Genomic DNA, 112,098 nt, shown 5'->3' on the forward strand with positions numbered 1-112,098 from the left:
GTCACACCCGTTCCCATTCCGAACACGGCAGTTAAGCTCTTCAGCGCCGATGGTAGTTGGGGGTTTCCCCCTGTGAGAGTAGGACGCCGCCAAGCATATAATATGGAGGATTAGCTCAGCTGGGAGAGCATCTGCCTTACAAGCAGAGGGTCGGCGGTTCGATCCCGTCATCCTCCACCATTATTTTTACACCTGCCGGTGTAGCTCAACTGGTAGAGCAACTGACTTGTAATCAGTAGGTTGGGGGTTCAAGTCCTCTTGCCGGCACCATTTTCATAGTAGGACAAGCATGAGCCATTAGCTCAGTTGGTAGAGCATCTGACTTTTAATCAGAGGGTCGAAGGTTCGAATCCTTCATGGCTCATCATTTTTATGCGGGTGTGGCGGAATTGGCAGACGCACCAGACTTAGGATCTGGCGCCGCAAGGCGTGGGGGTTCAAGTCCCTTCACCCGCATCTTTCATGCGGAAGTAGTTCAGTGGTAGAATACAACCTTGCCAAGGTTGGGGTCGCGGGTTCGAATCCCGTCTTCCGCTCCACTTTTCGTATGTGCCGGGGTGGCGGAACTGGCAGACGCACAGGACTTAAAATCCTGCGGTAGGTGACTACCGTACCGGTTCGATTCCGGTCCTCGGCACCATCTTAATATGCGCCCGTAGCTCAATTGGATAGAGCATCTGACTACGAATCAGAAGGTTGTAGGTTCGACTCCCGCCGGGCGCACCATGTATTTTGCGGGAAGTAGCTCAGCTTGGTAGAGCACTTGGTTTGGGACCAAGGGGTCGCAGGTTCGAATCCTGTCTTCCCGACCATGTGATTTTAATATGAATGGGGCCTTAGCTCAGCTGGGAGAGCGCCTGCCTTGCACGCAGGAGGTCAGCGGTTCGATCCCGCTAGGCTCCACCATTTTTTATCAATAAAACTTATATTATTTTGGCGGTGTAGCTCAGCTGGCTAGAGCGTACGGTTCATACCCGTGAGGTCGGGGGTTCGATCCCCTCCGCCGCTACCAATAAATATAAGGACCTTTAGCTCAGCTGGTTAGAGCAGACGGCTCATAACCGTCCGGTCGTAGGTTCGAGTCCTACAAGGTCCACCATATGAATTTTTTCTTAGCCATGGAGGTATACCCAAGTTCGGCTGAAGGGATCGGTCTTGAAAACCGACAGGGGAGTCAAATCCCGCGGGGGTTCGAATCCCTCTACCTCCTCCATTTTTTTTTAAAAGCATCAAGTTGTTTTAAAACAACCTTACATACTAGGAAGTAAAAAAACAGTATTCATGAAAACTTGAGGCAAAACAGTTTCATTATTACCGTCGCGGGGTGGAGCAGTCCGGTAGCTCGTCGGGCTCATAACCCGAAGGTCGCAGGTTCAAATCCTGTCCCCGCAATTATTAGGTCCCGTGGTGTAGCGGTTAACATGCCTGCCTGTCACGCAGGAGATCGCGGGTTCGATTCCCGTCGGGACCGCCATTTTTATTTGTTCGGCTCAGTAGCTCAGTCGGTAGAGCAAAGGACTGAAAATCCTTGTGTCGGCGGTTCGATTCCGTCCTGAGCCACCATTATTATCTTAAATTATGGCGATTGTGGCGAAGTGGTTAACGCACCTGATTGTGGTTCAGGCATTCGTGGGTTCGATTCCCATCAGTCGCCCCATTTCGCGGGTGTAGTTTAGTGGTAAAACCTCAGCCTTCCAAGCTGATGATGAGGGTTCGATTCCCTTCACCCGCTCCAATATGGGCCTATAGCTCAGCTGGTTAGAGCGCACGCCTGATAAGCGTGAGGTCGATGGTTCGAGTCCATTTAGGCCCACCATATTTTATTGTTCCGCAGTAGCTCAGTGGTAGAGCATTCGGCTGTTAACCGAACGGTCGTAGGTTCGAGTCCTACCTGCGGAGCCATGGGGAAGTACTCAAGAGGCTGAAGAGGCGCCCCTGCTAAGGGTGTAGGTCGCGCGAGCGGCGCGAGGGTTCAAATCCCTCCTTCTCCGCCATTTCGGCCCGTTGGTCAAGCGGTTAAGACACCGCCCTTTCACGGCGGTATCACGGGTTCGATTCCCGTACGGGTCATAGAATAGGTGCTATCTAAATAGACCTTAAAAACAGGTAAGAAAAACATTTCGTTTTTCTTACCTGTTTTTTTTGTTTTTTATCCATGAAAAGTAGCTGAGAACTTTCAGTTTCTCTCCGTAAATTAAGTACTGTAATCCTCGCCATCATCCTTAACTTATACATACAGACATAAGATGAGACCAACCATGATCAACAGGTATCCTGTACGGTAGCCTGACGCATTGTAGAGTGTTTTCTATTTTAGGGGGGGGAACTTTTTTGACCTTTGGTCATTCCCATGGGCATGTGATGCGTCGTGAAGATCTCTAAGCAACACCATTATGGAGATAACTTGTTACACTTCATGAAATTGATTGAAGGCAATGGATAAGAACAGCTGTATTGGACGCTATCCCAAACTATAGTTCTCAGGTGCCTTACTAGAAGCATCTGAATGGCAGTATACAGGCACTCAAAAAAGACCGCAGAAATTCAGAAGAATTCCTGCGGTCTTTTTGCATCTTACTGTTTAGTTATCATTTCTTTACTCGAGATTTGCGTGTTGGCCATACATTTTATTAGTATCCAAGCCCTTTTTATCCATTAACCTTAAAATGACAGCATCATAAAAAAGTAAGAGAGTTTGCTCAAAAAGAGAACCCATTGGTTGGATAGTCTGGTAATCGCCTTCTGATTGATCTTTAGGGGCACCAGGCATTTTTATTGTGATATCTGCCATCTTTCCAATGGTCGATTCAAGGGAAATGGTAGGAGTCGCAATGGTTCCACCAATGCTTTTTGCTTTCTCAGCTATGGAAACCAAGCTTTTGGTTTCTCCTGAACCGGTTCCAAGAATCAAAATGTCTTCTTTTTCAAAGGAAGGGGTGACCGTTTCACCTATTACATATGCATCTATCCCCATATGCATCAGCCGCATGGCAAAGGATTTACCCATAAGCCCTGATCTTCCGGCACCCGTTACAAAAACTTTCTTTGATTCAAGAATCGCATTAACGAGTTTTTCTGCTTCTTCGTCAGCTATTAGGTCTACTGACTGACTTAGCTCTTGTATGATTTTAGCTAAATATTGAGAAGTTTGCATGATAGATATTAGCCTTGTTTAACTAATTTTTGTATTTGGGCAGCTGTTCCTTTGATATCAGCTTGTCCAGTGATACCTCCACCAACAATGACAAGGTCAGGTTGTGCTTTAATGACTTCTGGAAGTGTATCTAATTTTATGCCGCCTGCTACAGCAGTCTTGGCTTTTTTTACAACGCGTTTAATGGTTTGAAGGTCTTCAAAAGAATTTTTTCCAACGGCTTGTAGATCGTAGCCAGTGTGCACACAGATGTAGTCGACACCAAATGCATCAAGTTCTTTGGCGCGAGTTTCAAGGTCTTTCACAGCAATCATATCAACAAGGATTTTTTTGCCTTGTTTTTTAGCTTCTTCGACAGCCCCTTTGATGGACATATCTTCAGCTGCACCAAGAATCGTGATGATATCAGCTCCAGCTTCAGATGCCTTCATCACTTCGTAACCGGCCGCATCCATGATTTTTAAGTCAGCTAATACTGTTAGAGATGGGAAAGCTTCTTTCATTTCCTTAACAGCGCGAAGCCCTTCGTTAATGACTACGGGTGTACCGATTTCAACGATATCGATATATTCCTCCACTTGTTTCACCAATTCAATACCTTCTTGAATGTTTACTAAATCCAATGCCAATTGTAATTCCATTTATCGTTCACTCCTAATAATAGTTTTAGTACATTGCACAGTAAGTATGTACTTCTTGTCCTCATTCAATGCACAGGCAAGATAATCATATCGCCTGTACAATTAATCATATACTAAGTATAATATTTTTGTTAGTACGCACTTTAATTTTACATAGTGTTAAAAAGTATACTATGGGATAGTAGAATATATATTTGGAGGAGATTGGGATGACAAGGCTGCAGAATAAAACATTCAATTGTGAGAAGGAATTGACCCTTTCTGTTATTGGGGGGAAATGGAAGATGCTTATTTTATGGCACTTAGGCAAGCAAGGGACGAAGCGTTTTGGTGAACTGAAGGCACTCATGCCGGGCATTACTCAAAGAATGCTCGTAAACCAACTTCGAGAGCTGGAAGAAGATCTTATTGTTCATCGCGAAGTCTATCCAATCGTTCCGCCCAAAGTTGAATACTCTCTGACCGAACAAGGAGAGAGCCTAATGCCGATTCTTGATTCAATGTATGATTGGGGTAAGAATTATATGGAGAATGTCGTTGGAGTCCAAGTAGATAGCCAAGAGGGTCTCAAGTAAAAATATTTCTTCCTTTTTTCGTATCCAGTGATTTTTCCTCCTCTTTCTTACCTTGATATGGTGTTTGATAGGGTAACGGAAGCCTTTGGCAGCTCTGGAGTGCCTGTAGAGTATATAAAATCATAAAAAAGAAAAGTGCAGACCTGTAAGATTTCTGTACAGGTCTGGCACTTTTCTTTATTTTTCATCTATATAGCTATCTTTCTTTTTATAAGGGATATTGCCTATTTTTGAGTCGATATTTTTCTTAGCCAACATTTCTTCGTATTCTTCTTTGTTTTCATTAGAGACGACTTGACGGTTTTTCCCTTTGATATCATTGGATGCATATCCTTCATAGCCCTCAGGGAACGTTTCGTTTTCGTCTTCCGTATCATAAAGTTCATTATAGCTCGTGCGATTATGCTGGTAGTCCGCTGGAGTGTCTGAAGTACCGAATTGGGCGACTTCACCGAAACTATCTTCTTTGACCGCATTTTCGTCATGTTTATCTACTTGGCGCCTATTCTCGAAATTATCTCCCTTAGAAGGAATCAGGATTTCTTCTTCGACTGGTCTGTATTCGTCAATGACGTCGGAATGAACTTTTTGTTCCGGTGTATGCTCAATACAATATAAGGTGGAAGGAACTACTTCAAGACGTTCATAAGGAATATCCTTACCGCATTCCTTACAGGCGCCGTAAGTCCCATCCTGTATAGCTTCCAATGCACGGTCAATTTTTGCGATTTCCTCTGCACCATGTTCACTGAGTGCTTGATATCTTTCCTTGTCGAAAAGCTCGGTGCCTAAATCGGCAGGATGATTATCATAGGAAGAGATTTCACCGGAAAAATCGGTTTGTGCTTTTTTGGTGAGGGTTTCGTCATTCTTGATTCTTTGTTGAAGTTTATTTTTTTCATTTAACAATTCTTCTTTTAGGGTCATGATTTGTTTTTCAGTAGCCATTGATTCCCACTCCTTTTATAAGTACAAGATCTGATACTTCGATTTTATTCTGTTATTAGTAAGTACCCGAATTAATGGAAGGAGAAACAAGTAAATAACCCCATGCCTAGGCATGGGGTTAAATGGCGTTGCTTTATTGAATGAAATAATGGATGAGCAAGCCAATGAACATCAGCAGTCCGAAGAAGGTATTCGTCTGTGCGGTTGCTTTCATCGCTGGCACCATCGTAATGGCTTCCGTCTTTCCTACAAAGCCTTTGATGGCCGCCAGGGCTTTCGGAATGCTAAGGAAAGCAAGAAGGATCCATGGTGTTACATCGCCTAATAGAATCAGTCCAACAATCCATACATAACAGACAGCAAACATGATGGACATGAAGGTTAGTGCGTTTTGTCTCCCCATTACGACAGGCATCGTTTTGCGACCGTGGGCCTTATCGCCGTCATGGTCACGCAGGTTATTCGATAAATTGATCAACCCGACCAGAACACCGCTTGGTACGGCAATCAAGACTGCCATGGAAGAAACGGTACCGGTTTGAATGTAATAGGCGATCAAGATGATCAAGAATCCCATGAATAGACCGGAAAAAAGTTCGCCAAATGGTGTATAGGATATAGGCAGCGGGCCTCCTGTATAAAGGTAGCCGACCAGCATACAAACAAGGCCGACCACTGCGATCCACCAAGATGATGCGGCGCAAATATAGATTCCCAGCAATAGCGAGATTCCGTACATACCAAGTGCCAAGGTCATGATAAGTTTCGGGGTCATGCCATGACGGACTATCCCGCCACCGATGCCGACCGATTCTTCCGTGTCGAGGCCTCTTTTAAAATCATAGTATTCATTAAATAAGTTCGTTGCAGCTTGAATAAGGATGCTTGCAATCATCATGGCCGCAAATAAAAGCCAATTTACTTCATCCTCTATTAGAGCAATGACGGTTCCAAGTAGGACCGGTACAAAAGCTGCAGTAAGTGTATGTGGACGAATTAACTCCCACCAGATTTTCCAGGTTCTCTTAAGGGGAAGCTCGTCGTATTCTTTTTGCATTATTTCTCTCCTCAAAATCATGATCAGTACCTTAAAATTATAACAAAGATTGAATTTGTTCACAAAAGGATATCCTATAAAATGTAGGAAAATGGGTGAACAAGCCTGTCAAATTGATGTAGTTCCTACATCATTATCTAAGATTCATATAATAAGGAAAAAAGAGGGCATGGCTGCTTTTGTTTAAGGGGGCGTTTTATTGACATGAGGTTGAATGGAGGTGTATCTTTAAATAGGTTAAAAAGCTTTTAAAATGTACGATTTGGGGGGATTTTCATGGCTATCTCGAAAGAAACTGAACGGTTTCAGGGACTGGCTATTGCCATACAAAAGGCGAAGAACTTGAATGAACAAGTTCTATTCAGTCATATAAAGAAAGTAGAATTCACTAACCCCCTTTCATTTTATCAAGCTGGAAGAGAACGGTATAAGGGTGAACGCTTCTTCTGGCAGGATCCCGCAAAAGATATAACCATCACTGGTTTAGGAAACGTTAAGAAAATCCAGGCGGCACCAAATGCCGACCGTTATAGAGAAGTTGAAATGAGCTGGATCAAGCTGCAGAATACTGCTGTTAAAACAGGAGTGACCGATGTGGATGCGACCGGCCCTTTACTATTTGGGGGCTTTTCTTTTGATTATGAAACCAACAGTACGTTCCTTTGGAATCAATTTGGGGACAATCTGTTCTATATACCTGCCTTCATGCTATCGATAGTGGAAGGAGAGGCCTACTTAACGACAAACCTACTTTGTTCGCCGGATGATTCAGAAAAACTCTTCATAGATATGATAAACGAAAGGGAAGCATTCCTTATCGGAAAAATGGATGATGGTGAGTTACATGCCAATGCCTTTGTTGAGCAGAAGGAAGTTGAGCCTGAGGCTTGGAAGCAGACTGTTGCACAGGCTGTTGAAGAAATTAAGACGACGGATCTTGATAAGATTGTCCTTGCAAGAGAATTGCGTCTTGTGTTTGAACGTTCCATCGATTCAAAAATGGTACTGGAGCAATTGATTGCAGAACAACCATTGAGTTATATTTTCAGTTTGGAAGCAGGTGGTGACTGCTTTGTCGGTGCAACTCCAGAGCGATTGATCAAAAAGCAGGGAAATGAAATCTTTTCGACATGCCTTGCGGGTTCAATGGGACGAGGTAAAACCGAGGAAGAAGACAGGCTTCTAGGTAATGATCTTCTTTCGGATCAAAAGAATCTACAAGAGCATCAATATGTCGTTTCAATGATTTCCAACGCTTTTGAGGCGGTATGTGATGAGGTCACGATTCCATCAGGTCCAAAGTTGATGAAGAACCGTCATATACAGCATTTGTATACACCGGTGAGAGGAACGTGTAAAGCGGATACGACTATTTTTGAATGTGTCGAGAATCTTCATCCAACGCCGGCATTGGGGGGGCTTCCAAAAGAGAAGGCCGTCACGCGCATTCGGGAAATAGAAGGTCTGGAACGAGGCTTTTATGCGGGACCACTCGGTTGGGTGGATTCGAAGGGGAACGGGGAATTCGCGGTCGGTATCCGTTCCGCACTGTTACAGGACAATGAGGCATCGCTTTTTGCAGGATGTGGTGTGGTAGAAGATTCAACACCGGAGAGTGAGTTCCAGGAAACTGGGATTAAATTCAATCCGATGTTAAGCGCTTTAGGAGGAAAAATGAATGAATGAACGAGATGCATTGACAGCTTATGCTGCTTCGTTTGTCGATGAGCTGGCACAAAACCAAATGAAGCATGTAGTAGTGAGCCCTGGTTCACGATCTACGCCTCTTGCATTGTTGCTGGTGGAACATCCTGATATCAAGACACATATTAACGTTGATGAGCGTTCGGCCGCTTTTTTTGCTCTTGGATTGGCTAAGGCATTAAAAGAACCAGTCGGACTTCTTTGTACGTCAGGAACGGCTGCGGCGAACTTTCATCCTGCCATCATTGAGGCTTTCTATTCAAGGGTACCCCTTGTTGTAATGACGGCGGATCGGCCGCATGAATTACGTGATGTCGGGGCTCCTCAGGCCATCGATCAAATCAACTTATATGGAAAGCAAGTGAAGTGGTTTGTCGAAATGGCTCTTCCGGAGAATAGTGATGAAATGATCCGGTATGCCAGGACCATTGGAGCAAGAGCGGTAGCAACGGCGTCGATGGAACCTTCTGGACCTGTCCACTTGAATTTCCCGTTACGTGAGCCACTGATTCCCAATCTAAAACAAGCCGAAGAATATAGGCACAATAAAGTGAAACCGACTGTGATGATTGATAGTGGCATTCTTTCTCTAGCATCCTCACAAATAGAAGCAGTGACTTCTACCTTATCACAAGCGAAGCAAGGCATTATCGTGTGCGGGGAATTAAGGAATCCAGAGATGAAGGAAGCGATCATCGCTTTAGCGGACAAGCTCGCATTCCCGATACTGGCAGATCCCCTTTCCCAATTAAGGAGCGGCATGCATGATAAAGACGGCATCATTGAGACATATGATACGTTTTTACGTGATGAAGCAGCGAAGGCTGCATTCCAACCGGATGTTGTGCTTCGATTCGGTTCAATGCCGGTCTCGAAGCCATTGCTGTTATTCTTGAAGAAGCAGAAACAGGCTGTAACATTGGTCATCGATGGTGGCGCAGGCTGGCGTGAACCGGCTGGCTTGGCTACTAGCATGATTTATTGTGATGAAACGGATTTTTGTCATCGCATTGGTGAAAACTTAACGAGAGCTACGGAAAGAAACTGGCTTGGTTTGTGGCAAGCTATTAACGAAGCGACGAAGCATGCTTTATCTTCCATCCGCGATGAAGTGGAGTTAAGCGAAGGAAAGCTATTTTCTCTACTACAGGATTTGATGCCGGCAGGTTCGACACTATTCGTCGGCAACAGCATGCCAATCCGAGATCTTGATACGTTCTTTTTGAATAATGATAAAAAAATCAAGACGATGGCCAACCGGGGAGCGAACGGGATCGATGGTGTGGTTTCCACGGCACTTGGAGTCAGTACGGTTTCTGAAAATACGGTATTGGCTATAGGCGACTTAAGCTTTTTCCATGATATGAACGGCTTGCTAGCGGCTAAACTGCAAAAGCAGAATTTCACGGTGTTATTGATCAATAATGATGGCGGTGGCATTTTCTCATTTTTGCCACAGGCAAAAGAGAAGGAACACTTTGAAACGTTATTCGGGACACCGCACGGACTTGATTTTTCCCATGCCGCTGCGCTTTATGGTGGAAAATATAACAAGGTCCAATCTTGGGAGGAATTAGGGCAAGTCTTTGTCGAATCCTTTGAAATACCTGGCTTGAAAATCATCGAAGTACCTACAGAGAGGGAATCCAATATGCAAATCCATCGAAATTTGTGGAGTTTTGTTTCCCAGGAAATAAAAAAGGTGCTAAACAGGGAAATTTCATGAAAATAGTCAGTGGAGATGTCACATATGCTGTTGAAATAACGGGAAATGGCGAACCTCTCATGTGCCTGCATGGGTTTACCGGAAATCGGGATACATGGGATTTTCTTGTTCCAGTGTTGCAGAATCGCTATTCGCTCATCCTGGTTGATATCATCGGCCATGGGGAAACGGTGGCGCCTGACAATTTCGAGCGGTATGGGATGGAGCAGGTAGCAAAGGATTTGAAGCATATTTTAGATGAGCTGAAACTACCTAAAGCCCATATCCTTGGGTACTCGATGGGAGGCAGGCTTGCCTTGGCCTTCTCTTGTTTGTATCCGGAATCTGTTCATACATTGATGCTGGAAAGTGCCTCTCCCGGTCTTGAGACAGAGAAGGAACAAGAGAGTCGCAGAAGCAATGATGCGAAGCTTGCCCAGCAGATTCTTGAAAACGGGATGGAAGCGTTTGTCGAAAAGTGGGAAAACATCCCGTTGTTTGAAACGCAGAAAGTGCTGCCAACAGATGTACAAACCTCGATTCGGCAACAACGACTTGGGAATGTACCGACCGGGCTGTCGAATAGCCTGCTAGGCATGGGGACTGGAAGCCAACCTTCTTATTGGGAGAAGCTTGAAGACTTGGATTTTCCAGTGTTGCTTGTGACGGGTGAACTTGATCCAAAGTTCTGTCATATTGCTAAAATGATGCAAAATCGATTGAAAAATGTCGAATGGAAAAAAATTAATGGCGTCGGGCATGCGATTCATGTGGAAGATGGACAAAAGTTTGGTAAAATAATAAGTGAGTTTTTAAAGCGAAATAAGGAGGAATTACAATGACAATTCAATGGGAAACTATTCGTGAATATGACGAAATTTTATACGAGAAGTATAACGGCATCGCGAAAGTATCGATAAACCGTCCGCATGTACATAATGCATTCACACCTAAAACGACTGCAGAGATGATTGACGCATTCGCAAGAGCACGTGATGATGCCAGCATCGGTGTCATCATTTTGACAGGTGTAGGCGGCAAAGCCTTCTGTTCAGGTGGAGACCAAAAAGTACGCGGCAATGGCGGGTATGTTGGGGAAGATAATATCCCACGCCTGAATGTACTTGATTTACAACGTTTAATCCGTGTGATTCCAAAGCCGGTCGTAGCGATGGTTGCAGGTTATGCGATTGGTGGCGGTAATGTATTGAATGTCGTTTGTGACTTAACAATCGCTGCTGACAATGCGATCTTCGGTCAAACTGGTCCGAACGTGGGAAGCTTCGATGCCGGTTACGGTTCAGGTTACCTAGCTCGTATCGTTGGACATAAGAAAGCACGTGAAATCTGGTACCTATGCCGTCAATACAATGCACAAGAAGCATTGGATATGGGCTTAGTCAACACAGTTGTGCCTCTAGATCAATTAGAAGCTGAAACAGTTAAATGGTGTGAGGAAATGCTTGCGAAGAGCCCAACAGCGCTTCGTTTCTTAAAAGCAGCGATGAACGCCGATACAGATGGACTTGCTGGTCTTCAACAACTTGCTGGGGACGCAACTCTTTTATATTACACAACAGATGAAGCAAAAGAAGGCCGCGACGCGTTCAAAGAAAAACGTGATCCAGACTTCGGACAATTCCCTCGTTTCCCTTAATGAAAAAAGTAAGAGAATGAGTGGTTTGATTAGGGGACAGCTTGGCGAAACTATTCGTCGAGCTGTTTTCTGTATCTAAAAGAAAAAGGAGAGGGCTCTTGGATGACTGAAGAGAAATTGCCGAATTGGCTGAAAAACCGTGCTCATTTATCACCTGACCGTCCGGCGATTGAGTTTGAAGGGAGCACGTATACGTTTCTCGAATTACATAGATTGACGGAAAGTATGGCCGGTAAATTGGCAGGTAGTGGTGTAAAGGTTGGTGATTCATGCGCGGTCTTACTTCGGAACCATATCGATAGTGTCGTCGTGATTCATGCACTCTTTTATCTCGGTGTGAAAATCGTCATGCTTAACAATAAGCTCACGGTAAGGGAATTATCATGGCAAATCAAGGACAGCGAGTCAATGAGATTGATTTCGGAACAAGGATTTTCAGAGAAGCTTGCTGGGATTCAAGATTCGCTTCCAGGTGTAACGGTCCTTTTGAAAGAAGAATTGCCTATGGGAGGAACCGCCGAGATACGTGATACATTTTTTCTTGAAGATACCGCGACGATCATGTATACATCAGGTACGACGGGCCATCCAAAAGGCGTCATCCAATCGTTCGGCAATCACTGGTGGAGCGCAGTCGGCTCCGTATTGAACCTTGGTTTGAGGGAAGAGGACAGCTGGTATTGTGCGGTTCCTATTTTTCATATAAGCGGTTTGTCGATTTTGATGAAAAGTGTGATTTATGGCATGAAAGTCGTGTTGGTAGAGAAATTCGATGAACACGAGGCAAACCAATCCATCTTGAATGATGGTGTGACGATGATATCGGTTGTGACGGCGATGCTGAATAGAATGCTGCATGCTCTTGGTACTGCGCGTTATCCGGAAACATTTCGCTGCGTCCTGCTAGGCGGAGGCCCGGCACCTGTACATATGCTTGAAGCGTGCAGGGAAAAAGGAATACCTGTTTATCAGTCCTATGGCATGACGGAAACAGCTTCACAAATCGCGACACTTGCCCCGGAATATGCGATGACAAAGGTTGGATCTGCCGGAAAGGCCTTGTTCCCTGCCCAACTAAGGATAGAGAAGGACGGCAAGATATGCGGAACGGGAGTCCCAGGTGAAATCGTAGTATCGGGTCCGAATGTAACGAAAGGCTATCTAAACCGTTTGGATGCGACAGAGCAAGCGATTTCTGGAGGGTGGCTTTACACGGGGGACCTGGGCTACCTGGATGAGGAAGGTTTTCTATACGTGCTTGACCGGCGTTCGGACTTAATCATATCCGGAGGAGAGAATGTCTATCCTGCCGAAATTGAAAATGTCCTAAGTACGCACCCGGCTGTTTTCGAGGCGGGGGTCACCGGTATCGATCATGAAAAATGGGGGCAGGTGCCGCTTGCTTTCGTTGTCAGGCATAAAGGCATGGATGTTAGCGAAGCGGAGCTGTTGGCTCATTGCCGAGAGGGGCTAGCTGCTTATAAAATCCCCCGCAACGTAGTTTTTCTTGAAGAACTGCCACGTAATGGTGCAAGCAAGCTCTTGCGAAGGGAACTGAAGAAGCAATGGGGGGAACAGGAATGAAGTTGTCGTCCATTACTTTAAGGCTCATGAAGGCCCCTCTAAAGCGTCCATTCAAGACTCATCTGGAAACGGTGACTGAAAGGGAAGTCATCATTGTGGAAGCAAGAGATCAGGACGGGCTGACTGGATACGGGGAAGCGGTGCCGTTTTCGAGTCCATGGTACACAGAGGAAACGGTTAAAACCTGTTTTCATATGCTCGAAGACTTCCTGATTCCAAAGACTTTGGCCTTCGATTTTAAGCATCCGAACGAACTTGCTGGCCTTTGGAGTGGAGTCAGAAGGAATGCCATGGCAAAATCGGCCTTGGAACAGGCAATATGGGATCTGTATGCGAAGCAAGAGGGAATTTATCTAGGAAAGCTGTTCGGTGGGGAAAGGACCGAAGTAGATGCGGGGGTCGTCATTGCCTCTGACCGTGTAGAGGATGCACTGCGTCAAATAGAAGAATGCTTGGAAGTCGGTTATCGGCGATATAAAATCAAGATCAATCCAACGAATGATCTAGAATTCCTTACACAAATAAGAAGTGCCTATCCCGATATCCCCTTGATGGCGGACGCCAATTCAGCGTACACGCTACAAGATGTTCCGCACCTGCAAAAGCTGGATGCCTTTAATCTCATGATGATTGAGCAGCCTCTTGGGCATGATGATATCGTAGAGCACTCCCTGTTGCAAAAAGAGATGGAGACACCCGTTTGCCTAGATGAAAGCATTAATTCGTATCATGATGCGAAGAGTGCACTTATGCTTGAGAGTTGCGGGGTGATTACCATTAAAATGGCGAAGGTCGGCGGTTGGTCCCAGGCGGTCAAAATCCATGACCTATGCGTGGAGCACAATGTTCCTCTTTGGTGTGGTGGCATGATCGAGTTTGGGATATCACGCGCCCATAACCTGGCGTTGGCGACTTTAAAAGGATTCACGATTCCAGGCGATATCTCCTCTTCGTCCCGCTATTGGGAGAGTGACATCATCGAACCCGAAGTCATTGTGAAAAATGGTGTCATCAAGGTTCCGGATAAACCTGGAATTGGATTTAGCATACACAGCGAGCGGTTGGACGAACTGACAAGCTATAGGACTGTGTATAGGTGACTGAAAGTAATATTGGAAGATTATAGATTGAGTGGTGAAGCTGTCATGGGGCAGCTTTTTTTTAGTGTGAATAAAGATGATAGCTTGATAATGCTAAAATCTCTTAAAATATGGCTTTGTTAAAGTTTATTGTTGATTATGTATTCAAAGAAAAACGGAACTTTCATAAGCTTGAAAGTTCCGTTAGTTCAATAAGAACAGAGACGTTTATTCAACAATGTCCGTCGTCTATCCCATCTTAAATCATTCAGCATCGTTATCTTTATCATATAAATCTTTTATAGGAATTACATCGCTTTTATCTTTATATTGTATAGTTATCTTATCCTCATCCGTTAGTTTCTTTTTCTTCCCATTGTACAGTAATAACGTATTTTCATCTTCAAATGTGAAAGTAATGCCACTCCCATCTTTTAGGAGTTTTGCTGGGGTAGAGAAGTCGTTCCTTTTTTCATACACAAATATAGTATCTGTATATCCTTCATCTGTTTTTGCATCTGTTAAAATTATATAATGATTGTCCTTTTTTGCTTTGAATAAAAGTGTAGACATCTTGCCCTGACTTTGAATGTTTGTTTCAACATTACTGGAACTTGCTTGCCACATATTTACAAACACAAAGTAATAAGCAGTTATTAGTACAAGAAACATTGCTAGTAGCGATGATACGATAATTAAGATCTTTTTTCTATTTTTGGAGCGTACCTTTTTGAAATAATCAACGTTCCTTTTATCTTTTCTTCTTTCATTTTCATCTTCTGAAAATAAATCTTCCTTCATTTTGTTTAAATAATTTCGGCATTCTTCACATTGATCCATATGTTTCTCTACCTCTTCGTTTGTTTCTTCACTTGTTAATTTATCAATATAGGCAGGAGCCAAATCCTTAAACACACTATGTTTCATAACCTTACTCATCCTTTCTGAGTTCAAGTTTTGCCCTATAAAAAGTTACTCTTGCCCAGTTTTCCGACTTTTCAAGAACTGAACCAATTTCTTTGAACGATAAGTCCCCCAACAATCTTAAATAAAGTATTTCTCGTTTATCCTCACTGAGTTGATGGGCCTTTTTAAAGAACATAACTTTATCTTCATTTTTTATATAGTCATCTTCCAAGTCGTAAGATGCTATGTTTTCACCTTGTAGTGATTCCTTCAATTGTAGGTTTTTATCTTTACGGTTTAATTCTTGTAGCCAAACGTTTTTAGCAATTGCACAAAGCCACGTGGAAAACTTGGCTGTACCATTATCGTAAAAGTTATTAATGGATTTAATCGCTTGATAAAATGTTTCTTGAGTTAGCTCTTCTGCTAAATCAAGATTGTTTGTCAAAGTTAACAAGTATTTAAAAATAAAATCTCCATAATCTTGGTATATATTGTCCTTATCCACTGCCACCCTCCTTCTTCCGTCTGGCCATTTATCTATGTATCACAAAATTATTGATTTCGTTACAACACTTTTAAAAAAACTGCATCATTATAACAGATGCAGATATTCACTTATTCAATTAAACTACCCTGTTAGTTGATTAAAGAGATAACCTTAAACAGTAAACTTAGATAATCTAAGTGTATCATACGTTTCTTTATTTGGAATTAAATCCCTTTTAGTTATCATATCGTTCACCGTCACTTCATTTCTCTGATGATGGATGCTATCTAATAACTGAAACCACGCAAGGTAATTGTTCAGATATTTGGTCGCCACTCCGTTAAAACGTTGTATCCAACCTTTCAGTCTTCGGTGATAGTTATTGACGTTCTGAATATGATACATACCCTTGGTGCGAGTTTTACCGTCAGACTTAAACTGGTAAATAGATATATCCTTTTCGGTAGCATAGGTTTTACAAGCACGCCAAGCGTCGGTGCATAACACTTTCTCGCTGGAAAGTTTATGACCGATGGCTTTGTCTAATTGTTCTTTGGTTAAAATGCCCCATACCTAACGTCTGTGAGAAGGTCACTTTGTCACGGTCTCTTGCGACCAGGACGCATACCTGTTCGTTACTTATGCCACGTTTCTTTGCGGAACCGCCCCGTTTGCGTGGCTTTCTATCCTTCTAATCGTTGTGGGAGAAGCTGTTTTATTCTACTGGTTAGTTGGAAGGAAAACGGTATCCAATAAGAGAAAAAGAGAATTAGAAAAAATGAAGACAATGGATATAAAATGATGAACGAGATCTGCCCTAAAAAAATATTTATGTGACAAAGCCCCATTTTATTGAAAAATGGGGCTTTGTCTATTTTTCCTTTTATGGATTATTTTGTATAATATAAGAAAGCGATAACAATTAAAGAAAAGGGAAGGGGGGAAGAATATGAAGAAACCATATCTTATTGCAGAAATTTTGCTGAAAAGAGGAATGCCGGATTTGGTCATCAAGGAAATCACTGCATTAGCAGAGTGTGAATTATTTCTCTTGAAAAGAAAATGGGGGACCTTTGACCGAACGACTGAGGCATAAAAAAGGAACCGTCATGTAGGATTCGGTTCCCTTATGTAAAACTATGACTTTTTAAGACGGTATCGATTGACAGGACGGCCAATGTTGCCATACTGGACATCAAGTTGAAGGGTCTCTTGATCATGTAAGTACTCGAGATAGCGTCGAGCTGTTACCCTCGCAATGCCGATTCCATCGGCTACGTCCTCCGCAGATAAAGCCCCAGGTTGAGTTTTAATGAATTTTGTGACTTGTTCTAGCGTGGATTTATTCAAACCTTTTGGAACATCGTCTTTCAACACCTTTTTAGATGACGATATATTTTGAAAGAGAATTCGATCGAGTTGGGTTTGAGATATAGAATGTTCCGGCTCAACTTCCATGCGAAAGGCATAGTATTGTTCCAGTGTGTGTTTCAGCCTTTCATATTTAAATGGTTTGATTAAATAATCGAAGGCACCATTCTGTATCATCTTCCGGATGGTTTTCTGATCATTAGCCGCGGAGATGATGATGACATCGACATCAAGCTGTTCTTTTCTAATTTGATAAAGCGTATCCACACCATTTAAGGAAGGCATGAAGATATCCAAAATGACAAGATCAGGTTTTATCTTCTTGATTTTTTCGAGTCCTTCAAGTCCGTTATTAGCAGTACCTACCACTGTAAATGCGGGTAGCCGCTCAATAAATTGCTTGTTTACCTCTTGGACCATCGGGTCATCTTCAATTAATAGTACACATATTTGATTGGTCATTTGATCTCCTCTATATCGTGCATGGGGAAGGAAAGGAAGAAGCTAGTTCCTTCCTTAGGTCGTGTTGTAAAGCTCATTTCACCATGCGCCTTTGTTACGATTTGATTGATTAAATAAAGCCCAATTCCCGATCCTTCAGCCCCTTTTGTTGTAAAGCCATATTCGAATATAACGTTATGGATATGTTCGGGAATGCCCGGACCATTGTCTTCAAGGACGATTTGGCAATGCTGTTCATCTTGATAGATGGAAAGATAGACTTGTTTGGATTCTTCATCTGAGTATTTTAGTGCCGCAAACGAATTTTCAATCAGGTTTCCTATGATTAATACAAAATCATGGTAATCCAAATCAGGTGGAAAGCGGTCCAGCTTTGTATGTTTGTCCATGATTAGTTCAATTCCAAGCTCCCGACCTAAAGATACTTTACTCAACAGCAGCCCCACTAAATTATCATCGTGAATGTGCTTCGTTAAGAACCTAGTTAATTCTTCCTGCTCCTCGGTAATCTGAAAGATGTATTGCAGGGCATCGTCTAAATTCCCTAGCTGTATCAAACCGGCAATCGTATGAAGCTTGTTCATATGCTCATGATTCTGTACCCGCAGGGCTTCAACGAATGCTTTTACGCTAGTCAATTCTTCTGCAAGCTTCGTCACATCGGTACGATCTTGGAAAATGGCAACGGCGCCAACTGTCTTATCGGCTATCTTAATCGGTACCCGGTTGCTTAGGATATTTTTTTGCTGGACGGATATCTCCTGATTGACGATAGGGGTCGTCCGTTCCAGTACTTCTGGCAGCCGGGTATCATTCACTACATCCGTAATCTTTTTGCCAATCACCGAACCGCTTATGTTCAGCATTTGTTTGGCCTTTTCATTAAATATCGTAATGATTTGATTATTATCAATGGCAATGACTCCTTCATGCATGGCATTGAAGGCAGCTGTCCTTTCAACAAGCATTTGGGAAATCTCATGCGGCTCAAGCTGGAAGGTTTCCTTTTTTATGCGTCTGGCCAGGAGCCATGAGCCGCATACGCCAAAGAGTAGCGTCAAAAAGAGAAGAATCAGAGTTTCGGCCTTTAAATCAACAATCACTTCTGGTATCGTTGGCAGGATGTTCCCGACAAGGACTACCCCGATTTGCTTGTTTTCTTTATCAAGGATTGGAACGAAGGCACGAACGGAAATACCAAGCTCCCCAACGGCCTTGGAGATATATTCATGTTCTGCAAATGCGGCACTCTCGTCGTTGCTTTTCGATAAGGTGCCGAGTTGGCTGTGGACCGGATGTGAATAACGCAAATGCTGATTATTCAGTACGACGATATAATCGGCCTGATGAATTTTTCTTAAGTTTTCAATGATAGGGTTTAGTCCAATCCACCCTTCCGGTTCAAGGACCATTTCTTGCACCTCGGGAAGTTCCGCAATGGTATGGGCCGTAATCATCGAACGTGTACCGGTTTCCTCTTCCCTGATGGAAACGATATTTCCGAATATGATAATTCCACCTATTATGATGGAAAAGGCTACGATTATGAATGATAGTAGGGTGATTTTTAATTGTATGGGCATATGAAAGGATTTATCCATTAGTTTTCCTCCGTGATATCTCCTATTAATAGTAACAGAATGTTCGAATATTTTCGCCCATTTTTGAACGTGTTCATACTACAGTAGAGAAGCTGTGATAGAATAAATGTATATGTGAAGCGGGTCGGTAAGGAGATGTCACTATGCGTGCTTATGGGGGATACATTGTCTTGATTGGGATAGGGGTATTGGTTGCGATATATGTTGCCTTCCAATCGTTCTTTACAAGCTTCGGGTTCGATTTGCCTAAAGATGAAGAACAGGTAGGAATGGAAGATCAAATCGTGATTAAGTTCAGTCATGTGGTGGCTGAAAATACACCCAAGGGTTTAGCGGCAAGTCGGTTTGCTGACCTTGTGGATGAATACACCGATCATCGTGTCAAAATTGAGGTGTATCCCAACCAATCGTTATACAGTGACCATGAAGAAATAAAGGCGTTACAAAAAAATAAGGTGCAGATGATTGCGCCAACCACTTCTAAAATTACGAACATGTCGGAAAAATGGATGCTTTTGGACTTACCTTATATTTTCCCGACCGATGAGGCCCTACAAGAAGCGCTGAATGGGGAAGTGGGAGATGAGCTGCTCAATCATTTACATGAGGTGGATATTAAGGGATTGGCATTTTGGTCGAATAACTTCAAGCAAATAACAAGTAACGACCCGATTCGCCATCCAGAGGATTTTGCCGGGAAGAACTTCAGGATCATGCCAAGTCCGGTGCTTGAAAGTCAATTTCGTCAATTTGGGGCATCCACATCGAGGCTGGATTTTAATGATACGTTCAAAAGCCTGGAAATCAAAAATACGGACAGCCAAGAAAACACGATTTCCAATATCTATTCCAAGAAACTTTATGAAGTGCAAAAGTATTTAACCATAAGTAACCATGGATATTTGGGGTATGTTGTCATGATGAACCAATCTTTTTGGGAAGAGCTTCCCGTAGACATCCAGCAGCAAATTCAGCGGGCAATGGATGATACGACTGCTTGGCTTTGGGACAAGTCGAAGGAAATGAACGAGAACCAGTTGCATGAAATCGAGCAAAAATCCAATATCGAAATTTATACCCTATCCGAAAAAGAGCGGAAGGAGTGGATGGAAGCCATGACTGACATCTACCCTGAATTTGAATCAACCATCGGAAAAGACCTATTAGATAAAATGGAAAGATTAAGGGATAAATATATAGAATGAAGAAAAAAAGAATCCGGACCCAATTGGTATGATTGAGTCCGGATTCTTTTGGTATTACAGACCTTCAGCAGGTTTGAAGGTACGGCATCCAGTTTGGTGGCTAGTATGAGCCCGTTCTTCCGAATAGTGCTCGATTTTTATCATATCCGCAGAACAACGATTACCGTGCTTCCAAAAAGTGCAGCTGTCAACAGCACATTTTACATCCTGAGCCATATGATCTCCTCCTCTTTGATGGTACAACTATAGCATTGAACAAAAGAAAGGCTATTACACGGTGTTAAAAATGGAAAGAGGTGAATCCTTGTATGGACGCACCTCTTGTATTTATTGTAATGCTGTTTGTAAGGTCTTAATGTTATTTTCCATGAGGCTGAAGTAATCCTCACCCGCTTTAATGTCTTTATCAGTCAAGACGGAAAGGTTATGGAATTTGAGTGCTTGTGCTCCCATTTCCTTTTGAATGATTTCAGTTAGCTTCGAACTGATATTTTGTTCATAAACGACGTAGTGAAGGTCTTCATCCTTAGCCATGGTGACGATGCCAGCTAGTTGTTTTTGGGAAGGTTCATTGGATGAAGTAAGACCAGTCACTCCAATTTGTTCAAGACCGTAGCGATCCTCCCAGTAACCATAAGCGGAATGGGATACAATCACTTTATTCGTACGGCCAGCTTTGATTGTTTTGGCGAATTGCTTATCAAGTAACTTCAATTTATCGGAAAGTTCGTTAAATCGATTCGTAAAATAGACTTCCTGTTCGGGCATCTGTTTTGTTAACTCGTCTTTGATGGTTTCAGCCATCTCGATGGAGTAAACCGGGTCGAGCCAAAGATGAGGATTGACGCTACCGTGGTCGTGACCATCATCTTTCATTCCTTCATGGTCGTTTTTTTCATGCTTATGTTCATCGATTTCAACGGACTCACCCACAGCAATCGTAGAAACTCCTTCATCCTTTAAAATCGGTTTTGCTTTTGTCACGAATCCTTCCAGGTTATAGCCGATATAGAAAAATAAATCTGAATTAGCCATGCTTACAATATCCTTTTGAGAAGGATCGAAGGTATGCTCATCTGTACCGGGTGGGTAGATCGTTTCGACATTCACAAATTCTCCCCCGATGGCTTCTGTGAAATATTCGAGCGGATAAACAGTCGTCTTAATATCTAATGTATTTTTAGCTTCATTATTGTTTTCCTCCGATTTGCCGCAGCCCGTAAGAGCCAATGCTGCAATAAGTGAAAGAGAAAGTAATAATTTCCTTTTCATGAAAAATGCTCCTTTATAAATAATTCGTATTGATTACGATTTATAATGTATGATTTAAAAACGAAATGATTACGATTTGCTTATAGTATAATACATAAAAAACATCTGGAAAGCAAGAAATTTTTGCTCACGACCTATTTTTGTTCTTTCTTTTTTTCTGGGACAAGGTCGATACCCCCTGGATGGAATGGATGGCATTTAAGAATCCTGATGATGGCAAGCCAGCTTCCCTTAATCGGGCCAAAACGATTGACTGCTTCCAAGCCGTAATGGGAACAGGTAGGGTAGAAACGGCAGGTAGGCGGTTTTAATGGAGAAATGACAATCTGATAAAAACGTATAACACCCATGATCATTTTTTTCAGCATGACGCTTTCATCTCTTTTCGGATAAATTCACTATCGTTTATTATACCATATTTTTTTTATTTTCAAGAAGGTTAAAAAAGGATGTAGAAAAGAAAATTGGGGCTTGTAAAGGGTATCGGCACAAATTTAAAAGGGTGAAATATATTGTATTTCAAGGTAAAATAGAAGAGACATACAATTAAGGAGTGAATTAAATGCCTTCAGTTGAAAGCTTTGAATTAGATCATAATGCTGTTAAAGCCCCCTATGTAAGACATTGTGGTGTCCATAAGGTCGGAACAGACGGTGTTGTTAATAAATTTGATATCCGTTTTTGCCAACCGAACAAGCAAGCGATGAAGCCGGATACAATCCACACTTTAGAACATTTGCTAGCGTTTAACATCCGTAAGCATTCCGAGCAGTACGATCATTTTGATATTATCGATATTTCGCCAATGGGCTGCCAAACGGGGTACTACCTTGTTGTCAGCGGTGAGCCGACCGTGACGGAAATTATCGACGTACTTGAAGATACGTTCAAGGATGCGCTGCAAATCACAGAAATTCCAGCTGCTAACGAGAAACAATGCGGCCAAGCCAAATTGCATGATCTTGAGGGAGCCAAGAAATTGATGAATTTCTGGTTATCACAAGATAAAGCAGACCTTCATAAAGTATTCGGTTAATTTCTAGAAAAAATCCTGTCTTGGAGAAGACAGGATTTTTTTATTTATCGTGATCTTTTTTCTCTTCTTGATCTTTTTTCTCTTTTTTTATTTATCGTGATCTTTTTTCTCTTCTTCGTTTTTTGGAAGCGGGTCAATGGGATCGACAGTATGCTTGTAGCTGTACCCTTTACCGATAGTCAAGACGGATAACCCCAGGACAATCAGAATCACGATAATGGATATCACTAAAACTGTAATCATATGGATAGCTCCTCTTAGGTTATATTTTAGGTTAATTTTAACATAAGAATTTGGACGAGTGATGTTTCGATTTCGGCAGAACGGGAACTATATAACCATAACCAAATAACGGAGGTAGATATTATGGCTCAGAAAAAATTAGGGAAATTAGTGAACAAAGAAATTGCAAACTTCAACGTTCTTTATACAAAAATCCACAATTATCACTGGTTCGTAAATGGACCTCACTTCTTTGAACTTCACCAAAAATTAGAAGAACTATATACAGAAATCGGTACGGATATGGACGAGTTGGCTGAACGACTTCTTGCTATCGGCGAAAAACCAGTCGCTACTCTTAAAGAGTATCTAGAATTGACCACTATAGAAGAAGCAACTGGTAAGGAAAATACAGAAGATATGGTGCAAAGCGTCATAAACGACTTTGAACAACTTTCTACTGAATTCCTGGAAATCATCGAAGCGGCTGAAGAGGAAGATCCTGTAACAGCCGACATGCTGACTAGCATGAAGAAAAGCTTGAATAAACACGCATGGATGTTACGTGCTTACTTAGGTAACTAAGCTTGATTGAAAAAGACCCTACTTCGGTAGGGTTTTTTCGTATGGAATTAAGTAATAAACGTTTGGAAATTAACCGCTTAGGGACTTTGTACTGTTACCCTTATGTGCAAATCGCCGAGTGCCCAATACACATAGGGCCACGGCAATGTTCACGGCTACGAGGGCCATGCTTACTTCTTCATTTAAAATGAATGAAGCAAGCAACAGTCCGAAAAAAGGTTGAAGCAATTGCAATTGTCCAACTGCCGCTATACCCCCTTGAGCGAGGCCACGATACCAGAACACAAAGCCAATAAGCATGCTGAATACAGATACATAGGCAAGGCTGATGAGAGCGGGTTTGCCTATTTCAGTCCACGATTCCGGTGATAGATAAATGGAAAGTGGCAGCATGAGGGGGAGCGAGAGGACCAGTGCCCAACAAATCACTTGCCAATTCCCCAGCCTCCGGGATAAACGGGCACCTTCCGCGTAACCGAGACCACATACGATGATGGAAGCGAGCATGAATGCGTCGCCAATCGGTGAGGATTCCCCATCATGGATGAAGGCATATCCGGCGACGAGAAAGCTGCCGATGAATGAAAAGATCCAAAAGGAGAGGCGTGGACGTTCGCCGCCACGAACGACCCCAAATATCGCCGTCGAGAGTGGAAGTAGTCCTATAAAGATGACGGCATGTGCCGACGTGACATATTGCAGGGCCAGAGCAGTCAACAATGGGAAACCTACCACCACACCAAACGCGATTACGATTAGTGGAACGATATCGCTTCTTTCAGGACGTTTTTGCTTAAATAGGAGAAGGAGGGCGCCTGCTAGAACACCTGCTATCGCCGCACGGCAGAAGGTAAGGAATAATGGATCGAAATCCGCAACAGCTAAGCGTGTCGCAGGGAGTGAGCCGCTAAAGATCAGTACACCAATAAAACCGTTCACCCAACCATTCGTTTTTTTCTTCTTCATGATAAATCACTCCTCAAATCAGGTAAATCCTAAATTTTTTATCTCCTTATTTCCTTTTAATGGATTACAATGAATATATACCGATAGTACCCTTTAATAAACGGCCAGTTTCCATAAATAAAACCATGCCAGTTAGGAGGAAGCATAACAGTGGATATCACGTTCTTCTTAAATCGCCATCTAGATACTCCCTTATATCAGCAGCTCTATGGGCTACTCAAGAAAAACATGCAGGATGGCCATATCCAAAAAGGAGTGAAACTTCCTTCCAAAAGGTTGCTTGCGGCTCAGCTTTCCATCAGTCAAACGACCGTAGAACGGACCTATGAGCAGCTTGCTGCTGAAGGCTATATTGTGAGTAAACCAAGGAGTGGTTGGTTTGCAGATTATGATGAAACGGAGTTCATACATAGTGAAATGGCAAATACCCCATCTAGTAAGCCTGGGACAAAAGAGAAGGAGAACTGGATTGATTTTCATTATGGCAATGTGGATTCTGTTCATTTTCCTTTTTCCGCTTGGCGAAAAAGCATGGTCAGTAGTTTAGACCAATATGGTCAACAGCTTTATCGGCCTGGACATATATTGGGGGAACTTGAGTTGAGGATGCTCATAGCTGAAAACTTGTACCAATCGCGTGGTGTTCGTTGTCGACCTGAACAGGTCATATTAGGGGCGGGGAATCCAATTCTGTTGCAGATGTTATGCCAAATGTTCGGGCGGGATATTAGCATAGGATATGAGGATCCGGGCTTTCCAAGATCAAGGGATATTTTCGAAATCAATTCCATGAAGGTTCTCCCCATCCCAGTGGATGGTGAAGGGATCTGTATGGAAGGAATCCGAAAAGAAAATCCATTTCTAGTTTATGTAACGCCCTCACATCAGTTTCCCCTTGGAACGGTCATGACGATTGATAGAAGAAGACAACTGCTTAAGTGGGCAGCAGAAAATCAATCATTCATCATAGAGGACGATTATGACGGCGAATATAGATACAGCGGACAACCCATACCCTCCCTGCAAGGGCTTGACCAGCATGACCGGGTCATCTACATGGGTACCTTCTCTAAATCGCTTCTTCCTTCCATGCGCGTTAGCTATATGGTTCTGCCTTTATCTCTTTTAGAAAAAGGCAGAGAAATCACTTCCTTATATAAGCAAACGGTGTCTTGTCATATCCAACTGACACTTATGGAATTTATCACTAAGGGAGAATGGCAGAAACACATCAATAGAATGAGAAAGTTGTACCAAAGAAAGAGAGAGATCCTATTAGAGGCCCTACAAATCGAAATGGGAGAACAAGTGAAGATACGAGGAGGAGACACGGGACTACATATCTTGCTTGATGTGAACTCGCGATTTAATGAAAAAGAGCTTATTGAAAGAGCAAAAGAGCAAGGCGTGAAAATTTATCCCGCTTCCCCGTTTTATGCTAAGCAACCTCCGACCACCACCGTCTTCATCGGGTTCGCAGGGGTTTCAGAAGCAGATATCAAATTGGGTATAAAAAAATTGAAAGCGGCATGGTTCAATTGAACGATGATAGAAAGGCGGGAGGGTCTTATATGGAAACTAGCATGCAGCGACTAACGGAAAAGGATTTAGAAGAAGCGGCAAACCTGTTCACCTGCGTGTTTTGTTCCTCTCCCTGGAACGAACCGTGGAGTGTTAAGACGTCTTACAAACGTTTATCGGATATCAGTCTGACTCCTGGATACATAGGAATTGGTTATTTTGATTCCACTGATACATTAACTGGATTTTTAGTTGGAAATGTAGAGCAATGGGCTGATGGCAAGAGTTTTTATATCCATGAAATCTGTGTACTAGGAACCATTCAACAAAAGGGGATTGGAACCCACTTGTTAACATGTTTAACGAATATCTTGACGGAGAAAAAAGTTGATTCGGTCTATTTGTCGACTGAGAGAGGCCAAGGTAAACCAGAGTTATTCTTCTCGAAAAATGGCTTTACGACAAATGAAGCAAGAGTGGTCATGACAATGGATGTAACTTGAATGCTTATTTTTAATTGTGATATTTCTTAAACTAACGGGGCGCTATCGTTAATAATGAATTTTTTTTACAGAGGATGAAAAGGATGAAAGGCATAAATGAATATCTTAAACAGATTACCCACGATTTAGCTAAAGAAAATTTGAATCGTTATTGGCCAGGTTTTGAAACGGTCGCTTACGCACTATATGATAAGAGTTATGTTTATCTTTTCAACCATCCTAGAATGAAAACAAAAAAGCACTGTGATTATCAAATTTTAAATTGGAATGACCAATTTAATGGTTGTACCCTTATCCTTCATAATGATTATCCAACGGCAATTGTTAATATCGAAATGTATGATGATTATAACAATTTATATTCTATTCTCGTACACGAACTATTCCACGGTTTTCAATATGTTAAGGGCGAAACAAGACTTGCGGATGAAGTTCAGGGAATCACCTATCCGTTATCAAAAGAAAATGTGGAGTTGAGAAATCGGGAAAGATCTACCCTTTTTAATGCTGTGTTAGAAAATAATATGATTAAAAAGAAGCGATATCTAAATACTTTCATTGCCCTAAGAGAAAAACGAGCTACTACATTGAATTATTATCTAGAATACGAAAACCTAATTGAAACATTCGAAGGGCCTGCGTGGTATGTCGAACTAAAGGCATACTCGGAAAAGAATCCGATAGGCTACACATCAATCCTAAAAAAATATGGACAACATCTTAAGGACAAATATGAATCCACCTCTGAAATACGTAGAAGTTGTTATAGTTCAGGATTGTTTATGTGCTTGCTACTAGATGAGTTTTCACCAGGGTGGAAGGAAAGTTATTGGGGTAAAGAGGAAACGTTATACGATATATTTAAGAAACTTTCGGATGACGTAATAAAAATAAATGACGTAGAAATAAGTCCCGAAACAGAGGAAGTAATTAATCACTCTATCCAAAATAGAAAAGATACATTTGAAAGTTTTGAACAACAAACAGGAATTCATCTATTTATTGAAGGAGAGATAACTGCTGAATCATATGATCCGATGAATATCGTTTCATATGAAAATAAGCTTTTGCATATGAATTTTTTGAAAGTAAGCATGAACAATGAAGACTATCTGATACAACAGCCGGTAATTGCCTATTGTAAGGGTGGACTTAAGAATATTGTTAAACTGCATTTGATAGTAGAGAAAGACCCCACTGAAAATGGTGATTCACTTACAGTTGATGGTATCGGAAAAATAAAGGGGACATATAAGAAACGGGAAAATGGTTTACATGTATATGTGAATTAGATTCGTTTCTTATTTAACAAAATGGGACTAGTAGTGGCTGCCCACAAGAAGTACCATAAAGAGTCTCTTTTGATGGAATATCAAATTAGCTTGCAAAAAAAGATAGGCGTCCCAAAATGAGGGACGCCTAATATGATATGTAATTAATGTATATTTCGTGGTGAAAAGTGTGTAGGTTTCGTATCGCTTAAGCTATTTTGAGCGAATTTTCCTTTTAACGTTTCAATAATGTAAAGGCCCATAAGATTTGTTAGTTCTTGGTCATCCATCTCTTGAAGCAATTCGAAAATTTCCTTGCGGTCCAGTTGTTCCAAGACGGCGAACGTTAGCATATCAATATCTTCTTCATCACCAGTCAGTTTATTACGGTACATGTTGTATAATTCTTCAATCAACTTCATAACTTTCACCTCACATTTCTTGAAATCCGTTATCTCTTTATATGTAGGTTATCAAAAAAACCTCATGGTGCATATAAAAATCTGTAGGATGCTTGGGCTTATTATATGTTTTACCCTTTGAAAGATACTTTAATCTATTATTTAACATCTTCCCGATTTGTGCAAACAAAATTTTCCATCGTATGAAGCTGAAAACTGGTGGGAAAATAAGCGTAACAGGCAGGGAAAGGGTTGATGATAAGTGACGGAAATCAGGAAAAAATATTATGTATATCTTCCAAATGGGCAAATAACGCAGGATCGGGAGAGCTCTCCATGGAACTTTGAAATAGAAGCAACAGACAACGAAATCATCCAGCTTAGAGAATTATTCGATCACAATTATTCGGTCGGGGAAGCAAATTTTTATCGCGCCCATGTGCCTTATCTGCAATACCATTATGATCGTGAAAATGATGAGCAGGATGTCACGCTTCAAAAGATTTATGAAATGATTTATATGCTTGGAAGCGACGAAGGCAAGCGGCATATTGAAAGTATGGGTATTCTGCAGGCAAAACGCACAGATGATGGCCTTGAGTATTAAGGGGTCATCTTTTTTGCTTCATACCGCATTTTTTATCCTATAATAAAAGTATAACTCAACACGGAGAATAATGGGTGAAATAAGGTAGGGGTAAATATGAAAAGTTTTATCGATGAACATGGTTATAAAGTTGAATTTTCTAATGATCTGGCTTTTGGTGAAGCCCATCATGTTTTTGTTATATGTCGCTTTAACGGGCAGTGGGTATTGACGAAGCATCGCAGGCGCGGGTTGGAATTTCCTGGTGGGAAGCGTGAGGAAGGAGAAACGATCGAAGCTGCGGCAAGAAGGGAAGTCCATGAAGAAACCGGCGGTGTGGTCGATCATTTAATTTTTCTAGGACAATACAAGGTTCATGATCCCATAAAACCGTTTGTCAAATCCATCTACTATGCGCAGCTTAGTGGCCTGGAGAGGAAAAATGACTATCTGGAAACGGATGGCCCACTCCTATTGGCTACACTGCCTGAAGTGGTGGGCGAGGAGTATAGTTTTATTATGAGAGATGAGATTTTGCCGCTGAGTCTGAAACGGATGGAAGAAATGAAGGTTGATCAATACGAGAATCGGCAAAGTGACAGGCAGTAGATTATGATCTAAAAAAACACATGAAAAAACTGCCGATTTATGATCAGCAGCCAGGTCAATCTTTGATCAACTTCCGTTCAAGTAGTTCGACGAGCTGGTACATAATGGTCGCAAATACGGCGATGATCATTAGGGCAAGCATGACGAGGGTGAAGTTGAAGACTTGAAATCCGTAGATGATTAAGTAACCAAGTCCTTTGGCCGAGACAAGAAACTCACCCACGATGACACCGACCCATGAGAGGCCCACGTTTACCTTCAATGTAGAGATGATGGTCGGAAAGGAGGCCGGTAGGATGGCTTCCCGAAAAGATTGTAACCGGGTGGCACCAAATGTCTGCAGGACTTTCAGGTAGTTTGGGTCGACTTCGCGAAACGCGGTATAGACAACGATTGTGGTGATGATGATGGAAATGATCGCCCCCATGGAAATGATGGACGGGAAGCCGGGCCCGAATGCGACAATGATGATGGGACCGAGGGCCACCTTAGGCATCGCATTTAAAATGACGAGATAGGGATCGAGAATGTTCGAGAGTCGTGGAGACCACCAAAGCATGGATGCAAGGACCGTTCCAAGGAATGTTCCGATGAGGAAGCCAAGTACGGTTTCAAATAGTGTCACGCCAGAATGGGAAGGCAGTGAACCATCCGCGACTTTCGTTAGAAATAAACCCCAGACTTTTGACGGAGAACTGAAGATGAGCGGATCAATCCATTTCATCCGCGAACAAATTTCCCATCCGCTGAAAAAGACGATGAAAATGAGGAGCTGATACAGACGGACCAGCCTTTTTTCCTTCTTCAATGAGTTTTTAAATTGGGTATGAAGCTGTTCAATATTCAAGACTCTCTAGCTCCTTCCAAATAGTCTGGAATAAGGCTGTATATTGCTTATGGTTTCTGGCATGAAAAGGTGTCAGTTCGCGCAATTCATCGGGTACATCGAACGTCTTATGGATGACACCCGGCTTTGAAGCGAACAGGTAGATTCGGTCACTCATGGCAATCGCCTCGCCTATATCATGGGTCACGAGGACAGCGGTCTTTCCGAAAGATTTCAATGTTTCAGATACAAGATCCTCAAGCTTTAGTTTCGTTTGATAGTCGAGAGCGGAAAAGGGTTCATCAAGAAGTAGGATTTTCGGATTCACGGCGAGAGTCCGTGCCAGGGCAGCACGCTGTCTCATTCCACCAGAAAGTTCACGCGGGTACGAATTTTCAGTTCCGGCTAATCCCACTTCATTCAATAATTTCATTGCCTTGATATGTTCCAACCCTTCATTTTGCTTCAAAAGGCGTAGCCCCAATGTGATGTTTTCCTCTATGGTCTTCCATGGAAATAAGTAATCCTGCTGCAACATATAGCCGATCGAGAAATCATGCTCTGCCTTAAGCGGTTTGTTTTCGAGCAGGATTTTTCCAGAGGTGGGTGGAAAGAGTCCGGCGATGATGGAAAGCAGGGTGGTTTTCCCGCAACCGCTCGGACCAAGGAAAGAGACGAATTCACCTTTTTCAATATCGAGAGAAATGCCCCCGATTGCGGTCTGGGCCGCTTGATTTGAAAAATACGTGTGGTGAATGTCTTCGATTTTCAAAAAACTCATGAGACATCCTCCTAAACATGTGTAGCTATTTGGCTACTTTTTCGGCAAAGTCCGTATTCACTAAATCTTCATGTTTAACTCGTGCAGGCAGTTCACCGGCTTCATCCATGATATCCTGCAGGTTATTCCATTCCTCTTCGTCAAGAATCGGGTCAGTGGCAAAGGAACCTTGTTCTTTGTAACGGTCGATGACGGTCTCCATCGTTTCAACATCGATATCCTCGAAGAACGGTTGAATCACCTTGGCAATTTCTGCGGCATCCGTATCCTGCACCCAGTCCTGTGCTTTCTTCAAAGTCCGGGTGAACTTTTCCACGGTCTCCTTATCGTCCTTCAGGTAACTTTCCTTTGCCATATAGGTGGTATATGGCAGATGGCCGGACTCCGTACCGAAGGAAGCGACAATATGGCCTTTGCCTTCTTTTTCAAACACACTGGCAGTCGGCTCGAATAATTGAACATAATCGCCCGTTCCCGATGCGAAGGCAATGGCTAACAAAATACACTACATCCCGTAGAATGAGGGGGGAACCTATAAGATGCCTTGTACATAAAAAAACCTTCAATCCATAAAGCGATTGAAGGTTGTATCTCAATTAATTATAGGCTTTTTCTTTTTTTTTGTGTAAACCAAGCACCTCTGCTGTAGAAGCATGAACTTCTTCCAGGACATCTGGGTTATCTTTCAAGGAGATTCCGTATGATGGAATCATTTCTTTTAGTTTCGGTTCCCATTCTTGTTTTTGTTCCGGGAAGCATTTATCAATGATTTGAAGCATAACATGTACGGCAGTAGAAGCTCCCGGAGAAGCACCTAGTAATGCTGCAATCGAACCGTCAGCTGCAGTAATGACTTCGGTACCGAATTGAAGGGTCCCTTTACCTTGGTCCGTATCCTTGATAACTTGCACACGTTGTCCTGCTACGACTAAATCCCAATCTTCTACTTTTGCATTCGGGATAAATTCACGTAACTCTTCAACGCGTTGTTCTTTTGATAACATCAGTTGCTGAATCAAGTATTTAGTCAATGGCAATTCCTTTGCTCCAGCCGATAACATCGTCAAGACATTATTCGGTTTTACGGAAGTGACTAAATCAAGCATGGATCCCGTTTTCAGGAACTTCGGTGAGAAGCCGGCAAATGGTCCAAATAGCAATGATTTTTTATTGTCGATGAATCTTGTATCAAGATGCGGAACAGACATTGGTGGAGCACCCACTTTAGCTTTTCCGTACACTTTTGCATGATGTTGCTCGATGATCTCAGGATTATTACACACCATGAAAATCCCGCTGACCGGGAATCCACCAATATGTTTTCCTTCAGGAATACCGGATTTTTGCAGTAAGTGCAAGCTTCCGCCGCCGCCTCCGATAAAGACGAATTTTGCTGTATGACGTTCTACGTTACCGCTTGCGTTTCTGACTTTCAATTGCCATGAACCGTCGCTAGCACGTTTGATATTATCTACACTATGTTTGTATTTAATGTCGACGTTTTTATTTTCTAGATGGTCAAATAACATACGTGACAAGGCACCGAAGTTAACATCTGTTCCAGAGTCAATTTTAGTTGCCGCAATGCGATCATTCGCTGGACGGTTTTCCATGATAAGTGGAATCCATTCCATCAATTTCGCTGGGTCCTCGGAAAATTCCATTCCTTGGAATAGAGGGCTTTCTGATAGCGCTTTAAAACGTTTCTTTAAAAATTCAATATTTTTTTCGCCTTGCACCATACTCATATGTGGCAATGACATGATGAAGTCTTGTGGATTACTTATCAGCTTGTTCTTTACAAGGTAAGACCAAAACTGTGTGGAAAGTTGAAACTGTTCATTGATTTTGATGGCTTTGCTAATATCTATAGAGCCGTCTGGTTTTTCAGTGGTGTAATTAAGTTCACACAATGCTGCGTGTCCTGTCCCCGCATTATTCCACTCATTAGAGCTTTCTTCCCCCGCGCTTTCAAGCTTTTCGAACACTTTGATTTCCCATTCCGGTACTAGTTCTTTAAGCATTGTCCCCAAAGTCGCGCTCATGATTCCGGCACCAATTAAGATGACGTCTGTTTTGATTTCTCCGTTGCTCATCATTACCATCCTTATACCCTAAAATTTGCAGGAAGGATGTAGGTGGTCCTGCTTAGGCGTCACAATAAGCCAAGGCGTGACCTAGTCACATCTTTCCTGTCTTTATTATAAGCATATCATACTGTATTGCATTTTTTAATAGATTAAAATTGCAACTATCACTATATTGTTAAAATATAGTTGGTGTGAAAAAGTGAACGTAAATTTTATTGCTTCTTTAGTTTTGAGTGTAAACCCCATACCAATAGGTAAAACCACTGGAAACAAGATCAACCCATCCTAAATTAGGCTCCTTGCCATTTCATTAAGATCTTTTTGTACTTCCGTATTTATATGCATTTACCAACCTATATAAGGAAACTACAGGATAAAGACATACAAAAGACCATGACATAAGCGAGCATCCTAGTTGATAAATAAGGTCGATTTTATTTTACACCTTTTAACAAGAAGAATGCATAATAAATGTAAAAAAAGTGCATGTTAAATGATTGTTCATACTTCGCCCATTACATCGTATTACAAAGAGCTTTTCCTTGTAACAGGAATTTACTGGGATTATCGATATAGTTCAATAATTTGCTGAGCGATATATTCAGAACTGAAGTGCACCCCATCTTTGAGCCACCACATGATGATCCCAAGAATGGAGGATGCGAGAATATCCATGGATAGAGTGATTTCTTTAGCAACAGTACGGCCGCTTACACGTTTTACTACAATCGAGTCCTTTAAGAGCATATGCAGTTTCTTCTTGAAGCCGGGGTGGGCAAAAAGAACGGCAAAAAGTTTCCGATGCTTATAAAAATAATCGAGAAACGTAATTAATCGTTCCTCATCATTCAAATTATCAATTTGTAAAATGGGTGAAATTTCCAACGTTAAATCGTCGAAGATATCGTAAACCAATTGCTTTAACAAATCGTTAATATCTACATAGTGTAAATAAAAAGTTGCACGGTTTAGCTCAGCACGCTGAGATATTTTTTGTACGGTTAGTTTAGAAATATCCGGGTTTTCAATCAATAGCTCTACAACTGCTTCTTTAATCATCCGCTTTGAGCGAAGAGCACGAGGATCCTGTTTTTTTTGTGTAGACAAATTAAACCTCCTTCATCTATTATCTTTAACTTATTTAATAAAATTTAAAAATGTGTTGTTTAATTAACACTTCATAGAAAATTGTGAATAGGCATGGAAAAAAATGAATGGTACTATCTATTTTATTGACACTGTGTCAAAAAAGCAAATGAAGAGAGGATAAAATATGTCGGAATCGATAAATACAAAAGTGTTATTAACCGTGTTGATTTTAGGATGTTTTTTATCTACGCTAAATCAAACATTGTTAAATGTTGCATTGAGTAACTTAATGGATGTATTTTCGGTCTCTGCTACAACCGTACAGTGGATATCCACAGGTTTCATGTTGGTTAATGGGGTGCTGATCCCGATTACAGCCTATCTAATGAAACGCTTTTCCACACGCCAATTATTTCTGAGTTCGATGCTATTTTTATTAATTGGTTCGATCTTGTGTGCAGTATCACCGAATTTCTCCATCTTACTAATGGGACGGATGATCCAAGCAGTTGGTGCGGGAATTATCATGCCATTGCTCATGAGCGTGGTCATGGTTATTTTTCCTCCAGAAAAAAGAGGCAGCATGATGGGGTTAATGGGATTAGCCATTATTTTTGCTCCAGCCATTGCACCGACATTAGCAGGTTTTGTTATTGAGTATTATTCATGGCGTTGGCTATTTATCGGAATCATTCCATTTGTGGTGATCGTCATTTTATTAGCTCTGAAATATTTAATTAATGTAACGGAACCGGAAAAAGCGAAGCTGGACGTGGGAAGTGTTGTGTTATCTACGTTGGGATTCGGCCTTATCTTATATGGTTTCAGTAATGCGGGTAGCCATGGTTGGGATGATAAGGTTGTCGTGTCGACGATAGTTGTGGGAATAGTGATCATTGCTATTTTCTGCCTTCGTCAAATTAAATCTTCTGATCCGCTTCTTAACTTATCCGTCTTTAACAGTAAAGTCTTTACGCTAACTTCCATCATTAACATTTTTGTCACGATGATGATGTATGCAGATATGATTTTGTTACCTATCTATTTGCAAAATGGTAGAGGGTTTACAGCATTCGACGCTGGTTTGTTATTATTACCGGGTGCCATCATCAATGCACTGATGTCTCCGGTTACAGGGAAACTATTTGACCGATTTGGTGCAAAACCATTATTCCTCATCGGTTTGATTTTGATCATTCCTTCGATGTGGGTCGTGACGGATTTAACAGAATCCACGACCTTTGTTTTTCTAATGGTACGGACGATTTTCTTACGTATCGGACTGAGCTTCATTACCATGCCATTGAATACGGCTGGATTGAACGCCTTGCCGAAAACACTTGTGACGCATGGGACGGCTGTGAATAATACGGTTCGCCAAATTGCAGGTGCCATCGGAACGGCTGTAGTCGTTACCGTTTTTACCGCACAATCAACCAAACATGCGGAAACATTACTAGGAGAAACGCCAAATGCAACGGCTGAAGCGGTAGGCTCCCTTGCTGCTATTTTAGGATCAAGTGACGCCTATTATTTCATGACGATCTTGGCTGTCGTCGCCTTTATACTGACGCTTTTCGTTCCATCTAAGAAAAAAATGAAACAAACATCCTAAATGATGAAGGCCAGTACATTCGTGTGCTGGTTTTTTTTATGTCCTTGGAAGATTACTAATACTATCACTCCAACAGAAATACATTATAGGAATCCATGCTAACGGGGTGATGGCCATCAAAGAAGATAGGATTGCATTGGGGCAAATCAAGTATTTGCACAGATCAGACAAGGAACATGACTATTTGATGGAGGATTCCGATCATATAGTGAAGGTTAGTTTGACATTCACCAAGAGTTTAGAAAAAAACGATTCGGCGAAAAAAGGGCTTACAGCATTTTTTAGGGGGATATGGTCTTGAGGAATGGCGAGAAGAAACGAGTATGGTGCCTGTATCGTGTATCTACCATGAAGCAAGTGGCCACTGATGATGACATTCCTATTCAAAAAAACGCGTGCCATGATTTCGTGAACCATAAGCAAGGCTGGGAGATTACCAATGAATTGATAGAAAAAGGGGTGTCAGGGTGGTCAAAGAAAGCGGATGAAAGGGACGCATTGAATACGATTAAACAAGCGGCCTTGGATAAGGAACTCGATGTTCTATTGGTATTCATGTTTGACCGGTTGGGAAGGAGGGAGGACGAAACGCCATTGATCGTTAATTTCCTGAATCAAAATGCCATCGAAGTTTGGTCAACGCAAGAAGGGCGACGGAACACGGAATCGCACATCGATAAGTTATTAAATTATATTAGTTTCTGGCAATCCGACGGGGAAAGCCAGAAAACGTCGATGAGGGTTAGAGAAGCTAAAAAACAGCTAAGCGAACAAGGATACTTTCAAGGAGGGGTGGCGCCGATTGGGTACAGGATCCTCGAAACGAATCGATTGCACTGGAAGAACAAAGACAGATATCTGAAAGAGTTGGCGGTGGATGAAGGAGAGTCGGAGATGATCAAGCTGATCTTCAGTTTATATGTCGACCGCCACATGGGCTATCGGAAGATCGTGGATTACTTGAATAATAGAGGCTACAGAAACCGGGAGGGCAACTTATTTGGAGTTAGTACCATCCAGCGCATTTTATCCAACCCGATTTATATAGGAAAGAAACGCTACAAAGGGTTTAATGGGGAGGAGGGACATACTCAGCCGTATAACGAGACGTTACAAATCGTTTCAGATGACCTATTCAAGCAAGCCGAGCAGATTAGGAGCACAAGGAGGAACCACATTAGGAAACAAGACAAATCAGGCATACCACTCGCAGGGAAGCTGATGTTTTCGGGATTGGCCCATTGTAAGTATTGCGGGGCAAAGCTGAGCGGGAACTACCTGTATCGAAAACAAAAAGGTACGGGCGATTCTACTGTTTCGTATCGGTATAAATGTCCACTCAATAAAGGTAAGGCAAATGGTGAGCATGTAAGCAGTACATGGGAAGCCAAGAAGTATGATGGAATCCTGATGCAACAGGTGAAGGCCGTGCTTTCACAGCTGGATTTAAGCCCATACATGGCCCACGCTGTTCACAAACAATCCCATCTGGACCAGTGTGAGCGGAATTTAAAGCGATTGGATAAGGAATATTTAGCATGGATGAGGCAATTAGAGAAGCTCCAAGCTGAAATCAGTAAATCATTGGTGGGCGAGAGTGCATTTACCCCGGAACAACTGTCGGGTGCCATTGAAGATATTAATAGGAAGGTGGCTGAAAATGCCGCTAGTAGGATGAGGGTAAAAGCAGACATGGAAAATCGCAGCTCCGAAGTTAATGACGTGGAACACTGGGAACGGTTATTTGACAAGGCGGACAATGACTTGAAGAAGGCGATGCTATCGAGGATCATTGATAAAGTGATCTTAGGGAAAGATGAAGTGGAAATCAGGTTCAATTTAACCCTTCAGGAGTGCCTGCGACCAAACAATGGGTGACCTTCTTAACTGTGCATTTCGTTACTGGATGCAAATGCGGTCGCGATATTCGCAAAATCAATATTCTGAATGAGCTTTAAATCTTTTTTAGGGTCGATATTATGTTTCTTCAAGACAAATTCCCCAGCCATTTGCGGCATTCCGCCTTTCCGCTGTCCTAGGAAAGTGGAGCCTTTCAACATATCCCATTCGAAATTTTCAATCTTTTCACGTGAAACAAGGAAGGTGCCATCCGTTTGCGTTAACTGGGCGAAGTTAATGACCGGGTCACTCGATCCTTGGGCCTGGACATAGATGGATGTTTCCGATCCGACGAGTGCAATGTCCGCTCCATCAGACAGTAAAGTGGTCATCGTCTTATCCCCACCAGCCGTCGTTTTTAAATCAATTTTCAGGCCCTCTTCTTTAAAGAAACCTTTTTCTATTGCAACATATTGTGGCGTATAGAAAAGCGAGCGCGTCACTTCGGCCACACGGACTTTCGTCGTTTCTTCTTTCTTTTTGCCACAGGCCCCGAGTGGAATCACAAGCATACAAACAAGTAAAAATAAGACACCCACTTTACACCATTTTTTCAATTTACCTTCCTCCTTGATATATAGGAATTTTGCCTACCTTATCGTATGAGCGAATGGGAATTTTGTGAATGCCTATCAGGGGATAAAATTAGTTGAATGTTTTACAATAAAGGAAAGAGAAAGGGGGAGCGGAATATGGAGAACGGAAGTATCATTTCAAAGCAGCGATTCCCCTCACCACATCCAGGCATTCACCTTTTTTTAGTCACATACATGTCTCAGGGCTTGAAGGTAAAGGGATTACTTGCTGAACCGGTGGAGGGGGATATTCACGATGCTTTCCTCTATTTACGGGGGGGCATTAAAAACGTTGGCAAGGTGAGGCCGGGACGGATCGTACAGTACGCCGCAGAAGGGTTCATCGTCTTTGCCCCTTTTTACCGGGGAAACCAAGGCGGCGAGGGAGACGAAGATTTTGCCGGAGAAGACCGGTTCGATGCCATCTCAGGCTTCAACCTGCTTGAGCAACATCCGCGGGTGAATAAGGAACATATTCATATTCTCGGTTTTTCCCGGGGTGGCATCATGGCACTTTGGACGGCGATTCATTGTAAGACGGCGGCATCCCTTGTCACATGGGGCGGGGTGTCGGATATGTTCATGACGTATGTCGAACGAGTCGATATGCGCCGGATGATGAAGCGGGTCATCGGTGGCACGCCTAAGAAATGTCCGGAACAATATGAATACAGGACGCCATTGTTTGCCATTGAGGAGCTGAATGTTCCCGTTCTGATCATTCATGGGGAACGCGACGACAATGTGTCGGTGGAACACGCCTATCGACTGGAGAAAAGGTTGAAGGCCCACGGTAAGCCGGTCGAGAGCTGGTATTTCCCGCAATTCACACATTTCTTCCCGCCTGCGGTCAATCGTAAAGTGGTCGAAGATTTAACAACTTGGATGAAAAGTAAAACGGAATAATGATAGAATGAAGTATATTGACCAGAGGAGGAGATATACATGGGCATGCCTATGGAACTCAACACCATGATCGTGACAAAGGGAAACGAAATTCGTGAAGAAGAAAATGTGTTCAGCCTGACGAAAGCCGGGTACCGCTTATATCCAATCGACATCCCGATTGATGTCCGTAAAACGATTCAATCTGATTCTAACGGAACGGCGGTTATCCAAAAAGTCGAATGGACGAATGATAAAACCACCATTACATACCGATTGATCTCACTGAACTCAACAAACTGAACACATGAAGCGCATGCCATTCTAGCATGCGTTTTTTTGTGTGTGGGTTGCTGGGCGGAATTCGACATTGGGAGCGGATAATTCAACATTCGTGAGAGTTAATTCAACATTCACTCTCATAATTCGACTTTCAACAGAAAAGTCTATCAAGATTTAATTGATTTTTATAAAAAATCCAAAAGTGGGAGTATAATAGTTGAGATATTGCTGTTGAAAGAAGGAGACTAGATGGAGGACATTAATCTTTATACACTGCTATTTTTAGTGATTGCCGGTTTTATTGCTGCGTTCATTGATTCTGTCGTGGGCGGAGGCGGACTTATTTCCATTCCTGCTTTGTTGTTTACGGGGATTTCGCCATCAGCGGCACTTGCGACGAATAAGTTTTCGAGCTCGATGGGGTCTTTGACGAGTACGATTTCATTCATTCGCGCTGGGAAAGTGAATTTCAAATTTGTCATTAAGTTTTTGCCCCTTACCGTCGTCGGGTCGATTTTAGGCGCATATGTCGTTCACTTTGTATCGCCTGACATATTGAAGCCGCTGATCTTGGTGATACTCGTGGTCGTTGCAATTTACACAATCGTCAAAAAGGATTGGGGAAAAGAAACCTTATATAAAGGGTTAACCCGTAATAAGCTGATCTTGATGCTATTGCTCATCTTTGCAATCGGTTTTTATGATGGATTCCTCGGACCAGGGACAGGTTCGTTTTTGCTGTTTGCTTTCTTGATCATCGGTTTTGATTTTGTTCAAGCAGCGGGGAATGCGAAAATCTTGAACTTTGGCAGTAATATTGCCGCGCTTGTCGTGTTCTTATCGATGGGTACGGTCAATTTCGCTTACGGGATTCCGATGGGAATCGCCATGGTTGCCGGGGCGTTGGTGGGGACGAATTTCGCGATTAAGAAAGGATCTTCCTATGTCAGGGTATTATTCATTGCCATCACTGTGTTATTGATAGGCAAGAATATCTTGAACTACTTTCATGTAATTTAAGAGTTTGCTAGAATATATACTTTAAGAATGGCCGTGGAATGATCTGCGGCCGTTTTTTATTGTTAGATAGTTCCTGTATACAGAATAATCGTTTTATGCGATAATTGCCTGACGAACGTTCGTTAGGATAAAGAGCGTGCCTGTGCGGCAAGATATTGGTTTACGAAAGGTGAAGATTATGAAAAGTGAAGATATCAAAAAAGCGGCACTCAAGTATTTTTCGATTCACGGGTATGAAGGGACGTCGCTTTCTCAAATAGCTGAAGATGTGGGGATTAAAAAGCAGTCGATATATTCTCATTTTAAAGGGAAAGATGATTTGTTTCTTGCCGTCCTCAAAGATGCCAAGGAGATGGAGCTCTCCTCTTATGTGGCGTATTTCAAGCAAAAACAGGAACCGGAAACGGCATTGTATGGATTCTTGGAAGAGATGAGAAGGATGTTTCAGGAAAATGAGAGTTTAAAGTTCTGGCTTCGGATGGAGTTCTTTCCGCCTACCCATTTGTATAAAGAGGTGCAACGGGAAGCGGTTGATCTTGAGAATCAACAGGAAGCCTTGCTAGAAGAGTTATTCGATTCATGGATATCGGAAGGATCCCTTTTGGGGAAAGCAAGGACGCTGACGTTGGCGTACACAGGTGTGATTGTGGCAATCATGGTTGAACTGGCTTACTCTGATGATCCGAAGCGGCTAGAAGAGAAATTTGAAGCATTATGGACCGTATTTTGGAGAGGAATCTCCCAGTAAGGTTAGGTAAATAGGAGATGGAAACATGGCAATGAGAGAACAACAACAGAAAAATCTTCTAGAAATAGAATCGACGGGAAAGGTCTTTTTACGCTACTTGATTCCTTCGATGATCGGCATGATCTTGATGGCATTGAACTTTGTAGTCGATGGTGTCATGGTTGGCAATAAACTTGGATCGGTTGCCCTAGCAGGGGTAAATATTGCAGGACCCATTTATACTATATTTGTCGCGATGTCGATCTGGATCGGTGTCGGGGGTGCCACGCTGTATTCCCAAAGCATGGGGGCGAAGGATTATGGACGGGCCCGCTTTATTTTTACCCATTCCATCGTTTTAATTACAGGCTTCACGATCGTCATTGGTTTGATTGCTTTCCTGTTTCATGATCAGCTCGTGTTCGCATTAGGGGCCAATGAGGCCACAGCGCCGTTTGCGACGGATTATATGAATGTCTTTTTGATGCTGGGCTTTGTATTCACTTTAGAAAACGCCCTGAGTATATTTATCAGGAATAACGGAAATCCGACGCTTGCGATGTCGGCATTGATCGTTACGGCTGTCTCTAATTTCGTTTTGAACTATATCATTTTGTATGTGTTGGATTTAGGGGTCCGCGAGATTGCGTTTGGGACAATCACGGCTTCAGCGCTCGGGATCGTTGTGCTATCCGCCCATTTCTTCACGAAAAGGAATACGCTTCGTCTGGTCAAGTTTCGTTTTGACAAGGCTCTTTTCCTTCTGACGATGTCGATTGGTTTTCCGAGTTTTTTATCCGAACTTGGCGTGTCCGTTTTCACGATTGCCCATAATAATGTGTTTTCCCGTCTAGCGGGGACGGATGGATTGGCTGCCTTTTCCATCGTCAATTATGCACATAGTGTAATGCTGTTGATGTTTCTTGGCATCGGGTCTGCAGTCCAACCGCTCGTTAGTTATTACCATGGAGCCAAAGATGAAAAGCGAAAACGAGAGACGGTCCGTATTGCCATCTATACGGCCATCGGTGCAGGAGTTTTCATCACCTTGCTCGGACAAGTAACCGCTCCCTATATTGTTGATTTATTCGGGGACTTCTCGCAAAATGTGAAGGAACTCGCGACAATCGGCATTCGGATTTTCTTTGGTGGCTATATCCTGATGGGGGTAAACTTCGTCATGATGACCTATTTTCAATCAGTCGGTCAGGTTAGAATGGCCGCCTGGATAACGATTGGGCGGGAATTCCTTTTCATGCTCATCTTCCTCGTGACACTACCCTTGATATTTGGAACCAATGCCGCATGGCTTTCGATTCCGTTATCCGAAGTAGTCATTTTCGGGTCAATCTTATTGTATTTAAAAAGAGAAGGTACGTTCTTCGGTAAACGGATGTAGAGATCACCAACTTGGTGGTCTTTTTTTTAGGATTTCCCTGAAAAAATATTGACAGCATTACACGACTGTTATATATTATCTTTATAAATATTTATTGTTATATAACAGAGGAGGAGAAAGAAAATGAATATGTATAATAAAGCATATGAAACGTATTTAATGATTTGCGAAAGATATGGAATCGAGTCGATCAACTTTCACCATTTCATTAAACATTTAACTGAAGATCAGTTGGACGAATACAGTAAATTAGCGATTTAATTGAAAAGGACGTGTTCATACAGATGGATCTTGCCGATGTAGAAGCCATATAGAAACCCCACCCGTTACGTTTATAGTAAAAGGTGGGGTTTTGTTATGCTTTTAAATTTATGGTCCTCGTATCTTTACAAGATGAGTTGTTTTTCACTTTCTTGAAGGGGAAGTGTGACATGAATGATGGTTCCCTTTGATACTTCACTAGTAATCTTTATTTGCCCGCCATGTCCATGGATGAGGTTTTTCACGATGCCCATACCTAAGCCAGTTCCCATATCAGTTGAGGTGCCCCGATAATATTTTTGAAAAATATTGTCTAAAGTATGTTGGTTCATCCCAATACCGTCGTCAGAGATGGAGATAGTGACGATGTTTGCTTGTTTCTTTAATAAGACATCAATGTTTGTACCAGGTGGATTATGGAGGATGGCATTCGTGAGTAAATTTTGTAAGGCCCGATACATTAAGCGTACATCAAATGAAATATCGATAAAGGGTTCAGAACATTCAAAGCTTAGGTTATATTCAAATGCTCTCGGATCATTGCCGATATCGGCTATTAAACTTTTCGTGAATTCGACGATGTTTTCCCTTTTTAAAGTAATAGGCAAAGAGGTTTTGATGTGATTCATCTGAAAGGAAAGGGTAAGGTCTTCAATCAGAGATTCTATTTGTTCACCTTTTTGAGCAATTTCTTTGATATATGTCAGTCTTTCATTCTCCGTCCATGAGTAATCTTGATTTAGTAATAACGAGGAGTATCCGGTGATATAGGTAAGAGGCGTCTTGAGGTCATGGGAGATTCCGGCTATCCAATCTTTTTTAATCTCTTCCATTTTTTCGCGATCTTGTTCCGCTTGCTTTAGGTGTTCAGATAACGAAAAAATATTGAAAATCACTTCTTTATAGAGCTGGTAGTGCTTTCGTAATGTACCTTTCTTTGTGAAGGCTTTTTCTTTTTGTGGAGGGTCAATATAATTCCCTAGAGTTAGTTGTTGAATCCAAGTCATGATGAACCATAATGGACTGCCGAAATACCAGGCGAAGAACGTGCTGCAGGCCGTGATGTTCAGTAAAAATGCCATCAACACGAGAGCATCATAACCTTTGTCCCCTTCTTTGAAGTTAATAAAGGGAAAGATGACTTCTATGGTCAGCATGATTGTTAGTCCCATACCCAAGATCCAAAGGAGTAGGCCGATAATAAAATGCAGGCTTAAACGTACTTTTATTTTCATGCGTGCCCCGCTACTGGTGGAATGAATTTATAGCCTATCCCTCTTAAGTTCAAGATGATCTTCGGGTGCTTCGGGTCATCTCCTAATTTTTTTCTTATCTTCGAAATATGGATGGTCACCGTCTTTTCTTCTCCAAATCCTGGTTCTTCCCACACGTGTTCATAAATTTGTGAAGTAGTGAAAATGCGATTTGGATTTTTGCAGAAAAAAGCAAGTAAATCCAATTCCTTAGCAGTACAATCCATTTTCTTATTATTGACGGTAAGAAGCGCTTCACTGTAATTCAAGGAAAAACTACTAAAGCGATATTCTTTTGTAACCTCTGGAATTTGTAAAGCAGATGTCTCATACATCCTTTTTCGGCGTAACAGGGCTTTCACCCTGGCCACTACTTCGAGTGTATAAAAGGGTTTAGTAATATAATCATCGCCGCCAATGCCAAGCCCGGTCAATTTATCAAAATCACTAGAACAAGATGTGAGGAAGATGATGGGTGTATTTGTATGCTTACGAATTTCGCTGCATAAATCGAAACCATTGAAATCTGGGAGCATGACATCCAGCAGGATTAAATCGTATGTATGTTTCTTGATTAATTCCAAAGTTTCCTGGCCTGTCGAACTGCAGGTAATATGATGGAACCGTTCCTTCTTCAAGGTTATTTCTAATAATGTTAATATCCCCTTTTCGTCATCCACCAATAGGATTTTTTCAGGATTCATCTAGTAAGTACCTCCTAAACCATATATTCAATCGGTCTTTAATTTTACCATAATATAGTAGTTTATTGGTTAATTTTGGTTTTTTAATGTTTTTATGTACTCGTAATCAGAAATAATACCTCTTTTTCGCTTTCATTTTACCTTGATTTTACTTTGGGTGTTTAAACTGAATATAAGGAAAAGTTAAAAGCACGGAAGGGGAGACATAACATGGAAATGAGTATCGAACAGGTAACGAAGAGGTATGGATCAAAACAAGCTTTAAGTAATGTTTCCATACATTTAAAATCCGGCATCACGGGTTTATTGGGTCCGAATGGATCTGGGAAATCCACCTTATTGCGCATGCTAGCCACAATCGAGAAACCAACGAATGGGAGCATCACCTGGAACGGCCTGGACATTACGAAGAACCCTGATGGAATACGAAGGGAATTGGGGTATTTACCACAGGATTTTGGTGTGTATCCAAACATGAACCCCATAGAATTCCTTGAATACATGGCTGCCATGAAAGGGTTGAAGATGAAATCGGCTAGACGGAGGATTGGGGAGTTGTTGGAAGCCTTGAACTTGTCCAATGACCGGAAAAGGCTTTTGGGTGGCTTTTCTGGAGGAATGAAACAGCGTGTGGGTATTGCTCAAGCTCTTTTGAATGATCCCTCCTTGTTGATAGTGGATGAACCCACGGTCGGCCTCGATCCCGAGGAGCGGATTGGATTCAGGAATTTGCTTTCTACTCTATCTTCCAATCGAGTGGTCATCTTATCTACCCATATCGTTACGGACATCGAGTCCATAGCTTCAAACATAGCGGTCCTATCTAAAGGAGAGCTGGTTACATACACAACGCCAGAGGAAATGATTCTCAGTGTCGATAATAAGGTCTGGAACTGTATAATCCCGGCCTCTAATCTCCAGGAAATGCAGACTCGGTACTCCATCAGCAGTGCCGTTCACAGAAGTGACGGGGTTCATGCACGAATCGTTTCCGACAAAAGGCCAAGCGAGGATGCGACATTTTTGCCTTCTTCGTTAGAGGACGCCTATCTGCATTGCATCTCTAAAATGGGAGTAAAACAATGAATTCTACATTCGAATCCTACTATTATCTTGTGAAAAATAATTTGATAAAGCAGACGAGAAGCTATCCATTTCTTCTTGTCATTGGAATGAGTATTTTCATTGGCTATGCCTGTGTACCCGATGCCACAGCAGGCTATGAGGTTTTCTATATTGGTGGGGTCCGGGGTCTTTATAACTCAGCATGGCTAGGAGGCATGGTTGCCATGCTCTCCACGTTGCTTCTCTGGCTTTTTGGTTTCTATTTGTTAAGAAATCAAGTTTCGGAGGATCACAGGCTTAAAGTCGGACAGATTATTGCATCGACACCAATTAGTAACATGCGCTATATCTCGAGCAAGGTCCTTTCCCATTTCCTATTGTTACTGGTAATCGAATCCATTACGGTAGTGGCGTTTATGGCTATGCAGCTTTTGCGCGGGGAGGAATACCACATTCAGGTCTGGGGATATTTCGCGCCATTCCTATTCATCGCTCTTCCTTCCCTCCTAGTGCTTGCTGCATTAACGATCTTTTTTGATGTAGCTCCTGGATTGAAGGGTGTGGTCGGAAACATTCTATTTTTCTTCCTTTGGATTTTTTTTAGTGTTATCTCGATAGCGAGTCCGAACAGTTTTTGGGACCTGTATGGACTTGACTCCATTCGTTCCGATATGGTCGAAGAAGCAGCGACTCAATATGAGTTCATTAAAGATGGCGAGGAGGGAGGAAGTTTTGGGTATTATCCGATGGAAGAGAAGATAGCGACGTTTGTCTGGCAAGGTGTTGAATGGGATTCACATATTTTGCTGCAAAGGGTCATTTGGTTAGGGATGGCGATCATCGTTACCATGCTATCGGCTATGATGTTCAGCCGTTTCAAGAACGAGAAACGAAACAGTCAAGAAGGGAAGGTGCTGTTATTCGAATCGAAAAGAAAGCAGGAGACAAACGTGCATCTAAATCAGGTCCCTCAATTATCGCCGGTGGAAAAAGATAAACAAGTCTCTCTTTCAAGGCTAGTTAAAGCCGAATTGCAAATCATGCTTAAGGGTCACTCGATTTGGTGGTATTTGGTTGCGATAGGGATGGTGGCAGGGAGTTTCCTTCTTCCATTAGATCAAATTAGAAGCTGGCTTCCCGTTATAATGGTATTCCCTATAGCCATGTGGTCACAAATGGGGACAAGGGAAAAATATTATTTTACTCAAGAACTCATCTTTGCCAGCTGCCCGCCTTTGTATAAATTCTTTGCAGTCTGGATCTCGGGAGTTCTTGTGACCTTATTGGTATCGATTGGGGCTATCGTTCATTTTTTAATCGATGGAGAGCTCTCCCTATTTTATTCGTGGATGACAGGTGTTTTCTTCATTCCGACAACCGGATTGGCTCTTGGGGTTTGGAGTGGATCCCGGAAATTATTTGAGGTCATCTATATGCTTTGGTGGTATCTAGGTCCTGTGAATGATATTCCGTACCTTGACTTTTTAGGCGTATCGACAAGTTACAACGGGTTTTACCTCAACTTGACTCTTGTTCTATTAGGTATCACGATCGTGGTACAACTAGTGAAAACGGGTCATCTCCAATCAGGATTTAAGAAAGCAATGATAGAAAAAGAATATTCAAATGGAGGAATTGATGAGAAATTTAAATAGAAGGTTCATGTTCATTCTAACCGTTTCAATGTTAGGCATTTTCATGGCGGCATGTGGTTCAGATACAACTTCTGACGTAGAACCCAAGTCATTTGAGGCAAAGGAAATAGAGGAGATCTTCGTAACAACCGATGGGCAAAATATCGAGATGCGGCCATCCGATAATGAGAAAGTGAAAGTAAGCGCGAAGGCAGGAAAGGAAGTTCCAATAACATTGGAAGGAACTGTTCTCACAGTGGACCTCGAAGGATCATCGAGTTTAATCAATTTTAAGACAGACACATTATATGTTGAAGTCCCGAGGAAAATTTTTAAGAAAATCAGCCTAAATACGACGGCTGGTAAAATATCCGGGAAAAAAATAACAGCAGAAGAATTAATAGTGACGGCAGATTCCGGTCAAATTGACATCAATGGCTTTGAAGGGAAGAAGATTGGAGGAGAAATCGTTGCTGGGGATATGAATTTAAAAAAGATAGAAGGAAAATTCAGCCTTACTAACGATACTGGGGACATCGATATCTCCTATAAAGGAGTACTGGAAGAGAATAGTACCATTACTACGCATTCGGGCAAGGTAATCATGAAATTCGAGAGTAAACCAAATTCTTTACAGGTGAAGGCTTCGACAGGATCAGGAAAAATCAAGAATTCCTTATTTTCTTCAGAAGAACTGAAGGTGGAAGGTGGGAAAAGTATATTGAATGGAAAAATAGGTTCAGGCGGGGCAACTCTATCAATCCAATCAGCTTCCGGTACGATTTATATTGATTAAGATTAGAAAACCTAATGACTCTTAAAAGAGTATTAGGTTTTTTTGCATTAATTGACAAAATATTATGAAGAATATGGTAATATTGATACAGGACTTTATACTCTGAATTGAAGAAGGATGTAAGGAAGATTAGGGTCAAAGAAGATGGAAACTGACTTGGGGGATGCTACATGAAATTATCTGTATCAAAAAAACTATGGGGTAGTTTTTTGTCTTTGCTTTTATTTTTATTGGCCATGGGGGCTGTCTATTTATTGATTATCAGTGAGTTAAATGGTCAGTATAAGTTTTTATTGGATGATCGTGTGAAGAAGACCCAGCTGGTAGATGATCTGATTATCAATCAGCAAGATTATTCCAATGATATCCGCGGATATATGATTTATGCGGATGCTAAGTATTTAGAAGGTAGGACGGAAAAAAATAATGTATTTGAAGATACATATAAAGAGTTGGGAAAGAAGCTTAAACTGAAAGAAGATCGCGTTTTATTGGAAGAGGCATACAAAGCAAAACAGGAGTATGCAAAACTTTCAGAAGAAATAATCTTTAATGTCCAGAAGGAAAAAACGCAGGAAGCTTTGGTTATCGCGAAAGAGACAAGTGTACTAGAAGAAACGATCATCGAAAAAGCTAAGCAGTTAAGTGACAATCAAAAAGTGTATATGCAAGAAAAACGCAAAGAGATAGATGCGTTGGTGAAGGACATGCAACTCATCATCACGTTGGTCATCATCGGAGGGTTTGTCCTTAGTATCGTTATGCCGACTGTCCTGAGCCGTAGTATATCCTACCCTGTTCGGAAGCTTACAGCTGCCATAGGACAGGTTGCAGACGGAGACCTCCAGGTGGAAGACGTTCAGGTGCGAAACAAAGACGAGATTGGTGATATGGCCTGCGCATTCAATAAGATGGTCAAAGAACTTAAGTCAATAGTCTCGAGTATGAGGGATTCATCGACACTGCTTGCCGCTCAAGCTGAGCAAATGTCAGCGAGTTCCGAGGAAAGCCTGGCCTCTTCGGAGATGGTCGCAACAACCGCAGAGGATAATATGCAGGGAACGAATCAGCAGGTGACCATAATCGAGGATTCAGTGAATTCCATGAATGAAATGGCTGCAGCGGTCGGAAGGATTACGGAAAGTAATGTCGATATGCTTCAATCGGCTGAAACCGTGAATTCGCTTGTAAATGAGGGATCCTCCAGCATGAATGCCGTGACAAAGGAAATGAATAATATCAATGCTACCATTCAAGATTCAGCAAGCATCATGGAAAAGATGGCAATTCATTCTAGTGATATTCAAAGGGTGACAGCGTTGATTACGGACATTTCCGATCAAACGAACTTACTCGCCTTGAATGCTGCCATCGAGGCCGCCCGTGCTGGAGAACATGGAAAGGGTTTTGCCGTAGTGGCAGATGAAGTCCGGAAACTGGCCGAGGAATCGAAACGGTCCGCTTCAGAGATCGCAAACATGGTCTCTATAATTCAAGATGCTACCAAAAAAGGAGTGGAATCCATCAAGATTGGGAGCGAGAAAGCGGTAGATGGACTGGTGGCTTCTGAAAATTCATTACAGATGTTCAATCAAATCAAAGTGGCAGTCGGAGAGGTGAGTGAACGGATTGGATCGACTTCCATTGCCATCGATGAGATTCAAGCGATGACCGAAGAAGTGGCAGCAGGTTCCTTATCCATAAAAGAAATTGCGGTGTCGGCTGCCGAACGGGCTTATGATACTAGTGCCGCAACAGAAGAACAGCTGGCTGCGAATGAACAAATTACTACAGGAGCCCAATCACTAGCATCCTTGGCGGAAAGGCTACAAAAAGAAGTGAGTCACTTTAAGATTTAAGAATATAATCAGTAACCCGAACGAAGAACAATTTCTCGTTCGGGCTTTTTCTTGCTGGAAGGTGGCTTATCCTTTGAAATGTTCGATAGCCCGGGGTTTCGAGCTTATTATAATGATAAAAAGAGGACCATGCGAGTTTCGCTTGGTCCTTTCGTATTCCTGAATTATGCAATTGGTCCGCCAAGTTCTTCGATTTCATTTGGAACGCTTCCAAATTTTTTGAAGTTGGCACGGAATTGTGCTGCCAAGTCTTTTGCTGACTCAGTATACGCAGCTGGATCTTCCCACGTCTTGATTGGTTGAAGCACTTCGTCAGGAACACCTGGAACATGAACAGGAATGTCCAATCCGAAGATATCATCTTTAATGGTTTCGATGTTTGCTAATTCTCCTTCAAGTGCTGCTTGGATCATGGCACGAGTGTAAGCAAGCTTCATGCGGCTGCCCGTTCCATAAGCACCGCCAGTCCAACCTGTGTTGACCAGGTAAACTTTTGAATCATGCTCGTCGATTTTTTCCCCAAGCATTTCTGCATAGCGTTGTGCAGGTAGTGGTAGGAAAGGTGAACCGAAGCATGTCGAGAATGTTGCTTCAGGAGACGTCACTCCTCTTTCAGTACCAGCCAATTTACTAGTGTATCCGCTCAAGAAGTGGAACATGGCTTGTTCTTTAGAAAGTTTGCTGATAGGAGGCAGTACGCCAGATGCATCAGCCGTTAAGAAAATGATTGTATTTGGATGTCCCGCGATACTTGGATTCACGATATTATCAATCGCTTGCATTTGGTAAGCGGCACGCGTGTTTTCCGTCAATGAGCTATCATCGTAATCCGCTTCGCGCGTATCGGGATCCACCACTACATTTTCCAATACCGCGCCAAAACGAATGGCGTCGAAAATCTGTGGTTCTTTTTCACGTGAAAGATTAATGGTTTTTGCATAGCATCCGCCCTCGATGTTGAATACACCGTTAGAAGACCAGCCGTGTTCGTCATCACCAATCAGTTTCCGGTTCGTGTCGGCAGATAACGTGGTTTTACCAGTACCGGACAATCCGAAGAATAAAGCGACATCGCCTTCACGACCTACATTTGCCGAGCAATGCATCGGAAGGATTTCTTCTTCCGGAAGTAGGTAGTTCATGATGGAGAAAATGGATTTTTTCATTTCACCTGCATATTCGGTTCCACCGATTAGGATTGTTCTGCGTTCGAATGAAACCATGATGAACGTTTCGGATTTAGTCCCGTCAACTTTTGGATCGGCTTTGAAATTAGGTGCAGATAGGATCGTGAATTCTGCTTCATGCCCTCTCAGTTCCTCCTCGTTCGGACGGATGAACAAAGTATGAGCAAAAAGGTTATGCCAAGCATATTCATTTACAACTCGGATAGGAAGGCGTGATGATTCGTCGGCGCCAGCGAAGCCTTTGAAAACAAAGAGTTCTTCTTTTGCTTTTAGGTAGTCCACTACTTTGCTATATAGATTATTGAAGACTTCTTCAGAAATTGGCTGGTTCACTGGGCCCCAGTCTATTTTATCTTTTACCGAAGCTTCTTCTACAATATATTTATCTTTAGGTGAACGGCCCGTGTATTTGCCGGTTTCAGCTTTTACTGCGCCAGTCGACGTTAAAACGCCTTCATTTCTGCTTAATACTTTTTCAACTAATTGAGGAACTGAGAGCTGAGTTTGCACATTATTCCCTGCTAATAATTGGTGTAACTCATTAACGTCAACAGAATTCATATATGAGATACCATCCTTTGTTTAAGTTTTATATTACAATTAGTATAACACATTAGATTGAATAGTCTATACTATTTAAACGTTTTTTGTGAACGATTATAGAATAGTCAAATTAATCAATTTTTTTATATCCATGAGTAACCTAGTGTTTAATGCCGGCATATACTTGCAGTGAACCATCCTGGATGGTCAGCACTAAAGTTGCCCAGAAAGGAAGATAATCTTATGGTAGTCAATCTTGGATGTAAGAAACGGATGCCCCCGTAAAAAATTAGGGCTCTCGCTGGGATTATCGAAAATCTTCTTTTATATAGGAAGAAACGAAGTAAAACAGCCTATATGAAAAGGAAAAAGGGATTAAAATATGGTTTCCATAGTGCTAATTGCTTGTGACTGAATTATCCATCAATATCAATGGTCTGAAATTCCAGTCTACTCTAAGAATACTATTTATAGTTCATCAGTGCCATAAAAAAAGTTTTTTTATTTTTCGTTGATGGGGAAAAATGTTCTAATTAGAAAAACATTGACAAATTCAGACTAAATGCGATAGTATCTTAAATTGTACGGATTCTCTTATCCCGAGTTGGTGGAGGGACAGGCCCTTTGAAACCCAGCAACCTGCCATATTGAACTTGACCCAAAGATCAATCGCCGAAAATAAAGCGATGATTCTTCAAGGAATTGTGGTGATGGTGCTAACCTGAGCAAGGTAAAGACCCTTGAACGATAAGAGTGAAAGGATAGATGATAGAATTTTTAAACCTTTCCTCATAACCCAGGGAAGGTTTTTGTGTTTTTTTCATGAATTCTGTGTCTATGATTGAAACTAATAAGGGAAACGAGTTCCGTAAAGATCAGGCTTATGCCTACAACATACTAACTTCCAAGGAGGAAATAAGATGTCAAAGAAACGTCTATTTACTTCTGAATCTGTTACAGAAGGCCATCCGGATAAGATTTGTGATCAGATTTCAGATTCCATTTTAGATGCAATCCTTGCTAAGGATGCAAATGCGCGTGTCGCGTGTGAAACAAGTGTGACGACAGGTCTTGTGCTTGTTGCTGGAGAAATTACAACATCGGCTTACGTGGATATTTCGCGTATCGTCCGTGATACGATTGCAGGAATTGGCTACACGCGTGCGAAATATGGCTTCGATGCCGAGACTTGTGCCGTTCTAAGCTCAATCGATGAGCAGTCTGCTGATATCGCAGCGGGCGTTGATAAAGCATTAGAAGCACGTGAAGGCACGATGTCGGAAGAGGAAATCGATGCAATCGGTGCAGGGGACCAAGGTCTTATGTTCGGATTCGCGTGCAATGAAACGGAAGAGCTTATGCCCCTTCCCATTTCATTGGCCCACAAGCTTTCTTTCCGCCTTTCTCAAGTTCGTAAGAATGATACGCTAAGCTATTTGCGTCCTGATGGTAAAACACAGGTAACGGTTGAGTATGATGAGAATAACCTGCCTGTGCGTGTAGATACTATCGTCATCTCTACACAGCATGATCCTGAAGTGACACTTGAGCAAATTCAAGCGGACCTGAAAGAACATGTGATTAAAGCGGTTGTGCCAGCTGACTTAATCGACGAAAACACGAAATACTTCATCAACCCGACTGGTCGTTTCGTAATCGGTGGACCACAAGGGGATGCGGGTCTTACTGGACGTAAGATCATCGTTGATACGTACGGCGGATACGCTCGTCACGGCGGCGGTGCTTTCTCTGGTAAAGATGCGACGAAAGTTGACCGTTCTGCGGCATATGCTGCACGTTACGTTGCGAAAAACATCGTAGCTGCCGGCCTAGCTGATAAAGCGGAGGTGCAATTAGCATACGCAATTGGTGTGGCTAAGCCTGTATCGATTTCAGTCGATACATTCGGCACAGGAACAGTAAGTGAAGAGGTACTAGTGGAATTGGTGGAAGCGAATTTCGACCTACGTCCAGCTGGTATCATCAAGATGCTTGACCTTCGTCGCCCAATCTACAAACAAACAGCTGCATATGGTCACTTCGGCCGTACAGATGTTGATTTGCCTTGGGAGCGCACGGATAAAGCAGAGGCTTTGAAAACACAAGCTCAAGCGTAAACCATAATTAAAAAGGTGCCTCGCAATTTGCGAGGCACCTTTTTGATGGAGTTAAATAGGATTAAATATGGTTACGTAGGGAATAATTCAATGAATCCTATTTTTGTGAATTTTACTTAATTCGTTCAGCCTGTTTATAAATCTGCCCTTTTTCAGCGTATTCACGAACGATTCGATCCATATCCTGGCGATCTTCATCATTGATTTCGCGAACGACTTTGGCTGGACGTCCAAACGCTAACGTGTTTGGTGGGATCACTTTTCCTTGAGGAACAAGGCTACCGGCTCCGATAAAGGCACCTTCACCAATTTCCGCACCATCAAGTATGATGGAACCCATACCGACGAGAGCCCCTTTTCGAACCTGACAGCTATGTAGGATGACTTGGTGGCCGATGGTCACTTCATCTTCAATTATTAATGGGTTATTGGGGCTTTGATGAAGAACGCTATTATCTTGTACGCTTACTCTTTTACCGATGATGGTAGGAGCTACGTCACCACGGATGACGGTATTGAACCAGATTGTTGATTCTTCTCCAATCTTCACATCGCCTGTTACGACGGCATTTTCAGCAAGATAAGCGCTCTCGGCAATATCTGGTTCTGCACCTTTGAATGGATAAATAATCAATTTTAATCATTTCCTTTCCGAAGTGGATAATTTTACTGTATTATTTTAATATACCGTATCAAAATAGGCTTGGCTAATATTTCAAGTAGCCCAACTTATTCGGCTTCGTTTTTGTCGAAAATCATGAAGATGGTTATAATTTATCATATAGATTATTTTTCATTCAGCATGGAACGGAAACAACTAGAGAAAAAGTGAAAGGGGGATTTCGAATGTGGAAATGGGAGACGGACGGAGACGCAAAAGGCGTCATCGTCATAATTCATGGGGCAATGGAACATCATGGCCGTTATAAGTGGTTAACTCAAATGTGGCTTTCAGCCGGATACCATGTCGTCATGGGTGACCTTCCTGGGCAGGGAATGACTACTCGCGCTTTCCGAGGGCATATCGATTCCTTTGACGAATATTTAGAAGAAGTAAAAAGCTGGATAGAAGATGCCTACGATTATTCTCTTCCGGTCTTTTTATTAGGACATAGCATGGGCGGCTTGATTGCAATCCGTCTGCTTCAGGAGGAGGAATGGGATATTGCGGGGGTCATTTTATCATCGCCATGTCTCGGCCTGATGACGCATCCTCCCAAATATTTAACTGCGATTTCACACGGGATGAATATCGTAATGCCTAAGTTCCGGGTGGATTCTGGGTTAACTCCCCAAATGGCGACGAGAAATTCGGAAATCCGTGAATCGGATACGAATGATACATTATACATTACCAAGGTATCTGTTCGATGGTATCGCGAGCTTGTACAGGCTATGAAGGATGCTTTTGAAGAAATACCGGAGTTCCAAGATGTACCGTTCCTGTTGATGCAGGGCGGAGAAGACAAGGTTGTCAACAAGAAAGCGGTCCGTGAGTGGTTCAATTATAATTTGGCCAGCGAAAAGCAATACAAGGAATGGCCGAAGTTATATCATGAAATTTTCAACGAACCGGAACGGGATGATGTCTTTCAATATGCACTCAGTTTCGTTGAAAACCGGTTGAAGATATTAGGGTATGTTGTTTAAAATGGTCCGAAGCTAAAAAGAAACATACAGGAAAGAGGTGCTCATTGCGCCTCTTTTCTGTATGTTTTGATGATTACTATGGGGTCTTCACTAGGTTTTGAAGTGTTTCCATAACCCTAGATAGGGCTAACAAAGAATGAGTGGTCTCGAATTCTCCGATATCTAAGTGATGATCTGCATGTGGAACAATCTCGATTTGTAGATTAGTGCTATGCAATTGGTCGATTTGATTTGAATGATAGTGGGGGTCTTTGTCCCCGATAACGAGGAGTCCTTGATGTTCACTGTTTAAGAGTGAATCGAAAATCGATTCGAACTTTAACAATGGAGTAAGTAAAATCACCTTTGAATGTAAGAATTCGTTTCTTTTGAATAGGTCATTCACGATGGGGATGGTTCCAAGGGACTTACCTAAGAATATCGTTTCGGTATATTCACCATTTTTAAGAACATCCAAGATGACAGGATGAATATCATCCATCATGGTCTTGGATATTTCCTCAAGAGGTTTTTTTAGAAAATATTCCCCATAGGAGTAATGGACATGAATAATATCCACTTTATTTTGAAGCATGGTCATCGTTGCATAATAAAATAAGGGCTTATCATAATTGTATCCTGAACCTGAAAACATAAAGCAAACGGTGTTCGAACCTGTTTCAATATGTGTATACCGTATTTCTTTGCCGCTCGTTTGGATACTCTTTTCATGTACTTTCATTCATTTGCCTCCGGATATATTCATTAAAAATTTCAGATTTGGATTGTAACTTTGCCAGATTCCAATATTCTTCTTTCTGATAAGTATAATTTAAAAATTAAAAAAATTCAGCATCTAAATGAAAGATACCACCGTTTATACAACAGTGGCATGTGGATTATCTCTTTTCTATTGCAACCAGAAACGGAGGGGAATGGACTTGATTGATGAAGTCGTATTTAAGGACATGGGCTTTTTGCTGAGACAGGTTCTGTACATATTGCATCAATGCATCCCGTTCCGCTTCGCCTCCTGGATGTCCATGATAGATGACGAGGACGATGATGCCCTCTGGAGCCATCATTTCAAATAGCTTAGTAAGTGAGGGAATCGTCGTATCAGCTTGAGTGATGATCGATTTATCGCCTCCAGGCAAATAGCCAAGGTTGTAGATGGCCCCGGTAATCTTTCCTGTATGTTCCCCGGAAATATAAGTATCGAGCTGTTCGTGTCCATCGTGGACGAGCGTGCAGCGCTTCTGTAGATGTTCGGTTTCCAATCTATCAGCGGTATTGTGAATGGCTTGCTCTTGAATGTCAAAACTATAAACATGGCCAGTTTCACCAACTAATTTGGCAAGAAATACGGTGTCATGGCCGTTACCCATCGTTCCATCGACGGTGATGTCACCAGGCTGTATTGCTCTCTCGAGGAGCAGATTCGCAAATGATAGCACTCGATCCAGCTTCATGGTAAGGGTACCTCCTTGGATTGATAATGTTTTCCCTGCCAGCTGTTGCGAAGTTTCAGCTCGGCGTCAATGGCATTCAGGACATCCCATTTATTGACGCTCCACATCGGTCCAATCATCAAGTCGATGGGGCCATCGCCGGTAATGCGATGAACGATCATTTCAGAAGGGATGACCTCCAATTGATCGCATACAAGTCTTACATAGTCGTCGCGGTCGAGGAATTCGAGCATTCCTTTTTCATATTGCTTGACCATCGGCGTACCTTTCAAAAGGTGAAGCAAGTGGATCTTAATGCCTTGCACATCAAGCTTAGCCACTTCGCGTGCGGTTTCCATCATCATGCCATAGTCTTCCTTGGGAAGGCCATTGATGATGTGGGTACAAACACGGATTCCGTGTTTACGCAGTTTATCGACACCTTCTTTGTAACAAGTGAAATCGTGGGCACGATTGATTAGATTTCCCGTTTCATCATGGACGGTCTGCAGACCAAGCTCGACCCAAAGGTAGGTGCGTTCGTTCAGTTCCGCCAAATAGTCGACTACATCATTCGGAAGGCAATCCGGGCGTGTTGCGATGGAAAGCCCGACCACCCCTTCTTGTGTGAGGACGTTTTCGTACTTTTCACGAAGCTCTTCAACGGGGGCGTGGGTGTTGGTGAACGCTTGGAAATAGGCCATATACTTGCCATCTTTCCATTTATGGTGCATTTTTTCACTAACTTTCTTAAATTGGACCTCGAGTGGTTCGACGCGATTTCCAGCAAAATCACCCGAGCCTGCGACACTGCAGAAGGTACATCCGCCATGGGCGACGGTGCCATCACGGTTTGGACAGTCAAAGCCACCGTCAAGTGCGACCTTGAAGACCTTATGGCCAAAGTGATTGCGTAAATGGTAATTCCAAGTATGATATCGTTTGTTATCCGTTGCATATATAAACGGGTTTGCTTGATCCATATCAGCAACCTCCTAAATGTAATAAAGCGCAATCTATAGTATACAACATTCTGGCTAACAGGTCTTTTTCTGAAAAAAGAAGCGTATAATGTATCTTGAAGGTTAATTTTAGATATTTAAAGGTGTTTGACAGTGTATCTAAATCGAGTCGGGAGCTGATGAAAATGACCGTTCAAGTAGAAGAAGTCATCAATCAAATGAAAAAGAAATTGGCAGATAATAACCAGGTGCTAGAAGTCAATGAAAATGGGACTGCATTTAAAGCGACATGTACCTTCAATTCTCCTGCCTCGGACGAACAAATCCTTGCCTTTGAGGAAAAAACCGGTTTGCTGCTCCCCGATGATTATAAAGCGTTTTTGAAGATTACGAATGGGTGCCGACTGTTCGATCATGTCGAACAAGGGGGCGAAAATGATATATATAGCCTCGAGGATATCATAAATTATACGTACGAAGAAGATTACGAAGGTTGTTATAAGGTGGCCTGCATTTATCAAGATAATATTGTCATTCATGGTAAGGACGTTTCCGAAGGGAAGCGGGACTATATCATGGTAAAAGGGCATATTGATGATTTCGAGGAAAGTAAGCCGATTCATATGAGTTTCAGCGAGTGGCTCGAGCAATTCATTTCCCGTGAAGGGGTAAAGTTCTGGGATAAGTAAAATAAAATGATAATCCTCACGTTCTTTGTTCAAACTAATTGAGATGATGTTACGTCATCCAAATGAACGTGAAGGAGAGGGTTAGAAATGGCAACTAGACAATCCGTTGGTCAGTTATTAGAGGAATGCGAAGGAGCTCTCCGATTTGCAGATTATGAATATAACGAAGCATCAAGACTGGGCCATTACAGTGATGATGAATTCCAGAAGTCACAGCTTTATATCGAAGAGGCGTTAACGGATTTGGACAAAATGTACGGAAGTGCAAATGCCCAGCAACGGGATATGCTCCAAAGGATGGAACAGCAATTGAATGATATCAAGAATGATATGATTGTATTGCGTCATTAAGGATGGATGTGGGGGCTATGGATGCATAGCTCCCTTTTACATGCACGATTTTCAACAAGTATGCATATATAATGAAAAAACTGGTGATAATGTTGTTGACCGGCTATTGCATTTATCGGTAAAATTGACTAGAATGTAATAAAATCAAATATTCTTATAAAGACTAGGAAGAGAAGTAGTAGCAATTAGAGCCAGTTTAGAGAGTTGACGGATGGTGCAAGTCAACCTGGAATGATTGTGAACTCGTCTTGGAGTCACGGGTGTGAAGCATTAGTAATGCCTGGCGTCTAAACCACGTTACGGAACTTTTAAGCTGGGCGATTTCTTTATTATCGCCAATGTGGGTGGTACCGCGGGAAGATATACATAATCCTCTCGTCCCAATTTGGGATGAGGGGTTTTTTATTGTTTTTTCATACGGAAAATAGGAGGAAGTCTGATGAGTTTTGAACATAGAAGCATAGAAACGAAATGGCAGCAGTATTGGGAAGAAAACAAGACGTTTAAAACGGGTGAAGATAGTGGCAAACGTAAATTTTACGCGCTTGATATGTTCCCGTATCCTTCAGGAGCAGGTCTTCATGTAGGACATCCGGAAGGTTATACAGCAAGTGATATTTTAGCACGGATGAAACGGGCACAAGGGTATAATGTGCTACATCCAATTGGTTGGGATGCGTTTGGTCTTCCGGCAGAGCAGTACGCGATTGATACAGGGAATGACCCAGCGGAATTCACTGAGCACAACATTAACACGTTCCGCCGTCAAATCAAGGCGCTTGGTTTCTCTTATGACTGGGATCGTGAAATCAATACGACGGACCCGGACTATTATAAATGGACACAATGGATTTTCTTGAAATTATACGAAAAAGGCCTTGCCTATATCGATGAAGTCGCTGTGAACTGGTGCCCGGCACTTGGTACGGTTTTAGCGAATGAAGAAGTCATTGATGGAAAAAGTGAACGGGGCGGACATCCGGTCGAGCGCCGTCCGATGAAACAATGGATGTTGCGCATCACGGCTTATGCAGACCGTCTAATCGACGATTTGGATGATGTGGATTGGCCAGAAAACATCAAAGATATGCAACGCAACTGGATCGGCCGTTCTGAAGGGGCTGAAGTGACGTTCACCATCGACGGATTCGATGAATCATTCACGGTCTTCACGACGCGTCCGGATACATTATTCGGTGCCACATATGCCGTTCTTGCTCCAGAGCATCCTTTCGTGGATAAGATCACGACATCCGAACAACGTGCGGCTGTTGACGCTTATTTAGATGAAGTGAAACATAAAAGTGACCTCGAGAGAACGGACCTTGCAAAGGATAAGTCAGGCGTGTTCACAGGCGCTTATGCAATCAATCCGGTCAATGGCGAGAAAATGCCGATCTGGATTGCCGATTATGTATTGATCAGCTATGGAACGGGTGCAATCATGGCGGTTCCTGCTCATGATGAGCGTGATTATGAATTCGCCGTTAAATTCAAATTGCCAATCAAGGAAGTCGTAGCTGGTGGAGATGTGACGAAAGAAGCCTATACGGGTGATGGACTTCATGTGAATTCCGGATTCCTTGATGGGATGAATAAAGAAGAAGGCATCACGGCCATGATCAAATGGCTGGAAGAAAAAGAAATCGGTACGAAAAAAATCACATACCGTCTTCGTGACTGGTTGTTCAGCCGCCAACGTTACTGGGGTGAGCCGATTCCAATCATCCATTGGGAAGATGGCACGATGTCCGCATTAAACGAAGAAGAGCTTCCATTGCTTTTACCTAAGGCGACGGACATCAAGCCTTCAGGAACAGGCGAATCACCACTTGCGAACATCACGGATTGGGTGAATGTCGTCGACGAAAACGGTCGCAAAGGACGCCGCGAGACGAATACCATGCCACAATGGGCAGGTAGTAGCTGGTACTTCCTTCGTTATATCGATCCGGACAATACAGAAGCTCTTGCCGATCCGGAAAAATTGAAAGAATGGATGCCGGTCGACATTTATATCGGTGGTGCCGAGCATGCGGTGCTTCACTTATTGTACGCGCGCTTCTGGCATAAATTCTTGTATGACATCGGTGTCGTACCAACGAAAGAACCGTTCCAGAACCTGTTCAACCAAGGAATGATCCTGGGCGAGAACAATGAAAAAATGAGTAAATCAAAAGGAAATGTCGTGAACCCGGATGACATCGTGGAAAGCCACGGTGCGGATACGCTTCGTATGTACGAAATGTTCATGGGGCCACTGGATGCATCCATTGCTTGGTCGACAAACGGATTGGACGGTTCACGCCGCTTCCTAGACCGTGTCTGGCGTTTGCTTGTCAATGAAGATGGTACCATGACGGATAAACTGGTCGATACAGATGACAGCGGCAAGCTTGAAAAAGTGTATCACCAAACCGTTAAAAAAGTAACCGAGAACTATGAAGAATTGAAATTCAATACGGCGATTTCACAGCTTATGGTCTTCATCAATGATGCCTACAAAGCTGAAACACTACCGAAAGAATATATCGAAGGCTTCGTGAAATTGCTTGCACCAGCTGCACCGCATATCTCAGAAGAACTTTGGTCTAAGCTAGGCCATTCCGAAAGTATCGCATATGGAACATGGCCAGCATTCGACGAAGCAAAACTCGTCGATAACGAAGTGGAAATCGTCATCCAAATCAACGGAAAAGTCAAAGCCAAACTAATGGTGCCGACTGATACGACAAGAGAAAAACTAGAAGAAATCGCGATGGGCGAAGACGCCATCAAAGAACAAATCGATGGCAAAACCGTCCGTAAAGTCATTGCCGTACCTGGCAAATTAGTCAACATCGTCGCAAACTAAATGAATGATCGAAGAGCTACCCCTAAGGGTGGCTCTTTTTGTGTATTGGGAAATGGAGTATGACGATAAAATCGTAGGGAAAGAAGATAAAAGTGTCATTTTGGAAGAAAAAGATCAATATGCGTCGATAAAAATAAAGAACGCGACGATAAAATCCGAAAACTGCAAGATAAAGAAAGAGTGAGTGCAAAATTCGATATACGGACACATTTTATTAATAGATGTGGAACCTTAAGGAAGCGAGACAGAAATAGAAGGTAAACCCACTCACATAAACGGTCACATGCGAGGCGGACAGCTAGAATCAAAAATGGGTATTAGTGCGATTTACCTATTTATTCATTTAAATCTAGCGATATCAAAATATTACCAAAAAAATGGTTGATAATATTTAGCAGTATGATAATTTGGTATAGTAATGTATATTTAGCATTTTTAGGAGGGTAACTATTGAACGTTAAAAGAGTAAGTAGATTTACGGTATGTATACTCATATTTTCACTGATTTTTGGCTTGATGATTCCTCAAAGATCTCAGGCTGCAACGGATGATACTTCTATTGAAGAAGCAAAAACGATTAAAAATGGTGATACTTTAGAAGGTAATTTTGAAAAAATCGGTACTAGGTGGTACCAAATTACACCAACGAAAGAAGAAATAGAAAAATTCTCTCATATTGAGTTTGAAGTTAATTCTGATCGCATCCTCAATATTTCTGTTTATGCGGATAAAGAAAAAGCGATAAATGAAGAGGGGAATTATTGGACTTCTTCTTATCCCGACGAAAAGGCTATCGTTGACTTTCCATATGCTTGGGATGGTCCGTATTACGTTAAGGTTGAATACTTTGGGGAAACGGATGATGAAGGAAATCCGTTGCCAGAAGAAAATAATAAGGCAACCTATTCAATTAATGCTCATTCTGTAACTTTGGCTCCTACATATGGAGAAGAAGATGAATCGGAATCTTGCTCGGTTGAGATAAGTGTGACGGATAAAAAATCAGGGGAATCCATGCTTAAGACGATTCGTGAATTTAGAGACGAAGTTTTGACAAAGTCTTCTGCAGGACGTAGTCTATCATCTTTATACTATAAAACTTCTCCATTTCTTGCCTTTAATTTAATTAGCAATAAAACGTCTAAAGAAGAAGTTTATAGTAATCTAGTTATACTTAAACCTCTTATTGCTGAGATGAATGAAAAGGGAGAAAGCAGTACGGCCGTTATAAGCAATAAACAGCAAGAAGCGATTAATGCTTTGTTCAACAAAACAAAAGCTGTCGCTCCCTCAGGATTAAAAGATGAGATGGATAAGATTGCCAAGAAAGTTGATTTGGATCATCTTGCCGGTGAACGGGTCGTTGATATCGCAACAAAGGCTGGAATTACACTTCCTGCTTCGAAAAGCACGGATAACAAATATATCGTTAAGCTAAAACCAGGAAAGTCACTGAGCTCTGTCCAATCCAAGGCAAAAGGAAAAGGATATGGGACACTTTCGACTGTTAAGAAACAAGAACCTCTGTTTGAAGACATGTATGTAGTTGAGCTAGATAAACAAGAAAAAAAGAGTGTGACAGCTCTTTCAAACATCGAAAAACTTCCAGAAGTGGAATATATCGAAAAGGTAACAAAATACAAAGCACTTTCAAATGATATTCAATCACCCTATCAATGGTCTTTAAATAACCTCGGTGGCGAAGAGGGTATTAAAGGCGCAGACATCGATAACAACAAATTACAGAATCTTATAAAGAACCGTACACTTAAGGATACATTAGTAGCGGTAGTCGATACCGGTGTCGATAACACTCTGGCTGATTTAGAAGATGCAGTTCGTATGGATTTAGGGAAGAACTTCATTAATAAACAAGCCAATGCTTTAGATGATAATGGTCATGGTACCCATGTTTCTGGAGTGATTGCTGCCAAGTCCAATAATGGGTATTCCATGCAAGGGATTAATCCATATGCTAAAATCTTGCCGGTTAAAGTGCTCGATTCTTACGGATCTGGAGACATGGAGAAAATTGCTTTAGGTATTAAATACGCTGCAGACCATGGAGCGAAAGTAATCAACCTAAGCTTAGGTGGCGGATACAGCCGGACTATTGAATATGCCTTAAAATATGCTTCAGAAAAGAATGTAATGATTGTGGCGGCTAGCGGAAACGATGGAGTGGAAGAGATGTCCTATCCTGCTACCTCTAAATATGTCATTTCTGTCGGTGCTACCAACGCTCTTGACTTAGTATCGGATTATTCAAGTTTTGGCGCAAAGTTAGATATAGTTGCTCCAGGGACAGCCATTCCGAGCCTAGTGCCGAACGGTAATGTAACGTATATGGATGGCACATCGATGGCTACGCCACATGTTGCCGCGGTTACTGCATTGCTAGTATCTCAGAATCCTAGTTTGAAATTAAGTGATGTTAAACAGATTCTTCATGAGACATCAGAATACGTTGCTTTTAAAGAAGAAGATAATGTAGATCCTTATGGTGAATTAGAAGGTGTAAATGCCGAAGAAGGAATAAGGGATGCAACTCCAGCATTAGCATTACCTGTTGGAAAAGATTTAATTTCCGGATATGGCAGACTGAATGGATTTAGCGCACTTAGTAAAGTGGATTTAAAAGCTAAAGTCAATCCAATCATTGATACACAAACAAAGATTACAGGTTCAGCCAAAAAAGGTTCAACCATAGAAGTGAAGAATGGAAAGAAAACACTTGGGAAAACGACTGCATCAGCAAACGGCTCTTTCAGCATTAAGATCCCAGTTCAAAAAGCTGAACAACGCCTTACTGTAATTATCTCTGATTCCACCAAATCAGCAGTGGCTTCCATTAAAGTGTTCGTGAGTAAGGGAGAAACTCCTAAAGCACCAACTGTCAAAGCCGTAAGTGATAAAGATACGTATGTAACGGGAAAATCACAAGCGGGAATGACGATTTCCATCAAAAATAGTGCCAAAAAAGTAATCGGCAAAGGCAATACAGACAGTAAAGGGAATTACAAAGTAAAAATCAGCAAACAAAAAGCAGGCACGAAGCTTTCCGTCACTGCTACTGACGTGGCGAAACGGGAAAGTAAAGCAACAAACGTGACTGTACTGGATAAAACGGCGCCAAGTGCTCCGAAAGTCGACCTAGTAACGGATCAATCGAAAAAAGTAACCGGGAAAGCGGAAGCGGGATCGACCGTTACGATCAAGTCTCAAAACAAGAAAGTCGGATCGGCCGTAGCTGATAAAAAAGGGAAATATACGGTGAAAATCAGCAAGAAAAAAGCAGGAGTCAACTTGTATGTCTCAGCGAAAGATAAAGCGGGCAATACAGGTAAAGCTACGAAAGTAACCGTTAAGAAGTATAAAAAATAACGTACAGATGAAACCAGCCCTCCCGTGTTTAACACGGGAGGGCTGGTTTTTCTTATGAAGACCAAGAGGATGATCCATGTTTCAGTATGTATGATGAAGCAGGGACATTTTGATTGTTGATTTGTAAGGAAGTATGTCTAGCTATTTCCGTTGCCTCCCAGTCTATTATTCTTTACACAAGGATTGGCATTCCAGATATATACGGAAATAAAAAGGTAAACAGACAAAAACGATGCGTCCGCTTACCTACCTTTATTCATAATTGGGACAGTGCTTTATTGGCTAGATTTACATCATTTTTGAGCACCTTGTTGAAATCATAGGCTGGATACAGTCCTCTTTCATATAGGTAATGGAAGATTTTTGCGTGATTATCGATTGCGCTATTCAAATGCTTTTTAAATACTTTACGTAGGGAAGGGGTGGCCGTTTCCGTCAACGCAGTCGCGTAATTCTTGATGGAGGATTTGGCCAGGCCAAGCAAGTCTCCGGCTGCCAGTGCCGACGCATCATCCCTGGTTCCCTCTTCATGTATTTCAACCTCTATTACAGCCTCTGTCCGGTTGACATCGGGCGTTAATGGATAAAATTGAAGCAATTCCATGAGGTTCTGCGTAAGGGAATCAATCATCTGCTTGTAGAGCGTTTTTAGAATCGGGTCCTTTATTTCCGGGTAGGCTTTTTTCAATTTCATCAGGGCATTGGCCTGTGAAGCTACCAATTCATGTAGCTCAAGCGTTTCATGCCAAGCAAGATGTGAATGAGTGGGTGTCATTTTTAATACCTCCTGAACATAGTGTCTTGGTACTGTATTCAAGAGGTGGGCTTTTAGGAAGTTATCCCATTATTGCGAAAATATTATTGATATCGCTCCAGCCGCGAGAAGAATCTTTTTACAAACTCGTAAAAAACCTTTTCCGAAGGGGCCAGCTCTTTATTTTTTGGAGAGATGATACCGACTGTCCGCTTGACTGAAGGTGTTTCAATGGGAATTTTGACGGTCATTCTCGGTACGAATTCGTAGAAGGTGCTATCAGGCAACAGACTGACACCGATTCCGGCCGATACGAGCCCTTTTATGGAATCCATGTCTTCTCCTTCCGAAGCGATGTTCGGCGTGAACCCGGCCTGTTTACAGGCTTCGATGGCAATGGTGTTCAGAACGTATCCTTTAGGGAATAGGACAAAAGGATCATTTCGCAGGTCGCTTAGGCGCAAGGTCTTTCTTTCCGCGAGCGGATGGGAGATGGGAAGCAGGGCGGACACATTTTCGGTGAATAAGATATGACTCTCGATATCGGAATCCTTTGTAGGAATCGGTCCGAGGAAGGCCAAACCGATTTCGCGGTTTTTCACTGCCTCCATTAGGTAGGAGTAGGATCCCTGTTTCAAGTGAAACGAAATATTCGGCTGCTCATCCTTAAAGGCGGAAATGACAGTCGGCAGTAAATAGGTAGAGAGGCTTGTCGGAAACCCGATTTTAATCATTCCATGTTCGGGGTCCAGGAATTCTTCGATTTGATATTTGGCGTACTCTATCGCCTTGATTGCCGTTTTAGAATGGATCAAGAATATTCTTCCAATCGGAGTTAATTGAATGTTCCGACCAATTTTCTCAAATAACATGACTCCCAGTTCTTCTTCTAATCTAGCAATCTGGCGACTGATGGCCGATTGGGCTATATGTAAGTGTTCGGCGGCTGCAGAGACATGTTCTCTTTCAGCAACTTCGACGAAATAACGTAATTGGCGTAGTTCCATTTGCTCATCTCCATCCATCTATCTCAAAGTGAGATTGATTTATGCTTAATTATATATTGTTTATATTGATTTGAAAACCTAGAATAATATGTAAGTGACATAACGGTGTAAGAAATAAGAGGGGGGAAACATTATGACATACAATCAAATACCAAAAGCACAAGGTCTTTACCGTCCGGAATTTGAACATGATGCATGTGGGATCGGTTTATACGCTCATTTAAAGGGGCTAGCTACACATGATATCGTCAAACAAGGACTGCAGATGCTGTGCCAATTAGATCATCGCGGCGGACAAGGGAGCGATCCTCTTACAGGAGATGGAGCAGGATTGATGGTGCAGATTCCTGATAAGTACTTTAGGATTGCTTGCCCGGAAATGAATTTGCCGGAAAAGGGACGCTATGGTGTGGGGATGCTCTTTTTCTCTAATGATGATGCAGAACGGAATGCGATTGAAACACGTCTAAATTCCTTAATCGAACAAGAGGGTCAAACACTTCTGGGTTGGAGAACGGTACCTGTAGACGTAGCGAAAATCGGAAATGTCGGCAAAGAAACGTGCCCGACGATCCGTCAGGTATTCATTGGTGCCAGTGAAGACGTTACGGAAGATTTGGCTTTTGAACGCAAGTTATTCATCATCCGAAAACAGGCAGAAAATTGGGCAAGGGAACGCGGAAACCGTTTTTATTTTGCTAGCCTTTCAAGTGCTACGATTGTATACAAGGGATTGCTGACACCGGAACAAGTGGATGCTTTTTATCTTGATCTACAGCATGAGGATTTTTTGTCGGCCTTCGCTTTAGTGCATTCCCGCTTTAGTACCAATACGTTTCCTAGCTGGGAACGGGCCCATCCAAACCGTTACTTGATCCATAACGGCGAGATCAATACGCTAAGAGGGAATGTAAATTGGATGAAAGCGCGTGAACAGCAGTTTGTTTCTGAAGCATTCGGGGATGATTTACAAAAGGTCCTTCCTATCTTGGATACAGACGGAAGTGACTCTTCCATTTTGGATAATGCACTAGAATTTTTCGTCTTGGCAGGTCGGAAACCGGCACATGCAGCGATGATGTTGATTCCTGAGCCCTGGACGGAAAATCCGCATATGACGAAGGAAAAGAAAGCTTTTTACGAATATCACAGCATGTTGATGGAGCCATGGGATGGTCCGACGGCCATTTCATTCACGAACGGGAAACAAATCGGGGCGATTCTGGACCGTAACGGCTTAAGACCGGCCCGTTATTATGTAACAAAAGATGATTACATCATTTTCTCCTCGGAAGTCGGCGTAATCGATGTTGAGCCAGAAAATGTTTTATATAAAGAGCGTTTAAGCCCAGGCAGGATGCTTTTACTAGATTTAGAGGAAGGTCGCATCATTTCTGATGAAGAAATCAAATCCGAAATGGCAAACGAACAACCGTATCAGCAGTGGTTGGATGATCAGATTGTGCAATTATCGGACGAAGAACAAACAGTCGATGTGGAGCCTATTCCAGATTTACTTTTCCGTCAAAAAGCGTTCGGCTATACGTATGAGGACGTGCAAAAGTATTTACTACCGGTTATTAAGGAAGGAAAAGATCCACTTGGCTCGATGGGAAATGACATTCCGCTAGCGGTATTATCGGATGGCCCGCAATCGTTGTTCAACTATTTCAAACAGTCCTTTGCCCAAGTTACTAATCCACCGATTGATTCGCTTCGTGAACAGATCGTGACGTCAACCATGACGTTTTTAGGGGCGGAAGGGGACTTGTTGAATCCAAATGAAACGAACAGCCACCGGATTCAATTGGATACACCTGTTTTGACGCCAGGCCAGATGAATCAGCTTAAGGAAAACAACTATCCGGAATTCCAAAGTAGGGTCATAGAGACTTTATTTTCTGAAGATTTGGAAAGTCGATTGGACCGGATTTGCCGTGAAGCGGAGCAAGCGATAGCGGAAGGGGTTAGCCTCTTAATTTTATCCGATAAAAATATGAGCAAAGAACAAGCTGCGATTCCGCCATTATTGGCTGCTAGCGCCCTTCATCAAGAACTTATCCGCCATGGAAACCGTACGAAGGTAAGCATTATCGTCGAAACGGGAGAGGTAAGGGAAGTTCATCACTTTGCCGCTTTGATTGGATATGGGGTAGATGCGATTTATCCTTATCTTGCATTTGAGACCTATAAACAAGCGGTAGCTGACGGCAGTTTAGCGATTAGCTATGAAAAAACGGTCAGCAAATATGTAAAAGCCGTGACGGAAGGCATCGTCAAGATCATGTCGAAGATGGGGATATCCACAGTACAGAGCTATCGTGGGGCACAAATTTTCGAAGCGGTCGGTATTAGCGCAGATGTGATTGAACGCTATTTCAGCGGTACAGCTTCACAGCTTAGCGGGATCGAGCTAGATACCATTGCCGAAGAAGCATGGATTCGTCACCAAAAAGCAATCACGGATCTTTCCAATGAAACGCTAGAGGCGGGAAGCGATTTTCAATATAGAGCGAATGGGCAGCATCATGCGTTCAATCCGAAAACGATTCATACGCTGCAATGGGCGTGCCGAAAAGGGGACTACAGCCTGTTTAAGCAATATTCCCAGTTGGCAAATGAGGAGCGACTTGGATTCTTACGGAATTTATTCTCGTTCAATCAAAAGAATCAGAGTATCTCCATAGATGAAGTGGAATCCGTGGAATCAATCGTACGCCGCTTTAAAACAGGGGCCATGTCGTTTGGATCGCTTAGTCAGGAAGCCCATGAAACATTAGCGATTGCCATGAACCGTTTAGGTGGAAAAAGTAACAGCGGAGAAGGCGGAGAACATCCAAATCGATATGAAATCGATGAAAACGGTGATAGCCGCCGTAGTGGAATCAAGCAAATCGCTTCCGGTCGTTTCGGTGTGAAGAGCCACTATCTTGTGAATGCCGATGAGCTTCAGATCAAGATGGCTCAAGGAGCGAAACCGGGTGAAGGCGGGCAATTGCCGGGGAATAAGGTATATCCTTGGGTAGCTGAAGTTCGTGGGTCCACACCGGGCGTCGGCTTGATTTCACCGCCACCACATCATGATATCTATTCGATTGAAGATTTGGCGCAGTTGATTCATGACTTGAAAAACGCCAACCGCGAAGCAAGAATCAGCGTCAAGCTGGTTTCGAAGGCGGGCGTCGGCACGATCGCTGCGGGCGTTGCCAAAGGGGCTGCCGATGTGATTGTCATCAGTGGATATGATGGTGGAACGGGTGCATCGCCTAAAACGAGCATCAAGCATACTGGCTTGCCGTGGGAGCTTGGCCTTGCCGAAGCCCATCAGACCTTGATGCTGAACGGTCTGCGCAGCAGGGTCGTCCTTGAAACGGATGGAAAGCTCATGACTGGGCGCGATGTGGTCATGGCAGCGATTCTTGGAGCTGAAGAATTCGGTTTTGCAACAGCTCCACTCGTGGTCCTTGGTTGTGTGATGATGCGCGCGTGTCACTTGGATACCTGTCCAGTCGGTGTGGCTACACAAAACCCAGAGCTACGCAGTAAATTCGGTGGAGATCCTGATCATGTCGTGAATTTCATGCGATTCATTGCAGAAGAGGTTCGTGAAACGATGGCTGAACTTGGATTCAGAACGGTGGACGAGATGGTTGGCCGCACCGATGTTTTACAGGTGAGCGAACGGGCTCAGGCGCATTGGAAAACGAAGCACCTCGACTTGTCGACACTTCTTTTCCAACCAGAGGGAATCCGTACGTTCCAACATCCGCAAAACCATAAAATCGAAGAGTCCTTGGATTTCCGGGAAATCCTTCCTGCTGTACAGCCTGCCTTGGTGGATCAAACCCAAGTGGATGCAAGCTTCCCGATTACGAACGTGAACCGTGTGGTTGGAACGATCGTCGGCAGTGAAGTTTCCAAACGCTATGGTGAGGAAGGGCTGCCAGAAGATACGATTACACTTCGATTTACAGGATCGGCTGGCCAAAGCTTCGGAGCCTTCATTCCAAAAGGGATGTCGATGTATTTGACAGGTGATGTCAATGACTATATCGGTAAAGGGTTATCCGGTGGAAAACTGGTAGTCACATCACCTACTGGTAACCAGATTGAAGCGGGCGACAATGTAATTGCCGGAAATATTGCCCTATATGGCGCAACAAGCGGGGAAGCATACATTAACGGACGTGCCGGTGAACGTTTTGCGGTACGAAACAGTGGGGTCCATGTCGTTGTCGAGGGAATTGGCGACCATGGTTGTGAGTACATGACAGGTGGACGTGTCGTAATCCTCGGGGATGTCGGGAAAAACTTTGCGGCCGGCATGTCAGGCGGTATCGCGTATGTACTTTCGGAAGACGTGGAAGCATTCAAGGCCTTATGTAATCCAGAGATGATCGAATTCGAAACGCTTGAAGATATAAAAGATGTAAATGAAGTAAAAGAAATGATTTCAAACCACCTTCATTATACAGAGAGCGCGAAAGCCTCCTATGTACTGGAGAACTGGGATGATCTGGTCAAAAGGTTCGTTAAAGTCATTCCGAAAGATTATAAACGGATGATGAATAGCATCGAGGAACAAAGGCAAGCAGGTTTATCGAAAGAAGAAGCCTTCATGAGTGCGTTTCAGGCTAATGCCATCCAAGGCAAAAAATCAACCAAACAAGCTGTGATGCTGTAAGGAAGGGGAGAGTCAAATGGGAAAAGCAACAGGATTTATGGAATATCCACGTGAAAAGCCAAATGAACGAAACCCTCTTACCCGGTTAAGTGACTGGAGAGAGTATTCCACTTCTTTCTCGGATGGAAAATTACGTACACAGGGAGCGCGGTGCATGGACTGCGCCACCCCTTTCTGTCATGTGGGCATGGAGTTGGACCGGGTCACGACGGGTTGCCCGATTAACAATCTGATTCCCGAGTGGAATGATTTAGTGTACCGCGGCAGATGGAAGGAAGCGTTGGACCGCTTGATGAAGACGAATAACTTCCCAGAGTTCACGGGCCGCGTATGTCCAGCCCCTTGTGAAGGGTCTTGTACGGTTGCGATTAACGACCCGGCCGTCGCCATCAAAAGCATCGAACGCTCCATCATTGACAAGGGCTTTGAAAATGGATGGATCACTCCTCGCATCCCGGAAAATCGGACTGGAAAGAAAATTGCCATCATCGGTTCAGGTCCTGCTGGATTGGCAAGTGCCGATCAGCTAAACCAAGCAGGTCATTCTGTAACGGTTTATGAGCGTTCAGACCGTGCAGGCGGATTATTGACATATGGAATTCCGAACATGAAACTGGAGAAAGACGTCGTCGCCCGCCGTATCACCTTATTGAATCAAGAGGGCATCGATTTCGTCTTGAATACGGAAGTCGGAAAAGATATCACAAAAGAGGAATTACAAGATCAATACGATGCAGTTATCCTCTGCACTGGTGCTCAAAAGCAGCGCGAGCTGGATATTGAAGGTCGTGAAGCAAAAGGCATTCATCTTGCAATGGATTACTTAACGACTTCGACAAAGAGTTTGCTGGATTCCAATTTTGAAGATGGTAAGTTTTTAAATACGAAAGGCAAGGATGTCATCGTAATCGGTGGAGGAGATACGGGAGCGGATTGCGTAGCGACTGCCCTTCGTCAAGGATGTAACAGCGTCGTGCAATTTGGGAAACATCCAATCCTGCCGACCGCTCGTACGTCCGATAACATGTGGCCAGCTTATCCAAACGTATTTTCCCTTGAATACGCGTATGAAGAAGCGGAAGCTAAATTCGGGTCTGACCCACGTCAATACTCCATTCAAACAAAAAAAATCGTGGCCGATGAACAGGGCAACGTAAAAGAATTGCATACGATTCAAATGGAAAAAATCAAAGGGGAAGACGGAATCTACCTCTTTAAAGAAATTCCGGGAACGGAAAAGGTGTGGCCTGCACAATTCGTCTTCATCGCCATCGGATTCGAAGGAACAGAGCAGCCGCTACTCACTCAATTCGGAGTAGACACGGTCAATCAAAAGATTGATGCCGTCTATGGTGAATACAGAACGAATGTCGAAGGTGTTTTTGCTGCCGGAGATGCGAGAAGAGGGCAAAGCCTGATTGTCTGGGCCATCAATGAAGGCCGTGAAGTAGCGAGGGAAGTGAACAGCTACTTGATGGGTGCAAAAGTATTGGTATAAGAAGTGCTATTCTGCACTTCTTTTTTTTAGGCTTTTTCGTATAAGGTGTGCTTTTAAATGTCTGCCAAGTGAATTACATTATAGGTAATATAAAAGGGGTTGCCATAAAAGTCATTTTCCGGACTTTTGGGACAGCCCCTTTTAATGATGTATTGGCAATAAACTCTACATATTCATTCCATATGCTTTTTAAAAGGACCGTTAAGTCTACTCATCTATTAGGCTATTTATCTCTTACCCCTATAGTGAAAATACAAAATTATATAAAGTGTTTTTTTCCAAAAGTTGTAACGAAGCATGTATCCGAGGTATTAATACTATGAAAAGCAAGAGAGAGAGGGAGTTATGAAGAAGCTTGAAGAAGAATACGAACAAATTCAGCCGAAAATTTATGCTTTTTTTTACGCCAAGACAGGAAATCAGGCAACTGCTCAAGATCTTTGCCATGACACCTTTTATGAGGCGTGTAAAAACATCGCATCCTTTAATGGCAATTCCACCTTATCAACTTGGATGTTTTCGATTGCAAATAATCTATTGAAGAAGTATTACCGCAAAAACAAGTATCAGCTTGACTTAATGCAAAAACTTTCTATGGTGCCGGAAACGGAAATCCATTCAGTAGAAGAGCTAGCAGAAATTAAAGAGGATACGAAAAATCTCCTATATCATATTTCAAAGTTGGAGGATTCAGCGAGAGAAATCGTACTACTACGTATATACGGGGAGCTGAGTTTTGCAGATATTGGCGCATTAATCGGTAAATCTGAGAATTACGCGCGGGTAACCTTTCACCGCTTGAAATTGCGAATTCAAAAAACGATGGAGGAGACTTTATGAATACCAGATGTTCGGTGACACAAGATTTACTACCTTTATATGAAGAGGAATTATTACAACTAAAAACTCAACGGTTTGTTGAGGAACATTTGCAAAGTTGCCAAGAATGTCGGCATATAGCAGAACAATCACAGATTCCATTACCCGCGGAAGTGCAACCCGGGGCTTCTTCTAAAAAAATGATGCGTAATATTACCTTGAAATTAACGACCATTCAAATTTTCTTTGTAGCGATTGCCTTTATATTGGCCATGAGTACGACCATTATGAATGACAATAGTGGTTTTATTCTGACCTACGCCCTTTTAGGTGCGGTCACGTATCTGTTTTACCGATCCGTTCTCATTGCCATCCTGCTTGCGGGTGTACCGAATTTCATATGGAATTGCCTGTTATATATGACAGATTGGTTCGGCGAATTTTATGCTCAAAGTTTTTCGGAAGCTTTTCTAATAGCACTGACCGCCTTGGTTGTCCACCTGCTGTTGACTTTTATTGGCATCATTATCGGCTTTTGCATTCTTAAAATAAGAGAGGGAAATTAATTATGAAAAAGAAAATAATATACGGCGTGATTGCTATTTTATTAATTGCCGCCATAGTGTTCGCTTATATGCAAATGAGTGGAAATAAAGCTGGTAAATACAAAGCAAAGGAGAGTTTGGAAGAGTTCTTAGAACAAACTTATCCCGACATGGACTACGAAATCAAGCGGTCGGTAGGGTATGGATGGACGGATGAAACTTATGACTTCAATGTAGTGGTAAAGGATTCAGTGGCAGCTGAAACCACCTATCGGTTCTATGTCTCCGGTATCGAACCGTATGAAGTGTATAGTGATACAATCCATGAATCCAAAATAGAGAAAGAAACATCCAAAAAGCTAAATGCGGAGGCGGAACAGTATATTCTTAAGCTCCTCCAGGAAAAAGTCCCGCAAGTCGAATATGTGGATACTGATGTTGAAGTCTACAACAAAGTTGCCGAGGAATGGACGCCACAGATGAAAACGCCAAAGCCGATCCACATTATGCTGGAAATTGAAAAAGGCGAGTTAACAAAACAACAGATGGTGCAACAGTGCATGATTATACAGGAGCTATTGAATGAAAAATCGATCGATTATTATACTACCGAGGTGGGGTATCGTAGTATGGTGAACGGAGAAGAAAATTATGAGTTCGTTAGTTTTACACCAGGAAAGAAATTGACAATAAATGATTTGAATTAAAAAATAATAACCCTTTCAATTAACTGGATATCTTATACTAGAGCTAGTCGTTTTAGAAAAGGGGAATGCTATATGATGACCTATCCTTTACAAGAATCCGATTATACGTTAATCGAAGCTGCAAGCGAAAGAATTAAACAGCTGTATGAAGAAGATAAGCACCATGTGGGTGCCGCGTTGAAAACAAAGTCAGGAAAAATTGTGGCGGCGGTTCACATAGAAGCGTATGTTGGCCGTATTACGGTATGTGCGGAGGCCATTGCGATTGGAAAAGCGATATCGGACGGGGAAAAGGAGTTCGATACGATCGTGGCAGTCAAGCATCCCTATTCCGATGAAACCAATCGGGAGTTAAAGGTTGTCAGTCCTTGTGGGATGTGCCGGGAGCTAATCTCAGATTATGCAGAAGATTGTTTTGTCATCATAGAATTTGACGGGGAAACAGTTAAAACGAGAATCAGTGAGTTGCTTCCTCTGAAATACACCAGGAGTTCGTAACGTTAAAAGGCAATCCTTCATATGAAAGGGTTGCCTTAATCATTTATTTGGCTTTAATGAAAGGCATATATGCACTGACAGCTTCAGTGCTGTAAATTCATTTACATAGAATGGTTTCAGTAGAGAGAAAATGTTCCGCTGCTAGTCCTATTTAAATTACCTTTCATTACTGAATATTTTAAGGGCCAAGCTAATTGAATTCCAATTCGATCCTGTGTGTATGCGGATTGTTTGCCGTTGTTCTCCTTTCGTGAAATAATTGGATAAAGAAAACCAATAGATCTATGATGGGAGCTGACTTAAGATGAAAGTATTCGTAGTTGGAGCAAATGGGCAGATTGGGAAGCACCTAGTTACGTTATTGAAAGAGAGCAAAGAACATAGTGTACGGGCAATGATTCGAAAAGAAGAACAGAAGAAGACGTTTGAAGATATCGGAGTCGAATCGGTGGTCGTCAGTTTGACGGGGTCGGTGGAAGAGATTGCGAAAGCGGCAAAAGGGTGTGACGCCATTGTGTTTGCGGCAGGTTCTGGCGGTAGCACAGGCGCAGATCAAACCTTATTGGTCGATCTTGACGGGGCGGTTAAGACGATTGAAGCGGCTGAAAGCTTAAAGGTGAAGCGGTTTATTATGGTTAGTGCGTTCCAGGCTAATAACCGGGAAAATTGGAGCGAAGCGATTAAACCATATTATGTGGCTAAACACTATGCCGATCGAGCGCTGTTACATAGCGATTTAACGTATACCATCATCCGGCCGGGCGGTCTCGTTAACGAGCCGGGAACAGGTAAGGTGATGGCAGCTGAGAAATTGGAAAGGGGCTCTATTCCTCGTGAGGATGTGGCCGAAACAATTTTCGCTGCGCTAACCGAGGAACATACCTATAACCGTTCCTTCGATTTGATTTCAGGGGAGACCCCCATTGCTGAAGCGTTACAATCTATTTAATATAGAAAGTAAATAGAGCAGGGCCATCTTAAATGGATGGCCCTGCTTTTCCATTTCTGAGGCTTAAATCATTCTATAAAAAAACCATTTGAGTCTTTTGATATAATGTTTATTTTTATAAGTGTCTCTATCTCTTTCTTTCTTCTTATATCCAAAGTCCTGCTGTGAAGGATAAAATCATGTTTATTGAGAAATAAGGAAATATAAATAATGATTTTTCGGAATAATTACTAAAATAGGTTTTGACAAACCTTCCGGTGCATTTTATAGTTAGGAGTGTTGTATTTAGGTTTGTACACTATATACCACAGACCTCCAATTGGAGGCAGCCAGACACCTCTCTTATCTATGGATCAAGAGAATTAGAACATTGGAGGTTTCATAATGTCACAGAAAGCACCACTTTCTTTTACATTGGTTACAGGTTTAATGCTTTTTGCTTTGTTTTTTGGTGCAGGTAACTTGATTTTCCCTGCCATGCTTGGTCAATCCTCAGGGACCAATTTATGGTCCGCTAACCTTGGATTCATCCTTACTGGAGTGGGATTGCCATTTATCGGGATACTGGCATTTGGCATATCAGGTAAAAATGATGTGCAGTCGCTAGTGAGTAGGGCACATCCCATGTTTGGTTTACTTTTCACCATCGTTCTTTATTTGTCCCTTGGACCTTTATTCGCACTTCCAAGAACGGGAAGCGTCTCCTATGAAATAGGAATCAAGCCATTTCTTCCTGAAGGAGTCGGATTTCTACCTTTATTAGTATTCACCATCATTTACTTTGGAATTGCTTGTTTATTATCGATTAATCCCTCAAAAGTTTTGGATATTGTCGGGAAAGTTTTAACTCCGTTATTATTAATTTTTATTGCTATCCTTATCATTGTGGCAATTGTCAATCCAATGGGGAACATTCAAGCTCCTATAGCAGACTATTCTGACAATTCGTTTTTCAAAGGGTTTAAAGAAGGGTATTTGACGATGGATACACTTGCGTCTTTCGCGTTTGGCATCATTGTCATCAATACAGTTAAAGAGAAAGGCATCACTTCTAAAAAGGAAATTTTGAAATTCTGTACTAAAGCCGGTTTGATTGCAGCATTGCTGTTAATGGTCGTATATACGTCATTGACATACGTTGGGGCCACCAGCGTGGAAATGCTTGGCCAACTAGGCAATGGCGGGGACGTTCTTGCGCAAGTATCGAATCACTTTTTCGGTTCTGCGGGTGCCGTACTATTAGGGGTAATCGTGATTGCAGCGTGTTTAACGACTAGCATCGGACTGATCACGGCTTGCTCTACTTACTTTAACAAGTTATGGCCTTCCGTATCGTATAAAACATATGTGGTCATTTTCTCGGTATTCAGTGCAGCGATTGCCAATGTCGGGCTAAGTAATTTAATTGAATACACGGTGCCGGTCTTGACTGCGATTTATCCGGTCGCCATCGTGCTCATTGCCTTGACGTTTTTACATCCCCTTTTCAAAGGGAGATCCGAGGTGTACTTGGGAAGTCTTTTCCTTACCTTGATTTTCGGCATGTATGATGGTCTTATCGCATTAGGGATCACGACGGAACCGATTTCCGACTTTTTGAGCGATTACCTGCCGTTATTCAGTGTAGGCATCGGTTGGATCCTTCCGGCAATCGTTGGTGGGATACTAGGCTATATCGTAAGCTTAATGAAAGGAAACGAAGTACCTCAGTCATGATTGTGTAAAAAATGGAACAAATAGATGAACGAAGGGAGCTATCTTTTTGATGGCTCCTTTTCTTTGGATGTAAATGGCTCACTGGCTCCGTTGTCACAGTAGAATTTCTTGGAGTACTTTTGTTCATGCAACATAAAAAAGGGGATGTTCTAAAATGGTGCTTTTAGAACATCCCCTAATTGAAATGATAAAGTAAAGCGAATTACATCGTGCTGATGTCGATAACGAATCGATACCTTACATCGGAAGCTAATACGCGTTCGTATGCGTCGTCAATTTGATCGGCAGATATAACCTCAATTTCAGGTGCAATGTCATGCTCGGCACAGAAGTCTAACATTTCCTGTGTTTCGCGGATGCCTCCGATCAATGAACCAGCAAATGATCGACGATGACCGATTAAGTTCATGACGCTTAGTGACAACGGTTCAGCGGGAGCACCAACGTTGACCAACGTGCCATTGAGATTGAGCGTTCCTAGATAAGCATCCAGGTTAATCTTCGCACTTACAGTGTTAATGATTAAATCAAACGTTCCAGCAAGTTTCTCGAATGTTTCCGGGTCGCTAGTTGCATAGTAACTGTTGGCACCGAATTTCAGACCATCGTCCTTTTTCCTTAATGTTTGAGAAAGGACAGTGACCTCTGCACCCATCGCATGTGCAATTTTAACAGCCATATGACCGAGACCACCAAGGCCGACAACCGCTACTTTTTTACCCGGACCAGCCCCCCAATGATTTAGAGGAGAAAATGTCGTAATTCCTGCACAGAGTAATGGAGCGGCATCCTCTAGTTTGATGTTTTCAGGAATGCTCAGTACGAAATCTTCTTGTACAACGATGTGAGTAGAATATCCCCCTTGTGTAATTTCGCCGTATTTATCAACAGCAGCGTATGTTTGGATATTTCCTTTGTGACAGTATTGTTCTTCTCCTTTTTTGCAGTTCTCGCATTCACCGCAAGAGTCCACCATACATCCGACTCCTACTCGGTCACCAACCTTGTACTTTGAGACCTCTGCACCAATATCAGTGACGATCCCCGCAATCTCATGTCCAGGGACGAGTGGGTAGTTTACTGGACCCCACTCACCATGAGCAGTATGGATGTCGGAATGGCATATGCCAGCATATTTAATTTCAATTAAAACATCATACAAATCAAGGTCGCGCCGTTGAATTTCAGTCTCTCTAAAGGGTTTGTGCGGACCGTCAACAGCCCGTGCTTTTGCAGTTATCATGAATAATAGCCTCCTACGAATTTTTATGGTAATCAAGAGAATGGGCAATTCTTTTCCCCATCCTTTTTTCTATACAACCTAATCTTAAATCCTATAGTTAACTATAGGTCAAGTGATTAGCATTGTTATCCTTTTTTGGATTTTGACATTAGGGATTTACCTTGATAAGGTGGAGAGAGTACCTATAGTTAACTCGAAGTCTAGTGGTGAAAAGGAGACTAATGATGAAGACCTATTCTATTAGTGAAGCTGCAACCGAACTGAATCTTACCGTGTATACTTTGCGTTACTACGACAAAGAGGGACTCCTGCCTTTTTTAGAACGTACACCCAGTGGTACTAGAGTGTTTAAAGAGTCCGATATAGATGTCTTGAAGATCATTGAATGTTTAAAAGCAACAGGAATGCCGATTAAGGAAATTAAACAATTTATTGATTGGTGTACGGATGGAGATTCTACGTTGGAAAAAAGGTCGAACCTATTTTTGGAGCGAAAAGCAATTGTGGAAGCACAAATGGAAGAGCTTAAAAAAACACTGGAGATCATCGACCACAAATGTTTATATTATAAAACTGCATTGGAAGCCGGAACGGAAGATATTCATAGGAAAAAGATTGAAATCAATCCTAGTAATTAAAAGGATCACCTGCGCATAAGAGAAAGATGGGTGGTTACATGGTTTATGGCGTGCATTAATCATCATTAAGAAAAACGACACAGCTAGCTGATAAAAGCAGATGTTTGTTTTTATAGGAAAAGAACTTTAGAATGAGGAAAAAGGGGTGGAATGAGCTCGTGATGAATACGTTACCAGAAGAAATCATGAATATTTTACATACTAATAAGAAAGATCCCGCTCAATTTCAGGAGCTGATCTCTGAAGGTGGGTATGTACCGCCAGAAATGGATTTGATGATCGATGCGATTTCAGCATTGAGCATGGGGAAGAACATTCTGTTGAAAGGTCCGACAGGGGCAGGGAAGACGAAGTTTGCCGAGACGCTTTCGCATTTGTTCAACCAGCCGATGTTCAGTGTCAATTGTTCAGTCGATCTCGATGCCGAGAGCTTGTTGGGCTTCAAGACGTTAACTTATAAAGAGGAAAAACAGGTGATTGAATTCGTTCCGGGTCCTGTGACAAATGCCATGAATCACGGAACTTTCCTTTATATTGATGAAATCAACATGGCCAAACCCGAAACACTGCCGCTCATCAACGGGGTGCTTGATTATAGAAGAACGATCACGAACCCATTTACGAATGAAGTCATCACCGCAAAAGAGGACTTCAATGTGATTGCAGCCATCAATGAAGGGTATGTGGGTACGGTGCCATTGAATGAAGCGCTGAAAAACCGGTTCATCGTGATTGAGGTCCCCTATATTGAAGGAGAACAGTTAAAGCAATTGATCCAATCCAATACGAAGCTGAAGGACACTAAAATGATCGAGCTATTCGTCAAGCTTTCGGGTGATCTGATTCATGCCGTGAATCAAGGAAAGGTAGCGGAAGATGCGGCATCGATCCGGGCACTGCTTGATGCTTGTGATCTTAGTGTGCTGATTCCGGCGAAGCGGGCAATTCTCCGTTCCATCGTGGATAAGCTTGATGAGGAACGGGAGCGGGAGTTCGTGAAGAACTTGGCCGACACATTATTCTAACTAGGAGAATGCCGCATGAAATATATTCGATTCAATGATTCAATAATTGATACGGCCCTTTTTCTGCAATTACAGGATTTATCAACGGTTTTATCCGGTATACCCGATCTGGAATTCGAATACAATTACGGATCGATTCTCGATTCTGTACATAGAAAAGTCACGGCGAGCCACTTCTGGGAAAATGGCAATCAAGAGGTAAAGGTCGCGGGATTGAAAACGGATGTGCTGCTCAGGACAATCGGGACCCTACATTATTCGAGTGTAAAGGATTTACAGGACTATCAAGAAGTCATCGAGGAAAGCGGGCTTCCGAAGTTTGCGGCGCAATTATTTACCCTATTCGAGGATTTACGGCTTGAGGAAATCATTAAAAAAGAACGGCCGGGAACGAAAAAGTGGTTTTCCGTACGCGAGGCGTATCTCAAACAATATTTTGAAACGCAAATGGGAGCAAACGTTACGAGGAGTTTTGCACTCGATGAACTGTTCTGTCTGATCTATATGCTGCTCCAAGCCGATCGGCCTGATCCGATTTTTCCAAGAGCCAATCAACGGCAAATAGAGAATTTGGAAAAAATCAAACCGTTGATTTATATGGTTTTTGAAGCAAACAAGACGAGTGATATTACGAGGATCTGCGAGCAAATCGTCTTCCGTTTAAATGAAGAGTACCAAGATAGCATGAATGAATATTTCATTTATCCGGTTGCGAATGTGGAGCACTATACGGCCAATACGCTTTTCGATGAACTGACGAGAAACGATGAGTTGTCGAACGATGATACAGAAGATGTGGATGAAGAAGACAGCGAATTCATCGACGAAAAATTCTCCACATGGCACCGGGAGAATAAGAACGGTGAGAACCCTTCCACTTTCCTTCAGTTTGAACTGGAGCAAGGGACGAAAACGAGCATGTTGGGTGGCGGTGCACGGGAAGCCGAAGATGCCGACCAGGCTTTGGCCTCAATTCAGGGTTCATCTGGAGAAAGTAAAGAAAAGGACTACAAGCAACAGGAAACACTCGAGAAAAAGCAGACGAACACCGGGAAAAACGGGGATTACCCGTTTGGTGAGGATAATAAGGATGCCGTCATGATCATCAAAGAGGCGAGAGCATCCACGTTCGATGAGGAAAAACGCTACCGTGAGTTCGTGGCTGATATTGAACCATTCAAGCGGAAGCTTTCCAGCACCATCGAAAAGACGCTTGAAAATAAGAAAAATGCGCCAAGAAGAGATTTGGCGTTCGGAAGGTTATCGAAGAAGTTGCTTCCGCTCGTGCTGGATGAAAATCCGCGGATCTTTTATAAAAAGAACCAGGAGTCCAAGGAAATCGATGCCGTGTTCACGCTTCTCATTGATTGCTCGGCCTCGATGCACAATAAGATGGATGAAACAAAGCGTGGCATCGTCCTGTTTCATGAAGTGTTGAAGAAGTTGAAAATCCCCCATTCAATCGTCGGATTTTGGGAAGACGCCAATGATGTGACAGAAGGCTACCAGCCGAACTATTTCCACGTGATCCACTCCCATTCGGATTCACTTTATCAGAATGCCGGCGCGAAGATCATGCAGCTTGAACCTGAAGAGGATAACCGGGACGGTTACAGCATCCGTGTCGCTTTAAAGGATTTGGAAGGACGGCGGGAGAAGAACCGCTTTCTGCTCGTATTCTCTGATGGCGAACCAGCTGCGGCACATTACGACCAGAACGGAATCGTCGACACGCATCTTGCCGTTTCCGAAGCACGTAAAAAGGGGATTGATGTCATCGGCATGTTTTTAGCGAATGGAAGCATCGAGGAAAGCGAAGAGCTGACGATGAAAAACATCTATGGCAAAGAAAGGCTGATGATTCCCAGTGTAGCTGAACTGCCAGAACACTTTACCCCGTTATTGAAAAAGTTGTTATTGAAGACTATTTGACCCCGAAGTTTTCATCACCCTTCTGTTTAGTCATCATATTCTAGACTGTAACCTAGATGAGGAGTGACAGTGATGTATTATACAAGGCAGAACTTTGGTGGATATGGCAATTACGGGGGTTTCCCAGGGCTAGGTAATTACGGTGCCGTCGGTGGTGGCTTCGGGCAGCCTTTCGGCTATCCGATGTATGGAGGCATGGGTGGGAATGTCAACATGGGCCTTCCAGGAGGCTATCCGATGCAACCAGGATATGGCGGACAGCATAGTTTTCCCATGCAGATGCAAGGTGGCATGGGCGGACATGGAGGAGCCTTCCATCCATACCCCATGTATGGCAGCATGGGCCAAGGCGGCGGATATCAGCAATATTCAAACCAGAAAAGAGCTAGAGGAGATCAACGTAAGATCTCCTCTAGCTCTTTTTGATTTGAACTTTGATTAATGCTGCTTGTTCGGCAACACTTTCTCTGGGTGACCATTCCCTTGACGGCGTTTATTATCGGCTTCTTTTTTCTGCTGTTCTTTGATTCTCTCTACAAATTCTTTCGAACCTTCCATGCATAAAACCTCCTCCGCTATTTTCTTATTTACTATAACCAGAACCACTATGGTTCATGAGGAATTTTCATGAAACCTTTTAAAAACCTGAAACGTCTTATATACGAAGTGAAAAATATGAAAGTTGGGAGCCTGGGAATGAATGTGAAAAAGAGGGGTAGGATTTGGAGAATCATACGAAACATCGTATTGTTTGTAGTTGCCATATCCTTGATATGGGTTGCCTTCCATACGGTCATGAAGACCTATGAACAAAAGAAATACCCGGCACGGGGGGAAATGGTGGAAGTGGATGGTAAACGTATGCATGTGTATGCCAAAGGTGATGGAAAAGAAACGATTGTCCTATTAAGCGGGTTAGGCACGGCGGCACCTGCGTTGGATTATGAGCCATTGATGGACGAGATGGCAAAGGATTATAAAGTGGTCGTAGTGGAGCCGTTTGGCTATGGTTGGAGTGAGCTGACCGATAAGGAAAGGACCGTGGAAAACATTGTGGAGGAAATACGGACGGCCCTGAAGAAATCCAACATAGAAGGTCCCTACATATTGATGCCCCATTCCCTTTCCGGAATCTATAGCATGTATTACGCCCATGAATATCCAGAGGAAGTCAAGGCGGTTATTGGAATAGACTTCACGTTACCTAAGGCATTGGAATACTTTGACGAACCTGCGCCCACCATGCCTGCCTATTTGAAGGCTGTTGCACCAACGGGAATAGCAAGATTGGTTTCGTATATCAGCCCTGAAGATGTCATTCCCATTGCTGATGAGGGAACGTATTCGGAAGAAAATCTACACATGACGAAAATTATTTCTGCTGGGAAATTGTACAACCGAAATATTGTCGATGAAGCAAATGAAATAGAGAAGAGTGTGGAAAAGACGAAGGAGATGTCCTTTCCTTCAAACATGCCGATTATGATCTTCGCCGCCAAAAGAGATAAGGTAACCGAAGATGGTAAATCCAATCTGACTTTCTATGAAACGCAAGTAGGAGACAATCCATTAAATGAACTCATTGTTTTAGAAGGCCATCATTATCTCCACTGGACTCGTTCTAAGGAAATGAGTGAACATGTTCGCACATTCATCGAACAGATAAATCATCATTGAACAGCCGAATCAAGTCGCCGAGTAGAGTACGGGAGGGAGAGGGTTTTGATGCAAAACGGAGACGGTACATTTCCTACCCTTGAAACAGATCGATTACTTTTAAGAAAAGTCACGGAAGAAGATGCTAGTAGTGTCTTGAAATACCTGTCTGATTCAGAGGTCATGAAGCACATCGGATTAGCGCCTTTTGCCACTATTGAAGAGGCTCTAGATGAAATTTCATGGTATCAATCGATTTTCGAAAAAGGGACGGGGATTAGATGGGGGATAACTCTGAAAGAACAAGGTGAGGTCATTGGTAGCTGTGGCTTCCTTAACCGGGCTCCCCAACATTACCGCGCTGAAATAGGCACGGAATTAAGGAAGGATCATTGGGGGCAGGGCATTGCATGTGAGGCGTTTGAAGCGGTCATTCGATATGGTTTTGAAACACTTCAGATTCAAAGGATAGAAGCGTTGATTGAACCTCCCAATGTTTCTTCCCAAAGGTTAGCGGAAAAGCATGGCTTTTTACGAGAAGGGTTATTGAGACAGTATGAGTTCACATGTGGTAAATTTGATGATCTATATATGTATTCGTTATTGAAGCGAGATTTCGAGGAACGTTACTAGGATTCCAACATAGAAATAAAGCCACCTATTCTGCATAAGTGGCCTCGTTGTTAGTTATTGTCGTACTTTGTCTATATTGGCTATCGTACCACCATCAACACGGATATCAGTCCCGGTGATATAGGAAGCACCTTCGCTGATCAAGAACTCAACCACCGTGGCGATTTCCTTCGGCTCCCCTTCACGGAGAAGAGGCGTATGATCCAGCATGACTTTCATTTGTTCTTGTTGAGAAGCTTCCTGCCGTCCCATCGGGGTATTGATCGTACCTGGAGATAGCGAGACAATGCGTGCACCTTTTTGCCCCCATGCCCACGCTTGATGTTCCACAATCAATAGGACGCCCAATTTGGATAAGCTATACGCAGCGCCAGGAATCCCTTGTGTCATCTTTTCCATTGTTTCTACGAAATTTGGAGCCAAGGGGTTTTTTAGCACCTCTACGTATGGACCATCTTTAGGAACCATATGGCCACTCATGGATGAAATGCAGACCGCAACCGTACCAGGGCCGGCTATTTTTAGGAATTCATCTAATATAATGCCTGTACCTACTAGATTCACTTCCGTTATACGTTTTGAATCTCCCATTGTGGGAGACAATCCGGCCGTATTAATAATGGATTTTAACGTACCTAATGACTTCGCTTTTTCCGCTAGAGCTCTAACATTTTCCGCATCGGTAATATCTACCGTTTGGTAATGTACATCCTCCACACCTTTTGTTACTAATTCATCTTTAGTTTGGATTAAGCGATCTTTATTCACATCCGCCAAGAGCACGGTTCCTGTTTTGCCGACCAATTCAGCAATTGCTTTTCCCATACCACCTGTACCGCCTGTGATTACATGGACATTTGACATGAAATCTCCTCTTTTCATATGTAAGATTATGTTAGATTCTCCATCATCCTACACAAAATCGATAGGTCATGGCAAATAAAAAGGTGGGAAACATGATAAGCCAACTCTAGTTTGAGTTGGCTACTGTCTCTTTATTTCTCTAAGCTCCATAATCCGTAGGGGTTGTAAAAAGGATGTTCTTCCTCGTACCTGAAGTCTTGACGGCTAGTCAATGTAAAGGTGGGGGCGTCTGATTTAATACGGAAGTCTTGGCCGTTTGTGAAAATGGGTCTTTCCCCTAGATTGTAAAAGTTGAAAGTGCTCAGTAAGGTTACGGCTTCTTTAGGGCTCATCGTGTTGGGCGTAACAACATCTGGAAGGCCAAAAGCCTTCATACCGAATGAACCATAGTGGTCATCCTCTCCGATGATGGTGACAAAATGGGCATAAACCGGAATGACATCCGGGTTTTGCTGCAATTTGTGCCAAGCTTCCTTCGTGTGGGCCATACCCGATGTTTCGATTTTTACAGCCATGCCGCCAGCTTTAAGTAAGGCTGACCCAGCATCTATCAGATTTACCACAGCTTTAAAGTCAGATACTTCCGCAATGATATAGACCGTGAAAGTATGATGATTGATTTCGGTCAACAGACTTTCAGGAAATGCCCCTTTACTGGCATAAGAGAAGGCCTCTTTCAAGTGTGGTTCATACTCATACACTTCGACATGAAACGTGATGTCCTTTTCACTGTTATGTAAATCGTGTCCGGCCAACAGATATCCATCACTTTCCGTAGCCACCGCCTGATTCAATTCCGTACGGTTCTTCCATTCTCCAGGTATCCCGATAATAATTTCCGTCATGATGCACCTCGACTTTCTTTTTTTTACTATACTACGTCTTCTGCTCGTTTGTCTTATTGTATAATAGTGGAAAAGGAGCGATTGCTTGAAAAATCACACCACAATATATTTACTCTTGTTCAGTTCTAGTATTTTTGGGGGATTGGCTTTACAGGATTTTTTCGAATATTCCATGTTAGTCGCCGTGAGCTTAAGTGCGACATTCATGATTTTTGCGCTTATTTCTTTGGGGAAAAGGAACCGAAGGAGGACCTGAGTACTCATTCCATGGATGTATGGCTTTTTGTAGGGGATTCATAGTAGGTAGGACTTTTTCAAATTAATCCAATTGATGTATAATATAAACGAGTGATTGTCTGTGATATCTGTACTAAAATATATATTGTAGATTTATTCATGGTTCTATGAAAAAATGGTAATGGAATTTGCCATATTCAATGATTCTTGTTTATTCAATGATGAAAGAGAGTGGAATATAATGGGTCGTAAATGGAATAATATCAAGGAAAAAAAAGCGTCCAAAGATGCGAATACTAGCCGTATTTATGCGAAATTCGGACGTGAAATTTATGTGGTAGCCAAACAAGGTGAACCAGATCCAGAATCGAATCAGGCACTACGTGTCGTATTGGAACGTGCGAAAACGTACAATGTCCCAAGAGCGATTATTGACCGTGCGATCGAGAAGGCAAAAGGTGGTTCTGAAGAGAACTATGATGAACTCCGTTATGAAGGATTCGGTCCTAATGGAGCAATGGTGATTGTGGATGCGTTGACAAACAACGTTAACCGCACAGCATCGGATGTACGTGCCGCTTTCGGTAAAAATGGAGGAAACATGGGAGTCAGCGGATCGGTTGCCTACATGTTCGATGCCACGGCTGTTTTCGGTATCGAAGGGAAGAATTCTGAAGAGGTGCTTGAATTATTGATGGAAGCGGATGTTGATGTTCGTGACATCATCGATGAAGAAGAGTCAGTTATCGTATATGCGGAACCTGATCAATTCCATGCAGTGCAACAAGCATTCAAGGAAGCGGGCATCACGGAATTCACGGTTGCCGAGCTTACAATGCTAGCACAAAATGACTTAACTCTTCCTGCTGATGCGCAAGAACAATTCGAAAAAATGATCGACGCATTAGAGGACTTAGAAGACGTTCAACAAGTCTACCACAATGTGGATCTTGGTTGATCATATAGAAAAGTGGGCCTGTGAGATATAATCACAGGCCCTAAACTGTAGGCATACTCGATTAAAATCGAGTTTGCCTACAGTTTTTTTTGTTTCTAAATGGAAATTAGCACTGAAAATGATATTCTTAAACTAGCACTAGCAGATATTTCTGTTGAAGAGGTAAATGGGATTACAAATGAGCTTATACAAGGAGATATAATACAAATTGAGGAAATGAAGCTGAGGCCAAGGGGCGCCATGCTGCTCCACCAACTGCACTCGATAAACCGCTTAAAGTTATTTTTGGAGCAATTGTTTATGACAATAGCAACAAGTGGGGTGCCAATAAGCTTGTCATAAATAGGGAAACAATCGACCTAAGGTTAAACGTGCATGTAAAACTCTAGGATACTAGTCAAATGATCTAAACTAAGGGGTGAACTTTTATGTTTAATGTACCTGAATTTTCGAGGGTGAAAAAATTAAAGTTAGCTACACATTCATTACTTATATGTGTTCTATTAAGTTTAATGAGTTTAATCATTAATGATGTATTTTCTCTAGTGGTAGATGTAAGAATTAATGTAAACTTATTCTTTATCCCTATTATTATTGTTTTTTGGATTTTAATCGCTATAAATAAACCTGCTTATCAAAAGTAAAAAGAGAATCTAGCTTACCTAAACGGATACCTATAGAGTGGACACTTAGAAAAGAATGTTTCCTCTATAGATATTTTTGTAGAGAAGGTCATGGTACGGGTTAAGGCAGCCTTAAAATTTAAAACAAAACAACAAGAAGAGGTCTTGGGATCGTCGTGTCCCGGACTTTTTTGAATTCTACATAAAGCGGTTTCTGTTCGAGTATCGTATGAAGCACTTTTGGTTTAGCCCCTTTTTACAGAAAAAAGCCTGCTTTGGTAAACAAAACAGGCTCTTTCGCATTTATCCTTTTACCTTAATTCCATAGCGTTTTCGGTCTTGTTTCACTTTTTCAAGCTCGGATATGGTAACGAGCTGGTAGCCTTGCTGATCCAACTTCTTGATGATTTCATCCGCTGCTTCAGCACTGGTTTTATAAATGTCATGCATGAGGATGACTTTACCGTCCTCCGCTTTGTTCATGACTTTGCGAACCACTTTCTTCTTGTTCTTGAGCTTCCAGTCTTCCGGGTCTATTTCCCAGAGTACGACATCCATTTCTCCTATGTTCTTGCGGACCTCGTCATTGACCGCACCATACGGGGGACGGATAAGGCTAGGTTCATAGCCGCTCGCTTTTTTGATCGCCAGTTGGGTTGTATTGATTTGACTCTTGATCTTTTTCTTGCTTAACCGCGTCAATTGCGGATGATCCCAGGAATGGTTCCCGATTTCATTTCCTTGTGCAAGCATGTTTTGCAAGACGTCAGGATAATGCTCCACACGGCTTCCTAGTACGAAGAAGGTCGCATGAGCTTGATGCTTCTTCAAAGACGTCAGGATAGCCATCGTATTGTCAGGGTGAGGTCCGTCATCGAATGTGAGGGCAATCACCTTTTGTGATGGATCAATCCATTCATTCTTTGGAGGAAGCTTGACGACGATGTGATTGGGCTGTTTTTCCTTCACGCGGTCTTGGTTCATGTCCTTACTTAGATATGTATCTAGTAAGCTATCTTTGAATAAATCTTTTTTAATGGCTACGGTTTGGATGTTGGATGAGTCTCCGTCTTTTTTTGGTTTCATATAGAAGACTAATGTATTTTTTAGTACCGAAAAGGATTCGAAATTAGCCATTTTCGGATCTGTTATTTTCTTGATTAGGTCTTCGGAAAGTTTTTTATCTTTCTTATCATGTAACTCTTCAAAAGCAATATCGGATAAGACCGATAAATAATCCGTATCAGAGTAAAAAATTTCATCTAAAGAGAGGATTTCTTGAGAGGGAATATCGTATGTAAAAATGTTATATTCCGAATGTTTTTTACCTGCAATTTGTTCATATTTATCGAAGGAGATTGTGACGGTTTGTTTGCTGAAATGAAGGATATCATACGTGATGTTCAACTCAGAAGAAGCTTTCCCATCGATAGCCTTCCATTTCTTTTGATACTCTTTTATTTCATTACGGATATAGGATTCTAGCTGCTCATCGATTGACTCTTGGTGGAAGACCGGCCTGCTTACTGAATATCCACCTTTCGTATAATCGTTGACCTCCGTTTGGATATCAGCATCCGGATAATTCTTATCTATGGAATAGGCTGACACCGTATGCTTATTTTTCATCAGTTTGATAGCCAATCCCGACAATCCCAAAACCACCGTCAGACATAAAAGAGAAATAAAGATTTTTTTATAATTTAATTTACTCATGATGCTTTCCCACCTCGTGATAATTCTACTATAATATAACTTCAAAAGCCTTAAAATTATGTTAAAAAATTCATTTTTTATAGGGGGATTTTTCCTTGTTGGTTTTTAACTAGGATATGACCATCCATGTGACTATAGAAGTGGTGTTGAATATCAAAAAAAAACAATGGGATTGTATGAAAATGAATGTGTCGAAGTGTATCGTGGTGGAAGAAATCAACGTTCAGGTTGGACCCTATTTCTATGCGGAACAAGATTAGAGAATTTTAGATTCCTCTTCGTGGGAGTGAACCTTCATTTGGTCAAGTTCGAGCCTTAATTTCTCTGTTTCTAACAGATAGTTTTCATGTTTGAGTTTTTCGAGTTCGATTTCGTCTTTAAGCATGTTGTGTTTGGTTTTTGACTGTTGTTGAAAATGATCTGACACAATCGCGATTATAGGGATAGAGAAGATCATGACAACGGTTACGGTGGCCACCATATTTTTTCCTCCTTGGTATTCAGACTGTATTTCTCCTTTATATTATACGAATACGATTGTTTTTAGGAAGTGTTTTTACAATAAATGTTAAGAAATGAGATAAGGACGAGCTGGATTGTAAAAGGGAAGGGGAGGATAGCTTATGCATATTATTCCTTTCCTTATTAATCATTTTTTTCACAATCGTTGCATATTTCCTACCGGAAGCAGGCTACCCACCGCCTATTCGCTTATTCTTTTAGGTAAGCTCCGGATTGAATAAAGCTTAATCATTTTAAAGCTGACAAATTGATATAAAGCTAGTTTCAATGATGGTATAATATGTTAAAAAAGGGGTGCGATGATGAAGCTATGTTTTATTGGGGGAGGTAACCCTTCAACTGGGGAACTTGATGATGTGATGAACTATTTAAGTCATCATGTTGAAGTGGGAAGTAAGATGTTAATCATTCCTTTCGCGACGGAAGATTCAAAAATTGATAGATGGTTTAACTCTGCAAAGCAATCATTTGGGGATATAGGGATGGAGCATATTAAACTACTCGATTATCGACTGACAAGTCAAGAAATGAAAGATGAAATAAAAGACCATGATGTTCTTTATTTTTCTGGCGGAAGACCGGAGAAGTTAATGGAAAGTTTATATGCAAAAGATCTGATACAAACTATTAAAGGTTTTCCAGGCTTAATGGTGGGTGTAAGTGCAGGGGCTTTACTGTTTTGTAGAGATTGTATCATTACAAAAGATGAAGATTATCCCGAAACACAGATAATAAGGGGTTTAGATTTAGTGAATTTTAGTGTGGAAGTTCACTATGAAGGTGCCAATGATGAAGAATTACTCCCTTTGTCAAATGATAGGGATATATACGCCATTCCAGATGGTAGTGCAATATTTTGGGATCACGAGGAAGCTACACCGATTCATAATATCCTGCATTTTAGAAAAGGAACGAAACAGATTCTTGGAGAAGGTTAAAAATTTTGGTGGGGGACATGGATTGAAATTCTTCTTGAAAGTGAATGTTGTTAGTATTCTCTATGCCCTTATACTATTTATTCCTCTTGAGCTCATCATGAATGTATATAGAATTAGCAGACTAACAACATGGGATATAGGGAATGTGAACATCTTAATCGGATGTACGGCTATTGTATTGTTGGTGTCTGGGACCATCCTGCTTTTTTTCTTAACAAAAAAGTGGATGGGCTTCAGAAAAGCTCAATTCTGGACAGTTATCCTTTGGGCTCCCTATTTCGTTCTTTTCGTTTATATGGGTGCCTCTCTGATTCCTGTAACATATGGAGGAGATATGCCTAATCCTGCTACTGGTCTTTTGGCAGTAGGAGCTTTGATTGTTTATCCCATTTATATACTCATTATCAATTTTTCAAGTTACATAGACAAAGAAGGTTGCTGAGGCAGCCTTTTTATTGTGGGCTAAAAAGGTATTTCGTTCCTAATAAACGTTCATTGTCCTCATAAATGAAAAGATGTTAAATGGTATGATGAGTAAGAAATGGTACAGAACTTAGTAGGGGGAAAAGTTTTCTTGAAAAAGGTTAAAATCATCTTGGCAGCCATTATTATTAGTCTTGTAACATATAGTATAAAAACAGAAACCAATTTAATGCCGTATTATATGTTTTTCTTAGGAGTAATGATCTTGGTGACGGGAATAGCCGAACTCCAAAAAGACAGAAAAGGCTATAAAGGATATATGAGCATCGGTATTGCTTTCTTTGTTTTCTTAGTTTCCATCCAGCGCTTCTTCATGAACTAATGGGTAGGCAGTTCGGTAAGGGAAGAGCAGAGCAGTGAAATGCATAAGGGCATGTTTTGATCAATCTTGTTCAAAACATGCCCTTTTTATATTGTATAAACACTCTTAACTTTCTTTCATACCGTACCTATGTCCAGGTTTTTGTTTTATTTTTGGCTCTATATCTGCTATTAACTTATCGAGAATATGGTAAAATTGCTGCTTTTCTTCAGCCGTCAAACTCTTTAATGCAATGGGTTGAACCTCGTGCTCAGTTCATTGAATCATAAACACCCGTTTATCTTGAGGTGATTTCTCGCGTTTAATTAGTCCCTTTATATCCCCAAACCCAGTTCTAATGACCTGCAATTTTTTGAGAGTTTGGTGAACATACAGCTTGGTTAGGTTTCAAAATGAATTGACATGATAGAAAAAAACATATATAGTTGCATGCGCAACTATTTTTAAGGAGGCAAATATTTGAGAAACCTGCAAGAGTTAGTTCACCAATTTTTCCAAGTGTCGAGAACCATGACGAATGACCTCAATCAACGAATGGCTGACTATAAGCTGACACATGCTCAATTAGCCGTTATAGAATACTTATTAAAGAAGGAGAGTTCATCTTCACTGGTCGATATTGCCAAGTATTTGAATGTGGAAAAGTCCACTGTGACTCGTGCCGTCGGTCATTTAGAGAAAAACAATTATATCCATCAAGTTCCTTCTATAGACAGTCGGGAAAAAAGGATCAGTTTAAGTGACACTAGTCATGACATTCGGTCTAAGGTTCAACAAACAAAGGAAGATTTTGAAAGTGCTGCTTTTAAGGGCATCTCAAATGAAGAGGTAGACGTTACTTTTCAGACCTTACTTAAAATATGGAATAACTTAAATGGAGATGTAAACAAACAGAATGACTAAATCTAAATTATGGACAAAGGACTTTATCATCATTACCGTAACATCCTTTTTGGTGTTTCTAACCTTTTACTTACTGATGACAACACTCACGCTCTATTCCATTCAACAATTTAACGCTTCACAAACCGAAGCTGGCTTTGCGGCTAGTATATTCGTAATTGGTTCTCTTCTTTTACGGCTTGTATCAGGGAAATACATAGATGTGATTGGGCGCAAGAAGTTACTCTTTGGGAGTTTGCTTTTATTTTTAATAGCGTCTCTTCTTTATTTTACAGCAGATACTTTTAGTTTATTATTACTGGTCCGCTTTATCCATGGAGCAGCATTCGGTATCGCTACGACTGTTATGGCCACAGCTGTCATGAGCATCATCCCTCCAGAACGTAGAGGTGAAGGCACAAGCTATTATTCTCTAAACACACCGCTTGCAACTGCAATAGGGCCCTTCTTAGGTATTCTTATCACGCAACATGCAGACTTTACCATGGTTTTTGTCGTATGTACTATATTTTCCGTCATTAGCATTGTTGTCATGCTTTTCGCAGAAATCACTGAGGTTAATTTAACAAAAGAGCAAATTCAAGAGGTGAAAGGCTTTAAGTTACAAGACTTCTTTGAAAAGTCGGCACTCCCTATTTCGAGTATCATTTTTATCATAGGGATCACGTACGCTAGTGTTCTAACCTATATTAGCCCATATGCAATCGAGGTTAATCTAACAGGTGCGGCTAGTATCTTCTTCATTGTCTATGCTATCTTCCTATTAGCTTCTAGACCCTTTACTGGTAAACTGCTCGATATAAAAGGGGATAACATTGTCATTTACCCTGCACTACTGTTGTATACAATTGGTTTAGTTTGCTTAAGCCAATCCTATACCAATTGGATGCTGCTTGTAGCAGCTGCATTCATCGCACTTGGTTTCGGGAATATGATTTCGTGTAGTCAAGCAGTTGTTGTAAATAAATCCCCTCGTCATCGCATAGGGCTTGCTACCTCAACATTCTATATAGCAATGGATGCTGGAATTGGAATTGGACCTCTCATTATAGGGATCATTGTTCCTATCTTCGGTTTCCGAGGTATGTATATGTCTATGGCATTCATCGTATTTTTAACGATCATTCTCTACTATTTTGTGCACGGAAAGAAGACTGGATTAATAAATGAAAAGAAGCGTGTGGCCTAATCCAAGACCTTGGTTCTGAACACGTTCTTAAATTGAAAGCTCATAAAAAAAGGGAAGGCTTCTAATCAGAGGCCTTCCCTTTTAAAATGTTTCACTAATGATCGAACCAGTTCTGGACGTGTCGTAATCACCCAAGCTATTAATTTCGGACTGAAAGGACGTGGAAGTTAAAATTTCCTTAAGACTTTGTATCACTTGCTCATTTTTAGGCGTCTTTAGAATGACCAAATCATACCGTTCGGTTATTAAAGGAACGAAATCCACCCCGACGATTTTGGCAGCCTTTTCGATACCAACCCCAACATCCGCCATCCCAGCTGAAATAGCTGAAGCCACACTCAAGTGATTGGTTTCTTCCTGTTCATAGCCCTTTAAACCTTGAGGCGAAATCTTATGGATTCTAAGCTGCTCATCAAGCAGAATGCGTGCGCCGGATCCTCTTTCCCGATTGATGATCGTCATATCCTGATTCAGATCAGACCAAGTGGTGAGGTGGAGCGGGTTTCCCTTTTGGACGTAAAAACCTGCTTTCCTCGAAATGAGGTTGATCAGCATATAGGGATACCCAACTAAAATTTTCTTTATATAAGGAAGGTTATATTCTCCTGTATCTCCATCATACATATGGACGCTTGCGATATCAGATTCCCCGTTATACATCGAGATCAGCCCGTTCAGACTGCCTGTGTTGGACCGTAATGTTTTATAGGATGAATCTCTTTCTATGTATTGACCAAGGATATCTAGAACCATGTCTTGGCCACTTATGACAAGGTGATGAGATTCCTTCGGATGGACTTGTTGATTATCGGCAATCGGTGCTGGGGAGGATGTGGACTTATGGCCTTGAATATAGTTCTCCAAGTCTTTTGCATCCATTCTCATCTGCCTACCGACCCGGAATACAGGGAGTTCTCCCTTTTTCACAAGATCATAAATCGTCAGTTTGGATACCTTCAATAGCTGTGATACTTCTTCGATTGTATAGGATAGCTCTTTTGACATGTGCATCCCTCCGACTTTATTGTATCCTAGTGGCCGAAAGAAAGTAAATTCACTGAGGAAAATATTAAGTATTTCTTTTTTATCATTTTCTTATTATAATTACATATAACTAGTTATAACTAAACATAACTAGAAAGAAGGGAAGAAGAATGTTGAAGAAATTATATCTTATTATCTCGATTATGTTACTGGTTGTAATCGGGGCAGGTTGTTCATCAGATGAGAAAAACACAGACACGAAAAAACAGGAAGCCACGGAGAAAGTCGATTTAACGATTTCGGCAGCCGCAAGCTTGCAGGATGCCTTGAACGACATAAAAGCAAGTTTCGAAAAAGAAACGCCAGATGTTAAAGTAAACTTTAATTTTGGAGCGTCAGGAGCGTTGCAACAACAAATCTCCAAAGGAGCACCTGTCGATTTATTCTTCTCAGCCGCAGAAGATAAATTCGATACATTAGTCGATGAGGGCCTTATCGATGAAAAACAAGGAACGGACCTAGTCGGTAATGATCTTGTATTGGTTGTTTCAAAGGAATCGGATATAGAAATCAAATCGTTGGAAGACATCACGAAAGCTAAAAAGATTTCAATTGGTACACCTGAATCCGTTCCGGCAGGTCAGTATGCGTTACAAACGTTGAAGAACAGTGACCTTTGGAAAGAGGTCGAAGAGAACGTGATTTATGCCAAAGATGTTCGCCAAGTACTTACATATGTGGAAACGGAGAACGTGGATGCAGGTATGGTGTATAAGACGGATGCGTTAACATCTTCGAAAGTGGATATTGTGACAACCGCAGGGGATGATTTACATGACCCAATTATCTATCCAGCAGGTGTGATCAAAGATAGTTCACATCCAAAAGAAGCACAGTTATTTTATGACTATCTTCAAACGGATGAGGCCATGAAGATTTTTGAGAAGTATGGATTTACCAATTTGAAATAATGTAAAGGGCTGCCAATAGTTGGCAGTCTTATTTTGTATATATATTTACCTTAAAATACCTTTTGAAGGAACTTTTGCTAGTGCATATCGTATATAATGATAGGTGATAGCTAGTCGGATTAGAGGGGAATTGAATGGAGTTTATAAGAGAAAATGCTTATGTGAGATTCATCCTGTTTTTCATCATCATTTATTCTACCACCATTATGTGGGAGTATAGAGCCGAGCATGAAACTCATTGGATGGCAAATCTATTTGAATCGTTGATTTACGTTACATCTTCTACATGTGTGACTCGGTTTTTGAAAAATAACTTCGACAACCAGCGCACGGAATAGGATGGGGAGGGGAACATAATGGATGATGTATTAGGTTATCTTATCATCGCGATTATCATTGTCGGGTTTGCGTTCGGATTTGCACTACAACTTCAAGAGGTACTGCTCATTAGAAAAAACAATGAAACGGTCCATAAAAGGCTGTTATATGGCTATTATGTACGCTGCGTCGCATACGTAGGTTTTTTAACCGCATATCTCTTGAATGTGCTGGTTGCTGCAGGGATTCTCCAAAATGCATATTTTACAGATAGTAACACGAGCTTGTGGAGTTCCCTATTCCTTATTGTTTTATTGTTTACGCATTTTGTCATGCGACAAAAAAAATCAATGCGTATGCAGAAGGAGAAATTATGAATAGGAAAGGGAAACTCGGTATAGCGCTGACGTTGCTTGTAGCCATTGGGATTACGATATATATTACGCCAGAATTAGTAAAAAAAGTGAAGAGCAGTCCCCTGCATGCTCTATATACATATAACGTCACCAAATCCTTTACGGAAGTCTCGGACGAAACGGTTGAAGTGGCTTCCGTCCCTATGGGAGAACTGAAGAAATTAGATACTGTGGATCAAACAGATGTAAAGATTGAAGGTGCATCTCGCAATATAGAAAAAGTTGTGGCAGAAAGCTTAAGTGAACCGAAGAAGTACGGAGGAAAAAGTACACTGAATGGTCCAGACCAAGGGTTTAAGGTTCGTAAATTTTATCATACGAAGCAGTACGATAAAGGGGAATATACGGTGACGCGAACCAACAGAATCACGGGCAAGGAGAAGGAGTACACAGGAACTTATTATGAACCGAGTGTTCAGGATCCTTTTATCAGTTGGTCACGTGATTATAAGTGACTTTCAGTTTAAATCGTGAAGAAAAAAGGGGTAGTTATGAAGAAGTGGTACCTTTTCGCAATAATTATATGTATTATTGGAATCCTGTTTTTTCTTTACAAAGGAAAAGAAGAGACGAAAGTGTATAGTTTCAGCGGAAGCAGTGATGAGTTAAAGATTCATAATGGAGTGATCATCTTATCCCCAAAAAAACAAGTCGTCTACGGCGGTGAGGTAGAATATATAGGACCAAAGCGGACTCATATAAAAACTTATTTTAAATCCATTTATCTTAATGATGAAGAAGCTATCGTTTTGAAAAGTAGCGTATCTAATGGTGTGAAGGGGGATGGTTTGTCCTTCCCGGCTGAATTAAAGTTGAATAAAGAAAACGGTTCGATAAGTAGTGAAGAATTGTTAACGGAACAACAGATAAAAGAGTTGAAAGAGAATCTCTATTATCAGCTTGAAATGATCATGGATGACGGGGAAAACATCAAACTTCCACTTCGGTTAGAGGTACATGAAATAAAGTAAAGTAACATAAGTAAAGGGACTTCCTTATTCGGAAGTCCCTTTGCTGTACCGTTATTTCCACTTGCGATCGTTAATTGAAAATGTCAATTTTTCCGGTTTCACATAATCATCTGGATCCGAGATGAATCGTAGTGTAGGCCGTTTTGATTTTGGTAGCCTTTCGAGTTCAGTCTCGAGAGCTTCTTGATAATTGATTCCTTTTGTCGTGATAGGTGGTGCCCAATTATCGTGATGGGTAGGTACGAACACTTTTGGTTGGAGAGCTTCAATATACATTCTAGGGTCCCGTAACCCGTTGGTGAACTGGTTGAATCCCATGATGGCTCCGACCTGTACATCCGCTTTGGGAAGGTCGCCGAGTACATTAGTCAATTCAGGGGCATCCTCTTTTATTGGGCCTGCTGAATCGTTCCAGGTGAGGTTGAATTTGCCGACCTTAAACTGATAAAGCAATGAGCCCCCTTCTTCATCAGTCAGCGCACTATGCAGGAGTTTTTTGAATTCCTTCGGTTTAGCTGGATGTTCCACGGCATAGCTCAAATCAGTGACGGTCAAGAGTGGCTTGCTTGGATCGCTTAAATCATTAGGCTTCAGATCGGAGTGAATATGCTTGACTGCCGTGATCTCTACCCCTTTTAAAAAGGAAAGCTGTGAAGTCGTACCGATTTCCGCATCTTCGGGAACGGCATGTATGCAGGCTACATCCACATCCTCTTCTACCTGTCCTTTTATATAGTCGCAATGCTCAGGTGTTCCGACAAGCTTGGCACCTGACTTTGAAATGATCTCGGCAGCATCCGCCGCATGGTCAAAATGAGCATGGCCGAGGAACAGGGCTTCCGGTTTCAGCTGGGCCAGCTCATCTGAAGAAGTAGGGACATATCCCGTAGATGTCCCTCGTGGAACCCAGGAATCCAGTAGGACAACATGGCCATTTATGGCAGCGGCGAAGTTGGATACGCCAAACCAGGAGAGGATGACCTTATCTTTTCGAATAGCCCCGGTCTTGTGGTTCACATGTTCTTTGCCAAAGAACTTTTCGCGTGCTTCAATCATTTGCTTCTTATCACTATCCATGGGTTTTGCCTCAACAGGTGAAGCTGTGCTTCCTAGCTGCAAGGCAAAGAATCCCAGGATGATAAACAACAATAGTTTCCGCCTCATATATATGAACCTCCCGAATAGAATGGATTTGTTATATGTCTAAAGTAATATTTCCCGTTCCATCGGCCTAGTAAACTAGTGAATGTGCTAACTGAATGGACTCATATAAAAACGGCTGAATCGATTACGATCCAGCCGTTTTATTTAGAGGTATCACCTGGAATACAGCTCCCGGATGAATTCACTATCTTTGTTGTTAAAGAATCTCTCCACGTTTTCTTCCGATGGCACTTGTCGAACAGTAAAAGGGATATCTTTCTTTTGAATCGTTTGGTCGATCTTCTTGATAGCAGGAAGATTACCTTCCAAAACCCCGTCCCACATATCGATTTTCTTTCCATCTTTAAAATGGAGGATGTACTTCCCATTAAAATAACGTTGGTGAGGAGTCTTTGTGCTAGCTATAATAGAATAATCGATAGCAACGGATTGCACATCGTTCTTCCAGGAATATTCCGCATCTTTCATACGCCAAAAGGAAGAAAGTTGAACCTTTTCATCAGTGACCACGAGTGCATGTGTCACGGCTAAATAAAGAAAGGGGAGTGATATAAGAATGGGAAACCTTACTAAACTCCAAATCGTTAGAGCGTTTTTCTTGAACTCAAGAAAAGACTTTTGGTGAATCCCTTGTTTAATAGAAAAATAGATTCCAAAAGTGGCCATTCCATAGAGAGCGGCACTTATGTAATAGACCCAATAGCTACTAGCAGGCGTACCATAAAAAAGGATTCCTTCGGTATGATGTAGTTGCCTGTTAATCCAATAAAAAATAAAGAACCAGAGGGCGCAAAAAGGGATGTACCAAATGAAAAAACGCCACCATTTTGCTTTCTCGGATGTTTCTTTCCCCACGGTTACTCCTCCTATAAGACTATTTTTTCGACAATGATTATTAAACTATATCATACATGTGGTAAAATAAACCAATTGAAGGAAAACGAAAAACTCAATCAATTAATTCCTTATATTGGATATTGGAAGGTTTTTTTCCGTTCAGTCAAGAATATAGAATGTAGGTCTATTTGTGAATGTGCATTCATAGTGAAAAGAGACATTATGTAGTGAAGAAGGTGAATGGTATGAGGAAAGTGGAGGTTGTTTCTCATCAGGAAGAGTGGGCACAAATGTTTCAAGATGAATGTGAAAAGTTAGTAGGGGTATTTAAGAATGAGATTCAGAACATCTACCACATTGGAAGTACAGCCATCCCTACGATACATGCTAAACCGGTCATTGATATCTTGGTGGAAGTGAAGCGGCTAGATCGTGTGGATGAGCATAATGGCGATATGAAGAGCATCGGATATGAAGCCATGGGAGCCTATGGAATTGCCAAGCGGCGTTTTTTTGTGAAAGGTGGTGACGTGAGGACCCATCATGTTCATGTTTTCCAAAACGGAAATGATGAGATTACCCGTCATGTGCTATTCAGGGATTATATGATTGCCCATCCAAAAGAAGCTCAAAAGTATAATCAGCTTAAGAAAAGATTGGCAAAGGTATTTCCCAATCGGATGGATGAATACATAGAAGGAAAGAATAAGTATATAAAAGAAATAGATAAACGGGCAAAAAAGTGGGGGGCCTCGTCTAATTGACATATCTAATTAATTAGATATAATGAATGCATGGATCATTTACTCATTTTCAAAGCATTATCTAATGAAAAAAGACAGTTAATCTTACAGTGGTTAAAAAATCCTGAAGAAAACTTTATTCATCAACAACATGATGGACAGTTCAATGATGGAGTGTGTGTAGGGAGTATCCAGGAAAAAGCGGGCCTCGCACAATCCGTTATCTCTAGTTACCTTGATATGATGCAAAAAGCGGGTCTGTTGGAGTCCAAACGAATTGGTAAATGGACATATTACCGTCGTAATGAGCAAGTCATTCAGGAATTAGGGGAGTTCATAAAGAAAGAGTTATAGGTAGACGTTCACAGAGACTCTGCCTGTATTTTTACGATAACATATCTACATATTTAGATATGAGGAAATGAAAACGTTTAGAAGAAAGGATCATACACACATGAAAAATGCTACTAAACAACTTCAAGATCTATCATTATCCGTATTGGATTTAGTTCCGGTTTTACAAGGAAAAGTGCCTGCGGATTCGTTTCACAACGGCCTTGATTTAGCTAGAAAAGTAGAGGAATTTGGCTATGAACGGTATTGGCTTGCGGAACACCATAATAGCCCTGGTGTCGCAAGTTCTGCCACATCGCTATTAATCGGTTATATTGCGGGAGGCACATCCAAGATCCGAGTCGGTTCAGGGGGAATCATGCTTCCGAACCATGTACCACTAGTGGTCGCGGAACAATTCGGGACACTGGAATCACTCTATCCGGGCAGAATCGATTTAGGTTTAGGACGAGCGCCGGGAACGGACCCCGTAACAGCACGGGCTCTAAGACGAAATGTCGGAGGTTCCGGGGAAGACTTTCCTTCCAATATCGTGGAATTACAAAACTATTTAAGCACGAATAAATCTGGGACTGTTCGGGCGTTTCCTGGTGAAGGCACGAATGTCCCTATATGGATACTCGGATCTAGTCTATTTAGTGCCAGACTTGCTGGCATGATGGGCTTGCCTTATGCGTTCGCGAGCCACTTTGCCCCATCTTATCTGAAACGGGCGCTAGAACTCTATAAGGAGTCTTTCCAACCTTCTGAACAGTTAAAAGAACCCTATTCGATTGCATGCGTGAACGTGGTTGCGGCCGATACGAACGAAGAAGCCGAACGCTTGGCAACGTCCCTGAAATTGTTCTTCCTGAACGTGATCAGGGGAGGGCAGGAACTATTGAAACCGCCTGTCGATAACATGAATGGGTACTGGAACCCGTACGAAAAAGCTGCTGTGGACCAGATGTTGGAATATACCTTCATTGGTGATTCCACTAAAATCAGCGATGAACTACAAACGTTCCTGGATGAGACACAAGTGGACGAAATCATGGTGTGCTCACATATTTACGATCACGAAGCACGGGTACGCTCGTACGAGATTGTGTCAGAAATCGTTAAAAATAAATAAGGAACTAGCCCCGGTTGCGGTAGCGGCCGGGGTTTTCTTTGTGCAGTGGGTGGTGTTGGACCGATATATGGATGGGCATGACCGATAAAACATTAAAGTAGACCGATATAAGCTGCAAATAGACCGATATAATACCGAAACCGACCGATAAAATCCCTGATGAGCGTCAACACTTAAAAATTTCATCCCCATTCATGGCTAAAACCCCGGTACATAGCAAAAAAACTCGTAAACAATGAGACATAATCTCTGTTTACGAGTCCTATATCACAAGAAAATCAGTCAAAATACGTAATAATCACTGAAAAAGGTCATTTACTATATTAATATAGTAAAAATAACGAACACGTTAAAATAATGGTCGCTATTAAGAACAAAAACCAAAAGTGAATATGCATAAAAATTCATGAATTAATTCGAGGTGTTTCTTTTGTTTCGTAACCACGACTAGTACAGAACGTAAAGCGAATGGAAAAAGGCAAAAACGTAGAATGAAACTGTCCGCTCCACAAAGACCACTTTCCATAAGAAAGCGTGAAATAGGATCATGGCGCAGACTGTTTTCCTCTAGTGTCGTTTATAATATGCCGAAATTTTTCAAGGCAAATTCAATTCCATCTTCATTTGATTTCTTCGTAACAAAATCGGCTACCTTTTTTAATTTTTCATGTCCATTGCCCATGGCTATTCCAATTCCGACCAATTCGAGCATATCGATGTCGTTCTCTCCATCACCAAACGCAATAGCTGCAGATTTATCTATAGCGAAGTACTGTAAAACTTTTCGAATAGCTAGAGACTTAGAAATCTCTTTCTGTAAAATATTCAATACGAATGGATGCCATCGTTTAAATGTGAGGTGAGGGAATCTGTGCAAGTATTTCTCGATACTTTCTTCAGAAGCATACAGGCACATTAGGTATACTTCCTGTTCGTAGATGAGCTGACTTGTTGGGGGATAATCATGTAAGGACAGAGTTTCTTTCAACGCCTTTAATATCTTGTTATCTTTCACGCCGTTCATGCTGAAATCTTCGGTGAAGAATGAGAGAGCGTGGTTCTCAACGTGTGAGAATTCATAGACTTCCTTGATGATATGTTTATCTAACGGCACTTTATGAATGACTTCCTGACCATGCTTCGCATATGCACCGTTTGCTGTTATGAAAGTGTCTATTCCTAATTCTCTTATTTCCTTGCACATCGATAGTGGCCTTCCCGTTGCTGCTACGACTTTTATTCCTTTGTTCTTTAAAGTAAGTATGGCTTCTTTAGTAGTAGCTGAAATACTACCATCTTCATGATGTGTTATCGTACCATCTATATCAAAAAATACAATTTCGCAGTCCATATATAGCCCCTTTGTAAGTAAGTTTCTATTCGGAAATTTAAATTATTTACCTTAATATACAATAATACCCATATTTATATCATACTATATTAGCTACTTTCAGGGGCATATTTTTGTTGAAAAAAAGAGTATCTTACCTGCGATATACCTCGAAGATTAATAACAAGGCTATGAATTATGTTAAATAAGTGGGTTACTATGCGAAGAAATAAATGTAAGTTTATTCCATTTTGTTATATAATCAATTATACAGATACTATTTAAATGGATAGGGGGATTTATGAAAAAATCTTTTAGAGTTCTACTTGTTTTGGTTGTCGGGGTAATAATTACTGGATGTAGCAATGAAACGCTAAAAAGTGAAAACAACTCCAATTCAAAAAATACTACCGAGAAGAAAATAAGTTACAATGAAGAACCAAATACATCAGTTTCTTTAAATGTTTCCAATTCACCAAATGCTACCGATATGAACATAAACTATGAGGATATACAAATTATTTCTGAATCAGTGGAAAACGGGATGAAAACCATTAAAGTATTTTATCCGAAAGATACCCTCTATATACCAACAAGATATAATGGGGATCATTCGTATAAAGGAGATCTAAAATTAGAAGACATTATTATCGCTACAAATGGTTGGGTTGCTACGTTTAGTGGGAGACTTGATTAATGCTCATTAACCTTGTCCTTTGACAAATCTGATAACAAAAAAGGAGAAGCAACCTTTTATCTGGTTGCTTCTCCTTTGGAACTCCTTATCAGAACGGTTTCTGAGGCAGAAATACGCTAAAGAACGTACTTTAAATAGCCTGTATTATCCTATTATTGTGCAGATTTTAATAGTTTGATGACTTCTTTGGCAACTGAAGCACCTGATGCTGGGTTTTGTCCAGAGACAACGCGACCATCAGATACGGCGAATGCTGCCCAGTCTTCGCCTTTTACGTAATTTCCTCCTCGATTCACAAGCTCATCTTCTGTTAAGAAAGGAACTGCTTTGTCTAAACCAAGTGCAATTTCTTCCGTATTGGCAAAGCCCGCAACCTTTTTGTCGGCAATTAAGTAGTTGCCTTCTGCATTTTTAATGTTTAATAAGCCTACAGAACCATGGCATACAGCTGAGACGATTCCGCCGTTTGCATGGATGGCACTAGCGATAGTTTGTAACTTTTCATCATCAGGGAAATCCCACATTACCCCGTGCCCACCTGTATAATAAATGGCATCATAATCTTCAGGATTAACCTCATCTGCCGATAAAGTAGTACCTAGTTTCGCCAAAAATTCATTGTTTGAATAATATTGCCAATCCAATTCAGTCATTTGATCTGCTTCCAGACTGTGTGGATCAATCGGTGTAAACCCACCTTTAGGGCTAACGTAATCGATTTTATAGCCTTCTTTTTCCACCTCGTCCACGAAGTGAACAGCTTCTCCCAACCATAATCCTGTTGCGCGTTCTTGATTTGGATATTTGGAAACATTAGTGACTACTACTAAGATATTTTTCATTATACAATCTCCTTTTTGTTTGATAGTATGTACATTAAAGGTTAAACCATACTTTAAGTCAAGGAGGATGCATTTTGTACTCCATTCAAAAAGCTAGCCTATTAGCTCAAGTGCCTTCAAGCACTATCAGATATTATGAAAAAATTAACCTAATTCCTCCTATTAAGAGAAATAAACAGGGTCATCGTACATTCGATGATAAAGACATTGAAATCCTTAACTTAATAAGATGTTTCCGAAGTCTAGGCATGTCGATTGAAGATATAAGAGCAAGCATTTCGAATATAAATTTAGAACATGAAGATACGAATATGAAAACAATTTTATCTCAGCATAAGAAAAAATTAGAAGATCAAATTGTTATTTTAAATGCTTACATCCATGAAATTGAGGAAAAAATAGTTAGTTGATTTTTTAGGCTGTTTTAAAGTAAGCGATACACTTATGAATTAAATAATAGAATGAAAGACCGAAAGCATTTACGCTTTCGGTCTTTCGGGTATTAAGAGGACATCGTAATTCCGCCATTGATATGAATGCATTGGCCTGTAATGTAGGCACCTTCATTCGATGCGAGTAATACGTAGGCTCCGGCGTGATCGGCTGGTTGACCTGGGCGGCCAAGTGGTGCCTCGGTTCCGAATTCTTCTACGGTTTTTTCATCGAATGTTGCAGGAATAAGTGGAGTCCAGATTGGACCTGGCGCTACCATGTTGACACGGATTCCTTTGCTTGCCACGTTTTGAGCGAGGCTTCGTGTGAATCCGACGATTGCACCTTTTGTCGCTGTATAATCCATCAATGTCGCGTGTCCTCTATAAGGGTTAATTGATGTCGTGTTAATGACCGAATTCCCTTGTTTCATATGAGGGACCGCATATTTGCTCATGTAAAATACGGAATAAATATTGGTGCGGAACGTTTTGTCCCATTGCTCGCCCGTGATATCTTCGATGTTCTCGGTCGGATATTGCACGGCTGCGTTATTGACAAGGATATCTAATTTGCCGAATTCGTCCAATGTCTTCTGTACCAATTCCTTGCAATTAGCTTCCACGGAAACATCAGCAGGGAGTAGTAAACAACGCACGCCTTCCGCTTCAATCAGTTTCTTTGTTTCTTCTGCATCACTGTCTTCGTTCAAATAGTTCACGACCACATGAGCGCCTTCTTTTGCATAGGCAATGGCGACCGCACGTCCGATTCCACTGTCTCCGCCAGTAATTAGGGCGACTTGGTCTTTTAACTTACCGCTTCCTATGTAGTCCGTTGGTTGAATAGGGAGTGGATTCATCTCTGATTCAATTCCAGGCTGTTTGGACTGTGTTTGTCCCGGTTGTCCATTTTTTTGCTGTTCATAGATATTGATATTCAAAAAAATCTCCTCCTTCAAAATATTAATCTACTAATATTTTAGCCATCCTGGAGGGGAGTTAAACATATATTTCCTAAAGGATTACTAGGAAAACGTTTACAAGATAGTGAGAAGTAGACTGGTCCATTTCCCTTCTATATAAGGGCCGGAAAAAGAAAATGTGGATAAATTCCGACCTCGATTCCATGATACCCCCTGTTATAATACAAGGTTTTAAGATGAAATGCGTTATTAAGAACGTAAATCCACATGAATAATCGGTTTCCATTTGATTTTCCAATTTTAATCTTACGGTGTGGATAAAATGTGAATATTTTTAATATATAATATATTATTAGGTGAGGAGTGATAGATATGAGTAGTTTTAATATAGGAGATATGCTATATCAGTTATTTTTTATTGGGTTTATCGTCTTAATTATTTGTTTAATCGTTTCTATTTTCCGTTCTAGCAAAAAACGCAGAATGCAAATGGATAGATTGGAAGAGAAAATCGATGCTTTGAATGAACAGCTGCGTGAAAAGTAGAACCTAACAAGGAAACGTCTCAATAAGAAAAGCACCCAAATTTTTCAGGTGCTTTTTTTGATGTTACCGTTCTTCCTGCTTCCACTCTGCAGCCAGCATACCATAGACGATATGATCCACATAATGGTCATATAACCATTCCGCTTGTCTGAGGCATCCTTCGTTCACATACCCAAGTCTTTCGGGTATTCCTCTACTTTTCTTATTCTTAACTGCTACCCTGATTTCCACCTTGTTCAGTTGCAACTCGTTGAAAGCATATTCAGTCAATGCCTTGGCTACTTTCGTCATCACGCCACGACCCTGAAATTCCTCACCTAGCCAATACCCAATATAAGCTGTTTTGTTTGCCCAATTTAGCTGGTTATACCCTGCAATACCGGCAATTTCCCCCTTATATAAGATGACCGTTGTCATGCTCGTATTGCCAGAAAAACCGTTCAAGCAATGTTGAATATAGGCTTGTGTATCTTCAATCTTGGTTGTCCTATCCAGCCAAGGCAGCCATTCTCGCAAATAGTTTCTCGAATGATTCGTTAACTTAAAAATTGCCTTGGCATCCTTACTTTCTAGTATTTTCAAAGAAACTTCTTTATCAATCTTATGTATAAACATCGGCAATTCCTCCTATTTATTTCTTTTAATTGTATAATTTTACTATAAGAATAGATAGAGTCTTTTAAATATTTAGTGGCAAGGGAACTTTTTGCATCCATACTTACTCTAATTATAAAAGGGGCAGGTGTGAAGGAGGAGCTAGCGTTGTGATCACATCCATTTCGGAGGATATAATACTAAAAAAAATAAAGAAACATGATATGAATGCAGTGATAGATTGGTTTACTGCTAGACAATCAAAGTTTTACAAACTGGGGTGGGCATATCTGAAGAATCACCAAGATGTGGAGGATGTTTTTCACAATACAATCATGAAAGTACATGGCAAAATAGGTCAGTTGAAGGAAGATCAGTACTTCGAATCATGGATGACGGCGATTTTCATCAATGAGTGCCGGGCCATTTATCGAAAAAGGAAGCCGAGCTCGCTGGTGGTTCAGTAAGATACCGTGAACAACCCTACATTTCAATCACACTTGGAAATGTTGGATGACTTGGATCAATTGGATGAAAAGTACCGGGAATTGATCATGTTACGGTATCTTCAAGGGTATTCACAAAAGGAAATCGCATCGATTTTCAAACTGCCGGTCGGAACCGTCAAATCAAGATTATATAGAGGGCTTTTGATGCTGAGAAAAATAATGGAAGGCGGTGACGTAAATGAAGTGTAGAGATGTACAAGCCCACTCACTGGATTATCTGGAAGGCATTCTAGATGAGGTGAGAACAAAAGAGGTGGAAGAACACTTACAGGAATGTGAAGGTTGCCGAATGGAAATGAACGGGTTGCAACAGGTGACTGTGAGCCTACAGTCAGGACATGATGGCATAGTAGTTCCGGAGGATTTCATGGCTGGGGTACGTGCTAGGATTTCCACCACACAAAAAGGCAGCCGCAAGTTTATGTCCACCCATCGCCTTCGGGTGATAACGGGCATGGCCGCCGCGTTATTCTTACTGGTATTCATGGGGACGGCGATAGCGACGAATGGCTTTGAAAGTGTAATGGATTGGTGGAAGGATTCAACCAATAAGCAAACTGAGCAGGTGGAAAACTATATCCAGCAGGGACTTGGAGATAAGGTGAACCTTGTGGCTGAAAGTAATGGGGTGAAGGTGACCATTACAAATGTGGTGGCCGATGACATCCAGACGCTGATTTATTATGAAGTGGAAGATAGAAAGAAGGAGAACAAATATGGCATCAATTTCAGCGAAGGGCTGAAAATCGCTAATCAAGATCGAGATTGGGACAAGGAAGATGATTCTACTTTTTCTCCTGCTACCAGCAGTATGGCTCTTTATACGGAAGATGATTATGTCTATAAGGGCAGGCTCGGTGCCATCCCGATGTCTACAGATGAAGGGGTCATACAATTGGAACTTACTAAGCTGGAGAAGATGATAAATGCACCAGAAGACGGAGGCATTCCTAATGGAAATGGGGAGTTCATTGAAGGGGAATGGCAGTTTGACATTCCTGTGAAGAAACATCCGGCCCTTGTATATGAGATTAATAAGAAAACCAACATCGAAGGAATTCCTGTTTTTTTTGACAAAGTAACCATCGCCCCGACGGCGACAATCTTATCTTATCGCTACCGGAACGATAATGATGAGAAAAACATGGAGTACCTTCAAATGGCCAGTATCGAAAGTGAAGGAACATTTGTTTATCCAATAATGGGTAGCGGTGGTGGGGGAGGAAGCACAGCTGGCTGGAATTCAACGGAGGCAACATTTGAATCCCTATATTTCGATCATCCAAAGGAGATCCGTGTCCATGTGGGTCCTGCTTCATTTTTTGTAGAGGATTCAGCCCGTTTTGCGATCGACCCTTCAGTAGAGCGCCCACAGACATTTGAATATTTGGGGAATGATATTTCTGTCGATTCGATAAAGGTCGGAAAGCCTACTGAAGTCGTGATGAGCGAAGAGCTTCAACCCAAACGGAAATACGAAACGCTCCGTTATCATTTTTATGATAAAGATGGGCAAGGATCATCAGGCGATAGCAGGGATGGCTACTACAGAGATAAAGAGGGGCACACCTATAAAGCGAGTGAGAATTTCCACCGTTTGAACGAATTGGAGCAACCGAGATTCTTCTCGACCGATCATCAAATCAAGCTATCAACGGATGATGAAAAGGAACCTTTTGTCCCCATCGGGATAGAGATTGAGGGGTATTCCATGACTACCTTTTACGACCAAGTGATTGAGATTCCTTTGGATTGAAGTCGCAAGTAAAAGTCTGATACGCCGTCAAATCGTATCAGACTTTTATATTTATAGATTTCCATTTTATAGTATGGCTATGTTAAAGTTATTGGTTGATTTAAAAAAGCCATTGATTTATTCTTCGACCAAAGATCTGTTAGTGAAGTAAAAAATAACGAAGCCGACTAACCCAAGTAATATTTGGATGATGCTTACTATCAGAAATTGTCCTGTTGGTAAGTACCATTCTCCCACCAACCTAGTTGATATAATCGTACAGAAGAAGAGCAAAGCACCCATAGTGAAGGTCATTAAAAATATTATTTTTTCTTTCTTAATATATCCCCAAATGGAAGCAAAGGCATTTCCCATTCCAAAAATAATCATTCCAAATAAAGCTAGGCTCGCCCAACTATTAAATGGCAATTTACCTATCCACTCGGGTGGGAATGTATCGAAAACTCCTCTTCCTAAAAGCATGGACACACCCATATAAAAAGCTCCTAAAGACAACAATAAATTGTAAAAATTCAAAATGTTTTTTAGTAACATTCTTTTAATCTCCTTTCATTCCCACTTTAAATGGACGGCTTTGTTTCTCCCGCTAACAATTTTCGTTATCATTCGCTTGGTGAATACTAATACCATACTATAAATATCTAAAATTTCCCACGAAAATTAGAGTATTCACTCACTGAATATGGTAAAACGCTTGAGTCCGTAATGAAGTTTTTACATGAAGGGGGAGTTAAGCATCTAAAACACCTTGAAGAAGTCAAAGATTGACTATAACTTGAGGGACATCTAAAAAAGTACTATAGAAAAACCATGAAAATTGGTATGGGTTTTTCTACTTTGAATCTTTAATAATGAGATTGCATTTCACCAAGCGTACGCTTCTCGCCATCTAGTTAAAAACATTTAAAAGGAAATTTTTAGCCATTTGATGTATGATTCTAACAATTATAATGCTCATTTGCAGAGATAATAAAGTATAGAATGGAGATTGGAAAATAAAACGTTAGGGGGAATCCATATGCTCATCCTCATTTTAATCATCGCGTCGCTGCTTTATGGCGGTCTCGTTTATTATATCGGCTGGCGGGGATTTCGTTGGCTCCGTCCGGAATCCTCAAGCCGGCGTTTCAAGATTCTTTATAGCCTTATTGTTATCCTTGCATCTAGTTCCCTTATCGTCGGCCGCATGTCTGGACTCACAATCATAAATATTGTGGGTGCCTACTGGATGGCCTGCTTTTATTTGCTGTTGCTGCTCGTTCCCCTTGCCCATATTACGGTGATCATCCTGCGTCTTACTCGGCTACCGAGACATAGAACGCAGAAATGGGCAGGTTTCATCACTATGGGGCTGGTTGTTTTTTTTCTAGCATACGGGACATATAACGCGTACAGCCCCGTTGTTCGCAACTATGATATCAAGATGGAAAAAGGCTCCTCAACTCTTGATAGCCTTCATATTGCGATGGCGGCGGATACACACTTTGGTCTGCTGTCAGGTAAAAATCACGCGGAGCGTTTGGTTAAGGAATTGAACGCGATCCATCCGGATATCATCCTGTTGCCAGGTGATCTCTTCGATGATGATATTCAGCCATTCCTTGATCAGAAAATCGATCAGACCTTATCCAAACTCGATGCCCCATACGGAGT

Annotated in this window: 113 protein-coding genes, 21 tRNA genes, 1 rRNA gene, 4 pseudogenes, 1 riboswitch and 1 other annotated feature (1 of these 141 only partly in view); of the genes and pseudogenes, 95 read left to right on the forward strand and 44 right to left on the reverse strand. The window is 41.8% G+C overall.

Features of this window, described 5'->3' with window-relative positions:
* The 22 genes from rrf to ACQKL5_RS12675 all read left to right on the forward strand — a co-directional run.
* Window positions 1-95 (forward strand): 5S ribosomal RNA (gene rrf, locus ACQKL5_RS12570); the annotation flags it as partial.
* 9 nt (window positions 96-104) lie between these two features.
* A tRNA-Val gene (locus tag ACQKL5_RS12575) sits at window positions 105-180 on the forward strand.
* Window positions 181-194: 14 nt separating this feature from the next.
* Window positions 195-270 (forward strand) — tRNA-Thr (locus tag ACQKL5_RS12580).
* Window positions 271-291: 21 nt separating this feature from the next.
* Window positions 292-364, forward strand: a tRNA-Lys gene (locus tag ACQKL5_RS12585).
* Between the two features lie 10 nt (window positions 365-374).
* Window positions 375-456: transfer RNA gene (locus ACQKL5_RS12590), tRNA-Leu, on the forward strand.
* 8 nt (window positions 457-464) lie between these two features.
* A tRNA-Gly gene (locus ACQKL5_RS12595) sits at window positions 465-539 on the forward strand.
* 12 nt (window positions 540-551) lie between these two features.
* Window positions 552-640 (forward strand) — tRNA-Leu (locus tag ACQKL5_RS12600).
* Between the two features lie 9 nt (window positions 641-649).
* Window positions 650-726, forward strand: a tRNA-Arg gene (locus ACQKL5_RS12605).
* A 9-nt stretch (window positions 727-735) separates the two neighbouring features.
* Window positions 736-812: transfer RNA gene (locus ACQKL5_RS12610), tRNA-Pro, on the forward strand.
* An 18-nt stretch (window positions 813-830) separates the two neighbouring features.
* Window positions 831-906, forward strand: a tRNA-Ala gene (locus tag ACQKL5_RS12615).
* Between the two features lie 29 nt (window positions 907-935).
* Window positions 936-1,012, forward strand: a tRNA-Met gene (locus tag ACQKL5_RS12620).
* Between the two features lie 10 nt (window positions 1,013-1,022).
* Window positions 1,023-1,099 (forward strand) — tRNA-Ile (locus ACQKL5_RS12625).
* Between the two features lie 21 nt (window positions 1,100-1,120).
* A tRNA-Ser gene (locus ACQKL5_RS12630) sits at window positions 1,121-1,213 on the forward strand.
* A gap of 105 nt (window positions 1,214-1,318) precedes the next feature.
* Window positions 1,319-1,392 (forward strand) — tRNA-Met (locus ACQKL5_RS12635).
* Window positions 1,393-1,398: 6 nt separating this feature from the next.
* Window positions 1,399-1,474: transfer RNA gene (locus ACQKL5_RS12640), tRNA-Asp, on the forward strand.
* A 13-nt stretch (window positions 1,475-1,487) separates the two neighbouring features.
* Window positions 1,488-1,563, forward strand: a tRNA-Phe gene (locus tag ACQKL5_RS12645).
* Window positions 1,564-1,581: 18 nt separating this feature from the next.
* Window positions 1,582-1,657 (forward strand) — tRNA-His (locus ACQKL5_RS12650).
* Window positions 1,658-1,661: 4 nt separating this feature from the next.
* Window positions 1,662-1,735 (forward strand) — tRNA-Gly (locus ACQKL5_RS12655).
* Between the two features lie 4 nt (window positions 1,736-1,739).
* Window positions 1,740-1,816 (forward strand) — tRNA-Ile (locus ACQKL5_RS12660).
* Window positions 1,817-1,827: 11 nt separating this feature from the next.
* Window positions 1,828-1,902, forward strand: a tRNA-Asn gene (locus ACQKL5_RS12665).
* A gap of 1 nt (window position 1,903) precedes the next feature.
* A tRNA-Ser gene (locus ACQKL5_RS12670) sits at window positions 1,904-1,994 on the forward strand.
* A 4-nt stretch (window positions 1,995-1,998) separates the two neighbouring features.
* Window positions 1,999-2,070, forward strand: a tRNA-Glu gene (locus tag ACQKL5_RS12675).
* 526 nt (window positions 2,071-2,596) lie between these two features.
* Here ACQKL5_RS12675 and hxlB read toward each other — a convergent pair.
* Together hxlB and hxlA are read right to left on the reverse strand one after the other, a co-directional pair.
* Window positions 2,597-3,154, reverse strand: coding sequence for a 6-phospho-3-hexuloisomerase (gene hxlB, locus ACQKL5_RS12680; RefSeq protein ID WP_427609174.1), 558 nt, complete (start codon window positions 3,152-3,154; stop codon window positions 2,597-2,599).
* An 8-nt stretch (window positions 3,155-3,162) separates the two neighbouring features.
* Window positions 3,163-3,795, reverse strand: coding sequence for a 3-hexulose-6-phosphate synthase (hxlA, locus tag ACQKL5_RS12685; RefSeq protein WP_427609176.1), 633 nt, complete (start codon window positions 3,793-3,795; stop codon window positions 3,163-3,165).
* Window positions 3,796-4,004: 209 nt separating this feature from the next.
* Between hxlA and ACQKL5_RS12690 the strand changes: the two genes are divergently transcribed.
* Entirely contained in the window at window positions 4,005-4,370 is a 366-nt protein-coding gene (locus tag ACQKL5_RS12690; RefSeq protein WP_427609178.1) for a winged helix-turn-helix transcriptional regulator, read from the forward strand.
* A gap of 177 nt (window positions 4,371-4,547) precedes the next feature.
* Here ACQKL5_RS12690 and ACQKL5_RS12695 read toward each other — a convergent pair whose 3' ends face one another.
* Window positions 4,548-5,318: a TraR/DksA C4-type zinc finger protein gene (locus ACQKL5_RS12695; protein ID WP_427609179.1), complete on the reverse strand. Its 771-nt coding sequence runs from the start codon at window positions 5,316-5,318 to the stop codon at window positions 4,548-4,550.
* A 133-nt stretch (window positions 5,319-5,451) separates the two neighbouring features.
* On the reverse strand, window positions 5,452-6,375 hold the full coding sequence (locus ACQKL5_RS12700) for a 1,4-dihydroxy-2-naphthoate polyprenyltransferase (protein WP_427609181.1): 924 nt from the start codon (window positions 6,373-6,375) through the stop codon (window positions 5,452-5,454).
* A 276-nt stretch (window positions 6,376-6,651) separates the two neighbouring features.
* On the opposite strand from ACQKL5_RS12700, the gene ACQKL5_RS12705 reads away from it, so the two are divergent.
* From ACQKL5_RS12705 to menC, 6 genes are all read left to right on the forward strand, one after another.
* Window positions 6,652-8,061: an isochorismate synthase gene (locus ACQKL5_RS12705; RefSeq protein WP_427609182.1), complete on the forward strand. Its 1,410-nt coding sequence runs from the start codon at window positions 6,652-6,654 to the stop codon at window positions 8,059-8,061.
* Complete coding sequence (gene menD, locus ACQKL5_RS12710) at window positions 8,054-9,805, forward strand: 2-succinyl-5-enolpyruvyl-6-hydroxy-3-cyclohexene-1-carboxylic-acid synthase (RefSeq protein ID WP_427609184.1); 1,752 nt, start codon at window positions 8,054-8,056, stop codon at window positions 9,803-9,805. Before ACQKL5_RS12705 ends, menD begins: the two co-directional genes overlap by 8 nt.
* The gene (menH, locus tag ACQKL5_RS12715; RefSeq protein WP_402969699.1) at window positions 9,802-10,626 is read left to right on the forward strand and encodes a 2-succinyl-6-hydroxy-2,4-cyclohexadiene-1-carboxylate synthase; all 825 of its coding nucleotides are present in this window, start codon (window positions 9,802-9,804) and stop codon (window positions 10,624-10,626) included. The genes menD and menH overlap by 4 nt, the downstream gene beginning before the upstream one ends.
* Window positions 10,623-11,441, forward strand: a complete 819-nt coding sequence (gene menB / locus ACQKL5_RS12720; protein WP_427609185.1) for a 1,4-dihydroxy-2-naphthoyl-CoA synthase — start codon at window positions 10,623-10,625, stop codon at window positions 11,439-11,441. The genes menH and menB overlap by 4 nt, the downstream gene beginning before the upstream one ends.
* A gap of 102 nt (window positions 11,442-11,543) precedes the next feature.
* Window positions 11,544-13,025, forward strand: a complete 1,482-nt coding sequence (locus tag ACQKL5_RS12725) for an o-succinylbenzoate--CoA ligase (RefSeq protein ID WP_427609187.1) — start codon at window positions 11,544-11,546, stop codon at window positions 13,023-13,025.
* Entirely contained in the window at window positions 13,022-14,125 is a 1,104-nt protein-coding gene (gene menC, locus ACQKL5_RS12730; RefSeq protein WP_427609189.1) for an o-succinylbenzoate synthase, read from the forward strand. Before ACQKL5_RS12725 ends, menC begins: the two co-directional genes overlap by 4 nt.
* A gap of 243 nt (window positions 14,126-14,368) precedes the next feature.
* Here the strand turns inward: menC and ACQKL5_RS12735 are convergent, their stop codons facing one another.
* The 3 genes and pseudogenes from ACQKL5_RS12735 to ACQKL5_RS12745 all read right to left on the reverse strand — a co-directional run.
* Window positions 14,369-15,031, reverse strand: coding sequence for a zf-HC2 domain-containing protein (locus ACQKL5_RS12735; protein WP_427609191.1), 663 nt, complete (start codon window positions 15,029-15,031; stop codon window positions 14,369-14,371).
* A 4-nt stretch (window positions 15,032-15,035) separates the two neighbouring features.
* The gene (locus tag ACQKL5_RS12740) at window positions 15,036-15,518 is read right to left on the reverse strand and encodes an RNA polymerase sigma factor (RefSeq protein WP_427609192.1); all 483 of its coding nucleotides are present in this window, start codon (window positions 15,516-15,518) and stop codon (window positions 15,036-15,038) included.
* 153 nt (window positions 15,519-15,671) lie between these two features.
* Window positions 15,672-16,191: pseudogene (locus ACQKL5_RS12745) on the reverse strand (IS1595 family transposase); the annotation flags it as partial.
* Window positions 16,192-16,449: 258 nt separating this feature from the next.
* On the opposite strand from ACQKL5_RS12745, the gene ACQKL5_RS12750 reads away from it, so the two are divergent.
* Window positions 16,450-16,596, forward strand: coding sequence for a hypothetical protein (locus ACQKL5_RS12750; RefSeq protein WP_427609193.1), 147 nt, complete (start codon window positions 16,450-16,452; stop codon window positions 16,594-16,596).
* Between the two features lie 41 nt (window positions 16,597-16,637).
* Here the strand turns inward: ACQKL5_RS12750 and ACQKL5_RS12755 are convergent, their stop codons facing one another.
* Together ACQKL5_RS12755 and ACQKL5_RS12760 are read right to left on the reverse strand one after the other, a co-directional pair.
* Window positions 16,638-17,333 carry a response regulator gene (locus ACQKL5_RS12755; RefSeq protein ID WP_427609195.1) on the reverse strand — a complete coding sequence of 232 codons (696 nt, stop codon included), beginning with the start codon at window positions 17,331-17,333 and terminating at the stop codon, window positions 16,638-16,640.
* Window positions 17,330-18,934 carry an ATP-binding protein gene (locus ACQKL5_RS12760; RefSeq protein WP_427609196.1) on the reverse strand — a complete coding sequence of 535 codons (1,605 nt, stop codon included), beginning with the start codon at window positions 18,932-18,934 and terminating at the stop codon, window positions 17,330-17,332. The genes ACQKL5_RS12755 and ACQKL5_RS12760 overlap by 4 nt, the downstream gene beginning before the upstream one ends.
* 143 nt (window positions 18,935-19,077) lie before the next feature.
* Here ACQKL5_RS12760 and ACQKL5_RS12765 point away from each other — a divergent pair, with 143 nt between their 5' ends.
* Window positions 19,078-20,139 (forward strand): DctP family TRAP transporter solute-binding subunit, encoded by a 1,062-nt coding sequence (locus ACQKL5_RS12765; protein WP_427609197.1) that lies wholly within the window; start codon window positions 19,078-19,080, stop codon window positions 20,137-20,139.
* Window positions 20,140-20,193: 54 nt separating this feature from the next.
* Here the strand turns inward: ACQKL5_RS12765 and ACQKL5_RS12770 are convergent, their stop codons facing one another.
* From ACQKL5_RS12770 to yidD, 3 genes are all read right to left on the reverse strand, one after another.
* Entirely contained in the window at window positions 20,194-20,355 is a 162-nt protein-coding gene (locus tag ACQKL5_RS12770; protein ID WP_427609198.1) for a DUF1540 domain-containing protein, read from the reverse strand.
* A 111-nt stretch (window positions 20,356-20,466) separates the two neighbouring features.
* Complete coding sequence (locus tag ACQKL5_RS12775) at window positions 20,467-21,411, reverse strand: metal ABC transporter solute-binding protein, Zn/Mn family (protein ID WP_427609200.1); 945 nt, start codon at window positions 21,409-21,411, stop codon at window positions 20,467-20,469.
* 134 nt (window positions 21,412-21,545) lie between these two features.
* Window positions 21,546-21,779, reverse strand: coding sequence for a membrane protein insertion efficiency factor YidD (gene yidD, locus ACQKL5_RS12780; RefSeq protein WP_427609202.1), 234 nt, complete (start codon window positions 21,777-21,779; stop codon window positions 21,546-21,548).
* A 194-nt stretch (window positions 21,780-21,973) separates the two neighbouring features.
* On the opposite strand from yidD, the gene ACQKL5_RS12785 reads away from it, so the two are divergent.
* On the forward strand, window positions 21,974-22,447 hold the full coding sequence (locus tag ACQKL5_RS12785; protein ID WP_402957008.1) for an S-ribosylhomocysteine lyase: 474 nt from the start codon (window positions 21,974-21,976) through the stop codon (window positions 22,445-22,447).
* An 87-nt stretch (window positions 22,448-22,534) separates the two neighbouring features.
* Here ACQKL5_RS12785 and ytzI read toward each other — a convergent pair whose 3' ends face one another.
* Window positions 22,535-22,690, reverse strand: a complete 156-nt coding sequence (ytzI, locus tag ACQKL5_RS12790; protein ID WP_427609204.1) for a YtzI protein — start codon at window positions 22,688-22,690, stop codon at window positions 22,535-22,537.
* 123 nt (window positions 22,691-22,813) lie between these two features.
* Here ytzI and ACQKL5_RS12795 point away from each other — a divergent pair, with 123 nt between their 5' ends.
* Complete coding sequence (locus ACQKL5_RS12795; RefSeq protein ID WP_427609206.1) at window positions 22,814-23,254, forward strand: Dps family protein; 441 nt, start codon at window positions 22,814-22,816, stop codon at window positions 23,252-23,254.
* 69 nt (window positions 23,255-23,323) lie between these two features.
* Here ACQKL5_RS12795 and ACQKL5_RS12800 read toward each other — a convergent pair whose 3' ends face one another.
* Entirely contained in the window at window positions 23,324-24,220 is an 897-nt protein-coding gene (locus tag ACQKL5_RS12800; RefSeq protein ID WP_427609208.1) for a DMT family transporter, read from the reverse strand.
* A 150-nt stretch (window positions 24,221-24,370) separates the two neighbouring features.
* Between ACQKL5_RS12800 and ACQKL5_RS12805 the strand changes: the two genes are divergently transcribed.
* From ACQKL5_RS12805 to ACQKL5_RS12815, 3 genes are all read left to right on the forward strand, one after another.
* Window positions 24,371-25,762, forward strand: a complete 1,392-nt coding sequence (locus ACQKL5_RS12805) for a PLP-dependent aminotransferase family protein (RefSeq protein WP_427609210.1) — start codon at window positions 24,371-24,373, stop codon at window positions 25,760-25,762.
* A gap of 29 nt (window positions 25,763-25,791) precedes the next feature.
* Window positions 25,792-26,244, forward strand: coding sequence for a GNAT family N-acetyltransferase (locus tag ACQKL5_RS12810; protein ID WP_427609212.1), 453 nt, complete (start codon window positions 25,792-25,794; stop codon window positions 26,242-26,244).
* 83 nt (window positions 26,245-26,327) lie between these two features.
* Entirely contained in the window at window positions 26,328-27,536 is a 1,209-nt protein-coding gene (locus tag ACQKL5_RS12815) for a hypothetical protein (protein ID WP_427609214.1), read from the forward strand.
* 143 nt (window positions 27,537-27,679) lie between these two features.
* On the opposite strand, the gene ACQKL5_RS12820 is transcribed toward ACQKL5_RS12815, so the two are convergent.
* Entirely contained in the window at window positions 27,680-27,937 is a 258-nt protein-coding gene (locus ACQKL5_RS12820; RefSeq protein ID WP_402969755.1) for a DUF6154 family protein, read from the reverse strand.
* Window positions 27,938-28,178: 241 nt separating this feature from the next.
* Here ACQKL5_RS12820 and ACQKL5_RS12825 point away from each other — a divergent pair, with 241 nt between their 5' ends.
* The gene (locus ACQKL5_RS12825) at window positions 28,179-28,523 is read left to right on the forward strand and encodes a hydrolase (RefSeq protein WP_427609216.1); all 345 of its coding nucleotides are present in this window, start codon (window positions 28,179-28,181) and stop codon (window positions 28,521-28,523) included.
* A 96-nt stretch (window positions 28,524-28,619) separates the two neighbouring features.
* Window positions 28,620-29,111, forward strand: a complete 492-nt coding sequence (gene ytkD, locus ACQKL5_RS12830) for an RNA deprotection pyrophosphohydrolase (RefSeq protein WP_427609218.1) — start codon at window positions 28,620-28,622, stop codon at window positions 29,109-29,111.
* Window positions 29,112-29,166: 55 nt separating this feature from the next.
* Here ytkD and ACQKL5_RS12835 read toward each other — a convergent pair whose 3' ends face one another.
* The 5 genes and pseudogenes from ACQKL5_RS12835 to ACQKL5_RS12855 form a co-directional block, all read right to left on the reverse strand.
* Complete coding sequence (locus ACQKL5_RS12835; RefSeq protein WP_427609220.1) at window positions 29,167-29,958, reverse strand: ABC transporter permease; 792 nt, start codon at window positions 29,956-29,958, stop codon at window positions 29,167-29,169.
* Window positions 29,948-30,718, reverse strand: coding sequence for an ABC transporter ATP-binding protein (locus ACQKL5_RS12840; RefSeq protein ID WP_427609222.1), 771 nt, complete (start codon window positions 30,716-30,718; stop codon window positions 29,948-29,950). Before ACQKL5_RS12840 ends, ACQKL5_RS12835 begins: the two co-directional genes overlap by 11 nt.
* Before the next feature lie 25 nt (window positions 30,719-30,743).
* A pseudogene (locus tag ACQKL5_RS12845) lies at window positions 30,744-31,214 on the reverse strand (ABC transporter substrate-binding protein); the annotation flags it as partial.
* Window positions 31,215-31,314: 100 nt separating this feature from the next.
* On the reverse strand, window positions 31,315-32,814 hold the full coding sequence (locus tag ACQKL5_RS12850) for a malate:quinone oxidoreductase (protein ID WP_427609224.1): 1,500 nt from the start codon (window positions 32,812-32,814) through the stop codon (window positions 31,315-31,317).
* Window positions 32,815-33,372: 558 nt separating this feature from the next.
* Entirely contained in the window at window positions 33,373-33,915 is a 543-nt protein-coding gene (locus ACQKL5_RS12855) for a TetR/AcrR family transcriptional regulator (RefSeq protein ID WP_427609225.1), read from the reverse strand.
* A gap of 166 nt (window positions 33,916-34,081) precedes the next feature.
* Between ACQKL5_RS12855 and ACQKL5_RS12860 the strand changes: the two genes are divergently transcribed.
* On the forward strand, window positions 34,082-35,512 hold the full coding sequence (locus tag ACQKL5_RS12860; RefSeq protein WP_427609227.1) for a DHA2 family efflux MFS transporter permease subunit: 1,431 nt from the start codon (window positions 34,082-34,084) through the stop codon (window positions 35,510-35,512).
* Between the two features lie 297 nt (window positions 35,513-35,809).
* On the forward strand, window positions 35,810-37,390 hold the full coding sequence (locus tag ACQKL5_RS12865; protein ID WP_427609229.1) for a recombinase family protein: 1,581 nt from the start codon (window positions 35,810-35,812) through the stop codon (window positions 37,388-37,390).
* 26 nt (window positions 37,391-37,416) lie between these two features.
* Here the strand turns inward: ACQKL5_RS12865 and ACQKL5_RS12870 are convergent.
* A pseudogene (locus tag ACQKL5_RS12870) lies at window positions 37,417-37,923 on the reverse strand (ABC transporter substrate-binding protein); the annotation flags it as partial.
* 180 nt (window positions 37,924-38,103) lie between these two features.
* On the opposite strand from ACQKL5_RS12870, the gene ACQKL5_RS12875 reads away from it, so the two are divergent.
* The 6 genes from ACQKL5_RS12875 (at window position 38,104) to ACQKL5_RS12900 (ending at window position 42,560) form a co-directional block, all read left to right on the forward strand.
* Window positions 38,104-38,892 (forward strand): alpha/beta hydrolase family protein, encoded by a 789-nt coding sequence (locus ACQKL5_RS12875; RefSeq protein ID WP_427609231.1) that lies wholly within the window; start codon window positions 38,104-38,106, stop codon window positions 38,890-38,892.
* A 39-nt stretch (window positions 38,893-38,931) separates the two neighbouring features.
* On the forward strand, window positions 38,932-39,174 hold the full coding sequence (locus ACQKL5_RS12880) for a DUF2584 domain-containing protein (RefSeq protein ID WP_427609233.1): 243 nt from the start codon (window positions 38,932-38,934) through the stop codon (window positions 39,172-39,174).
* A 228-nt stretch (window positions 39,175-39,402) separates the two neighbouring features.
* Complete coding sequence (locus tag ACQKL5_RS12885; RefSeq protein WP_427609235.1) at window positions 39,403-40,173, forward strand: TSUP family transporter; 771 nt, start codon at window positions 39,403-39,405, stop codon at window positions 40,171-40,173.
* A gap of 178 nt (window positions 40,174-40,351) precedes the next feature.
* On the forward strand, window positions 40,352-40,921 hold the full coding sequence (locus ACQKL5_RS12890) for a TetR/AcrR family transcriptional regulator (protein WP_427609491.1): 570 nt from the start codon (window positions 40,352-40,354) through the stop codon (window positions 40,919-40,921).
* A 25-nt stretch (window positions 40,922-40,946) separates the two neighbouring features.
* Window positions 40,947-42,299, forward strand: a complete 1,353-nt coding sequence (locus ACQKL5_RS12895; RefSeq protein ID WP_427609236.1) for an MATE family efflux transporter — start codon at window positions 40,947-40,949, stop codon at window positions 42,297-42,299.
* Between the two features lie 123 nt (window positions 42,300-42,422).
* Entirely contained in the window at window positions 42,423-42,560 is a 138-nt protein-coding gene (locus ACQKL5_RS12900; protein ID WP_427609238.1) for a hypothetical protein, read from the forward strand.
* Window positions 42,561-42,685: 125 nt separating this feature from the next.
* On the opposite strand, the gene ACQKL5_RS12905 is transcribed toward ACQKL5_RS12900, so the two are convergent.
* Window positions 42,686-43,795: a sensor histidine kinase gene (locus tag ACQKL5_RS12905; protein ID WP_427609240.1), complete on the reverse strand. Its 1,110-nt coding sequence runs from the start codon at window positions 43,793-43,795 to the stop codon at window positions 42,686-42,688.
* Complete coding sequence (locus ACQKL5_RS12910) at window positions 43,792-44,517, reverse strand: response regulator transcription factor (protein ID WP_427609241.1); 726 nt, start codon at window positions 44,515-44,517, stop codon at window positions 43,792-43,794. Before ACQKL5_RS12910 ends, ACQKL5_RS12905 begins: the two co-directional genes overlap by 4 nt.
* Before the next feature lie 210 nt (window positions 44,518-44,727).
* Between ACQKL5_RS12910 and ACQKL5_RS12915 the strand changes: the two genes are divergently transcribed.
* The 4 genes from ACQKL5_RS12915 to ACQKL5_RS12930 all read left to right on the forward strand — a co-directional run bounded on the left by ACQKL5_RS12915 (window position 44,728) and on the right by ACQKL5_RS12930 (window position 49,871).
* Entirely contained in the window at window positions 44,728-45,603 is an 876-nt protein-coding gene (locus ACQKL5_RS12915) for an ABC transporter ATP-binding protein (RefSeq protein WP_427609242.1), read from the forward strand.
* On the forward strand, window positions 45,600-47,237 hold the full coding sequence (locus ACQKL5_RS12920; protein WP_427609244.1) for a hypothetical protein: 1,638 nt from the start codon (window positions 45,600-45,602) through the stop codon (window positions 47,235-47,237). Before ACQKL5_RS12915 ends, ACQKL5_RS12920 begins: the two co-directional genes overlap by 4 nt.
* On the forward strand, window positions 47,221-48,012 hold the full coding sequence (locus ACQKL5_RS12925; RefSeq protein WP_427609245.1) for a DUF4097 family beta strand repeat-containing protein: 792 nt from the start codon (window positions 47,221-47,223) through the stop codon (window positions 48,010-48,012). Before ACQKL5_RS12920 ends, ACQKL5_RS12925 begins: the two co-directional genes overlap by 17 nt.
* A gap of 170 nt (window positions 48,013-48,182) precedes the next feature.
* Window positions 48,183-49,871 (forward strand): methyl-accepting chemotaxis protein, encoded by a 1,689-nt coding sequence (locus ACQKL5_RS12930; RefSeq protein ID WP_427609247.1) that lies wholly within the window; start codon window positions 48,183-48,185, stop codon window positions 49,869-49,871.
* Between the two features lie 164 nt (window positions 49,872-50,035).
* Here ACQKL5_RS12930 and pckA read toward each other — a convergent pair whose 3' ends face one another.
* Window positions 50,036-51,619 carry a phosphoenolpyruvate carboxykinase (ATP) gene (gene pckA / locus ACQKL5_RS12935; protein ID WP_427609248.1) on the reverse strand — a complete coding sequence of 528 codons (1,584 nt, stop codon included), beginning with the start codon at window positions 51,617-51,619 and terminating at the stop codon, window positions 50,036-50,038.
* 573 nt (window positions 51,620-52,192) lie between these two features.
* A riboswitch (SAM riboswitch) is annotated at window positions 52,193-52,355 on the forward strand.
* Window positions 52,356-52,521: 166 nt separating this feature from the next.
* On the opposite strand from pckA, the gene metK reads away from it, so the two are divergent.
* On the forward strand, window positions 52,522-53,718 hold the full coding sequence (gene metK / locus ACQKL5_RS12940; RefSeq protein WP_427609250.1) for a methionine adenosyltransferase: 1,197 nt from the start codon (window positions 52,522-52,524) through the stop codon (window positions 53,716-53,718).
* 112 nt (window positions 53,719-53,830) lie between these two features.
* Here the strand turns inward: metK and ACQKL5_RS12945 are convergent, their stop codons facing one another.
* Window positions 53,831-54,349, reverse strand: coding sequence for a gamma carbonic anhydrase family protein (locus ACQKL5_RS12945; RefSeq protein WP_427609492.1), 519 nt, complete (start codon window positions 54,347-54,349; stop codon window positions 53,831-53,833).
* A 215-nt stretch (window positions 54,350-54,564) separates the two neighbouring features.
* Between ACQKL5_RS12945 and ACQKL5_RS12950 the strand changes: the two genes are divergently transcribed.
* Window positions 54,565-55,368 carry a lysophospholipase gene (locus ACQKL5_RS12950; RefSeq protein ID WP_427609252.1) on the forward strand — a complete coding sequence of 268 codons (804 nt, stop codon included), beginning with the start codon at window positions 54,565-54,567 and terminating at the stop codon, window positions 55,366-55,368.
* Between the two features lie 76 nt (window positions 55,369-55,444).
* On the opposite strand, the gene ACQKL5_RS12955 is transcribed toward ACQKL5_RS12950, so the two are convergent.
* The 3 genes from ACQKL5_RS12955 to ACQKL5_RS12965 all read right to left on the reverse strand — a co-directional run bounded on the left by ACQKL5_RS12955 (window position 55,445) and on the right by ACQKL5_RS12965 (window position 57,781).
* Window positions 55,445-56,089 (reverse strand): alpha/beta hydrolase, encoded by a 645-nt coding sequence (locus ACQKL5_RS12955; protein ID WP_427609253.1) that lies wholly within the window; start codon window positions 56,087-56,089, stop codon window positions 55,445-55,447.
* A 157-nt stretch (window positions 56,090-56,246) separates the two neighbouring features.
* Window positions 56,247-56,819, reverse strand: coding sequence for a class I SAM-dependent methyltransferase (locus ACQKL5_RS12960; protein ID WP_427609255.1), 573 nt, complete (start codon window positions 56,817-56,819; stop codon window positions 56,247-56,249).
* Complete coding sequence (locus ACQKL5_RS12965) at window positions 56,816-57,781, reverse strand: TIGR01212 family radical SAM protein (protein WP_427609256.1); 966 nt, start codon at window positions 57,779-57,781, stop codon at window positions 56,816-56,818. Before ACQKL5_RS12965 ends, ACQKL5_RS12960 begins: the two co-directional genes overlap by 4 nt.
* 164 nt (window positions 57,782-57,945) lie before the next feature.
* On the opposite strand from ACQKL5_RS12965, the gene ACQKL5_RS12970 reads away from it, so the two are divergent.
* The 5 genes from ACQKL5_RS12970 to ACQKL5_RS12990 all read left to right on the forward strand — a co-directional run bounded on the left by ACQKL5_RS12970 (window position 57,946) and on the right by ACQKL5_RS12990 (window position 65,038).
* Window positions 57,946-58,449 carry an SMI1/KNR4 family protein gene (locus ACQKL5_RS12970; protein ID WP_427609257.1) on the forward strand — a complete coding sequence of 168 codons (504 nt, stop codon included), beginning with the start codon at window positions 57,946-57,948 and terminating at the stop codon, window positions 58,447-58,449.
* Between the two features lie 87 nt (window positions 58,450-58,536).
* Window positions 58,537-58,800 carry a YtzC family protein gene (locus tag ACQKL5_RS12975; protein WP_427609259.1) on the forward strand — a complete coding sequence of 88 codons (264 nt, stop codon included), beginning with the start codon at window positions 58,537-58,539 and terminating at the stop codon, window positions 58,798-58,800.
* 156 nt (window positions 58,801-58,956) lie between these two features.
* Window positions 58,957-59,186 (forward strand) — a binding site (T-box leader).
* Between the two features lie 53 nt (window positions 59,187-59,239).
* Window positions 59,240-61,654: a leucine--tRNA ligase gene (gene leuS / locus ACQKL5_RS12980; protein WP_427609261.1), complete on the forward strand. Its 2,415-nt coding sequence runs from the start codon at window positions 59,240-59,242 to the stop codon at window positions 61,652-61,654.
* 40 nt (window positions 61,655-61,694) lie between these two features.
* Complete coding sequence (locus ACQKL5_RS12985) at window positions 61,695-61,838, forward strand: hypothetical protein (protein ID WP_427609263.1); 144 nt, start codon at window positions 61,695-61,697, stop codon at window positions 61,836-61,838.
* 266 nt (window positions 61,839-62,104) lie between these two features.
* Window positions 62,105-65,038: a S8 family serine peptidase gene (locus ACQKL5_RS12990; RefSeq protein WP_427609265.1), complete on the forward strand. Its 2,934-nt coding sequence runs from the start codon at window positions 62,105-62,107 to the stop codon at window positions 65,036-65,038.
* 256 nt (window positions 65,039-65,294) lie between these two features.
* Here ACQKL5_RS12990 and ACQKL5_RS12995 read toward each other — a convergent pair whose 3' ends face one another.
* Both ACQKL5_RS12995 and ACQKL5_RS13000 read right to left on the reverse strand, forming a co-directional pair.
* The gene (locus tag ACQKL5_RS12995; RefSeq protein ID WP_427609267.1) at window positions 65,295-65,813 is read right to left on the reverse strand and encodes a spore coat protein; all 519 of its coding nucleotides are present in this window, start codon (window positions 65,811-65,813) and stop codon (window positions 65,295-65,297) included.
* Between the two features lie 83 nt (window positions 65,814-65,896).
* Entirely contained in the window at window positions 65,897-66,799 is a 903-nt protein-coding gene (locus ACQKL5_RS13000; RefSeq protein ID WP_427609268.1) for a LysR family transcriptional regulator, read from the reverse strand.
* Window positions 66,800-66,932: 133 nt separating this feature from the next.
* Between ACQKL5_RS13000 and gltB the strand changes: the two genes are divergently transcribed.
* From gltB to brnQ, 8 genes are all read left to right on the forward strand, one after another.
* Window positions 66,933-71,483 (forward strand): glutamate synthase large subunit, encoded by a 4,551-nt coding sequence (gltB, locus tag ACQKL5_RS13005; protein WP_427609269.1) that lies wholly within the window; start codon window positions 66,933-66,935, stop codon window positions 71,481-71,483.
* Between the two features lie 16 nt (window positions 71,484-71,499).
* A complete protein-coding gene (gene gltD, locus ACQKL5_RS13010) occupies window positions 71,500-72,981 on the forward strand; it encodes a glutamate synthase small subunit (RefSeq protein WP_427609270.1) in 1,482 nt (493 codons plus the stop codon).
* Window positions 72,982-73,326: 345 nt separating this feature from the next.
* Window positions 73,327-73,821, forward strand: a complete 495-nt coding sequence (locus ACQKL5_RS13015; protein ID WP_427609272.1) for an RNA polymerase sigma factor — start codon at window positions 73,327-73,329, stop codon at window positions 73,819-73,821.
* On the forward strand, window positions 73,818-74,366 hold the full coding sequence (locus tag ACQKL5_RS13020) for a zf-HC2 domain-containing protein (RefSeq protein WP_427609274.1): 549 nt from the start codon (window positions 73,818-73,820) through the stop codon (window positions 74,364-74,366). Before ACQKL5_RS13015 ends, ACQKL5_RS13020 begins: the two co-directional genes overlap by 4 nt.
* A 2-nt stretch (window positions 74,367-74,368) precedes the next feature.
* Window positions 74,369-75,052, forward strand: coding sequence for a hypothetical protein (locus tag ACQKL5_RS13025; protein ID WP_427609276.1), 684 nt, complete (start codon window positions 74,369-74,371; stop codon window positions 75,050-75,052).
* 72 nt (window positions 75,053-75,124) lie between these two features.
* Window positions 75,125-75,550 (forward strand): cytidine deaminase, encoded by a 426-nt coding sequence (locus ACQKL5_RS13030; protein ID WP_427609278.1) that lies wholly within the window; start codon window positions 75,125-75,127, stop codon window positions 75,548-75,550.
* A gap of 304 nt (window positions 75,551-75,854) precedes the next feature.
* Window positions 75,855-76,499, forward strand: coding sequence for an SDR family oxidoreductase (locus ACQKL5_RS13035; protein WP_427609280.1), 645 nt, complete (start codon window positions 75,855-75,857; stop codon window positions 76,497-76,499).
* Window positions 76,500-76,883: 384 nt separating this feature from the next.
* Window positions 76,884-78,215, forward strand: a complete 1,332-nt coding sequence (gene brnQ, locus ACQKL5_RS13040) for a branched-chain amino acid transport system II carrier protein (RefSeq protein WP_427609282.1) — start codon at window positions 76,884-76,886, stop codon at window positions 78,213-78,215.
* Window positions 78,216-78,417: 202 nt separating this feature from the next.
* Here the strand turns inward: brnQ and ACQKL5_RS13045 are convergent, their stop codons facing one another.
* Window positions 78,418-79,458, reverse strand: a complete 1,041-nt coding sequence (locus ACQKL5_RS13045; protein ID WP_427609283.1) for an NAD(P)-dependent alcohol dehydrogenase — start codon at window positions 79,456-79,458, stop codon at window positions 78,418-78,420.
* A gap of 224 nt (window positions 79,459-79,682) precedes the next feature.
* On the opposite strand from ACQKL5_RS13045, the gene ACQKL5_RS13050 reads away from it, so the two are divergent.
* The 4 genes from ACQKL5_RS13050 (at window position 79,683) to ACQKL5_RS13065 (ending at window position 83,479) form a co-directional block, all read left to right on the forward strand.
* A complete protein-coding gene (locus tag ACQKL5_RS13050; RefSeq protein WP_427609284.1) occupies window positions 79,683-80,096 on the forward strand; it encodes a MerR family transcriptional regulator in 414 nt (137 codons plus the stop codon).
* A 161-nt stretch (window positions 80,097-80,257) separates the two neighbouring features.
* Window positions 80,258-81,121 (forward strand): AAA family ATPase, encoded by an 864-nt coding sequence (locus ACQKL5_RS13055; RefSeq protein ID WP_427609493.1) that lies wholly within the window; start codon window positions 80,258-80,260, stop codon window positions 81,119-81,121.
* A 15-nt stretch (window positions 81,122-81,136) separates the two neighbouring features.
* Window positions 81,137-83,053, forward strand: a complete 1,917-nt coding sequence (locus tag ACQKL5_RS13060) for a vWA domain-containing protein (protein ID WP_427609286.1) — start codon at window positions 81,137-81,139, stop codon at window positions 83,051-83,053.
* A gap of 72 nt (window positions 83,054-83,125) precedes the next feature.
* On the forward strand, window positions 83,126-83,479 hold the full coding sequence (locus ACQKL5_RS13065) for a spore coat protein (protein WP_427609288.1): 354 nt from the start codon (window positions 83,126-83,128) through the stop codon (window positions 83,477-83,479).
* Between the two features lie 12 nt (window positions 83,480-83,491).
* Here ACQKL5_RS13065 and ACQKL5_RS13070 read toward each other — a convergent pair whose 3' ends face one another.
* Window positions 83,492-83,611: a DUF4023 family protein gene (locus ACQKL5_RS13070; RefSeq protein ID WP_427609289.1), complete on the reverse strand. Its 120-nt coding sequence runs from the start codon at window positions 83,609-83,611 to the stop codon at window positions 83,492-83,494.
* A gap of 69 nt (window positions 83,612-83,680) precedes the next feature.
* On the opposite strand from ACQKL5_RS13070, the gene ACQKL5_RS13075 reads away from it, so the two are divergent.
* Complete coding sequence (locus tag ACQKL5_RS13075) at window positions 83,681-84,730, forward strand: alpha/beta fold hydrolase (protein ID WP_427609291.1); 1,050 nt, start codon at window positions 83,681-83,683, stop codon at window positions 84,728-84,730.
* A 48-nt stretch (window positions 84,731-84,778) separates the two neighbouring features.
* Window positions 84,779-85,342 (forward strand): GNAT family N-acetyltransferase, encoded by a 564-nt coding sequence (locus ACQKL5_RS13080; protein ID WP_427609494.1) that lies wholly within the window; start codon window positions 84,779-84,781, stop codon window positions 85,340-85,342.
* 54 nt (window positions 85,343-85,396) lie between these two features.
* Here the strand turns inward: ACQKL5_RS13080 and ACQKL5_RS13085 are convergent, their stop codons facing one another.
* Both ACQKL5_RS13085 and ACQKL5_RS13090 read right to left on the reverse strand, forming a co-directional pair.
* Window positions 85,397-86,206 carry an SDR family oxidoreductase gene (locus ACQKL5_RS13085; protein WP_427609293.1) on the reverse strand — a complete coding sequence of 270 codons (810 nt, stop codon included), beginning with the start codon at window positions 86,204-86,206 and terminating at the stop codon, window positions 85,397-85,399.
* 131 nt (window positions 86,207-86,337) lie between these two features.
* Window positions 86,338-87,051, reverse strand: a complete 714-nt coding sequence (locus ACQKL5_RS13090; RefSeq protein WP_427609295.1) for a DUF4261 domain-containing protein — start codon at window positions 87,049-87,051, stop codon at window positions 86,338-86,340.
* A 478-nt stretch (window positions 87,052-87,529) separates the two neighbouring features.
* Between ACQKL5_RS13090 and ACQKL5_RS13095 the strand changes: the two genes are divergently transcribed.
* The gene (locus tag ACQKL5_RS13095; protein WP_427609296.1) at window positions 87,530-88,246 is read left to right on the forward strand and encodes a YebC/PmpR family DNA-binding transcriptional regulator; all 717 of its coding nucleotides are present in this window, start codon (window positions 87,530-87,532) and stop codon (window positions 88,244-88,246) included.
* A gap of 99 nt (window positions 88,247-88,345) precedes the next feature.
* Window positions 88,346-88,588 carry a hypothetical protein gene (locus ACQKL5_RS13100; RefSeq protein ID WP_427609297.1) on the forward strand — a complete coding sequence of 81 codons (243 nt, stop codon included), beginning with the start codon at window positions 88,346-88,348 and terminating at the stop codon, window positions 88,586-88,588.
* 584 nt (window positions 88,589-89,172) lie between these two features.
* On the opposite strand, the gene ACQKL5_RS13105 is transcribed toward ACQKL5_RS13100, so the two are convergent.
* Window positions 89,173-90,585 carry a polysaccharide deacetylase family protein gene (locus ACQKL5_RS13105; protein ID WP_427609299.1) on the reverse strand — a complete coding sequence of 471 codons (1,413 nt, stop codon included), beginning with the start codon at window positions 90,583-90,585 and terminating at the stop codon, window positions 89,173-89,175.
* 116 nt (window positions 90,586-90,701) lie between these two features.
* Between ACQKL5_RS13105 and ACQKL5_RS13110 the strand changes: the two genes are divergently transcribed.
* Entirely contained in the window at window positions 90,702-90,845 is a 144-nt protein-coding gene (locus tag ACQKL5_RS13110; RefSeq protein ID WP_427609300.1) for a hypothetical protein, read from the forward strand.
* On the opposite strand, the gene ACQKL5_RS13115 is transcribed toward ACQKL5_RS13110, so the two are convergent.
* Window positions 90,842-91,066 carry a hypothetical protein gene (locus tag ACQKL5_RS13115; protein ID WP_427609301.1) on the reverse strand — a complete coding sequence of 75 codons (225 nt, stop codon included), beginning with the start codon at window positions 91,064-91,066 and terminating at the stop codon, window positions 90,842-90,844. The genes ACQKL5_RS13110 and ACQKL5_RS13115 overlap by 4 nt on opposite strands.
* A 343-nt stretch (window positions 91,067-91,409) precedes the next feature.
* Between ACQKL5_RS13115 and ACQKL5_RS13120 the strand changes: the two genes are divergently transcribed.
* From ACQKL5_RS13120 to ACQKL5_RS13140, 5 genes are all read left to right on the forward strand, one after another.
* Window positions 91,410-92,045: a Type 1 glutamine amidotransferase-like domain-containing protein gene (locus ACQKL5_RS13120; RefSeq protein ID WP_427609303.1), complete on the forward strand. Its 636-nt coding sequence runs from the start codon at window positions 91,410-91,412 to the stop codon at window positions 92,043-92,045.
* On the forward strand, window positions 92,032-92,487 hold the full coding sequence (locus ACQKL5_RS13125) for a hypothetical protein (protein WP_427609305.1): 456 nt from the start codon (window positions 92,032-92,034) through the stop codon (window positions 92,485-92,487). Before ACQKL5_RS13120 ends, ACQKL5_RS13125 begins: the two co-directional genes overlap by 14 nt.
* 132 nt (window positions 92,488-92,619) lie before the next feature.
* Window positions 92,620-92,850 (forward strand): DUF3953 domain-containing protein, encoded by a 231-nt coding sequence (locus ACQKL5_RS13130; protein ID WP_427609307.1) that lies wholly within the window; start codon window positions 92,620-92,622, stop codon window positions 92,848-92,850.
* 459 nt (window positions 92,851-93,309) lie between these two features.
* A complete protein-coding gene (locus ACQKL5_RS13135; protein WP_427609309.1) occupies window positions 93,310-93,753 on the forward strand; it encodes a MarR family winged helix-turn-helix transcriptional regulator in 444 nt (147 codons plus the stop codon).
* On the forward strand, window positions 93,746-94,942 hold the full coding sequence (locus ACQKL5_RS13140) for an MFS transporter (RefSeq protein ID WP_427609311.1): 1,197 nt from the start codon (window positions 93,746-93,748) through the stop codon (window positions 94,940-94,942). Before ACQKL5_RS13135 ends, ACQKL5_RS13140 begins: the two co-directional genes overlap by 8 nt.
* Window positions 94,943-95,023: 81 nt before the next feature.
* Here ACQKL5_RS13140 and ACQKL5_RS13145 read toward each other — a convergent pair whose 3' ends face one another.
* Entirely contained in the window at window positions 95,024-95,947 is a 924-nt protein-coding gene (locus tag ACQKL5_RS13145; protein WP_427609313.1) for a substrate-binding domain-containing protein, read from the reverse strand.
* A gap of 152 nt (window positions 95,948-96,099) precedes the next feature.
* Here ACQKL5_RS13145 and modA point away from each other — a divergent pair, with 152 nt between their 5' ends.
* From modA to ACQKL5_RS13170, 5 genes are all read left to right on the forward strand, one after another.
* On the forward strand, window positions 96,100-96,897 hold the full coding sequence (gene modA, locus ACQKL5_RS13150) for a molybdate ABC transporter substrate-binding protein (protein ID WP_427609495.1): 798 nt from the start codon (window positions 96,100-96,102) through the stop codon (window positions 96,895-96,897).
* Window positions 96,898-97,031: 134 nt separating this feature from the next.
* Window positions 97,032-97,235, forward strand: a complete 204-nt coding sequence (locus ACQKL5_RS13155; RefSeq protein WP_427609314.1) for a hypothetical protein — start codon at window positions 97,032-97,034, stop codon at window positions 97,233-97,235.
* Between the two features lie 18 nt (window positions 97,236-97,253).
* Window positions 97,254-97,592: a hypothetical protein gene (locus ACQKL5_RS13160; protein WP_427609315.1), complete on the forward strand. Its 339-nt coding sequence runs from the start codon at window positions 97,254-97,256 to the stop codon at window positions 97,590-97,592.
* Complete coding sequence (locus ACQKL5_RS13165) at window positions 97,589-98,086, forward strand: hypothetical protein (protein WP_427609317.1); 498 nt, start codon at window positions 97,589-97,591, stop codon at window positions 98,084-98,086. Before ACQKL5_RS13160 ends, ACQKL5_RS13165 begins: the two co-directional genes overlap by 4 nt.
* Window positions 98,087-98,122: 36 nt before the next feature.
* Complete coding sequence (locus tag ACQKL5_RS13170; RefSeq protein WP_427609318.1) at window positions 98,123-98,602, forward strand: hypothetical protein; 480 nt, start codon at window positions 98,123-98,125, stop codon at window positions 98,600-98,602.
* 51 nt (window positions 98,603-98,653) lie between these two features.
* On the opposite strand, the gene ACQKL5_RS13175 is transcribed toward ACQKL5_RS13170, so the two are convergent.
* Together ACQKL5_RS13175 and ACQKL5_RS13180 are read right to left on the reverse strand one after the other, a co-directional pair.
* Window positions 98,654-99,766, reverse strand: coding sequence for an MBL fold metallo-hydrolase (locus ACQKL5_RS13175; protein ID WP_427609320.1), 1,113 nt, complete (start codon window positions 99,764-99,766; stop codon window positions 98,654-98,656).
* Window positions 99,767-99,919: 153 nt separating this feature from the next.
* Entirely contained in the window at window positions 99,920-100,621 is a 702-nt protein-coding gene (locus tag ACQKL5_RS13180; RefSeq protein WP_427609322.1) for a hypothetical protein, read from the reverse strand.
* 227 nt (window positions 100,622-100,848) lie between these two features.
* On the opposite strand from ACQKL5_RS13180, the gene ACQKL5_RS13185 reads away from it, so the two are divergent.
* From ACQKL5_RS13185 to ACQKL5_RS13195, 3 genes are all read left to right on the forward strand, one after another.
* A complete protein-coding gene (locus tag ACQKL5_RS13185; RefSeq protein ID WP_427609324.1) occupies window positions 100,849-101,367 on the forward strand; it encodes a GrpB family protein in 519 nt (172 codons plus the stop codon).
* A gap of 30 nt (window positions 101,368-101,397) precedes the next feature.
* On the forward strand, window positions 101,398-101,700 hold the full coding sequence (locus ACQKL5_RS13190) for an ArsR/SmtB family transcription factor (RefSeq protein WP_427609326.1): 303 nt from the start codon (window positions 101,398-101,400) through the stop codon (window positions 101,698-101,700).
* Between the two features lie 100 nt (window positions 101,701-101,800).
* A complete protein-coding gene (locus ACQKL5_RS13195) occupies window positions 101,801-102,814 on the forward strand; it encodes an LLM class flavin-dependent oxidoreductase (protein ID WP_427609328.1) in 1,014 nt (337 codons plus the stop codon).
* Between the two features lie 577 nt (window positions 102,815-103,391).
* On the opposite strand, the gene ACQKL5_RS13200 is transcribed toward ACQKL5_RS13195, so the two are convergent.
* Window positions 103,392-104,165 carry a Cof-type HAD-IIB family hydrolase gene (locus ACQKL5_RS13200; RefSeq protein ID WP_427609330.1) on the reverse strand — a complete coding sequence of 258 codons (774 nt, stop codon included), beginning with the start codon at window positions 104,163-104,165 and terminating at the stop codon, window positions 103,392-103,394.
* Window positions 104,166-104,445: 280 nt separating this feature from the next.
* On the opposite strand from ACQKL5_RS13200, the gene ACQKL5_RS13205 reads away from it, so the two are divergent.
* Complete coding sequence (locus ACQKL5_RS13205) at window positions 104,446-104,841, forward strand: hypothetical protein (RefSeq protein ID WP_427609332.1); 396 nt, start codon at window positions 104,446-104,448, stop codon at window positions 104,839-104,841.
* A 152-nt stretch (window positions 104,842-104,993) separates the two neighbouring features.
* Here ACQKL5_RS13205 and ACQKL5_RS13210 read toward each other — a convergent pair whose 3' ends face one another.
* Window positions 104,994-105,683 carry a type 1 glutamine amidotransferase domain-containing protein gene (locus ACQKL5_RS13210; protein ID WP_427609334.1) on the reverse strand — a complete coding sequence of 230 codons (690 nt, stop codon included), beginning with the start codon at window positions 105,681-105,683 and terminating at the stop codon, window positions 104,994-104,996.
* 74 nt (window positions 105,684-105,757) lie between these two features.
* Here ACQKL5_RS13210 and ACQKL5_RS13215 point away from each other — a divergent pair, with 74 nt between their 5' ends.
* Window positions 105,758-106,093: a MerR family transcriptional regulator gene (locus ACQKL5_RS13215; protein ID WP_427609336.1), complete on the forward strand. Its 336-nt coding sequence runs from the start codon at window positions 105,758-105,760 to the stop codon at window positions 106,091-106,093.
* 92 nt (window positions 106,094-106,185) lie between these two features.
* On the opposite strand, the gene ACQKL5_RS13220 is transcribed toward ACQKL5_RS13215, so the two are convergent.
* Window positions 106,186-107,052, reverse strand: coding sequence for an SDR family oxidoreductase (locus ACQKL5_RS13220; protein ID WP_427609496.1), 867 nt, complete (start codon window positions 107,050-107,052; stop codon window positions 106,186-106,188).
* A gap of 360 nt (window positions 107,053-107,412) precedes the next feature.
* Here ACQKL5_RS13220 and ACQKL5_RS13225 point away from each other — a divergent pair, with 360 nt between their 5' ends.
* Window positions 107,413-107,586 carry a resistance to Congo red protein gene (locus tag ACQKL5_RS13225; protein WP_427609338.1) on the forward strand — a complete coding sequence of 58 codons (174 nt, stop codon included), beginning with the start codon at window positions 107,413-107,415 and terminating at the stop codon, window positions 107,584-107,586.
* A gap of 63 nt (window positions 107,587-107,649) precedes the next feature.
* On the opposite strand, the gene ACQKL5_RS13230 is transcribed toward ACQKL5_RS13225, so the two are convergent.
* Window positions 107,650-108,201 carry a GNAT family N-acetyltransferase gene (locus ACQKL5_RS13230; RefSeq protein ID WP_427609340.1) on the reverse strand — a complete coding sequence of 184 codons (552 nt, stop codon included), beginning with the start codon at window positions 108,199-108,201 and terminating at the stop codon, window positions 107,650-107,652.
* A 203-nt stretch (window positions 108,202-108,404) separates the two neighbouring features.
* On the opposite strand from ACQKL5_RS13230, the gene ACQKL5_RS13235 reads away from it, so the two are divergent.
* From ACQKL5_RS13235 to ACQKL5_RS13245, 3 genes are read left to right on the forward strand one after another with little or no spacing between them, the layout of a single operon-like run.
* The gene (locus ACQKL5_RS13235; RefSeq protein ID WP_427609342.1) at window positions 108,405-108,647 is read left to right on the forward strand and encodes a sigma factor; all 243 of its coding nucleotides are present in this window, start codon (window positions 108,405-108,407) and stop codon (window positions 108,645-108,647) included.
* Window positions 108,648-108,653: 6 nt separating this feature from the next.
* Window positions 108,654-108,878: a sigma-70 family RNA polymerase sigma factor gene (locus ACQKL5_RS13240; protein ID WP_427609344.1), complete on the forward strand. Its 225-nt coding sequence runs from the start codon at window positions 108,654-108,656 to the stop codon at window positions 108,876-108,878.
* Window positions 108,868-110,445, forward strand: a complete 1,578-nt coding sequence (locus ACQKL5_RS13245) for a DUF5643 domain-containing protein (protein WP_427609345.1) — start codon at window positions 108,868-108,870, stop codon at window positions 110,443-110,445. Before ACQKL5_RS13240 ends, ACQKL5_RS13245 begins: the two co-directional genes overlap by 11 nt.
* Before the next feature lie 117 nt (window positions 110,446-110,562).
* Here the strand turns inward: ACQKL5_RS13245 and ACQKL5_RS13250 are convergent, their stop codons facing one another.
* Window positions 110,563-110,979, reverse strand: a complete 417-nt coding sequence (locus ACQKL5_RS13250) for a hypothetical protein (protein WP_427609346.1) — start codon at window positions 110,977-110,979, stop codon at window positions 110,563-110,565.
* Window positions 110,980-111,105: 126 nt separating this feature from the next.
* On the opposite strand from ACQKL5_RS13250, the pseudogene ACQKL5_RS13255 reads away from it, so the two are divergent.
* Together ACQKL5_RS13255 and ACQKL5_RS13260 are read left to right on the forward strand one after the other, a co-directional pair.
* Window positions 111,106-111,213, forward strand: a pseudogene (locus tag ACQKL5_RS13255) (winged helix-turn-helix transcriptional regulator); the annotation flags it as partial.
* Between the two features lie 250 nt (window positions 111,214-111,463).
* Window positions 111,464-112,098, forward strand: the 5' portion of a protein-coding gene (locus ACQKL5_RS13260) for a metallophosphoesterase (protein ID WP_427609348.1). It continues 466 nt past the right edge of the window; only the first 635 of its 1,101 coding nucleotides appear in the window; the start codon lies at window positions 111,464-111,466; its stop codon lies beyond the right edge, outside the window.

Origin of the sequence: Peribacillus sp. NPDC097675, from assembly GCF_050277655.1 — a bacterium.
Classification (GTDB): domain Bacteria; phylum Bacillota; class Bacilli; order Bacillales; family DSM-1321; genus Peribacillus.

Coding starts and splice junctions, on each gene's coding strand:
- ACQKL5_RS12760 (WP_427609196.1), bottom strand. CDS start 18,934: ATGGATAAATCCTTTCATATGCCCATACAATTAAAAATCACCCTACTA.
- ytzI (WP_427609204.1), bottom strand. CDS start 22,690: ATGATTACAGTTTTAGTGATATCCATTATCGTGATTCTGATTGTCCTG.
- ACQKL5_RS12880 (WP_427609233.1), top strand. CDS start 38,932: ATGGGCATGCCTATGGAACTCAACACCATGATCGTGACAAAGGGAAAC.
- ACQKL5_RS13235 (WP_427609342.1), top strand. CDS start 108,405: ATGAATGCAGTGATAGATTGGTTTACTGCTAGACAATCAAAGTTTTAC.
- ACQKL5_RS12950 (WP_427609252.1), top strand. CDS start 54,565: ATGTGGAAATGGGAGACGGACGGAGACGCAAAAGGCGTCATCGTCATA.
- ACQKL5_RS13205 (WP_427609332.1), top strand. CDS start 104,446: ATGAAAAAATCTTTTAGAGTTCTACTTGTTTTGGTTGTCGGGGTAATA.
- ACQKL5_RS12905 (WP_427609240.1), bottom strand. CDS start 43,795: ATGAAAATAAAAGTACGTTTAAGCCTGCATTTTATTATCGGCCTACTC.
- ACQKL5_RS13065 (WP_427609288.1), top strand. CDS start 83,126: ATGTATTATACAAGGCAGAACTTTGGTGGATATGGCAATTACGGGGGT.
- ACQKL5_RS12735 (WP_427609191.1), bottom strand. CDS start 15,031: ATGAAACATAGTGTGTTTAAGGATTTGGCTCCTGCCTATATTGATAAA.
- ACQKL5_RS13085 (WP_427609293.1), bottom strand. CDS start 86,206: ATGTCAAATGTCCATGTAATCACAGGCGGTACAGGTGGTATGGGAAAA.
- ACQKL5_RS13070 (WP_427609289.1), bottom strand. CDS start 83,611: ATGGAAGGTTCGAAAGAATTTGTAGAGAGAATCAAAGAACAGCAGAAA.
- ACQKL5_RS12800 (WP_427609208.1), bottom strand. CDS start 24,220: ATGAAGAAGAAAAAAACGAATGGTTGGGTGAACGGTTTTATTGGTGTA.
- ACQKL5_RS12815 (WP_427609214.1), top strand. CDS start 26,328: ATGAAAGGCATAAATGAATATCTTAAACAGATTACCCACGATTTAGCT.
- gltB (WP_427609269.1), top strand. CDS start 66,933: ATGACATACAATCAAATACCAAAAGCACAAGGTCTTTACCGTCCGGAA.
- ACQKL5_RS13210 (WP_427609334.1), bottom strand. CDS start 105,683: ATGAAAAATATCTTAGTAGTAGTCACTAATGTTTCCAAATATCCAAAT.
- ACQKL5_RS12690 (WP_427609178.1), top strand. CDS start 4,005: ATGACAAGGCTGCAGAATAAAACATTCAATTGTGAGAAGGAATTGACC.
- ACQKL5_RS13140 (WP_427609311.1), top strand. CDS start 93,746: ATGACTAAATCTAAATTATGGACAAAGGACTTTATCATCATTACCGTA.
- ACQKL5_RS12995 (WP_427609267.1), bottom strand. CDS start 65,813: ATGACACCCACTCATTCACATCTTGCTTGGCATGAAACGCTTGAGCTA.
- ACQKL5_RS12725 (WP_427609187.1), top strand. CDS start 11,544: ATGACTGAAGAGAAATTGCCGAATTGGCTGAAAAACCGTGCTCATTTA.
- ACQKL5_RS12890 (WP_427609491.1), top strand. CDS start 40,352: ATGAAAAGTGAAGATATCAAAAAAGCGGCACTCAAGTATTTTTCGATT.
- ACQKL5_RS13000 (WP_427609268.1), bottom strand. CDS start 66,799: ATGGAACTACGCCAATTACGTTATTTCGTCGAAGTTGCTGAAAGAGAA.
- ACQKL5_RS13250 (WP_427609346.1), bottom strand. CDS start 110,979: ATGTTACTAAAAAACATTTTGAATTTTTACAATTTATTGTTGTCTTTA.
- ACQKL5_RS13195 (WP_427609328.1), top strand. CDS start 101,801: ATGAAAAATGCTACTAAACAACTTCAAGATCTATCATTATCCGTATTG.
- ACQKL5_RS12775 (WP_427609200.1), bottom strand. CDS start 21,411: ATGAAAAGGAAATTATTACTTTCTCTTTCACTTATTGCAGCATTGGCT.
- ACQKL5_RS13145 (WP_427609313.1), bottom strand. CDS start 95,947: ATGTCAAAAGAGCTATCCTATACAATCGAAGAAGTATCACAGCTATTG.
- ACQKL5_RS12875 (WP_427609231.1), top strand. CDS start 38,104: ATGGAGAACGGAAGTATCATTTCAAAGCAGCGATTCCCCTCACCACAT.
- menB (WP_427609185.1), top strand. CDS start 10,623: ATGACAATTCAATGGGAAACTATTCGTGAATATGACGAAATTTTATAC.
- ACQKL5_RS12960 (WP_427609255.1), bottom strand. CDS start 56,819: ATGAAGCTGGATCGAGTGCTATCATTTGCGAATCTGCTCCTCGAGAGA.
- ACQKL5_RS13055 (WP_427609493.1), top strand. CDS start 80,258: ATGAATACGTTACCAGAAGAAATCATGAATATTTTACATACTAATAAG.
- ACQKL5_RS13075 (WP_427609291.1), top strand. CDS start 83,681: ATGAAACCTTTTAAAAACCTGAAACGTCTTATATACGAAGTGAAAAAT.
- ACQKL5_RS13060 (WP_427609286.1), top strand. CDS start 81,137: ATGAAATATATTCGATTCAATGATTCAATAATTGATACGGCCCTTTTT.
- ACQKL5_RS13045 (WP_427609283.1), bottom strand. CDS start 79,458: ATGATAACTGCAAAAGCACGGGCTGTTGACGGTCCGCACAAACCCTTT.
- brnQ (WP_427609282.1), top strand. CDS start 76,884: ATGTCACAGAAAGCACCACTTTCTTTTACATTGGTTACAGGTTTAATG.
- ACQKL5_RS13245 (WP_427609345.1), top strand. CDS start 108,868: ATGAAGTGTAGAGATGTACAAGCCCACTCACTGGATTATCTGGAAGGC.
- ACQKL5_RS12840 (WP_427609222.1), bottom strand. CDS start 30,718: ATGAGTTTTTTGAAAATCGAAGACATTCACCACACGTATTTTTCAAAT.
- ACQKL5_RS13100 (WP_427609297.1), top strand. CDS start 88,346: ATGGAAATTAGCACTGAAAATGATATTCTTAAACTAGCACTAGCAGAT.
- ACQKL5_RS13165 (WP_427609317.1), top strand. CDS start 97,589: ATGAATAGGAAAGGGAAACTCGGTATAGCGCTGACGTTGCTTGTAGCC.
- hxlB (WP_427609174.1), bottom strand. CDS start 3,154: ATGCAAACTTCTCAATATTTAGCTAAAATCATACAAGAGCTAAGTCAG.
- ACQKL5_RS13035 (WP_427609280.1), top strand. CDS start 75,855: ATGAAAGTATTCGTAGTTGGAGCAAATGGGCAGATTGGGAAGCACCTA.
- menH (WP_402969699.1), top strand. CDS start 9,802: ATGAAAATAGTCAGTGGAGATGTCACATATGCTGTTGAAATAACGGGA.
- ACQKL5_RS12770 (WP_427609198.1), bottom strand. CDS start 20,355: ATGGCTCAGGATGTAAAATGTGCTGTTGACAGCTGCACTTTTTGGAAG.
- ACQKL5_RS13190 (WP_427609326.1), top strand. CDS start 101,398: ATGGATCATTTACTCATTTTCAAAGCATTATCTAATGAAAAAAGACAG.
- ACQKL5_RS12820 (WP_402969755.1), bottom strand. CDS start 27,937: ATGAAGTTGATTGAAGAATTATACAACATGTACCGTAATAAACTGACT.
- ACQKL5_RS13155 (WP_427609314.1), top strand. CDS start 97,032: ATGGAGTTTATAAGAGAAAATGCTTATGTGAGATTCATCCTGTTTTTC.
- ACQKL5_RS13020 (WP_427609274.1), top strand. CDS start 73,818: ATGAATACCAGATGTTCGGTGACACAAGATTTACTACCTTTATATGAA.
- ACQKL5_RS12695 (WP_427609179.1), bottom strand. CDS start 5,318: ATGGCTACTGAAAAACAAATCATGACCCTAAAAGAAGAATTGTTAAAT.
- ACQKL5_RS12970 (WP_427609257.1), top strand. CDS start 57,946: ATGACCGTTCAAGTAGAAGAAGTCATCAATCAAATGAAAAAGAAATTG.
- ACQKL5_RS12965 (WP_427609256.1), bottom strand. CDS start 57,781: ATGGATCAAGCAAACCCGTTTATATATGCAACGGATAACAAACGATAT.
- metK (WP_427609250.1), top strand. CDS start 52,522: ATGTCAAAGAAACGTCTATTTACTTCTGAATCTGTTACAGAAGGCCAT.
- ACQKL5_RS12975 (WP_427609259.1), top strand. CDS start 58,537: ATGGCAACTAGACAATCCGTTGGTCAGTTATTAGAGGAATGCGAAGGA.
- ACQKL5_RS12925 (WP_427609245.1), top strand. CDS start 47,221: ATGAGAAATTTAAATAGAAGGTTCATGTTCATTCTAACCGTTTCAATG.
- ACQKL5_RS12810 (WP_427609212.1), top strand. CDS start 25,792: ATGGAAACTAGCATGCAGCGACTAACGGAAAAGGATTTAGAAGAAGCG.
- pckA (WP_427609248.1), bottom strand. CDS start 51,619: ATGAATTCTGTTGACGTTAATGAGTTACACCAATTATTAGCAGGGAAT.
- ACQKL5_RS12795 (WP_427609206.1), top strand. CDS start 22,814: ATGGCTCAGAAAAAATTAGGGAAATTAGTGAACAAAGAAATTGCAAAC.
- ACQKL5_RS12930 (WP_427609247.1), top strand. CDS start 48,183: ATGAAATTATCTGTATCAAAAAAACTATGGGGTAGTTTTTTGTCTTTG.
- ACQKL5_RS13030 (WP_427609278.1), top strand. CDS start 75,125: ATGATGACCTATCCTTTACAAGAATCCGATTATACGTTAATCGAAGCT.
- ytkD (WP_427609218.1), top strand. CDS start 28,620: ATGAAAAGTTTTATCGATGAACATGGTTATAAAGTTGAATTTTCTAAT.
- hxlA (WP_427609176.1), bottom strand. CDS start 3,795: ATGGAATTACAATTGGCATTGGATTTAGTAAACATTCAAGAAGGTATT.
- ACQKL5_RS13225 (WP_427609338.1), top strand. CDS start 107,413: ATGAGTAGTTTTAATATAGGAGATATGCTATATCAGTTATTTTTTATT.
- ACQKL5_RS13050 (WP_427609284.1), top strand. CDS start 79,683: ATGAAGACCTATTCTATTAGTGAAGCTGCAACCGAACTGAATCTTACC.
- gltD (WP_427609270.1), top strand. CDS start 71,500: ATGGGAAAAGCAACAGGATTTATGGAATATCCACGTGAAAAGCCAAAT.
- ACQKL5_RS12895 (WP_427609236.1), top strand. CDS start 40,947: ATGGCAATGAGAGAACAACAACAGAAAAATCTTCTAGAAATAGAATCG.
- ACQKL5_RS13095 (WP_427609296.1), top strand. CDS start 87,530: ATGGGTCGTAAATGGAATAATATCAAGGAAAAAAAAGCGTCCAAAGAT.
- ACQKL5_RS13090 (WP_427609295.1), bottom strand. CDS start 87,051: ATGACGGAAATTATTATCGGGATACCTGGAGAATGGAAGAACCGTACG.
- ACQKL5_RS13160 (WP_427609315.1), top strand. CDS start 97,254: ATGGATGATGTATTAGGTTATCTTATCATCGCGATTATCATTGTCGGG.
- ACQKL5_RS12900 (WP_427609238.1), top strand. CDS start 42,423: ATGAATATGTATAATAAAGCATATGAAACGTATTTAATGATTTGCGAA.
- ACQKL5_RS13175 (WP_427609320.1), bottom strand. CDS start 99,766: ATGAGGCGGAAACTATTGTTGTTTATCATCCTGGGATTCTTTGCCTTG.
- ACQKL5_RS12955 (WP_427609253.1), bottom strand. CDS start 56,089: ATGAAAGTACATGAAAAGAGTATCCAAACGAGCGGCAAAGAAATACGG.
- yidD (WP_427609202.1), bottom strand. CDS start 21,779: ATGCTGAAAAAAATGATCATGGGTGTTATACGTTTTTATCAGATTGTC.
- ACQKL5_RS12750 (WP_427609193.1), top strand. CDS start 16,450: ATGAAGAAACCATATCTTATTGCAGAAATTTTGCTGAAAAGAGGAATG.
- leuS (WP_427609261.1), top strand. CDS start 59,240: ATGAGTTTTGAACATAGAAGCATAGAAACGAAATGGCAGCAGTATTGG.
- ACQKL5_RS12755 (WP_427609195.1), bottom strand. CDS start 17,333: ATGACCAATCAAATATGTGTACTATTAATTGAAGATGACCCGATGGTC.
- ACQKL5_RS13025 (WP_427609276.1), top strand. CDS start 74,369: ATGAAAAAGAAAATAATATACGGCGTGATTGCTATTTTATTAATTGCC.
- ACQKL5_RS12915 (WP_427609242.1), top strand. CDS start 44,728: ATGGAAATGAGTATCGAACAGGTAACGAAGAGGTATGGATCAAAACAA.
- ACQKL5_RS12700 (WP_427609181.1), bottom strand. CDS start 6,375: ATGCAAAAAGAATACGACGAGCTTCCCCTTAAGAGAACCTGGAAAATC.
- ACQKL5_RS12860 (WP_427609227.1), top strand. CDS start 34,082: ATGTCGGAATCGATAAATACAAAAGTGTTATTAACCGTGTTGATTTTA.
- ACQKL5_RS13015 (WP_427609272.1), top strand. CDS start 73,327: ATGAAGAAGCTTGAAGAAGAATACGAACAAATTCAGCCGAAAATTTAT.
- ACQKL5_RS12785 (WP_402957008.1), top strand. CDS start 21,974: ATGCCTTCAGTTGAAAGCTTTGAATTAGATCATAATGCTGTTAAAGCC.
- menD (WP_427609184.1), top strand. CDS start 8,054: ATGAATGAACGAGATGCATTGACAGCTTATGCTGCTTCGTTTGTCGAT.
- ACQKL5_RS13230 (WP_427609340.1), bottom strand. CDS start 108,201: ATGTTTATACATAAGATTGATAAAGAAGTTTCTTTGAAAATACTAGAA.
- ACQKL5_RS12705 (WP_427609182.1), top strand. CDS start 6,652: ATGGCTATCTCGAAAGAAACTGAACGGTTTCAGGGACTGGCTATTGCC.
- ACQKL5_RS13080 (WP_427609494.1), top strand. CDS start 84,779: ATGCAAAACGGAGACGGTACATTTCCTACCCTTGAAACAGATCGATTA.
- ACQKL5_RS13170 (WP_427609318.1), top strand. CDS start 98,123: ATGAAGAAGTGGTACCTTTTCGCAATAATTATATGTATTATTGGAATC.
- ACQKL5_RS13115 (WP_427609301.1), bottom strand. CDS start 91,066: ATGGTGGCCACCGTAACCGTTGTCATGATCTTCTCTATCCCTATAATC.
- ACQKL5_RS13120 (WP_427609303.1), top strand. CDS start 91,410: ATGAAGCTATGTTTTATTGGGGGAGGTAACCCTTCAACTGGGGAACTT.
- menC (WP_427609189.1), top strand. CDS start 13,022: ATGAAGTTGTCGTCCATTACTTTAAGGCTCATGAAGGCCCCTCTAAAG.
- ACQKL5_RS12920 (WP_427609244.1), top strand. CDS start 45,600: ATGAATTCTACATTCGAATCCTACTATTATCTTGTGAAAAATAATTTG.
- ACQKL5_RS12850 (WP_427609224.1), bottom strand. CDS start 32,814: ATGAGCAACGGAGAAATCAAAACAGACGTCATCTTAATTGGTGCCGGA.
- ACQKL5_RS12765 (WP_427609197.1), top strand. CDS start 19,078: ATGCGTGCTTATGGGGGATACATTGTCTTGATTGGGATAGGGGTATTG.
- ACQKL5_RS12910 (WP_427609241.1), bottom strand. CDS start 44,517: ATGAATCCTGAAAAAATCCTATTGGTGGATGACGAAAAGGGGATATTA.
- ACQKL5_RS13105 (WP_427609299.1), bottom strand. CDS start 90,585: ATGAGTAAATTAAATTATAAAAAAATCTTTATTTCTCTTTTATGTCTG.
- ACQKL5_RS13185 (WP_427609324.1), top strand. CDS start 100,849: ATGAGGAAAGTGGAGGTTGTTTCTCATCAGGAAGAGTGGGCACAAATG.
- ACQKL5_RS13110 (WP_427609300.1), top strand. CDS start 90,702: ATGACCATCCATGTGACTATAGAAGTGGTGTTGAATATCAAAAAAAAA.
- ACQKL5_RS13200 (WP_427609330.1), bottom strand. CDS start 104,165: ATGGACTGCGAAATTGTATTTTTTGATATAGATGGTACGATAACACAT.
- ACQKL5_RS12885 (WP_427609235.1), top strand. CDS start 39,403: ATGGAGGACATTAATCTTTATACACTGCTATTTTTAGTGATTGCCGGT.